Origin of the sequence: Streptomyces sp. NBC_01314 (assembly GCF_041435215.1) — a bacterium.
GTDB lineage: Bacteria > Actinomycetota > Actinomycetes > Streptomycetales > Streptomycetaceae > Streptomyces.
This window is the reverse complement of the sequence record NZ_CP108394.1, coordinates 2,529,004-2,644,346: the sequence shown is the minus strand read 5'-3', so window position 1 is coordinate 2,644,346 and position 115,343 is coordinate 2,529,004. Positions and strand designations below refer to the sequence as shown.

96 protein-coding genes and 5 pseudogenes (2 of these 101 only partly in view) are annotated in these 115,343 nt (G+C 70.2%); 53 read left to right on the top strand and 48 right to left on the bottom strand.

The window, feature by feature from the left end; all coding sequences use genetic code 11:
• The 4 genes and pseudogenes from OG622_RS11675 to OG622_RS11660 all read left to right on the top strand — a co-directional run.
• Positions 1 to 667, top strand: the 3' portion of a protein-coding gene (locus OG622_RS11675; protein ID WP_371575505.1) for a zinc-dependent alcohol dehydrogenase family protein. It extends 350 nt beyond the left edge of the window; only the last 667 of its 1,017 coding nucleotides appear in the window; its start codon lies beyond the left edge, outside the window; the stop codon is at positions 665 to 667.
• A gap of 74 nt (positions 668 to 741) precedes the next feature.
• A pseudogene (locus OG622_RS11670) lies at positions 742 to 1,252 on the top strand (dehydrogenase); the annotation flags it as partial.
• 186 nt (positions 1,253 to 1,438) lie between these two features.
• Entirely contained in the window at positions 1,439 to 1,786 is a 348-nt protein-coding gene (locus OG622_RS11665; protein WP_371584071.1) for a cyclophilin-like fold protein, read from the top strand.
• A gap of 190 nt (positions 1,787 to 1,976) precedes the next feature.
• A complete protein-coding gene (locus tag OG622_RS11660; RefSeq protein ID WP_371575503.1) occupies positions 1,977 to 3,158 on the top strand; it encodes an MFS transporter in 1,182 nt (393 codons plus the stop codon).
• 82 nt (positions 3,159 to 3,240) lie between these two features.
• On the opposite strand, the gene OG622_RS11655 is transcribed toward OG622_RS11660, so the two are convergent.
• The 13 genes and pseudogenes from OG622_RS11655 to OG622_RS11595 all read right to left on the bottom strand — a co-directional run bounded on the left by OG622_RS11655 (position 3,241) and on the right by OG622_RS11595 (position 17,499).
• Positions 3,241 to 3,939 (bottom strand): hypothetical protein, encoded by a 699-nt coding sequence (locus OG622_RS11655; protein WP_371575502.1) that lies wholly within the window; start codon positions 3,937 to 3,939, stop codon positions 3,241 to 3,243.
• Between the two features lie 37 nt (positions 3,940 to 3,976).
• Positions 3,977 to 4,120 (bottom strand): annotated as a pseudogene (locus tag OG622_RS11650) (GTP 3',8-cyclase MoaA); the annotation flags it as partial.
• Positions 4,121 to 4,298: 178 nt separating this feature from the next.
• Positions 4,299 to 5,444, bottom strand: a complete 1,146-nt coding sequence (locus OG622_RS11645) for an XdhC family protein (RefSeq protein ID WP_371575500.1) — start codon at positions 5,442 to 5,444, stop codon at positions 4,299 to 4,301.
• A gap of 178 nt (positions 5,445 to 5,622) precedes the next feature.
• Complete coding sequence (locus tag OG622_RS11640; RefSeq protein WP_371575498.1) at positions 5,623 to 7,818, bottom strand: xanthine dehydrogenase family protein molybdopterin-binding subunit; 2,196 nt, start codon at positions 7,816 to 7,818, stop codon at positions 5,623 to 5,625.
• Positions 7,815 to 8,795, bottom strand: coding sequence for a xanthine dehydrogenase family protein subunit M (locus tag OG622_RS11635; RefSeq protein WP_371575496.1), 981 nt, complete (start codon positions 8,793 to 8,795; stop codon positions 7,815 to 7,817). Before OG622_RS11635 ends, OG622_RS11640 begins: the two co-directional genes overlap by 4 nt.
• Positions 8,796 to 8,808: 13 nt before the next feature.
• Entirely contained in the window at positions 8,809 to 9,459 is a 651-nt protein-coding gene (locus OG622_RS11630) for a (2Fe-2S)-binding protein (RefSeq protein WP_371575494.1), read from the bottom strand.
• Between the two features lie 443 nt (positions 9,460 to 9,902).
• Positions 9,903 to 10,076, bottom strand: a pseudogene (locus tag OG622_RS11625) (transcriptional regulator); the annotation flags it as partial.
• Between the two features lie 102 nt (positions 10,077 to 10,178).
• Complete coding sequence (locus OG622_RS11620) at positions 10,179 to 12,302, bottom strand: zinc ribbon domain-containing protein (protein WP_371575492.1); 2,124 nt, start codon at positions 12,300 to 12,302, stop codon at positions 10,179 to 10,181.
• Positions 12,303 to 12,603: 301 nt separating this feature from the next.
• Positions 12,604 to 13,287: a hemerythrin domain-containing protein gene (locus tag OG622_RS11615; protein WP_371575490.1), complete on the bottom strand. Its 684-nt coding sequence runs from the start codon at positions 13,285 to 13,287 to the stop codon at positions 12,604 to 12,606.
• Positions 13,288 to 13,668: 381 nt separating this feature from the next.
• Positions 13,669 to 14,580, bottom strand: coding sequence for an alpha/beta hydrolase (locus tag OG622_RS11610; protein ID WP_371575489.1), 912 nt, complete (start codon positions 14,578 to 14,580; stop codon positions 13,669 to 13,671).
• Positions 14,581 to 14,844: 264 nt separating this feature from the next.
• Positions 14,845 to 15,675 (bottom strand): enoyl-CoA hydratase/isomerase family protein, encoded by an 831-nt coding sequence (locus tag OG622_RS11605; RefSeq protein ID WP_371575487.1) that lies wholly within the window; start codon positions 15,673 to 15,675, stop codon positions 14,845 to 14,847.
• Between the two features lie 117 nt (positions 15,676 to 15,792).
• Entirely contained in the window at positions 15,793 to 16,599 is an 807-nt protein-coding gene (locus OG622_RS11600) for a strictosidine synthase (protein ID WP_371575485.1), read from the bottom strand.
• Positions 16,600 to 16,632: 33 nt separating this feature from the next.
• A complete protein-coding gene (locus OG622_RS11595; RefSeq protein ID WP_371575484.1) occupies positions 16,633 to 17,499 on the bottom strand; it encodes an alpha/beta fold hydrolase in 867 nt (288 codons plus the stop codon).
• Positions 17,500 to 18,020: 521 nt separating this feature from the next.
• Between OG622_RS11595 and OG622_RS11590 the strand changes: the two genes are divergently transcribed.
• The gene (locus tag OG622_RS11590; RefSeq protein ID WP_371575482.1) at positions 18,021 to 18,149 is read left to right on the top strand and encodes a hypothetical protein; all 129 of its coding nucleotides are present in this window, start codon (positions 18,021 to 18,023) and stop codon (positions 18,147 to 18,149) included.
• Positions 18,150 to 18,613: 464 nt separating this feature from the next.
• Positions 18,614 to 18,949: pseudogene (locus OG622_RS11585) on the top strand (AAA family ATPase); the annotation flags it as partial.
• A 198-nt stretch (positions 18,950 to 19,147) separates the two neighbouring features.
• Here OG622_RS11585 and OG622_RS11580 read toward each other — a convergent pair.
• On the bottom strand, positions 19,148 to 20,368 hold the full coding sequence (locus OG622_RS11580) for a metallophosphoesterase (protein WP_371575481.1): 1,221 nt from the start codon (positions 20,366 to 20,368) through the stop codon (positions 19,148 to 19,150).
• A gap of 112 nt (positions 20,369 to 20,480) precedes the next feature.
• Between OG622_RS11580 and OG622_RS11575 the strand changes: the two genes are divergently transcribed.
• Positions 20,481 to 21,131: an FCD domain-containing protein gene (locus OG622_RS11575; protein WP_371575480.1), complete on the top strand. Its 651-nt coding sequence runs from the start codon at positions 20,481 to 20,483 to the stop codon at positions 21,129 to 21,131.
• 85 nt (positions 21,132 to 21,216) lie between these two features.
• Here OG622_RS11575 and OG622_RS11570 read toward each other — a convergent pair whose 3' ends face one another.
• A complete protein-coding gene (locus OG622_RS11570; protein ID WP_371575479.1) occupies positions 21,217 to 22,683 on the bottom strand; it encodes a non-reducing end alpha-L-arabinofuranosidase family hydrolase in 1,467 nt (488 codons plus the stop codon).
• 934 nt (positions 22,684 to 23,617) lie between these two features.
• Between OG622_RS11570 and OG622_RS11565 the strand changes: the two genes are divergently transcribed.
• Both OG622_RS11565 and OG622_RS11560 read left to right on the top strand, forming a co-directional pair.
• Positions 23,618 to 25,048 carry an endo-1,4-beta-xylanase gene (locus tag OG622_RS11565; RefSeq protein WP_371575478.1) on the top strand — a complete coding sequence of 477 codons (1,431 nt, stop codon included), beginning with the start codon at positions 23,618 to 23,620 and terminating at the stop codon, positions 25,046 to 25,048.
• 31 nt (positions 25,049 to 25,079) lie between these two features.
• The gene (locus tag OG622_RS11560; RefSeq protein ID WP_371575476.1) at positions 25,080 to 26,465 is read left to right on the top strand and encodes an RICIN domain-containing protein; all 1,386 of its coding nucleotides are present in this window, start codon (positions 25,080 to 25,082) and stop codon (positions 26,463 to 26,465) included.
• A 431-nt stretch (positions 26,466 to 26,896) separates the two neighbouring features.
• Here the strand turns inward: OG622_RS11560 and OG622_RS11555 are convergent, their stop codons facing one another.
• A complete protein-coding gene (locus OG622_RS11555) occupies positions 26,897 to 27,463 on the bottom strand; it encodes a TetR/AcrR family transcriptional regulator (protein WP_371575474.1) in 567 nt (188 codons plus the stop codon).
• Between the two features lie 203 nt (positions 27,464 to 27,666).
• Between OG622_RS11555 and OG622_RS11550 the strand changes: the two genes are divergently transcribed.
• The 4 genes from OG622_RS11550 (at position 27,667) to OG622_RS11535 (ending at position 32,368) form a co-directional block, all read left to right on the top strand.
• Positions 27,667 to 28,458 carry an SDR family NAD(P)-dependent oxidoreductase gene (locus OG622_RS11550; protein WP_371575472.1) on the top strand — a complete coding sequence of 264 codons (792 nt, stop codon included), beginning with the start codon at positions 27,667 to 27,669 and terminating at the stop codon, positions 28,456 to 28,458.
• Positions 28,459 to 28,652: 194 nt separating this feature from the next.
• The gene (locus OG622_RS11545; RefSeq protein WP_371575470.1) at positions 28,653 to 29,714 is read left to right on the top strand and encodes an alkene reductase; all 1,062 of its coding nucleotides are present in this window, start codon (positions 28,653 to 28,655) and stop codon (positions 29,712 to 29,714) included.
• Between the two features lie 195 nt (positions 29,715 to 29,909).
• Entirely contained in the window at positions 29,910 to 30,296 is a 387-nt protein-coding gene (locus OG622_RS11540) for an ester cyclase (RefSeq protein ID WP_371575469.1), read from the top strand.
• Between the two features lie 866 nt (positions 30,297 to 31,162).
• Entirely contained in the window at positions 31,163 to 32,368 is a 1,206-nt protein-coding gene (locus OG622_RS11535; RefSeq protein WP_371575467.1) for a winged helix DNA-binding domain-containing protein, read from the top strand.
• Positions 32,369 to 32,493: 125 nt separating this feature from the next.
• Here the strand turns inward: OG622_RS11535 and OG622_RS11530 are convergent, their stop codons facing one another.
• The 3 genes from OG622_RS11530 to OG622_RS11520 form a co-directional block, all read right to left on the bottom strand.
• Positions 32,494 to 33,291, bottom strand: a complete 798-nt coding sequence (locus OG622_RS11530; RefSeq protein ID WP_371575465.1) for a serine protease — start codon at positions 33,289 to 33,291, stop codon at positions 32,494 to 32,496.
• Positions 33,292 to 33,641: 350 nt separating this feature from the next.
• Positions 33,642 to 36,500, bottom strand: a complete 2,859-nt coding sequence (locus OG622_RS11525) for an AAA family ATPase (protein ID WP_371575463.1) — start codon at positions 36,498 to 36,500, stop codon at positions 33,642 to 33,644.
• Between the two features lie 250 nt (positions 36,501 to 36,750).
• Entirely contained in the window at positions 36,751 to 37,569 is an 819-nt protein-coding gene (locus OG622_RS11520; RefSeq protein ID WP_371584070.1) for a LuxR C-terminal-related transcriptional regulator, read from the bottom strand.
• Between the two features lie 157 nt (positions 37,570 to 37,726).
• On the opposite strand from OG622_RS11520, the gene OG622_RS11515 reads away from it, so the two are divergent.
• A complete protein-coding gene (locus OG622_RS11515) occupies positions 37,727 to 39,406 on the top strand; it encodes an AMP-binding protein (protein WP_371575461.1) in 1,680 nt (559 codons plus the stop codon).
• Positions 39,403 to 40,992, top strand: a complete 1,590-nt coding sequence (locus tag OG622_RS11510) for an AMP-binding protein (RefSeq protein WP_371575459.1) — start codon at positions 39,403 to 39,405, stop codon at positions 40,990 to 40,992. The genes OG622_RS11515 and OG622_RS11510 overlap by 4 nt, the downstream gene beginning before the upstream one ends.
• A gap of 102 nt (positions 40,993 to 41,094) precedes the next feature.
• Here the strand turns inward: OG622_RS11510 and OG622_RS11505 are convergent, their stop codons facing one another.
• Positions 41,095 to 41,799 carry a hypothetical protein gene (locus OG622_RS11505; RefSeq protein WP_371575457.1) on the bottom strand — a complete coding sequence of 235 codons (705 nt, stop codon included), beginning with the start codon at positions 41,797 to 41,799 and terminating at the stop codon, positions 41,095 to 41,097.
• Between the two features lie 262 nt (positions 41,800 to 42,061).
• Between OG622_RS11505 and gcl the strand changes: the two genes are divergently transcribed.
• Positions 42,062 to 43,846 carry a glyoxylate carboligase gene (gene gcl / locus OG622_RS11500; protein WP_371575455.1) on the top strand — a complete coding sequence of 595 codons (1,785 nt, stop codon included), beginning with the start codon at positions 42,062 to 42,064 and terminating at the stop codon, positions 43,844 to 43,846.
• Between the two features lie 542 nt (positions 43,847 to 44,388).
• On the opposite strand, the gene OG622_RS11495 is transcribed toward gcl, so the two are convergent.
• The 4 genes from OG622_RS11495 to OG622_RS11480 all read right to left on the bottom strand — a co-directional run bounded on the left by OG622_RS11495 (position 44,389) and on the right by OG622_RS11480 (position 46,941).
• On the bottom strand, positions 44,389 to 44,592 hold the full coding sequence (locus OG622_RS11495) for a hypothetical protein (RefSeq protein ID WP_371575454.1): 204 nt from the start codon (positions 44,590 to 44,592) through the stop codon (positions 44,389 to 44,391).
• A 92-nt stretch (positions 44,593 to 44,684) separates the two neighbouring features.
• Positions 44,685 to 45,125: a catalase gene (locus tag OG622_RS11490; protein ID WP_371575452.1), complete on the bottom strand. Its 441-nt coding sequence runs from the start codon at positions 45,123 to 45,125 to the stop codon at positions 44,685 to 44,687.
• A 37-nt stretch (positions 45,126 to 45,162) separates the two neighbouring features.
• Positions 45,163 to 46,053: a 2-hydroxy-3-oxopropionate reductase gene (locus tag OG622_RS11485; RefSeq protein WP_371575450.1), complete on the bottom strand. Its 891-nt coding sequence runs from the start codon at positions 46,051 to 46,053 to the stop codon at positions 45,163 to 45,165.
• 48 nt (positions 46,054 to 46,101) lie between these two features.
• Positions 46,102 to 46,941 (bottom strand): TIM barrel protein, encoded by an 840-nt coding sequence (locus OG622_RS11480; RefSeq protein WP_371575448.1) that lies wholly within the window; start codon positions 46,939 to 46,941, stop codon positions 46,102 to 46,104.
• A 137-nt stretch (positions 46,942 to 47,078) separates the two neighbouring features.
• Here OG622_RS11480 and OG622_RS11475 point away from each other — a divergent pair, with 137 nt between their 5' ends.
• The 6 genes from OG622_RS11475 to OG622_RS11450 all read left to right on the top strand — a co-directional run bounded on the left by OG622_RS11475 (position 47,079) and on the right by OG622_RS11450 (position 51,215).
• Positions 47,079 to 47,330, top strand: a complete 252-nt coding sequence (locus OG622_RS11475; protein ID WP_371575446.1) for a hypothetical protein — start codon at positions 47,079 to 47,081, stop codon at positions 47,328 to 47,330.
• Positions 47,327 to 47,695, top strand: coding sequence for a helix-turn-helix domain-containing protein (locus OG622_RS11470; protein ID WP_371575444.1), 369 nt, complete (start codon positions 47,327 to 47,329; stop codon positions 47,693 to 47,695). The genes OG622_RS11475 and OG622_RS11470 overlap by 4 nt, the downstream gene beginning before the upstream one ends.
• Before the next feature lie 252 nt (positions 47,696 to 47,947).
• Complete coding sequence (uraD, locus tag OG622_RS11465; protein WP_371575443.1) at positions 47,948 to 48,472, top strand: 2-oxo-4-hydroxy-4-carboxy-5-ureidoimidazoline decarboxylase; 525 nt, start codon at positions 47,948 to 47,950, stop codon at positions 48,470 to 48,472.
• Positions 48,469 to 48,870 carry a hydroxyisourate hydrolase gene (uraH, locus tag OG622_RS11460; RefSeq protein WP_371575442.1) on the top strand — a complete coding sequence of 134 codons (402 nt, stop codon included), beginning with the start codon at positions 48,469 to 48,471 and terminating at the stop codon, positions 48,868 to 48,870. Before uraD ends, uraH begins: the two co-directional genes overlap by 4 nt.
• A 5-nt stretch (positions 48,871 to 48,875) precedes the next feature.
• Entirely contained in the window at positions 48,876 to 49,778 is a 903-nt protein-coding gene (gene pucL / locus OG622_RS11455) for a factor-independent urate hydroxylase (protein WP_371575441.1), read from the top strand.
• Positions 49,779 to 49,835: 57 nt separating this feature from the next.
• Complete coding sequence (locus OG622_RS11450) at positions 49,836 to 51,215, top strand: 8-oxoguanine deaminase (protein ID WP_371575439.1); 1,380 nt, start codon at positions 49,836 to 49,838, stop codon at positions 51,213 to 51,215.
• 226 nt (positions 51,216 to 51,441) lie between these two features.
• Here the strand turns inward: OG622_RS11450 and OG622_RS11445 are convergent, their stop codons facing one another.
• Entirely contained in the window at positions 51,442 to 53,643 is a 2,202-nt protein-coding gene (locus tag OG622_RS11445) for an alpha-N-acetylglucosaminidase (protein WP_371575437.1), read from the bottom strand.
• A gap of 222 nt (positions 53,644 to 53,865) precedes the next feature.
• Between OG622_RS11445 and OG622_RS11440 the strand changes: the two genes are divergently transcribed.
• Together OG622_RS11440 and OG622_RS11435 are read left to right on the top strand one after the other, a co-directional pair.
• The gene (locus OG622_RS11440; protein ID WP_371575435.1) at positions 53,866 to 54,498 is read left to right on the top strand and encodes a hypothetical protein; all 633 of its coding nucleotides are present in this window, start codon (positions 53,866 to 53,868) and stop codon (positions 54,496 to 54,498) included.
• 223 nt (positions 54,499 to 54,721) lie between these two features.
• Positions 54,722 to 56,410 (top strand): heme peroxidase family protein, encoded by a 1,689-nt coding sequence (locus tag OG622_RS11435; RefSeq protein WP_371575433.1) that lies wholly within the window; start codon positions 54,722 to 54,724, stop codon positions 56,408 to 56,410.
• A gap of 86 nt (positions 56,411 to 56,496) precedes the next feature.
• On the opposite strand, the gene OG622_RS11430 is transcribed toward OG622_RS11435, so the two are convergent.
• From OG622_RS11430 to OG622_RS11415, 4 genes are all read right to left on the bottom strand, one after another.
• Positions 56,497 to 56,919 (bottom strand): acyl-CoA thioesterase, encoded by a 423-nt coding sequence (locus OG622_RS11430; protein ID WP_371575431.1) that lies wholly within the window; start codon positions 56,917 to 56,919, stop codon positions 56,497 to 56,499.
• 61 nt (positions 56,920 to 56,980) lie between these two features.
• Entirely contained in the window at positions 56,981 to 57,778 is a 798-nt protein-coding gene (locus OG622_RS11425; protein WP_371575429.1) for a hypothetical protein, read from the bottom strand.
• A 47-nt stretch (positions 57,779 to 57,825) separates the two neighbouring features.
• The gene (locus OG622_RS11420) at positions 57,826 to 58,425 is read right to left on the bottom strand and encodes a histidine phosphatase family protein (protein WP_371575427.1); all 600 of its coding nucleotides are present in this window, start codon (positions 58,423 to 58,425) and stop codon (positions 57,826 to 57,828) included.
• A gap of 42 nt (positions 58,426 to 58,467) precedes the next feature.
• The gene (locus tag OG622_RS11415) at positions 58,468 to 59,001 is read right to left on the bottom strand and encodes an HAD domain-containing protein (RefSeq protein ID WP_371575426.1); all 534 of its coding nucleotides are present in this window, start codon (positions 58,999 to 59,001) and stop codon (positions 58,468 to 58,470) included.
• Between the two features lie 104 nt (positions 59,002 to 59,105).
• Here OG622_RS11415 and OG622_RS11410 point away from each other — a divergent pair, with 104 nt between their 5' ends.
• Positions 59,106 to 59,786 carry a class I SAM-dependent methyltransferase gene (locus OG622_RS11410; protein ID WP_371575424.1) on the top strand — a complete coding sequence of 227 codons (681 nt, stop codon included), beginning with the start codon at positions 59,106 to 59,108 and terminating at the stop codon, positions 59,784 to 59,786.
• A 28-nt stretch (positions 59,787 to 59,814) separates the two neighbouring features.
• Here the strand turns inward: OG622_RS11410 and OG622_RS11405 are convergent, their stop codons facing one another.
• Entirely contained in the window at positions 59,815 to 61,023 is a 1,209-nt protein-coding gene (locus OG622_RS11405; RefSeq protein WP_371575422.1) for a pyridoxal phosphate-dependent aminotransferase, read from the bottom strand.
• 86 nt (positions 61,024 to 61,109) lie between these two features.
• Between OG622_RS11405 and OG622_RS11400 the strand changes: the two genes are divergently transcribed.
• Positions 61,110 to 61,751 carry a winged helix-turn-helix transcriptional regulator gene (locus OG622_RS11400; RefSeq protein ID WP_371575420.1) on the top strand — a complete coding sequence of 214 codons (642 nt, stop codon included), beginning with the start codon at positions 61,110 to 61,112 and terminating at the stop codon, positions 61,749 to 61,751.
• A 364-nt stretch (positions 61,752 to 62,115) separates the two neighbouring features.
• Here OG622_RS11400 and OG622_RS11395 read toward each other — a convergent pair whose 3' ends face one another.
• The 3 genes from OG622_RS11395 to OG622_RS11385 form a co-directional block, all read right to left on the bottom strand.
• Positions 62,116 to 62,910, bottom strand: a complete 795-nt coding sequence (locus tag OG622_RS11395) for a hypothetical protein (protein WP_371575419.1) — start codon at positions 62,908 to 62,910, stop codon at positions 62,116 to 62,118.
• A gap of 71 nt (positions 62,911 to 62,981) precedes the next feature.
• Positions 62,982 to 64,250 carry a VWA domain-containing protein gene (locus tag OG622_RS11390; RefSeq protein WP_371575417.1) on the bottom strand — a complete coding sequence of 423 codons (1,269 nt, stop codon included), beginning with the start codon at positions 64,248 to 64,250 and terminating at the stop codon, positions 62,982 to 62,984.
• Positions 64,251 to 64,370: 120 nt separating this feature from the next.
• The gene (locus OG622_RS11385; RefSeq protein ID WP_371575415.1) at positions 64,371 to 65,873 is read right to left on the bottom strand and encodes an IucA/IucC family protein; all 1,503 of its coding nucleotides are present in this window, start codon (positions 65,871 to 65,873) and stop codon (positions 64,371 to 64,373) included.
• Between the two features lie 347 nt (positions 65,874 to 66,220).
• Between OG622_RS11385 and OG622_RS11380 the strand changes: the two genes are divergently transcribed.
• On the top strand, positions 66,221 to 67,942 hold the full coding sequence (locus OG622_RS11380) for an IucA/IucC family siderophore biosynthesis protein (protein WP_371584069.1): 1,722 nt from the start codon (positions 66,221 to 66,223) through the stop codon (positions 67,940 to 67,942).
• A gap of 103 nt (positions 67,943 to 68,045) precedes the next feature.
• Here OG622_RS11380 and OG622_RS11375 read toward each other — a convergent pair whose 3' ends face one another.
• Together OG622_RS11375 and OG622_RS11370 are read right to left on the bottom strand one after the other, a co-directional pair.
• Positions 68,046 to 68,774, bottom strand: a complete 729-nt coding sequence (locus OG622_RS11375; protein ID WP_371575414.1) for a spermidine synthase — start codon at positions 68,772 to 68,774, stop codon at positions 68,046 to 68,048.
• Positions 68,775 to 68,876: 102 nt separating this feature from the next.
• Positions 68,877 to 70,562, bottom strand: a complete 1,686-nt coding sequence (locus OG622_RS11370) for a ribonuclease J (RefSeq protein WP_371575412.1) — start codon at positions 70,560 to 70,562, stop codon at positions 68,877 to 68,879.
• Positions 70,563 to 70,813: 251 nt separating this feature from the next.
• Between OG622_RS11370 and OG622_RS11365 the strand changes: the two genes are divergently transcribed.
• The 8 genes from OG622_RS11365 (at position 70,814) to sbnB (ending at position 85,620) form a co-directional block, all read left to right on the top strand.
• Complete coding sequence (locus tag OG622_RS11365) at positions 70,814 to 70,960, top strand: hypothetical protein (RefSeq protein ID WP_371584470.1); 147 nt, start codon at positions 70,814 to 70,816, stop codon at positions 70,958 to 70,960.
• A gap of 856 nt (positions 70,961 to 71,816) precedes the next feature.
• The gene (locus OG622_RS11360) at positions 71,817 to 71,999 is read left to right on the top strand and encodes a hypothetical protein (RefSeq protein WP_371575410.1); all 183 of its coding nucleotides are present in this window, start codon (positions 71,817 to 71,819) and stop codon (positions 71,997 to 71,999) included.
• Positions 72,000 to 72,743: 744 nt separating this feature from the next.
• A complete protein-coding gene (gene sbnA / locus OG622_RS11355; protein ID WP_371584068.1) occupies positions 72,744 to 73,808 on the top strand; it encodes a 2,3-diaminopropionate biosynthesis protein SbnA in 1,065 nt (354 codons plus the stop codon).
• Positions 73,808 to 76,936 (top strand): amino acid adenylation domain-containing protein, encoded by a 3,129-nt coding sequence (locus OG622_RS11350; RefSeq protein ID WP_371575408.1) that lies wholly within the window; start codon positions 73,808 to 73,810, stop codon positions 76,934 to 76,936. Before sbnA ends, OG622_RS11350 begins: the two co-directional genes overlap by 1 nt.
• Before the next feature lie 10 nt (positions 76,937 to 76,946).
• Positions 76,947 to 83,432, top strand: coding sequence for an amino acid adenylation domain-containing protein (locus OG622_RS11345; RefSeq protein ID WP_371575406.1), 6,486 nt, complete (start codon positions 76,947 to 76,949; stop codon positions 83,430 to 83,432).
• Between the two features lie 4 nt (positions 83,433 to 83,436).
• On the top strand, positions 83,437 to 83,754 hold the full coding sequence (locus OG622_RS11340; protein ID WP_230216884.1) for an AzlD domain-containing protein: 318 nt from the start codon (positions 83,437 to 83,439) through the stop codon (positions 83,752 to 83,754).
• Positions 83,755 to 83,765: 11 nt separating this feature from the next.
• Entirely contained in the window at positions 83,766 to 84,542 is a 777-nt protein-coding gene (locus OG622_RS11335) for an AzlC family ABC transporter permease (protein WP_230216886.1), read from the top strand.
• A 52-nt stretch (positions 84,543 to 84,594) separates the two neighbouring features.
• Positions 84,595 to 85,620: a 2,3-diaminopropionate biosynthesis protein SbnB gene (gene sbnB, locus OG622_RS11330; protein WP_371575404.1), complete on the top strand. Its 1,026-nt coding sequence runs from the start codon at positions 84,595 to 84,597 to the stop codon at positions 85,618 to 85,620.
• Between the two features lie 768 nt (positions 85,621 to 86,388).
• Here sbnB and OG622_RS11325 read toward each other — a convergent pair.
• From OG622_RS11325 to OG622_RS11305, 5 genes are read right to left on the bottom strand one after another with little or no spacing between them, the layout of a single operon-like run.
• Positions 86,389 to 87,093, bottom strand: a complete 705-nt coding sequence (locus OG622_RS11325; protein WP_371575403.1) for a YitT family protein — start codon at positions 87,091 to 87,093, stop codon at positions 86,389 to 86,391.
• Entirely contained in the window at positions 87,077 to 88,273 is a 1,197-nt protein-coding gene (locus OG622_RS11320; RefSeq protein ID WP_371575401.1) for a homoserine O-acetyltransferase, read from the bottom strand. Before OG622_RS11320 ends, OG622_RS11325 begins: the two co-directional genes overlap by 17 nt.
• Positions 88,270 to 89,022, bottom strand: coding sequence for a gamma-glutamyl-gamma-aminobutyrate hydrolase family protein (locus tag OG622_RS11315; protein ID WP_371575399.1), 753 nt, complete (start codon positions 89,020 to 89,022; stop codon positions 88,270 to 88,272). The genes OG622_RS11320 and OG622_RS11315 overlap by 4 nt, the downstream gene beginning before the upstream one ends.
• Positions 89,019 to 90,353, bottom strand: coding sequence for an O-acetylhomoserine aminocarboxypropyltransferase/cysteine synthase family protein (locus tag OG622_RS11310; protein WP_371575397.1), 1,335 nt, complete (start codon positions 90,351 to 90,353; stop codon positions 89,019 to 89,021). The genes OG622_RS11315 and OG622_RS11310 overlap by 4 nt, the downstream gene beginning before the upstream one ends.
• Positions 90,340 to 91,431 (bottom strand): fatty acid desaturase, encoded by a 1,092-nt coding sequence (locus OG622_RS11305; protein WP_371575395.1) that lies wholly within the window; start codon positions 91,429 to 91,431, stop codon positions 90,340 to 90,342. The genes OG622_RS11310 and OG622_RS11305 overlap by 14 nt, the downstream gene beginning before the upstream one ends.
• Positions 91,432 to 91,641: 210 nt before the next feature.
• Here OG622_RS11305 and OG622_RS11300 point away from each other — a divergent pair, with 210 nt between their 5' ends.
• From OG622_RS11300 to OG622_RS11275, 6 genes are all read left to right on the top strand, one after another.
• Positions 91,642 to 91,854: a hypothetical protein gene (locus OG622_RS11300; protein WP_371575393.1), complete on the top strand. Its 213-nt coding sequence runs from the start codon at positions 91,642 to 91,644 to the stop codon at positions 91,852 to 91,854.
• 110 nt (positions 91,855 to 91,964) lie between these two features.
• Positions 91,965 to 92,483, top strand: a complete 519-nt coding sequence (locus OG622_RS11295; protein WP_371575391.1) for a hypothetical protein — start codon at positions 91,965 to 91,967, stop codon at positions 92,481 to 92,483.
• A 529-nt stretch (positions 92,484 to 93,012) separates the two neighbouring features.
• Positions 93,013 to 93,402, top strand: a complete 390-nt coding sequence (locus OG622_RS11290) for a hypothetical protein (RefSeq protein ID WP_371575389.1) — start codon at positions 93,013 to 93,015, stop codon at positions 93,400 to 93,402.
• 55 nt (positions 93,403 to 93,457) lie between these two features.
• On the top strand, positions 93,458 to 93,856 hold the full coding sequence (locus OG622_RS11285) for a tyrosine-type recombinase/integrase (RefSeq protein ID WP_371575387.1): 399 nt from the start codon (positions 93,458 to 93,460) through the stop codon (positions 93,854 to 93,856).
• A gap of 18 nt (positions 93,857 to 93,874) precedes the next feature.
• A complete protein-coding gene (locus tag OG622_RS11280; protein ID WP_371575385.1) occupies positions 93,875 to 94,789 on the top strand; it encodes a HipA family kinase in 915 nt (304 codons plus the stop codon).
• On the top strand, positions 94,786 to 95,079 hold the full coding sequence (locus OG622_RS11275) for a SelT/SelW/SelH family protein (protein WP_371575383.1): 294 nt from the start codon (positions 94,786 to 94,788) through the stop codon (positions 95,077 to 95,079). Before OG622_RS11280 ends, OG622_RS11275 begins: the two co-directional genes overlap by 4 nt.
• A 6-nt stretch (positions 95,080 to 95,085) precedes the next feature.
• Here OG622_RS11275 and aceB read toward each other — a convergent pair whose 3' ends face one another.
• Positions 95,086 to 96,720, bottom strand: a complete 1,635-nt coding sequence (gene aceB, locus OG622_RS11270) for a malate synthase A (protein WP_371575380.1) — start codon at positions 96,718 to 96,720, stop codon at positions 95,086 to 95,088.
• 187 nt (positions 96,721 to 96,907) lie between these two features.
• Positions 96,908 to 97,567: an NTP transferase domain-containing protein gene (locus tag OG622_RS11265; protein ID WP_371575378.1), complete on the bottom strand. Its 660-nt coding sequence runs from the start codon at positions 97,565 to 97,567 to the stop codon at positions 96,908 to 96,910.
• Positions 97,568 to 97,805: 238 nt separating this feature from the next.
• On the opposite strand from OG622_RS11265, the gene OG622_RS11260 reads away from it, so the two are divergent.
• Complete coding sequence (locus tag OG622_RS11260; protein ID WP_371575376.1) at positions 97,806 to 98,120, top strand: DUF5955 family protein; 315 nt, start codon at positions 97,806 to 97,808, stop codon at positions 98,118 to 98,120.
• A 261-nt stretch (positions 98,121 to 98,381) separates the two neighbouring features.
• On the opposite strand, the gene OG622_RS11255 is transcribed toward OG622_RS11260, so the two are convergent.
• Together OG622_RS11255 and OG622_RS11250 are read right to left on the bottom strand one after the other, a co-directional pair.
• A complete protein-coding gene (locus OG622_RS11255) occupies positions 98,382 to 98,975 on the bottom strand; it encodes a hypothetical protein (protein ID WP_371575374.1) in 594 nt (197 codons plus the stop codon).
• A gap of 260 nt (positions 98,976 to 99,235) precedes the next feature.
• The gene (locus OG622_RS11250) at positions 99,236 to 100,039 is read right to left on the bottom strand and encodes an IclR family transcriptional regulator (protein ID WP_371575372.1); all 804 of its coding nucleotides are present in this window, start codon (positions 100,037 to 100,039) and stop codon (positions 99,236 to 99,238) included.
• Positions 100,040 to 100,313: 274 nt separating this feature from the next.
• On the opposite strand from OG622_RS11250, the gene allB reads away from it, so the two are divergent.
• Both allB and alc read left to right on the top strand, forming a co-directional pair.
• A complete protein-coding gene (allB, locus tag OG622_RS11245) occupies positions 100,314 to 101,654 on the top strand; it encodes an allantoinase AllB (protein WP_371575370.1) in 1,341 nt (446 codons plus the stop codon).
• Between the two features lie 52 nt (positions 101,655 to 101,706).
• Positions 101,707 to 102,837: an allantoicase gene (gene alc / locus OG622_RS11240; RefSeq protein WP_371575369.1), complete on the top strand. Its 1,131-nt coding sequence runs from the start codon at positions 101,707 to 101,709 to the stop codon at positions 102,835 to 102,837.
• A gap of 142 nt (positions 102,838 to 102,979) precedes the next feature.
• Here alc and OG622_RS11235 read toward each other — a convergent pair whose 3' ends face one another.
• Complete coding sequence (locus tag OG622_RS11235) at positions 102,980 to 103,783, bottom strand: SDR family oxidoreductase (protein WP_371575368.1); 804 nt, start codon at positions 103,781 to 103,783, stop codon at positions 102,980 to 102,982.
• A 238-nt stretch (positions 103,784 to 104,021) separates the two neighbouring features.
• Between OG622_RS11235 and OG622_RS11230 the strand changes: the two genes are divergently transcribed.
• Entirely contained in the window at positions 104,022 to 104,648 is a 627-nt protein-coding gene (locus OG622_RS11230) for a dihydrofolate reductase family protein (protein ID WP_371575366.1), read from the top strand.
• Between the two features lie 91 nt (positions 104,649 to 104,739).
• On the opposite strand, the gene OG622_RS11225 is transcribed toward OG622_RS11230, so the two are convergent.
• Positions 104,740 to 104,943 (bottom strand): hypothetical protein, encoded by a 204-nt coding sequence (locus OG622_RS11225; RefSeq protein ID WP_371575364.1) that lies wholly within the window; start codon positions 104,941 to 104,943, stop codon positions 104,740 to 104,742.
• A gap of 178 nt (positions 104,944 to 105,121) precedes the next feature.
• Here OG622_RS11225 and OG622_RS11220 point away from each other — a divergent pair.
• Together OG622_RS11220 and OG622_RS11215 are read left to right on the top strand one after the other, a co-directional pair.
• Positions 105,122 to 106,412, top strand: a pseudogene (locus OG622_RS11220) (sensor histidine kinase).
• A 410-nt stretch (positions 106,413 to 106,822) separates the two neighbouring features.
• Positions 106,823 to 107,659, top strand: coding sequence for a hypothetical protein (locus tag OG622_RS11215; RefSeq protein WP_371575363.1), 837 nt, complete (start codon positions 106,823 to 106,825; stop codon positions 107,657 to 107,659).
• 72 nt (positions 107,660 to 107,731) lie between these two features.
• On the opposite strand, the gene OG622_RS11210 is transcribed toward OG622_RS11215, so the two are convergent.
• The gene (locus OG622_RS11210) at positions 107,732 to 108,760 is read right to left on the bottom strand and encodes an aldo/keto reductase (RefSeq protein ID WP_371575361.1); all 1,029 of its coding nucleotides are present in this window, start codon (positions 108,758 to 108,760) and stop codon (positions 107,732 to 107,734) included.
• Between the two features lie 178 nt (positions 108,761 to 108,938).
• Here OG622_RS11210 and OG622_RS11205 point away from each other — a divergent pair, with 178 nt between their 5' ends.
• A complete protein-coding gene (locus tag OG622_RS11205; protein ID WP_371575359.1) occupies positions 108,939 to 109,610 on the top strand; it encodes a response regulator in 672 nt (223 codons plus the stop codon).
• Between the two features lie 89 nt (positions 109,611 to 109,699).
• Positions 109,700 to 110,890: a cytochrome P450 gene (locus OG622_RS11200; RefSeq protein ID WP_371575357.1), complete on the top strand. Its 1,191-nt coding sequence runs from the start codon at positions 109,700 to 109,702 to the stop codon at positions 110,888 to 110,890.
• 246 nt (positions 110,891 to 111,136) lie between these two features.
• Here OG622_RS11200 and OG622_RS11195 read toward each other — a convergent pair whose 3' ends face one another.
• Positions 111,137 to 112,147: a Gfo/Idh/MocA family oxidoreductase gene (locus tag OG622_RS11195; protein WP_371575356.1), complete on the bottom strand. Its 1,011-nt coding sequence runs from the start codon at positions 112,145 to 112,147 to the stop codon at positions 111,137 to 111,139.
• A 130-nt stretch (positions 112,148 to 112,277) separates the two neighbouring features.
• On the opposite strand from OG622_RS11195, the gene OG622_RS11190 reads away from it, so the two are divergent.
• From OG622_RS11190 to OG622_RS11175, 4 genes are all read left to right on the top strand, one after another.
• A complete protein-coding gene (locus OG622_RS11190) occupies positions 112,278 to 113,015 on the top strand; it encodes a GntR family transcriptional regulator (protein ID WP_371584067.1) in 738 nt (245 codons plus the stop codon).
• A 162-nt stretch (positions 113,016 to 113,177) separates the two neighbouring features.
• Complete coding sequence (locus tag OG622_RS11185; RefSeq protein ID WP_371575354.1) at positions 113,178 to 114,323, top strand: ROK family glucokinase; 1,146 nt, start codon at positions 113,178 to 113,180, stop codon at positions 114,321 to 114,323.
• The gene (locus OG622_RS11180; protein WP_371575352.1) at positions 114,320 to 114,901 is read left to right on the top strand and encodes a sugar kinase; all 582 of its coding nucleotides are present in this window, start codon (positions 114,320 to 114,322) and stop codon (positions 114,899 to 114,901) included. The genes OG622_RS11185 and OG622_RS11180 overlap by 4 nt, the downstream gene beginning before the upstream one ends.
• Before the next feature lie 141 nt (positions 114,902 to 115,042).
• On the top strand, positions 115,043 to 115,343 hold the 5' portion of the coding sequence (locus OG622_RS11175) for a DEAD/DEAH box helicase (RefSeq protein ID WP_371575350.1). Its footprint extends 2,579 nt past the window's final position; the window shows 301 of its 2,880 coding nt (coding positions 1-301); it begins with the start codon at positions 115,043 to 115,045; its stop codon lies beyond the right edge, outside the window.

Here is a 115,343-nt window from a genome sequence, read left to right as displayed (position 1 = left end):
GCGCATCCCCAACGCGCACGGCACCCTCGTCGCCACCGACGAGCACCCGGACGGTGCGTTCGTGCCGGGCCTGCTCGCCGTCTCCGACGTGATGGGCACCGGCTGGTACGCCGCTCTCGCCGCCGAGGTGAAGCCCGGCTCCACCGCCGTCGTCGTCGGCGACGGAGCGGTCGGTCTGTGCGGTGTGATCGCCGCGAAGGAACTCGGCGCCGAGCGGATCATCGCCATGAGCCGCCATGAGACCCGGCAGAAGCTCGCCCTGGGGTTCGGCGCCACCGACATCGTCAGCGAACGCGGCGACGAAGGCATCGCCCGCGTCAAGGACCTCACCGGCGGCCTCGGCGCCGACTCCGTGCTGGAGTGCGTCGGCACCTCCGAGGCGATGCGGCAGGCTCTGAGTTCCGCCCGGCCCGGCGGCAACGTCGGTTTCGTCGGTGTCCCGCACGACGTGGCCATCGACGGCCAGGAGCTGTTCTTCTCCCACGTCGGCCTGCGCGGCGGTCCGGCACCCGTCCGCCGCTTCCTGCCCGACCTGATCGACCGCGTCCTGTCCGGCCGGATCAACCCGGGCAAGGTCTTCGACCTCACCCTGCCCCTGGAACAGGTCGCCGAAGGCTACAAGGCGATGGACGAGCGCCGCGCCATCAAGGCCCTCCTCAAGCCCTGACCACAGACGCGTCCACACCCGGGACCACAGACGCGTCCACACCCGGGGCCGCACGCAGGCGGGGGCCCGGACCGGTGCCCGCCGCTCGCACAAGGACTGACCATGACGACCTTCTCCCCGTCGCCCGCAACGCGGAGAAGCTGGACGGTCTGACGGCCGACCCAGCCCGTGACAACGTCCAGGCCCGCGGCTTCACCGCCGACGTCCTCGACACCACCGCCGACGTCCTCGACGCCCCGCTCGCTTTCTCCGTCAAGGGCCCCGTCACCTGCGTGAACGCCGTCCTGCCCGGCATGCGTGCCCTCGGCCGCGGCACCGCACCGTGCTGTTCGTCAACGGCTCCAGCGCCGTACGACCCAACCCGAAGGTGGCCGACACCTCGATCGCGTTCGCCGCCGAGAGCGCCTACGCCCGCATGCTCCACGACACCCCGCGCCCGAGAACATCCACGCCGCGCAACTGATCACCCCCGGAGCCATCCGCCCTGACGCCGAACACAGCGGCCCCGACGCCCTGGCTCAGCGCCTGTACGACATCCACACCAAGCGCGACGGCTTCCGCCACCACGCCGACCCCCTGCCCGACCAGCCACTGGACGACCTCGTGAACCCGGCACCCCTCCGCACTCTCGCCCACGTGATCCCGGCCGCCGCTCTGCTGCTGGCCGTGACCGCCTGCACCAACGATTCCCCGTCCTCCCCCTCCGAGCCCGCGTTGCCACAGGTTTCGACGGCCCCGGCCGCCACCGCACAGTCCGGCAGGACCACCGCCATGAACATCCGGCTCATCCTCAACGGCCACCACATCGCCGCCACCCTGAACGACAGCGCCACCGCCCGGGACTTCGCCGCCCAGCTCCCTATCACCCTGCCCCTGCGCGACTTCCACCAGGCCGAGAAGATCGCCGACCTGCCCCGAAGCCTGTCCACCTCCGGCGCCCCGGAAGGCGCCGACCCCAAGCTCGGCGACCTGGCGTACTACGCGCCCTGGGGCCAGCTCGCCACCTACTACCGCGACGCCCCCTACGCGGCCGGGCTGGTCCCCCTCGGGCGCATGGCCGACGGCGGCACCGAGCAACTCGCCACCGCCGACGAGATCACCATCGAAGCCGCGCCCTGACCCACCCCACCGCCCGCCCCGCACGGAGACCCCGCCCACGCGGTCCGCTGACCGCCGCGACAGCTTCAGCGGCCCCCTGATCCGCCGACCTCCACGCAAGGAGAGACCACGCGTATGCCTTCCGCATCCGGGACCACCCCCCGGCAAGCTGCCCTTCGTCGTCCGGGTGCTCGCCGCAGGCACGTTCCTGATGGGAACCACCGAGTTCGTCGTCGCCGGCCTGCTGCCGGAACTGGCCGGCGACCTCGGAGTCGGCGTCTCCCACGCCGGCCTGCTGATCACCGCCTTCGCCGTCGGCATGATCGTCGGTGCGCCGACCATGGCGATGGCGACCCTGCGCCTTCCCCAGCGCCAGACGCTGATCCTGGCCCTGTCCGTGTTCTGCCTCGGACATCTGGTCGCCGCCCTCAGCGCCTCCTTCACGATTGTCCTCGCCGCCCGGGTCATCGCGGCCCTGGCCACCGGAGCGTTCTGGTCCGTCGGCTTCGTCGTCGCCACCACAGCCGCAGGACCGCACCATGCCACCCGCGCCACGGGTGCCATGATCGGCGGTTTGACCCTGGCCAACGTCGTCGGTGTGCCGATCGGTTCCTTCGCCGCCCAGTTCACCGGCTGGCGCGGCCCCTTCTGGGCCCTGGCCGTCCTCTCCGCCCTGGCCGCCGTGTTCATCGGCCGCTTCATCCCGGCCCAGGAGCAGCGCGTCGAGGTGTCCATCCGGGCCGAGGTCCGGGCGCTGCGACAGGGGCGCCTGTGGCTGGCGCTCGGCGCCGCGATGCTGATCATGGGCGGTGTGCTGGCGACGTACACCTATGTCACGCCGCTGCTGACCGACCGCGCAGGCGTCCCCGCGGGCGCCGTGCCGCTCGTCCTGATCGCCTTCGGCGTCGGTGCCCTCGGTGGCACCGTTGTTGGAGGCCGTCTGGGTGACCGACGTCCTACGGTCACCACCATCACGGCCGCCGCGGCCACCGCTCTGGTCCTGCTCCTGATGATTCCGCTGTCCACCAAGCCGGTGACGGCCACCCTCCTCGTCTTCCTCATGGGCCTGACCGGCTTCACGGTCAACCCGGTCGTCACCGCCCTCGCCATGCGCTTCGCGGGTGACGCCCCCACCCTCACCTCAGCGTTGACCACCTCCGCCTTCAACGTCGGCGTCGCCGCCGGATCGGCGATCGCCGGTACGGCCCTGGACTCCTCCCTCGGCCTGACCGGCCCGCCCCTGGTCGGCACCGTCATCGCGGCCCTGACGCTGCTGCCCCTGATCGCCCTCGCTGTCCACGGCTCTTCCGGCCACGGCCGGACCGTGGCCCGGAGCAGTGCTCCCACGCACGCGCGGCACGACGAACCCGAGCAGGTGCCGTCGCAGCACTGACGCAGGCCCGGATCCGCGTAGTGCCGATACGGACCCGACGCCCGGTGGTCGCGGTGGGCCGCCGGGTGTTTGGGGCTGTCGGTCAGGCGGCGCTCTCTCTCGGATCGAGGGTGATGGTGATGGTGCAGCCGAGCTGGTTGAGCTGGTTGATGGCCCGGCGGGCGGCGCGTTCGGTGTCGCGTTGGGTGAAGTGGGTGCCGCCGAGGTCCTGGTAGGCGATGTGGCCGGTGGGTATGTGCCAGATCGCGGTGATGATGGAGTGCTCGACGGCGACCAGGGCTGTGAGCGGGCCACGGCGGGCGGTCAGACGCTTGTAACGGGCCTGCGGATAGGTGTCCTTGGTTTCTTGCCATGCCGAACGCCGCGAGGCCGAGGGCGCCTTGAGGTGGGGATTGCCGGGCCGGACCTTGGTGTTCTGTGCGTGGTCGGCGGACATCTTGCCGTCCATCGCGACTGCCCGGCGGATCGCGCTCCGGTCCGGTGGTTCGGGAAGTGGTGGGGCGCGCCGGCCGAGGTAGCGGTCCGATGGCCGGCCCAACCCGCCTTCCTGGGGCCTGGACCGGCGACCAGGCTGCCGGTCGCGGGGTGCGGCACGGGTATCCGATCCGGTCAGCGGATCCGGAGCGAAGCCCAGGACTCGCAGGGCCCGTCCCGGTGCGTCGGTGATCCATTCCCCGATCGCCGTCAGTGTTCCGGCACCGGTCAGGACGCCGGTGGCGACCGCGCTCAGCAGGGCGTCGAACGGGTAGATCCGCCCCTTGCGGCTGCGGGGATCCGGCACTTGGTGCAATTGCGAGGAAGCACCCTGGCCGCCGATGGCCGCCGATGGCCGACATCGGCCTGTCCGGCTGTACGAATGACGGGTCGTCCAGCCCTGCTCCCGCCTTCTTGCCTCACATCGCCAGGCGCCGGATACGGGCTGTCTCCTCGTCGGGGGCGCCGGTGCGGAGCAGTAGGCGCAGCGCAGGTTGCGGCGGTCGGTCAGCGAGACCATCAGGTCGGTGGCCACTCGGCCACAGGTGCCGATGAGCACGTGGACCCCCGCGTCTCCAGATGGTGGTTTGTGAATCCTGTGGCGGCGTCGGCAGCTCCAGCCGGCGGTTGCCGGGCCTTTCACGGCACCCGGCGGCCGGCCGAGGCTCAGTGAACGGCCCCCAGAACGAACTCCCTTTCCCGGTGAATCGGGCCGGACAGGTCGGACAGGGGCAGGCCACTTGCGCCGTTGCTGGAGGCGATGATCTCCGCGGCGATGGAGACCGCCGTCTCCTCGGGCGTACGGGCGCCGAGGTCGAGGCCGATCGGGGAGCGCAGCCGGGCCAACTGCTCCGCGGTCACGCCCGCCTCCCTCAGGAGGCACAGGCGTTCGTCATGGGTGCGTCGGGAGCCCATCGCGCCGATGTATGCGACCGGTAGGTCGAGTGCGAACTGCAGCAGAGGGATGTCGAATCTGGCGTCGTGGGTGAGGACGCAGACGGCGGTACGGGCGTCCACGGTCGTGTGTTCCAGGTAGCGGTGGGGCCAGTCGACCACCACCTCGTCGGCGTGCGGGAAACGAGCGGGTGTGGCGAAGACGGGGCGGGCGTCGCAGACGGTCACCCGGTAGCCGAGGAAGCGGCCGGCCTCGCTGAGGGCGGTGGCGAAGTCGACCGCGCCGAAGATCAGCATCCGGGGCCGGGACGCGTGGACGTGGACCAGCACGGAGAGCCGTTCCGGGCAGGTGCCGGCATTCCCGCCGACCTCCGACCTGGTCGTGCGTCCGGCCCGCAGCAGCGCCCACGCCTGTGCGCCGACCTCCCGTCGCATCGCTCCGGTCAGCGTGCCGGTCAGCGTGCCGGGATGGATGCCTCCCGCCGCGTCGACGTACAGCATTCCGCCCCTCAGCTCCTCCGGACCGTCGACGACCTGGGCCACAGCGGCGGGCCGGCCCTCCGCGATGTCGGTGAGGGCGGCGGTGAGATGCGGTTGTGCCGTGGGGTCGATGCGCTGGACGAGGACGTCGAGTTCGCCGCCGCAGGTGAGGCCCACGGCGAAGGCGTCGTCGTCGGAGTACCCGAACCAGGCGCGCTGCGGGGCGCCCCGGTCGCCGAGTACCTGCCTGCACAGCTCGTAGACCGCTCCCTCGACACAGCCGCCGGAGACGCTGCCGACCGCGTTGCCGTCCTCGTCCACCGCGACCGACGTACCGACCGGCAAAGGCGCGCTGCCCCGGACGTCGACGATGGTGGCCAGGGCGAAGGGGCGGGCTGCGCGGCACCAGCGGTGCAGTGCGTCCGAGATGTTCAGCATGAACGGGTCCTTCGTGCAAAGGGTGTGGGAGCGGGCCGCCGCCGCGTCGCCGGAGAGCGGCGCTCTGCGCGGCGGCGGCCCTGGAGGTTCCGGCAGCGGAAACGGGGGATGACCTGCTGCCGGACACCTCGGTGGGCGCTCCGGCCGGTGAGCCGCCGGCCGACCGGAGCGCGGGTCGTCAGAGCAACGCCTCTGCCGTGATGGGGATTTCGCGGACGCGGCGGCCGGTGGCGTTGAAGACCGCGTTGCCGATGGCGGGCGCCACGCCGACGATCACGAGTTCGGCGAGGCCCTTCACACCGAGGGGGTCGGCGTCGTAGTCCTCCCCGTCGAGGTAGATCGCCCGGAGATCGGGGACGTCGGCGTTGACCGGGACCAGGTAGTCGGCGAGGTTGGCGTTGACGATCCGGCCGTCGCGGTGGTCGGTGGCAGTGTGCTCCAGCAGGGCCGCGCCGATGCCGCCCACCATGCCGCCGAGGGCCTGGCTGTCCGCCAGCTTGGGGCTGATGATGCGGCCCGCGTCGTACACGGCGAGCATCCGCCGCACCCGCACCAGGCCCAGCGTCGAATCCACCGCAACCTCGGCGAACACAGCGCTGTAGGCGCTGATGGAGCGCCTCTCCCCCTGCGGCGGGGAGAAAGACGTGCTTGCTTCGAGGCGGTCGCGGTTGTTGCGGGTCAGCAGCCGCTGGTACGTCTCACCGCGTGCCGGATTGCCCTGCACATGCAGTCGGGCGCCCCGGACCACAACCTCGTCGGCCGGCACCCCGTACAGTGGCGATTCCTCATCCTCGACAGCCAGTCGGATCGCCTGCCGACGCAGCTGGTTGCAGACATCGAGGGTGGCGGAGCCGACGCTGGCCATGGTCATCGAGCCGCCGTGCGGCGGAGTCTGCGGATACAGGGAGTCGCCGAGCCGGTAGGTGACCGCGCGCACGGCGAGCCCCAGCGCGTCGGCGGCGACCTGGGTCTGGGCGGTGTAGGTTCCCGGGCCCATGTCGCTGGTGGCGGACTCGACCACCGCCGTGCCGTCGGCGTTCAGGCGGGCCCGGGACTGGGCCGGGGCAACCGCGGTGTGGTAGACACCCGCGGCCATGCCCATGCCGATCAGCCAGTCGCCATCACGCCTTGAGCGTGGCTTCTGGTTGCGCCGCTGCCAGCCGAACTCGCGGGCACCGACCGTGTAGCACTCGAGCAGCCGGCGCGTGGAGAACGGCGTGTTGTTCGACGGATCCTGGGCCGGCTCGTTGCGCCGGCGCAGTTCGATCGGATCCATGCCGAGCTCATGGGCGAGTTCGTCCATGGCCGACTCCACGGCGTAGACCCCCGTGGCAGCACCGGGACCACGCATCCAGATCGGGCTGTTCACATCCAGCGGCACCGTCCGATACGCCTGGCGGACGCCGGGCGTGCTGTAGAGCATCTGGCCGGGCGACATGACTGCCTCGGTGAACGTCTCGTACGACGAGGTCTCCGCCTCGATGCGGTGGTCCGCGGCGACCAGGCGGCCGTTCCGGTCGCCGCCGAGGCTCAGCCGGTAGTCGTAGGAGGGCCGGAAGCCGGTGCCGAAGTACATCTGCCTGCGGGTCAGAACCAGCTTGACCGGACGGGCGGTCTCCCGGGCGGCCAGCGCGGCGACCACGGTGTGCGGCCAGCAGCGCAGCCCGCTGCCGAATGCGCCCCCGACGAAGGGGTTGATGACGCGCACGGAGTCCAGCGGCACATCGAACACCGTGGAGAGCTCCGTCTGAGTGCCGCCCGCCACCCACTGGCTCTTGTCCCACACGGTGAGCCGGTTGCCGTCCCAGCGGGCGATGGTGGCGTGCGGCTCCATCGGGTTGTGATGATTGCGCGCCAGCTGGTACGTCAGGTCCAGCCGTACGGCCGCGTCCCGCAGCCCGGCTTCCACGTCGCCGCGCGCGTAGTTGTCCGGTGGGCCCGGCTCGGCCTCGTGCAGGTCGGTCGAGGGGTCTTCGGCGTCGTACTCGACCTTGACCAGGCTCGCGCCGTGCTGCGCGGCCTCCAGGGTGGTGGCCACCACGACGGCGACCGGCTGGCCGTGGAAGAGCACCCGGTCGTCCTGGAACACACGCAACTTGCGGCCGGGCAGATTGTTCGACCCCGGATTGTCGCGGTACGGCAGCGTCGGCGCGTTGCGGTGATGGATCACCCGCAGCACCTCCGGGTGGGCGAGCGCGGCATCCGCGTCGACGCCCGTGACACGGCCGCGACCGATGCTCGCGTCCACGATGACGGCGTGCACCACTCCGTCGACCTCGTGCTCGGCGGCGTACGTCGCCTGGCCGGTGACTTTCAGCCGGCCGTCCACCCTCGACAGTGGCGCGCCCACGGCTGCCTGCGGCTGGGGGCTCACTTCGTACCTCCTACGATGCGCAGCTGGCGCTCGACGGTCCGCCTCAGCAGCGCGACCTTGAAGCGGTTGTGCGTGAGCGGGCGTGCCCCTTCCGCCGCCTTCTCCGCGGCTGCCGTCCACAGTGCGTCCGAGGGGCGTCGGCCGATGAGGGCCCGCTCGACCTCGGGCAGCTTCCACGGCACGGTCCCCACACCACCGGCGGCGACCTTCGCCTCCCGTATCACGCCGCCGCGCATGTGCAGCGCGACAGCGGCCGAGGTCAGGGCGAACTCGTAGGACTGCCGGTCGCGCACCTTCAGATAGCCGGACTTCAGCGGTTGTGGAAGGGCGGGGATCTCCACCGACGTGATCAACTCGCCCTTCCGGAGGGCCTGTTCACGATCGGGAGTACGACCGGGCCGCAGCAGGAAGTCGGCGAAAGGTACACCGCGCTTCCCATCCGGGCCCAGCAGACGCACGGTCGCCTCCAGCGCGGCGAACGCCACGGCGACGTCGGACGGATGGGTGGCCACGCAGGCGTCGGAGGTGCCGAGGATCGCGTGCGTACGGTTGACGCCCTCCCGCGCGGCACAACCCGAGCCCGGCTGACGCTTGTTGCAGTCGGCGGTCACGTCACGGAAATAGGTGCAGCGGGTGCGTTGCATGATGTTGCCGCCGATGGTGGCCATGTTGCGGAGCTGGGCCGAAGCGCTCAGCTCCAGGGCCTGCGAGACGACGGGATAAAGGGTGCGCACCTTGGGATGGGCGGCGGCCTCGGACATGGTCACCAGCGCACCGATCCGCAGGCCCCCGCGCTCGGTGACGGTGATCTCGTCCAGCGGCAGAGCGGAGATGTCGACCAGGGTGTCGGGACGCTCGACGGTCTCGCGCATCAGGTCGACGAGTGTGGTGCCACCGGCGATGTAACGCCCGCCTGCGCGAGCGGCGTTGAGAGCTTGCCGGGTGTCGGAGACGCGGGTGTAGGAGAAGGGATGCATGGTGGGCTGCTCCTTACTTCCGGGCGGCGGTCTGCTCGACCGCGCGCACGATCTTGACGTAGCAGCCGCAGCGGCAGATGTTGCCGCTCATCCACTCCCGGATCTCCTCCGGCGAACCGGTGTGGCCCTCCTGGATGCAGCCGACACCGGAGAGGATCTGGCCCGGGGTGCAGTAGCCGCACTGGAAGGCGTCCTCGTCGATGAACGCCTGCTGCAGCGGGTGCAGTTTGTCGCCCTTGGCCAGGCCCTCGATGGTCGTGACCTCGGCGCCCTCCAGCCGGACGGCGAGTGTCAGGCAGGAGTTGACCCGATGGCCGCTGACGAGCACGGTGCACGCACCGCAGGCACCCGCGTTACAGCCCTTCTTGGAGCCGGTGAGGTCGAAGTGCTCGCGCAGCAGGTCCAGCAGCGAGGTGCGGTTGTCGACCGTCACGGTCCGGCGGGTGCCGTTGACCGTCAGAGAGACACGGCTGGACGGCGACGCGTCAGCGGCGCTCGCCTCCTCCGGCCCGGCGAGGAGGGATCCTCCGATCGCGCCGCCGGCAACGACGGCGCCGCCGACCGCGGTACTGGTGGCGATGAAGGCGCGCCGAGTGGGCGTCGAGGGGGACTCTCCGGATCCGGTGGGGGGTGGAACAGCAGATTCAGGGAGGTCAATAGACATTTGTATGCCTTCGCATCACGGACGGACCGGCCATACGGAGCGGCACGACAGGAGATGAGATCGTCGTCGCCGCATACCTGGCGACCGCACGTCTTGCTGCGGCCGTCGATGCGGGAAGTTTTGCATCACGAGTAACGGCTGTGACTGGGAGAGTTTTGTCCCCCCTTGGTTTTCCTGACCGCGAATACGGGCCATAGGAGAAAACTCTTCATCTCCGAGTAGGACTTGCATCGGATTTCCTTGAGGGCGTGTCCGGTCGCCTCCCGCGGCTTTCACCGCGCGCGCGGCGGGGTTGACACCCCGCACCGACCGCGGGGCGGGTCGCACCCGGGCACGGCGGGACAAGGGCCGCGGTCGGCGCGGTCCCAGTCGTCAGCCGTGTTGCACCAGCGGCGACCGCCCAAGCCCGTGGGCGCGCCCGACCTCAGCCGTCTCTGACGGCGTCAGGTGAGCGGCCGGGACGCTGGCAGGTTCTGGTCGGTGGCCCAGGAGGCGAGGATGCTCAGCCGCTCGTGGGTGGGGGAGCCGGGCTCGGCGGTCCACACGGTCAGATGCTGGTCGGGATCGGTGTTGGCGGTGAGGGTGTCCCAGTCCAGGACGAGTTCCCCGACGGCCGGATCACCCGATACCCCTGGGTGTCCTCACCCTACGAACGGGAGGACCAGCCCGGTCCAGAAGGTAGAGCAGCGTCTCTGGAACTCTGTGTGTGCCTGTGGGTTTCAGGCTTTTCGGGCGCGGTGTGGCCGTCTGTCGCCGGGGTGGGGTCCGAACCTCGGGGTGAGGGTGTGGACTTCGGTGGCGTTCAGGTGGTGGAAGCCGGTCCGCTCGGCGGCATGGGTACGCCGCCGACAGGTTCCGCGGGAGAGCCGCTCCCGCCCTGCCGGAGGAGGCTCCGGGTGGGGTGGGGCGGGTACTCCATGACCTGACTCCGGCCCGGGAAGTGCGGCTGGTGTCTGTGTGTCATGCCCCGCCGGACGCTGGACCACCCCGGTGGGGGTGGTGGCGGGAACCGTACGCACTTCGGGCATACGGCGGGAAGTCTTCACCGCCACAGACGCGGCCAAGGCCGGGGCTGTGACGGGTTGTCCGGCGGCGCGTGGGGCGCGCCGCCGGTGGGGGCCGATCGGTCTGCTGGGGGTGGGGCGGCTCTTGCCGGGGGTGGTCTTCGGCCCGCGCGGCCGGGGTGGGGCCGTATGTGCCTGGCGGGCGCGGCGCAGGCGGCGGGTGGTCTTCTTCGGTCGGCGTACCGGGCGGACGGTGCCTTCCACGGTGGTGCGGATGGTGCGGGTGCCGGTGGCGCGCTCGGTGACGGTGTGGGACTGGGCGAGCAGGCCGCGTGCGACGATCCGCCGGGCTGCGGCATGGTCACGGTCCATGGACAGCCCACAGCGGGCGCAGTGGGCCCAGCTCCGGCCCCGCTCCTCGAGCCGGTCGGGGGCGGGGTGGTGGCCGAGTGGGTGCAGGCATCCGGGGCATTGGGCGGAGGTGCCGCGGGCCGGGACGGTGACCACCGCGATCCCCGCCTTGGTGGCCAGGTGCCGGATCGCGTCGGCGACGGTGCCGCGGACCTGCCCGGACAACCGGGCGTTACCGCGCCTGCGCCCGCGGGCTTCCAGGGTAGTGAGGTCTTCCAGGTAGATGACGGTGGCGCCGAGTGCGGTGCTCTGGTCGATGGCCCAGCGGGCCGCCGACCAGGCCAGTGCCTGGTTGAGGTGCCGGATCCGCGCGCACACCCGCTGATGCTCCACCTGAAGCACGGCCGCCCGGTCCAGGAGTTCGGCCCGGGCCAGGTGCGGGGAACCGTATCCGTCGGCGAGGTGCTGGTAGTGGTCGCGTTTGGCGGCGAGGTGTTCGCGGTGGCCGCGCAGCCGGTGCAGTTTCGCACTGACCGCGGTGGCGTCGAAGATCAGGGGGCGGCCGTAGGTGACCACCCGCGCCGTCTCGCCCTGGCCGGACAGGCGGCCCACCGTGCCGGTGAGCAGGGTGTTGACGCCCCAGTCGAACCCCACCGCCACCCGGTGCCCGGAAGCTGAGGCAGTGGGGGCGGGGCGAGAATGGGGAAGGTCCACCGCGATCCGCCCACCACGCGTGGGGCGCAGGGGCGGGGTGTGCAGCACCGCATCAGGTGGCACGGTGCCCGGCAGCCGGATGTCGATCACATGCCAGGCCCAGTCCCGCCCCGAGGCCGGTGCCGCGCACAGCGGGAGTTTCACCCGCAGCCGGGCCGTGACCTCGTCCACCCGGACCAAGGTGACCTGCTGACGGTCCATCGCCGCCAGCACCACCAGCCCCGCCACCTCGGGCGGGTCCTCCAGCTCACACAACCCCACCGGAAGCCGCCCGTGCTCGCGCACATAGCCGCTCACCTGCCGGGTACGGTTACGGATCTCGGCGTTGCCGGCACCTGCGGGCAGCGCGGCCCGCAGCGCCGTCCACTCCGCCGCGGTGCGCCGGCGCGGATCGGCGGGCCAGGCGGCCAGGATCGCCGCGATCAGGGTGCGCCGGTGCAGGGCCAGCCGCAGCATGCGGGCCGCGTACTCCTCCGCCGCCCGCCGCACCCGGTCCGACACATACACGCCTCCAGCCGCCGCGGCGCTCTGCGCCCAGCCCAGACGCCGCAGCGCCATCCACCCCTTGGACGGCAACCGCTCGCCCTGCCCGTCGACCCCGGCGGCCAGCACATCCAGACAGTCCACGTCCCACCGGGCAGCCACCAGCTGCCGGGTGAGATCCCCGCACAGCCCGGTCAGGAACGACACCCGCTGATGCAGCAGACGTGCCCCGACCTGCTCATCACTGCCCTCGACCATGCCACGGAAGGCGGTACATGGAGCTGTCGCCATCAACCGGCCCACACCCACCACCCCCTCCCACACGGCTCCGCACCGGGCACACCCCGTATCCGATCGACCTAACGACCGACCATCACACAAAGACACGCACCCCTGTGCCACCACCCGATTCACACAGGAAACCGCAACAAAACCACCAACAGTCGAAGACCCTGACCCACGCCAACCCGACCGCCGACCCCGAACGATGAGGGGCGGCGGCCGGTGGCCCATCGGGGCAGACGCCGTCTCGGACTCGCGTGGGGCGGCGCCCGCTCCGCTTGCCGCTGTGGTCGATGCGGCCGGGCGATCGTCAGGCGTCGAAAACGCGGGCCTGGTAGCGACGCCAGGCGGGGCGGGCGGTGAGGCGCAGCAGCAGACGGATAGGCGCAGGCGCCTTGACGAGTTGCTGCGCGATGATCTCCGGGTCACCGACCTCCATGAACAGGCCGAAGACCATGGGGGCCTTGGAGGGCGGCAGGCTCTTGAGGTTGCGTTCGGCGACAGCGTCCCACTCGGGCTGGGTGACGGTGCGTGCGGCGACCGGCAGGAGATGCTTCTCCTCGTCGTGCAGATGCTCCTCCAGCAGGACGAGGAGATGATCGACGCGGTCGGCCAGCCGATTGCGGGTCGCGCTGGTGGGGTTGACTCGCCAGGGCGGAATCAGGGCGGTGACCTCGTCGAGCATCCCGTGCACCGCTTCGTGCTGGGACTGCATCAGGCGCACCAGGGGAGCCAGTTCCTCGGGCACACGCTGCAGCAGCATGGGCCACAGCAACGCGTCCTCGCCCTCGTGATGGTGGACCAGCAGGCCGAGCATCAACTCCAGGTGGCCGGCGACCACGCCGGCCCGTTTACGGTCACCCTCGTTGACCGCGCTCACCAGAGACGCACCGGAGCGCAGGGCACGACGGAACGCGTCATGTGCCATGACCATGTCGCGAACGTCGGTCAGGCCGGGGCCGTGCAGGGCACCGGGCGTGGCCTTCTCAGTCATCAGTCGTCTCCTTCGCCGGGTTGTGCTGCTCGGGACGTCCTTCCGAAGCAACGCTGCGGACGTGCCCGATTGGGGGTTTCGTGGACGCCACCGGGATGTGGTCGGCCGTGCCCGATTCGGCTGCCCCGGGCGGTGCTCAAACGCGTGCGAAGCGGACCGAGCCGGTCCACGCCTCCTCGTCCGGGGGCCGCGTCGGCAGGCGGACGCGGCCCCCGGCGATCGGGGAGGGCGTCCGGGCCCGCCTGCCGACGACGATGCGGAAGGACTCGGAACGGACCGTTACGCACGGCTGACCGTGCTCGGGAGTCGGGACTGGTCTGGGCACAGAAGCCGGTGGTCCTCCGTGCGGAGGACCACCGACGACTACGAGGGTTCTTCTGTTCAGGCGCCGAGGTGCTTGCGGAGCCACTGACCCATCTGCTGGATCGCCTGGTCAACCTCGGGTACGCGCCCCGCGCCCAGGACGAACGAGTGCTGTCCCTCGGGCATCGGGTGGACTTCGGAGGTGACCTTGAAGTCCGCGAGGCGGCGGCCGAGCTGGGCGCCGTCGTCGGCGAGGGTCTCGTACTCGCCGTAGTGGACGGTCGTGGGCGGCAGACCGGTCAGGTCGGCGTTCACGAGGCTGATCTGCGGGTCGGTGAAGTCCACTGCGGGGTCCTGCAGCCAGGCTCCCCGGAAGAGCTCCAGTGTGCCCCGGCTGAGCATCTTGTCGTTGTCCTCGTTCGCGTCGACCGACGCGTTCTGGATGGTGAGGTCGGTCCACGGCGAGACGCTGACGATCGCACCCGGGGTCGCCTCGCCCTTGGCGAGCAGACGCAGCGGCAGCATCACGGCGAGCGTGCCGCCGATCGAGTGGCCCGTGCTGCCGATGTTCCGCGGCTCGTAGCCCTGGGAGAGCAGCCACCGGTAGGCCGTCTCGGCGTCGTCGAGCTGGGCGGGGTAGGGATGTTCGGGCGCCAGACGGAAGTCCACCACGAGGGAGCGGGCTCCGGCCGCTTTCGCGATGTGGCCCGCGGCCTTGCGGTCCGAGTGCATCGAGGCGGTGACCGATCCGCCGAAGTGGAAGTGAAGCAGCGCCTTGTCGGGGTCGGCGCCCTCCGGGATGGCCCACAGGGCGGGGACGCCGCCGGCGTCCACCTCGGCGTAGGTGACGCCTTCCGGCTCGGTCGACGCCTTGTGGTTCGAGTCGACGATGTCGCGGATGACGGCCAGGTCGAGGCCGGGTGTGGCCGCCCTCGCGTTCGTGCTCGCGAGGAACTCCGCGAACTGCTGTGCTTCTGCACTGGTTCCCATGGTGGTATTCCTTTCAGGTCACTGCTGCGTCCGCTTGTCGCGCGCGGTCAGGTCGATGTGCTGGTGGCGACGTCAGCCGGTCATCCGGGCATCCGTTTGGTCTTGCGGACCTGCTCATGGGCTCAGGCGGTGCCAGGCGTTGACGAGTTCGGCCCGGTCGGTGCCGGTGAACTCGGTCAGGCCGTGCTCGATGAGCACTTCGTCGAGCCTCATCCGGTGTAGTTCGTCCAGCGACCGCCAAGGCACTTCCGGCGTGCTGGGGTGTCAGAGTTGCTGGTTGGCGATGCCGATGTACTGCCCGAGGCGGTACTCGAAGTCGATGCCGGCCTGCTCGACGATGGCCTGCGTGCCGGCGGCGCGGGCGAGGAACCCGGGGAGGGTGAGGGAGTGGGCGAACTCGCCGTAGGCGGCGATCAGATCCGCGTCCGGGGGCAGGGAGGCCCGGTTGATCTGGGCTTTGGCCGAGGCGAGTGAGGTGCGGTCGAAGGAGGCGAGCCGGCCGACGATCGTGTCGACGAAGGCGTCGAGTTCGCTGTCGGGGAGGGCACGGGTGATCCAGCCCCAGCGTTCGGCGGTGTCGGCGTCGTAGTCGTCGCTGGTGAGGATGGCTTCCAGGGCGCGGTCCCGCCCGATGGCGCGCGGGAGGCGTTCGCTGCCGCCACCGCCGGGGAGCAGTCCGCTGCCGACTTCCGGCTGCCCGAAGATTGCCTTCTCCCGGCTGGCGTACCGCAGATCGAGGGCCAGGGCGAGCTCGTTCCCGCCGCCGCGGGTGCGTCCGCGGATGGACGCGATGGTGATGTAGGGCGCTTTGGAGAGTTCCAGGACCAGGTTCGTCCAGACCGGCACTGCCTTCTCGTCCTCGGGGGCGGGGAAGTCGGCGGCGGCGGCCAGGTCGAAGTGGTTGTAGAAGAAGTCGGGGGTGGCGCTGTCGAACACCACGACCTGGATGTCCGGGTCGGTGGCCAGTTCCTCGACGATCTGGATGAGGCGCAGGACGGTCTCGCCGACGATGATGTTGGCGGGCGGGTTGGCGAAGGTGATCTTCGCGACCTGGGGCGAGGTGCGCTCGTAGTGGATGGTGCTCTGCTCGCTCATGGTCGGCTCCAGATGCGTGAGGGATATCGGATGGGACCGGGCGTCAGTGGGACGGAGACACCTGGGGCGGATGGGTTACCGAGCAGGTCCGGCGGTCTTGCTTCCGGCCGTTGCCGCTCACTCCTGGTAGTGCGGGAGGATCTCGCCGTTCTTGACGTAGGTGAGAGCGGCGGTGACGTCGTAGGCGTGGATCGCGGAGACCAGCGGTGCCAGCTGGTGGGACAGGTCCTGGATGACGTTGCTGCTGAGGAAGGCGTCCCGTGCTGTGGTGTCGGTGAACCCGAGACTGAGTGAGGCGTGGAAGTGCTGGTCGTGGGGGTTGTCGTGGGCGACGTTCGGGGTGTCCCAGAGCTTTTCGATCCAGGGCAGGAACGTCTGTGTGCGCAGCTCCTTCAGCACTGCGGTGCCGGCCAGTGCGGGGACGAGCTGGTTCTTGATGAACTTCCGGAGCTCGCCTGCGCCGGCCCCGTCTCGGCGGCGCAGGTAGACCAGGACGCGGGCACCGGCCTTTTCTTCCGGGCCTGCGACGTCGTACCAGCGCGATGAGTTCGGCGGGCCGGCGTAGAGCAGGGTGCGGCGGAAGACGTTGATCTCGTCCTGGTAGGCCAGCTTCGTCTGCTTGCGCCCCTGTGAGGGCGCGAGGGCCGATCGGAAGGTGACTTCCGCGATGCCGTCGATCTTCCGGTCGGCGGGGATCGAGGTCTCCACTCCGTCGGTGGCCGGCCACAGGCCGGGGTTGTGTTCGGCGAGGTGGATCTGGCGGTACTCCTCCAGGCCCGGGGTGGCGGAGATGATCCCCGAGTGCGGGCCCTTCCAGTAGTCCATGCCGGTCTGGCGGGGCTGGTCGGTGCGCACCCACAACAGGATCGAGGAGGTGAAGTGCTTCTTCACGTCCAGTTGGAGGGCGGCCGGTGGCGTGCTCATGGTGTTGCCTTTCTTTTCCTGGTCAGGTGGTGGTCATCGGGCGAGGAACTCGACCGCGACGGGGGCGAACTCCTTGTAGTACTGGAAGATGCCGCCGTGACCGGAGTCGGGGTAGATGATCAGTTCGCTGTCCTTGATGCGCCGGTGCAGGTCCTCGGAGAGGTTGGTGGGGACCATGCGGTCGTTGTCGCCGTTGGCGATCAGCGTGGGGTGGGTGATCTTCGACAGGTCGTCGGGGGTGGAGAGCCCCCACTTCTTGATCGCCTTCAGCTGCGTCTGGAACGCCTTGACCTTGATCTCCGCGTCGCGGTCGACGGTGCGCTCCTTGAGCCGGTCGACGAATGCGCGCGCGGCGGCCTTGCCGGCGGAGTCGCGGTTGAAGAACAGGAATTCCTTGGGGTCCGACCGGGTCACGGTGGCGCGCAGTGTGTCCCAGTACGTGGTGGCGACCACCTTCTCGATGTCCTTGCCGCCCTTGGGCCCGGTGCCGGTGAGGACGAGTTTGCGGACGAGTTCGGGGTGCTTCACCACCAGGGCCTGGGCGACGAAGCCGCCCAGCGAGAAGGAGAAGATGTCGATCTTGTCGAAGCCGAGCGCCGAGATGAAGGTGTAGGCGTCGTCGGCCATGGCCTCGACGCTGTCCGGCACCTGGCCGGTGGAGGCTCCGACACCGCGGTTGTCGAAGGTGATGACGTGACGGCCTCTGGCGATGGGGTCGATGATGCGGGGGTCCCAGTTGTCCAGGGTCGCGGCGAGGTGGACGAAGAAGACGACGGGGATACCGCCCTTCGGTCCCAGCTCGCGGTAGGCGTAGGTGACGCCGCCGGCGCTGACGGTGCGGGCCGGGGCATGCGCGTAGGAGGTGACGACGGGTTCGTTCGGGGTGACATTGGTGCTCACGATGACTTCTCCTTGCTTGTCTTGCGTCGGTGCGGTCTGCGCCGCCCGTCACGGTCACGGCGGGATCAGTAGCTGCCGGTGATGACTTGCTTTGCCTCGGACGCCACCACGGGGCAGGGGCTGTGCGGCCCCCCTTCCGGGCCCGGGACTCGCCGGTCACGAGCGCCATCACCGGGAGGGCGACTTCATTAACTTACGATCGTAATCCTATCGGGGTGACCGAGAGACCGCAAGCGAGTTCCGAGGTGAGGGGGACCGTGTGGCGGCCTACCGGTCGAGCGCCGGCGCACGCCCTCAGCCGGGGACGTCACGGCGGAGAACGGGGCGCAGTGTGTGCGGCAGGTGAGCGCGCCGCGCCGGCGATGGCGAACGCTTGAGGATCACCCCGAAGACCATCACTGCTCTCGCGGACCGCCTCCCGGCCCAGACGCCGCGCCCGACACCTGCCCGAGTATCCGGACTGCCCCCCCCGCATCCTCGCCGCCTTCAGCGAGGTCACGGGCCCCCTCCGGGCCCGTGGTATGTGCGAAGCCCTCGGCCACGAACTGCTGCCGAAGAACATCGAAGGCACCCGTGCCAAGCTGAAACGCCTCGTCAGGCTCGACGTCCTCACCGAGGCTGACGCCGGCAGCTTCTCCAGGAAGCAGTAGCCGCCCGAAACCCGCGACCAGCGCCCTGCCTCAACGTCACCGACAAAGCGGATATCACCCCACGAACCGCCTGCCGAGTGGGCATGGAAGCTCTCCTCCGGCAGGGAGCTTCCAAGCATTTCAGGCCATGCGTGTTGGCGACGGATGCGGCAAGCGTGCTGAAGCAGCCAGCGCGAATCACCATCAAACGCCCCGCTGAGTGTGCGGAGTTGTCTGTCGAAGTCCCGGACGGGAACGACATGGCGGAGCGTGCTGATGCCGTCGGGTTGTCGGGCCGACGGCGTAGGGCAGTCTCGCGAATGCGCTGATCACGTATCCGACGCTACTGATGAAGGGATGGCAGCGGATCCGTCACCGTGTCCGTCACCGTGTCCGTCAAGATTTGGCCTGGTGTCGTTGAACTCGGTTGGCCGGTAGTGGCTTTGTGTATCGTTGACGGTGCCCGTCAGGGATCCGGAGCGACCATGATGTTGTGGGGTGAACCCGGCATCGGTAAGACCGCCCTCCTCGAATACGTGGCCGAGTCAGCCGCCGTGGACTTCACCGTCTTGCGGTGCGGGGGCACTCGCCTGGAGTCGGGGCTGACGTTCGCCGCGCTGCACGAATTGCTGTGGCCGGTGACGGAGCGGATCAGCGCACTCCCGGAGCCGCAGGCCAAGGCCCTGAACGGGGCGCTCGGGATGAGCGGCGACGTGGCGGACCGGTTTCTGATCGGTGTGGCCGTGCTGACGCTCGTCGGGGAGCTGGCCCGGGAACGGCCGGTGCTCATCGTCGCCGACGACGCTCAGTGGCTCGACGAGCCGTCCGCACGGTGCCTGGCCTTCGTCGCGCGTCGGCTGCGCAGCGAGCCCGTGGTCATGCTCCTCACCGGACACGACGATCCTGTCGAGGGTCACTGGGAGAAGCTGGCGGCCATGGAGGTGCGGGAGCTGGACGACGAGGACGCTCGGCTCCTCGCCCGTGCCGTCGCTCCGCACGAGGTGTCGGCCCGCCCAGTGCTACGGCGAGGTGGGCAGGTGCGGGGAGCGGAGCACGAGCAGGGTGATCTCGCTGGGGGCGAAGATGCGGAATGGCGGGCCCCAGAAGCCGGTGCCGCGGCTGGTGTAGAGGAGGGTGCGGGTGCCGTGGTGGCTGAGGCCGGCGAGGGCGGGCTGGTCGATGCGGACCAGGTGGTGGAAGGGCCAGATCTGGCCGCCGTGGGTGTGGCCGGAGAGCTGGAGGTCGATGCCGTCGGCTGCGGCCCGGTCGATGAACTTGGGCTGGTGTGCCAGGAGCAGGACGGGGAGGTCGGGGTCGGCGCCGTTCAAGGCTCCGGCGAGGTTGGCGCGGTGGCCGGCCAGGCCGGAGGACTCGGCGGTGACGTCGTCCACGCCGGCGACGACGAGGGTGTCGCCTCCGCGTTCGAGCAGCAGATGGCGGTTGCGCAGCGGTTCCCAGCCCAGCTCGTCCATCAGGTCGACCCAGCCCTGGGCCTCGCTGTAGTACTCGTGGTTGCCGGTGACGTAGACCCGGGCACGAGTCGCCTGCACGGTAGCGAGCGGGGCGGCCTGGGCGCGGCGGCGTTCGGCCGTGCCGTCCGCGATGTCGCCGGTGTGGCAGACCAGGTCGGCCTTCAGGGTGTTCACCGTTTCGCACACCTGGGCCGACCAGCGGGCGCGGTCGAGGGGGCCGTAGTGGGTGTCGGTGATGAGGGCGACGCGGATGCCGTCCAACCCTGCACCCAGGCGCGGGAGTTGCACGTCGAGTCGGCGCACGCGTGGCACGCGGCGGGCCTCGGCGTACCCCCAGGCGAGCAGTACGGCGGTTACGCCGAGGACGGCCCAAGTGACGATTCGGGCCCGGTCCTGGCCCTCGCCGACGCCGGCCACGGTCAGGGCGAGCCGTAGCAGGACGCCGAGTAGAACGGACCAGGTGAACAGGACCCAGCTGGCGCCCAGCAGGGTGTCACCGACGATCGCCGCCCGGTCCTGCTGGCGCCGGCCGTGGCCGCGCGTCATCGCGAGCGGCATGCCGACGAGGCCGAGGGCGAACAGGGCGGTGCCGGCGAGCGTGACGGGCAGGGGCCAGTGCTGGCCGGTGTGCAGGAGCACCCAGTACGGCACGGCCCACAGAAGGACAGGGGCGACCAGCGGGATGTAGCGCATCAGGCGGTGCAACCGGCTCTGCCGTGGCGCCTGCGCTTCGCTGTCGGCGGGTCGGGTGTCGCTGGTGTCGGTCACGCTTCCCCTCACAAACCAGGCTGCGGTCTCGCGCACTGTATCCGGTCGCCCTCGGGCCGCCCGGACCGGCGTTCATGGGCGAGGCCCCTTGGGGCGAAGGGTTCTCTGCGGGATGGCACGACTCCGCCGCAGACACCTCCCTCGGCATGAGCCGCGATCAGGGCACTACTGCCCCGGCTTGGTATGGCCGCCAGTGGAGCCTCCTGGCTGGTTTCGCGACGATGCGTTGGGTGAGAACTCGCATCGGTGCGGACCGGGAGGCCACTGTCCCTCTGGACTTGTCCATGCCCACTACCTGGGCACTCAAAGATCAACCAACTTTGCGATCGGCACAGGACAGACCAGACACTCGTCAGGCGCGGATTCCCTTCACCGGACGCGCCGGGCGAGCTGGGTCCCCTTCCATGACGTCATCATGCAGGCGTCGGGACACCGCATCGCCCGTGGGGTGGTCCGCGCGCTGGAGAGCCAGGTCGTCGACACCGCGCGGTACATGGGCCGGCCCGAGCGCGCCATGTGCGTCGCCTCCAACCGCGGCCATCGCCGCGTGTACGAGCGCGTCGCCGCCCGCGACCCGAGCGGTGCGGCCGAGGCGATGTTCACCCACATCACCGAAGCCCGGCTCGTCCGCCGCAGCGCACCAGGCGACCCGGTGCGCCTGGACCGTTGGCAAGCGCCACCGGCGGCGGCACCGCGTTACGGGATGGCCCTCGGGCTGGTGAGCGTTGCCCGACCCCGCGCTCCGTCGCCGTATGAGCGCTGAGATGGTCGCGTGACCCGGGCGGGCTCGGCCTTCCGCCGAGCCCGCCACGCCGGCTCCCTACCGGAGCCGGATCGGTGTCACGCCGTCAACGCTGCAGTGTCAGCAGACCCGGACGGTAGGGCAGGAGGCCGTAGTCGCCGCCGGAGTCGGGGCTGCGCCCCTGGTAGAGCAACTGCAGATGGCAGGGATCGACGGTCATGGTCTGATCGGCGCTGGTGCGGATCAGTTCGCCGTGGCTGATGTCGTTGGTCCAGGTGGCGCCACTGTTGGCCTTGCCGGCGAAGGGATTGCTCTCGGTCGCGGCCTGGGGTGTCCATGAGCCGTTCAGACTGGTGGCCGTGAACGAGCGGAAGTAGCGGCCCTGCGAGCCGATCGCCTCGACGATCATGAGGTAGCGGTTCTGGCCCTGCAGCTTGTAGACCTGCGGGGCTTCGAACAGGTTGTTCGTCGTATCGCTCATGATCACTGTCGAGGTCGTGCCGAAGCTGCCCGGGAAGTTCCCGATCGGCATACTGGCCCGGTAGATCTTGCCGTTGTCACCGGCGAAGAACAGGTACATGTTCGTCCCGTCACCGATGAGCGTCTGGTCGATGGGTCCCGTTCCGGAGCCGGAGATGCTTCCGGAGAAGAGCACCTGCTGGGATGACCAGCCATTCGGGTTGGTGGGGTCGCTCGACGTCCGGTAGGAGAAGGCGGTCCCGCCCCACTGGTAGGCGAGCACCCAGATGTTCTTCGGCGCGAAGTAGAAGAGCGTGGGCGCGACGGTGGAGGACGACATCGTGTTCTGACTGGCCGAGGCCATCTCCGACCAATTGGTGAACAGGCCGAAGTTCATCGAACCCCAACTCGTCCCCGTGTCGTGCGTCGTCGCATAGACGAGTTGCCTGCCGTTGTAGGGGACGACGGTGAAGTCCTTGAGCGAGACCCATCCCTGCTTGGGCTGCGCCAGCGCGCCCGTTGATGTCCAGCGATAGGTCGACGGAAGATCGCACGGGCCGGAGGTGTCGCCGCCGACCTTGACGAGCTGCCACTGCTGGTTTGTGCCGCCCCAGTCGTCGTACTGGACGATGTTCGCGCTGTCGGCGGTGGAGGCGCCTTGCACTTCGAGGGCCTTGTTGCTGTGGCGCGAGATGAGCCTCACGTAGCCGTCCGAGCTGTCGGCCAGCCGCCACTGCTGGTTGGTGGCGTTCAGGTCGGTCCACTGGACGATCGCGCCGCCATTCGCGGTGGACCAGTTGTGGACGTCCAGCACCTTGCCCGACTGGCGGGACTTGATGCGGTAGTAGCCGCCCCCGGAATCGACGAACTGCCACTGCTGTTGGGCCTGGTCGTTCCTGGACCACTGAGTGATGCGGGCGCCGTCGTCGGTCGCCATGTTGTAGACGTCCAGGGCCTTGCCGCTGTTGCGGTTGACCAGCACATACGAGGCGTTGGGGTCTACGGTCGCCGCGGCGGCGGGCTGGGCGCCGAGGAAGGTAGCCACGAGCAGCAAGGGTGCGAGGACGGCGAGTAGGCGTCTGCGACGGACCGGGGAAGGGTGGCGAAACCACATCAGAGGGCCTCCTTGGGGGGCGGGGGTGAGGTGACTCCGATGAACCGCGGAGCGGACGTGCCGGGGGAGGGACCAATCTCGAAACATTCGAAGAATTCCCGGATGCTTCGACGCCACAAGCTAGGAATGTGGGGCCCTCTGGTCAAGGCCTGTCGCCGATCTGTCCACAAATAGCGCCTCCCCTTCGGGCTTGGCGAGCTGTCACGTCGACCGGAAACGCTCCGGAGTCTGCGATACCCGCTCGCCACTCCAAGGCGTCCACGCAGAGGAGAGGAGTTGAGTAAGCGGCGTCCGCACACTCGTCCCGGCCCCGGCCCCGGCCCTACGAGCTCCGCCGGCGGCGGCGCCGGGGTCCACCGTCCGGCTCGCCGGGATTCCGAATGTTTCGGACGAAGAACCGAAACTTCTTCTGCGGTGAGTATTGACGATGCATCGTCAATACTTCAATCTCCCAGTCTGAGAACCGGCCGTAGTTCGAGATATCGAGCTACGTCGGCCCTGGGCAATCTGTGCTGCACGGCAGATCCACGCACAGCCGCACGACAGATCCACGCACAGCCGCACGACAGATCCGCGCACAGAGCACCTGCGCCACCCCGTTTCGTTCCGGTGAGGTTCGCACCAGCGCATCCTGGCTCTTCGCGCAGTTGGAGAGGTACGCGACGCCGCGTGGCGGTCCCCCGGCTGAGCTGCGATGGAGTACGCCCATGCCTGTGTCGAAACACCGGCGCCGCCCGCCGTACGTCACCCGACGGCCGGCGGGTGACGGGTGACGCCCGTGCCGGTTGAGATCGTCACGGTCCCATGACCGTGGTGTCCGGTGATTCCGTGCTGCCCGGGCCCCGGACCGCCCCGTCCGTCTGCCGAGTGGGGGCGGACGACGCATTCCCCTGCGCTTCAGTCCTTCCGTGATTTCTACCTTGGAGGCACAGTCATGGGCTTGTATGCCCTTCCCGGACCCGCCATTCGCCGGAAGATCCGCGGCATGCTGTTGGCGCTGGTCGTCGGCGTCCTCGGTGCGGCCGCCGCACTGGTCGCGCCGCCGACCGCACAGGCCGCCGAGAACACGCTCGGCGCCGCGGCGGCGCAGAGCGGCCGCTACTTCGGCACCGCCATCGCCTCGGGCAGGCTGGGCGACTCGGCGTACACGACGATCGCGGGCCGTGAGTTCAACTCGGTGACGGCCGAGAACGAGATGAAGATCGACGCCACCGAGCCGCAGCGCGGCCAGTTCAACTTCACCGCCGGTGACCGCGTCTACAACTGGGCGGTGCAGAACGGCAAGCAGGTGCGCGGCCACACCCTGGCCTGGCACTCCCAGCAGCCCGGCTGGATGCAGAGCCTCAGCGGCAGCACGCTGCGCCAGGCGATGATCGGCCACATCAACGGCGTGATGGCCCACTACAAGGGCAAGATCGCCCAGTGGGACGTCGTGAACGAGGCCTTCGCCGACGGCAGTTCGGGAGCCCGGCGCGACTCCAACCTCCAGCGCACCGGCAACGACTGGATCGAGGTCGCCTTCCGCACCGCGCGCGCCGCCGACCCGGCCGCCAAGCTCTGCTACAACGACTACAACGTCGAGAACTGGACCTGGGCCAAAACCCAGGCCATGTACGCCATGGTCCGGGACTTCAAGCAGCGCGGCGTGCCGATCGACTGCGTCGGCTTCCAGTCGCACTTCAACAGCGGCAGCCCCTACAACAGCAACTTCCGCACCACACTGCAGAACTTCGCCGCCCTCGGCGTCGACGTGGCCATCACCGAACTCGACATCCAGGGCGCCTCGGCCACGACCTACGCCAGCGTGACCAACGACTGCCTTGCCGTCTCGCGCTGTCTCGGCATCACCGTCTGGGGTGTGCGCGACACCGACTCCTGGCGACCGGGGGACACGCCGCTGCTGTTCAACGGCGACGGCAGTAAGAAGCCCGCCTACACCGCCGTCCTCAACGCACTCAATGGCGGCACCTCCACGCCCCCTTCGGATTCCGGACAGATCAAGGGCGTCGGGTCGGGCCGCTGCCTGGACGTTCCCGGCACCAGTACGACCGACGGCACCCAGCTCAACCTGTGGGACTGCGGCAACGGCAGCAACCAGCAGTGGACGTACACCGCCGCCGGCGAGCTCAGGGTCTACGGCAACAAGTGCCTGGACGCCGGCGGCACCGGCAACGGCACCAAAGTCCAGATCTACGGCTGCTGGGGCGCCGACAACCAGAAATGGCGCCTCAACTCCGACGGATCCATCGTCGGCGTCCAGTCCGGCCTCTGCCTCGACGCCGTCGCAAGCGGCACCGCCAACGGCACCCTGATCCAGCTCTACTCCTGCTCGAACGGCAGCAACCAACGCTGGACCCGCACCTGATGGGACCTGTCACAAACGAAAGGGTGAATCGATGAAGACCTACGGTGCGGCTTCCCCCGCCCCTCCACGACGACATCGCTGGTGGTCCCGGATCGCCGCCGTGGTGGCGGCGACCCTCGCGATCGGCATGCTCGCCGCGGTGAATCCGGCGCCCGCCGAGGCGGCGACGGTGGACACCAATGCCTGGTATGTCCTGGTCAATCGCAACAGCGGCAAGGCGCTGGACGTCTCCGGCTCGTCCACCGCCGACGGCGCGCGGGCCGGCCAGTGGACGCGCGGCGACGGAGCCAACCAGCAGTGGCAGTTCGTGGACTCCGGCGACGGCTTCTACCGCCTCAAGGCCCGGCATTCGGGCAAGGTCCTCGACGTGGCCGGCGCCTCGACCGCAGACGGTGCCGCGATCCAGCAGTGGGCCGACCACAACGGGGCCAACCAGCAGTTCCGCCTGGCCGACTCCGACGCGGGCCACGTCCGGCTGATCAACCGCACCAGCGGCAAGGCGGTGGAGGTGCAGGGCGCCTCCACCGCCGATGGCGGCAACGTCGTCCAGTACTCCGACTGGGGCGGCGCCAACCAGCAATGGCAGATGATCAAGCTGTCGTCCGGTGGCGGTGGCGGTGGCGGTGGCGGCGGATGCGGCAGCACCCCGACTCTGGCGAGCGGTACGCACACGATTCAGAGCGGCGGCAAGAGCCGCAGCTTCATCCTCAGGGTTCCCGCCAACTACGACAACAGCCACCCCTACCGGCTGATCTTCGCGTTCCACTGGCGGGGCGGAACCGCCGGCGACGTCGCTTCGGGCGGCACGAGCGGGAACGCGTGGTCCTACTACGGCCAGCAGGAACAGTCGAACAACGGCGCGATCCTCGTCGCCCCCCAGGGGCTCGGCAACGGCTGGGCCAATGCGGGTGGTGAGGACATCACCTTCGTCGACGACATGATCCGGCGAATCGAGGGCGGCCTCTGTGTCAACCCGGCACAGCGTTTCGCCACGGGATTCAGCTGGGGCGGCGGTATGAGCTACGCACTCGCATGCAGCCGGGCGAACGTCTTCAGGGCCGTCGCGGTCATGTCCGGCGCTCAGATCAGCGGGTGCAGCGGCGGCACCCAGCCCATCGCCTACTTCGGAATCCACGGCATCAGCGACAACGTCCTCGGCATCGCGCAAGGACGGTCCCTGCGCGACAAGTTCGTCGCCAACAACGGCTGCACTGCCCAGAGCCCGCGCGAGCCCGCCCCGGGCAGCCGAACGCACATCACCACCACCTACTCGGGCTGTCGCGCCGGATACCCGGTCCAATGGGCCGCGTTCGACGGAGGCCACATACCCGGTCCGGTCGACGGCTCCTCCGGCGAAAGCGGCGTCGCCACCTGGACGAAAGCAGAGATCTGGAGGTTCTTCGCACAGTTCCAGTGACACGCCCGCACCACTGAGTGGAGCCAGGATGATCCTGGCTCCACTCCGTCGACGTCCATCCGGGATCAGACGGCGCATGACAGCAGGTTCTCTCGGCGGTTCGGAGTGCGTAACCGGTCACCAGGAGACCGTTGCCGCAGTCTTTCGCGCTCGCGTGCGTGGAGTCCCACTCGCCGTCCCTGTCGTGTGACTGCCTCGCGCACCGGTTCGGCAACGTGGCGGACGGGCCGGAGCTCGTGCGGTGTTACGCCTGCGACTTGGCGGAGGCCAAATGGCAGGTCATCCCGCCGTTGCTGCCCATTCCGGCATCGCTGGAGGGGTGGGGAGGGCGGCCGGAGGGCTACCGGCACCGCGTGCCGCTGGGATTCCGGAGGGTGCTTGACCGCGTGGCGTTCGGCCCCAGCCGCACAGTCCGTGCGCGTGATTTCGGGTCAAGGTCCGTGTGGTGCGGTCAGGGCTGTGTGGGTCGACTCCAGGATCTTCTCCGACAGTTCTGTGCCGGCCGTGGCGCGGGCGAGCAGGATCGCGCCGACCAGGGTGGCCACCAGGGGAAGGCCGTCGTTGGTGTCGGTGGACATCCATGCGGCGAAGTCCTGGACTCCGGCCGCGTACGTTTCGCGTACCTCCCCGGCTGCGGGCTCGCGAGCCATGTCCCCTGCGAATCCCGCGGTGGGACAGCCGGTGCCGGGCTGGTCACGGTGGTCGGCCGACAGGTAGTAGTCGACGAGGGCCGCGCGCGCGGTGTCGTGATCGCCGTGGGACGTGTCGAACGAAGCCAGGAGCAGGTCAACGTCTCCGAAAGCGGCTTGGGCGGCCTCGGCGATCAGGGCCTCCTTGGAGGGGAACTGCTTGTAGAAGCCGCCCGTGGTCAGCCCGATGGACTTCATCAGATCGGCGACGCTGATGCCGTTCACGCCGCGCTCCCGGAAGAGCTGGGAGGCCGCGGCGACCGCGCGTCTGCGGTTCTCGATCGCTTGTGCTTGCGAAACCCGACTCATCAGTCACCTGCTCACGTTAGATAGTTAAGTGCATCTATCGTACGCGAAGTGTCGGGCGGTCGGCAGTAGGGACCTCGTTCCGTGCGGCGTCGCGGGCCGTTGACTGGACGGTTTTAGATAGTTACCGTAATCTAAAGCGAGGGGCCGACGCTCTGGCCCCTGCTCATCCGCTCATCCGCCGGACCAGAAATGAGATCCACCCCATGACCACGCAGAACAAGACCGCTGTCGTCACCGGTGCGTCCGCCGGCCTGGGTGCCGCCTATGCGCAGCGGCTTGCCGACCGGGGCTACGACCTGATCCTGGTGGCCCGGAACGCCGCGCGGCTGGAAACGCTGGCGTCGGACATCCGCAGCCGCACGGGCCGTGCGGTGGACATCGTCGCCGCCGACCTCACCGATGCGGCGCAGATCTCCGTGGTCGAGGAGCGTCTGCGGACCGACGAGAGCATCGACATGCTGGTCAACAACGCCGGCGGTGCGCTGCTCACGCCGCTGGCAGGCTCCGACGCGGCGGCCTACGAGGCGCTGATCAACCTCAATGTGACAGCGCTGACCAGGCTGACCATCGCGGTCCTGCCGGGCCTGACGGCCCGCGGGCGCGGCACCGTCGTGAACGTCTCCTCCGCCATGGCTCTCAACATCCTGCCCATCAGCGCCGTCTACAGCGGCACCAAGAGCTACGTGCTGACGTTCACCCAGGCCCTGCAGCAGGAACTCGCCGAGAGCCCCGTCACGGTGCAGGCCGTGCTGCCGGGCGCTGTCCGCACGGATCTCTGGGACGGCTCCGGTGTCGACCTCGAGACGTTTCCCGACGAGATCGTCATGAACGTGGACGACGCCGTCGACGCGGCGCTCGCCGGCCTCGACGCCGGGGAGCCCGTCACCATCTTGTCGCTGCCGGACATCAGCGACTGGGAGTCGTTCGAGAAGGCGCGTCAGGCGCTCGTACCGAACCTGTCCCTGCGGGTCCCGGCCGATCGCTACCGCGGCTGACCGCCGCTCCGACTCCGGTGCGAGGGAGGACCGACACGCTCGGCGTCCTCCCTCCCGTACGAACAGTCCCCTCCCGTACGACCAGTCGGAACCCAGCACCACGATGGCGCCCGCTACCCGCTGCCCGCAGGCCGGGCCGCCACCACGCCACCCCGCAGCTCTCTCACTCACACCCTTCACCTGAGGAAACATCCATGTCGAACACCCTGTGGAACCCGATCGTCGCCGGAGAGATCCCCCTGCCGCACCGGCTGGCCATGGCCCCCCTGACCCGGAACCGCTCCACCCTGAACGGCGCGCCGACCGAGCTGAACGCCGAGTACTACGCCCAGCGCGCCTCGCACGCCTTCATCATCACCGAGGGCACTCAGCCCAGCGCCGACGGCCAGGGCTACCCGCTCACCCCCGGCATCTACACCGAGGAGCACATCGCCGGCTGGCGCAAGGTCACCGACGCCGTGCACAAGGCCGACGGTCGCATCGTCATCCAGCTCATGCACGCCGGACGGATGTCCCACCCCGACAACACCCCGCACCACCGGCAGCCGGTCGCCCCCTCCCCGGTCCAGCCGGCGGGCGAGATGTTCACCGCGTCCGGGCTCCAGGAGATGCCGGTACCGCGCGAACTGTCCACCGAGGAAGTCGCCGCCGTGGTCGACGACTTCCGCCGCGCCGCCGCGGCAGCCATCGCGGCCGGCGCCGACGGCGTCGAGATCCACGGCGCCAACGGCTACCTCGTGCACCAGTTCCTCTCCACCAACACCAACCAGCGCACCGACAGTTACGGCGGATCCATCGAGAACCGCATCCGCTTCGCCGTCGAGGTCGCCACCGCCGTGGCCGACGAGATCGGCGCCGGCCGCACCGGCATCCGTATCTCCCCCGCCACCCCCTTCAATGACATGGCCGAGAGCGACACCCACGAGCTGTACCCCGCCCTCGTACGCGCCCTCGCCCCCCTCGACCTCGCCTACCTGCACATCCTCCACGGCGGCGACGACGAACTCCTGCACACCCTCCGCAAGTTGTGGCCGACCACCCTCGTCCTCAACCGGGCCGGCACCGACATCGCCACCCGCGCCAAGGACGTCGAAGACGGCATCGCCGACGTCATCACCGTCGGCACGCTGGCACTCGCCAACCCCGACCTGGTCGAACGCGTCCGCGCCGATGCGCCGCTGAACACCCCCGACCCGGACACCTTCTACGGCGGCGGCGCGGCCGGCTACACCGACTACCCCACCCACACCGCCTGACACACCCCGGCCGGGCGCTTCGCCTCCGCGAGAAGAAGCAGCCGCTGCCCGGCGCCATCGCCGGACCCTGCTCGTCCAACCCGCCGGTTCGACCCGATTCCGCTGTCCATCACCGGGGCGGAGCCGCTCCGTCCATCCACATTGGAGAAGCACATGTCTTCCTCGAATGTCGAAACCCAAGCGTCCACCGCCGACTTGCACCGAATTGCCGATGAGTACGTCAAGCTCGTCAACCTGCGTGACCTCGACGCCCTGTTCGCCCTGTACGCGCCGGACTTCCGCAACCACGCCGCCGACGGCACCGCCACCGGCCTCGAGGAGACCCGCGCGGTGCTGGCGTCGTTCCTCGACGCGGTCCCCGACTTCGCCGCCACGCCGGTCCGTGTCGTCGCCGAGGACGATTGGTTCGCGATCAACTTCATCCTCACCGGCACGAACACCGGGTCCTTCAACGGCACTCCCGCCACCGGCCGATCGATCAAGGTGCTGGAGCTCCGCATGTTCAAGGTGGCAGACGGGAAGCTCACCGAGCACTGGGGCCTCATCGACCTGGCGACGCTCTTCGCCCAGTTGCAGTCCTGAGAGGGTTACATGAGTTGAGGTCTGTTCCACCCTTTCGGGAGGAGCAGGCCGGCCGGCCGCGGCGTCGCCGGGCGGCTACGGCTGCGGCCGCGGCTGGGCGAACAAGCTCTGCTCGGTCTCGACCGGGATTCCGCGCTCGGTCAGCCGCTTGAGCTACAAGCGGGTGTTGTTGATGTTGTTGGGCGCGATCTTCATGTCCGTCGCCTCGCACACCCGCCGCGCCCGCAGCGGCGCGTCGGCCGAGGCGAACAGCGCCATGATCTGCTGGTAGGCCGATTGGGCCGGCAGTTTCGGGTCCGGCGGCGCGGGCGGCTGCGGATCGGGCAGCTCCAGCAGCGTCGAGCCTGATTCTCCGTCATCGCCGAGTGAAGTGCTCCGACAAGGGCTTCGTTGCCCTCCCGCAGTTGGCGAAGGTCCTCGGCGTCTGCCGCCCGGAGTTCCTACAGTTTCCGGATCTGCCGGCGAAGACGTCCTTCGCCGCCCGGTATTTCGCCGCGGGCGCTGACCCTTTCGTAGACGAACCGCTCCTCGTCCCGGCTGTCCCGGCGGCCTTCTATCCGCCGGGACGGTCCTCAGCCCGCTGACTTGGTCGAATACCCACAGCCGGTCGGCCATCGTGGATGCCTCCCGAGTTGCGCGTATACGTAAGGGGAGGAGAGGAGAGGAGAGGGGAGGGGTGGGAAAGGAGGGAGCCGGGGAATTCGATGTCCGGCCGGACCGGAAGTGGGTCGGGCAGGGGGGCGGGGGAGCGAGGCAATCGCGGACGGGACGCGCCGTCGCGCTCTCCGCTCTCGGCGGCGGACCGCGGACCGCATCAGGACTGTCGCGGACAGAACCTGTCCGCAACCCCCGCTAGCGTGCGCACCATGACGAACAAGGCGGACCAGACCGCTCCCCGGCTCGGCACCCAGGCCCTCAACCGCGCGACCCTGGCCCGCCAGCTCCTGCTGCACCGGGCGCCCGTTTCCGCCGAGGCCGCCCCCGCCAAAGCCCCCTCCGTGAAGGCACTCTCCGCCAAGACCCCCTCCGCCAAGGCCGCCGACTCGGTGCCCCCGCCCATGTCCGCCCACGGCGCCATCACGCACCTCCTCGGGCTCCAGGCGCAGAACGTACGGCCGCCGTACTACGCGCTCGCCGCCCGGCTGGACGGCTTCGCGCCCGAGCAGTTGTCGGCGCTGATGGCCGACCGGGACGTCGTACGCATCGTGACCATGCGGTCCACGATCCACACGCACACCGCCGAGGACTGCCTCGCCCTGCGGCCGTTGGTGCAGCCGGCCCGGGAGCGGGAGCTGAACCTGTTCCGCAAAGGGCTGGCCGGGGTCGATCTGGACCGGCTGGAGGCGATCGCGCGGGAACTCGTCGAGGCCGAGCCGCGCACCCTGAAGCAGTTGCGTGAGGCGTTGATCGTGGAGTGGCCCGACGCCGACCCGTTCGCCCTCGGTGTCGCCGCGCGCTGCCGGCTTCCGCTCGTCCAGGTCACCCCGCGCGGCCTGTGGGGGAGGAGCGGACAGGTCGCCCTGACCACCGCGGAGCACTGGCTCGGCCGCCCCGCCGAAGAGGCACCGGCACCCGAAACCGTCATCCGGCGCTATCTCGCCGCGTTCGGGCCCGCCTCCGTCAAGGACATGCAGACCTGGGCCGGACTGACCCGCCTGCGCGAGGCGTTCGAGCGGCTGCGCCCGGAGCTGCTCGTCTTCCGCGACGACAGCGGCACCGAACTCTTCGACCTCCCGGACGCGCCTCGCCCCGACCCGGAGACCCCGGCCCCGCCCCGGCTGCTCCCCGAGTTCGACAACCTGCTCCTCTCCCACGCCGACCGCTCCCGCGTGGTCCCGCCGGACCTCAAGGGCCGTTCCTGGCAAGGGAATCAGGCCCATCGCACGTTCCTCGTGGACGGCTTCCTGGCCGGCATCTGGAAGCTCGACGCCGACGTCCTCACCCTCGAACCCTTCGGCCGCCTCACCCAGCGGCAGCGGGCCGACCTGGTGACGGAGGCGGAGCGCACCCTCACGACGCTGCACGGGGACGGCGCGTACGACATCCGGTTCGGCACCGTGGCCCCGTCGTAACCTCCGTACGCCTCCCGGACATTGGAGAGGGGGCGCCGCGAACCGCTCGTGGCAGGTTCGCGGCACCCCCTGGCAGTTCCTGAGGGAGTACCTCAGGAGTCTGTCGGCTCGCGCCCGGGCCTCGGCTACGAGGCGATCTGGGCGGCCACCGTGTTGGAGAAGGTGGTCAGCCGGGTGTAGATCCCGGGGTACTGCGCGTCGGCGCAGCCGTAACCCCAGGAAACTATGCCTGCCAGGACGCCCCCGATCATCAGGGGACCGCCGCTGTCGCCCTGGCAGGTGTCGACGCCGCCGGAAGAGAAACCGGCGCAGACCATGGAGCTGGCGACGAACTCGGAGCCGTACGCGCTGGAGCTGCCGCAGACCGAGTCGGCCACGACCGGCACGGTCGCGGTGCGCAGCTGGTTGGAGGAGGAGCCGCCCGAGGAGGTGGTGCCCCAGCCGATGATGCGGGCGGTGGTGCCGGCCGCGTAGACGCCCGTCTGCGAGGCGCTGACGTAGGACGCCGTGGTGTACGGCTGAGCGACCGCGAGGGTCAGCACGGCCACGTCGCTGGTCATGGTGGAGCTGTTGTAGCTCGGGTGGATCCAGATCTTGCTGAGCGTGCTGACGGTGCCGTTCGTGCCGTTGCGGTAGGTACGGCCGCCGACGACACGGGTGTTGGAGGTGGTTCTGCCGACCATGCAGTGAGCGGCGGTGATCACCTTGGTCGGAGACACGAGGGTGCCACCACAGAACTGGCTCTGCGAGGCGTTCGTGATCTGCATGACGTACGGGTACGCGCTCGCGGTGGTGGTCGTACCACCCACGATGGGCTGGGGAGCGGCGACGGCGCCGGGGGCGGTGAGCAGCGCGGCCGCGGCGGCGGCAGCGGTGGCCACGGCGGCGATCATCGACTTCTTGACGCGGTTGAACCCGAACATGGTGCTCCTCATGGGGAGTTGCCGGTGGGGGACGCGCGGGTGGGGGGTTGGTGCACAGAACCTGCCGTGCCGCCCCCGCTCGGGGGAGCCGAGCGGGGGCGACGGGCCGGTCTGTGTGCCCTGGCGTGCGGCACGTCACAAAAAATAGGAGCCGGAGTGATCCTCTCCCAAGGGGGGATCCCCCTAGGCGAGTTGGGGAGGGAAAACCCTCGATGACCCGGGCCGGGGTTTGAGCCTAGGCTGGAGCCGCAAGGTCGCTGCGCGCACCTGGTCCGCCGAAGAGTGACGGACGGGAATGTGACGACAGGGCCCAGGTCCCGGGAGGGGCTCGTCAGCCGGTCCCGGGGAGGTCAGTTCGTACGGTGTCCCGCCGCCAGCCGCACGATGTCCACACGCGACCGGATGCCCAGCTTCCGGTAGACCCGCGTAAGTGTCGCCTCGACCGTCTTCACGCTGATGTACAGCCGACCGGCGATCTCCCGGTTGGTCGCCCCTTCCATGACCAGCTCCGCGACCTGGCGTTCCGTCGCCGCGAGCACGGCGAGGGCGTCCAGCGCCGAGGGGGCGATCGCGGGCTGCTGCGGAGGTGCCGGGGTGACCGAGGCCTCCTCCACCTGACGCAGCCACGGCAGGGCACGGCAGCGGCGGAACAGCCGGGACGCCTCGTCGTACGAGCCCGGTCCGGACGTGGGTGTCCCCCCTGGCCGGGCGAGACCGAGAGCCTGCGGAACGGTGCGCAGCCCCGCCAGGGAGAACGCGGCCCGCGCCTCCTCCAGGCCGTAGCCCAGCTTCGCCAGCCGGTCCTGCGCCGACGTCAACTGCCGTACGGCGACCTCCTGTTCACCTCGCGCCGCACGCACCAGCGCCTCGGCCCGGTCGAGGACGGCGAGCACACTCTCCCGCCCGAGCCGCAGCGCCTGCTGCCGGGTGACGTCGATGACGTCCTGTGCCTCTGCCGACTCACCCACCCGCACCAGGGCTTCGGCGAGATCGCCGTGCCACCGGCCGCGTGCGGGGTCGGTGACCCCGAGGCCCTCCTCCAGCTCCCGTACGCGGCGCAGGGCCTGCACGGCGCCCGGCGCGTCCCCCGCCACCAACTGGGCGTGCCCGAGGGCGCCCAGGGCGCGGGAGAGGTACATCAGGTCGCCGTCCTGCTCGGCGCGCTCGGCGGCCTCGCGGGCGAGCGCCCGGGCCCGCTCCACGTCACCGCCTGCGGCCTCGGCGAGCGAGGTGAGCATGGCGGACGCGCCCTCGCCGATACCGGAGTCACGGGCGAGGACATAGCCCTCGCGGGCGAGGTCGAGGGCCCGGCCGCAGTGCCCGGAGCGCAGCTCGGTCTCGGCGAGGAAGCGCACATAGTGCACCTCGCTCTCGACCATGCCGCGCCGCCGCACCTCACGGAGCAGCGAGGTGATCGTCGCGCGGGCCTCGCCGAGCTGGTCGCTCATCATCAGCCAGCGGAAGCGGGTCGCGCCCGCCCCGTTGTGATGGCAGGCGAGCTGCGGGTCCTGCGGCTCCTTCAGCGCCCGCTTGATCGTCATGGGCGCGTCAGGGTGCCCCATCAGGATCTCGGCCTGCGCCTGGAAGGCGAGCGCGAGCAGCTCGGTACGCCGGTCCTCGGCCCGTGCCGCCAGCTCCGCCGCCCGCGCGGCCTCCTCCCGGCTCTGGGCGAAATCGCCTTCGAGGACCAGGGCGCGCCAGGCCAGCTGGTAACGGACCAGGCCGAGCAGGCGCGGGTCGTCGCCCGCGTCGGCGAGGACCTGCGGGTACACGGCGTCGACCTCGGCCAGCGACTGTCCGGCCGCGTCGATCACCACCATCCAGGCCCGGACCCGCTCGGCGGGTTCGGTGGCCCGGCTCAGCACCTCGCGGGCGATGTCCCGGCCGAGGTCGTTCTCCCCGGCGGTCAGCGCGTCCTCGGCGGCCTGCAGCCGCCGTTCGTCGGGGCCCGGCGTCGCGTCCGCCGGGGTGTGCCGGGCCGAGAGCAGCCCCAGTTCGGCGGCGACCGAGGGCGCGCCCCGGTCCCGGGCCACGGCAGCGGCCTCGCCCAGCCGCGCGGCGACCAGCGGATCGGTGCCGTGGGTGGACAGCGCCAGATGCCGGGCCCGTTCGATGGGGTCGACGGCGGCGGTGGACAGTGCGGCGTGGGCGGCCCGCCGCTCCTGGGCGGTCGCCTCGGCGTACAGCGCGGCCGACACCAGGGGGTGCGCGAACCGTACGTACGGCCCCTCCCGCTCCGGTGCGAGCAGCCCCAGCTCGACGGCGCGCGCGGTCTCCGCCTCGGCGTTCTCCCGGCCGGCGGCGTGCAGCAGTGCCACCGTGGGCCGGGCACCGGCGCTGGCGACCAGCAGGGTGCGGCGGGCCTCGGCCGAGAGCATGTCCAGCCGGTTCAGGACCAGGGTCCGCAGTGAGGTCGGCACGGGCAGTGGCTCGCCCGGACGCGGCGGCGTCGGGCTGTCGGCGAGGGCACGGCCGAGCTCCAGCGCGAACAGCGGGTTGCCGCCGCTGGTGCGGTGGATGTCCCGCACGGTCGACCGGGGCAGACCGGTGTAGCCGCGGTTCTCCAGCAGCTCGGCGACGTGCGTCCTGGACAGCGGGGTGACCCGGAGGGCCAGCGTGCCGGGAGGGGACGCGCGTAGATACCTGTCCTGCTCGTGACCGTGGGGGTCCGTCGAGGTACGTACGGCGCACAGCATGCGGACCGGCAGCTCGCCCAGCCGGCGCGCCGCGAACCCGAGCAGCTCGACACTGGCCGGATCCAGCCACTGGAGGTCGTCCGCGACGATCAGTACCGGGCCCTTGGCGGCCAGGGCGCGCAGGGTCGACAGGACGGCCAGCCGGAGGGCGAGCCCGTCGCGCTGGAGGGTGGACTCGCCACGGCCGGTGAGCGCGGACTCCAGCGCGGTGCGCTGCGGGGCGGGCAGCTGGTCGGACACCTCGTCCATGACCAGCCCGAGCAGATCGGTCAGCGCGAGGAAGGGCAGATGCGACTCGGACTCGGTGGCCGAGCAGCGCAGCACCGTCCGTGCCGATTCCTCGTATTCCGCGGCCAGAGCGCGCAGGACGGTCGATTTTCCGATACCCGCGGAGCCGTGCACGAGCACGCTGCCGCTCCGCGCAAGCTGCTCACGCGCCCCCGCGAACAGCTCCTCCCGGCCTATGACCAGGTCGGGGCGGGGTCTCCCAGGCTCCTTGTACTCCCGTCGCACGGGCCACCGCTCCCCTCGAGTGTCGTGTCCGGGCCAATATTAGGCATCGAGTCTTTGAATTTCGGAACGTAGACCCGGTGTGGGAAATAACAGGAAGGGTACGGCATAAGGAATTTCACATGCCCGTTACATGAAAGATGATGTCCATCACGCCCCCGGAAGGGGCGCGGGACCGTGACATGTGCGGCTCCGCCGCGTGGGCGCGACCGGCCCCCCACGGCCCCGCGGTTCGAGACGTCCACGCGGATCACTACGGCAACAGCCCCGCCCGGCGGGCAGCCACCACCGCCTCCAGACGCGTATGCGCCTCGAGCTTCCGCATGGCCGAGCGCAGATAGGCCTTCACCGTCTCGGGGCGAAGCCCCAGCCGATTTCCGGCGACCGTGTTGGTCGCACCCGTCGCGACGCAGGCCAGCACATCCATCTCGCGCGGTGTGAGGGCGACCCCGGCGCCACCGTCCGGCGCGGTGTTCTCCCCGCCGGCCACGCCGGCCAGGCGCCCGCACACCCGCAGCAGCTCGGCCCGCAGCTCCGGATCGTCGATGCGCGGGGCGAGCGCGCGCAACGCCCCGTGCGCCTCCCGGACCTCCTCCCACGCCCCGGCCGACTCGCCCTCGGGCGCCCGCGCCGAGGCCAGCAGGCTCCACGCCTCGTCCCGCACCACGAGCGTCTGCTCCATGTCCCGCGCCGCCTCCAGCGCGGCTCCCACCGTGCGGTCGCCCAGCGGCTGAGCCGTGCGCAGGGCGCCGTACAGCACCCCGCGCACCTGGCGTCGTACGACGATGGGGACCGCGAGGACGGAGCGGATACCTTCGGCGGCGACCGCGGCGTCGTACTCGTGGCTGATCTGGCGCGAGACGGAGTAGTCGGTCACACAGCACGGACGGGCCAGGGCCACCGTCTTGCCGCCGAGGCCGTTCCCGGAGCGCACGGCCAGGCCGCTGAGCGCGGTGGTCCGGTTGCCGTGGAGTTCGCTGATGCGCAGTTGCCCGGGGCCGGGCTCGACCAGCCCCGCGAAGGCGAGCGGCAGCCCGGTGGCCTGCCGCAGCCGGGCCAGAGCGCCGCGCATGTCCGCCCGTCCGGACGAAGCCGTCCCGACGGAATCCGAGGAATCCAATGCCACGAACTCGCCCCCCTTCCGCGCGGCGCACCCCCGTTCGGGGGTAGTGAGACGTGTACCACGCATTACACGATGTCAGGCAACGGTCCGGCAATGAGGAGGACACATGTCGGCGAGGACGAGCGCCACGGACGAGTTCCGGGAGGCCCGGGACTTCCTGTTGGCCCATCGTGAGGACTACGCCACGGCCTACAAGGGCTTCACCTGGCCGCGCCCGGAGTACTTCAACTGGGCGCTCGACTGGTTCGACATGATCGCACGTGGGAACGACCGCACCGCGCTGCACATCGTCGAGGAGGACGGCACCGAGACATCGATCTCCTTCGCCGAGATGTCCGAGCGCTCGTCCCGGGTCGCCAACTGGCTGTGGGACCGGGGCGTCCGCGCCGACGACCGCATCCTCGTCATGCTCGGCAACCAGACGGAGCTGTGGGAGACCGCCCTCGCCGCGATGAAGCTGCGCGCCGTCATCATCCCCGCGACCCCGCTGCTCGGCCCCGCCGACCTGCGCGACCGGGTCGAGCGCGGCCGGGTCAAGCATGTGATCGTACGGGCCGAGGACGCCCCCAAGTTCGCGGACGTGCCCGGCCGTTACACCCGCACGACGGTCGGCGGGACGGTGGACGGCTGGCGGCCGTACGAGGAGGCTTACGCGGCCGCCGCCCGTTTCGAGCCGAACGGTGCGACCAACGCCACCGACCCGCTGATGCTGTACTTCACCTCGGGCACGACCGCCCGGCCCAAACTGGTCGAACACACCCATGTGTCGTACCCCATCGGCCACCTGGCGACCATGTACTGGATCGGCCTGCGACCCGGCGATGTCCATCTCAACATCTCCTCGCCCGGCTGGGCCAAGCACGCCTGGTCCAACCTCTTCGCCCCGTGGAACGCGGAGGCGACCGTGTTCATCCACAACTACACCCGCTTCGACGCGAGCCGGCTGCTCTCGGAGATGGAGCGCGCGGGCGTCACCACCTTCTGCGCCCCGCCCACCGTGTGGCGCATGCTCATCCAGGCCGATCTCACGCAGCTGAGCACCCCGCCCCGTGAGGTCGTCGCGGCCGGTGAACCCCTCAACCCCGAGGTCATCGAGCAGGTGCGCCGCGCCTGGGGCGTGGACATCCGCGACGGCTTCGGCCAGACCGAGACCGCCGTCCAGGTCTCCAACAGCCCCGGCCAGCAACTGAAGACGGGCTCGATGGGCCGGCCCGGCCCCGGCTTCAAGGTCGTCCTCCTCGACCCCGTCTCGGGCGCCCCCGACGCCGTCGAGGGCGAGATCGCCCTCGACCTCTCCAACCGCCCGGTCGGCCTGATGACGGGCTACCACGGCGACCCCGACCGTACGGCGGAGGCCATGGCCGGCGGCTACTACCGCACCGGCGACATCGGCGCACGGGACGAGGACGGCTACATCACCTACGTGGGCCGCGCGGACGACGTATTCAAGGCGAGCGACTACAAGATCAGCCCGTTCGAGCTGGAGAGCGCCCTGCTGGAGCACGAGGCCGTCGCCGAGGCGGCGGTCGTGCCCGCGCCGGACGAGGTGCGGCTCGCGGTGCCGAAGGCGTACATCGTGCTGGCGGCCGGCTGGGGGCCGGGCCCGGACACCGCGAAGGTGCTCTTCGAGCACTCCCGGACCGTCCTCGCGCCCTACAAGCGTCTGCGCCGCCTGGAGTTCGGCGACCTGCCGAAGACCGTGTCGGGCAAGATCCGCCGCATCGCGCTGCGCGAGGCCACGGCCGCGGGCTCGGACGCGGAGTACCGCGAGGAGGACTTCCGATGAGCGAGCTGTCCTACACGCACGGCACCGGCGGGACCCCGCTGCTCGGCGACACCATCGGCGCCAACCTCGACCGGGCGGTCGCGGCCTGGCCGGACCGCGAGGCCCTCGTCGACGTACCGTCCGGGAGGCGCTGGACCTACACCCGGTTCGCCGCCGACGTCGACGCGTTGGCGTACGCCCTGCTCGCGAGCGGCGTGGCCAAGGGCGACCGGGTCGGTATCTGGGCGGTGAACTGCGCGGAGTGGGTCCTCGTCCAGTACGCCACCGCCCGTATCGGCGCGATCATGGTGAACATCAACCCGGCCTACCGCACCCACGAGGTCGAGTACGTCCTCAACCAGGCCGGTGTCCGCCTGCTCTTCGCCTCGCTCAGTCACCGGACGAGCGACTACCGGGCGATGGTCGAGCAGGTCCGCACCCGCTGCCCGCAGTTGAGGGAGACCGTCTACATCGGCGACCCGAGCTGGGACGCGCTGATCGCGCGCGGGACGCCGGTGCCGTACGAGGACCTGTCCTGCGACGACCCGATCAACATCCAGTACACCTCCGGCACCACGGGCTTCCCCAAGGGGGCGACGCTCTCCCACCACAACATCCTCAACAACGGTTATTTCGTGGGGGAGTTGATCGCCTACACCGAGCAGGACCGGATCTGTGTGCCCGTGCCCTTCTACCACTGCTTCGGCATGGTGATGGGCAACCTCGCGGCGACCTCGCACGGCGCCTGCGTCGTCATCCCGGCTCCGTCCTTCGACCCGAAGGCCACCCTGGAGGCAGTCCAGCGGGAGCGCTGCACCTCCCTGTACGGCGTACCGACCATGTTCATCGCGGAGTTGAACCTCCCCGACTTCGCCGCGTACGACCTCTCCACCCTGCGTACCGGCATCATGGCGGGCTCGCCGTGCCCGGTGGAGGTGATGAAGCGGGTGGTCACCGAGATGCACATGACGGAGGTCTCGATCTGTTACGGCATGACGGAGACCTCGCCCGTCTCCACCCAGACCCGGCGCGACGACGACCTGGAACACCGCACCGGCACCGTCGGCCGTGTCCTCCCACACATCGAGGTGAAGATCGTCGACCCGGTCACCGGAGTGACCCAACCACGCGGTGTGGCGGGCGAGTTGTGCACCCGTGGCTACAGCGTGATGCTCGGCTACTGGGAGGAGCCGGACAGAACCGCCGAGGCCGTCGACGCCGGGCGGTGGATGCACACCGGGGACCTGGCGACGATGCGCGAGGACGGGTACGTGGAGATCGTCGGCCGGATCAAGGACATGATCATCCGGGGTGGCGAGAACATCTACCCGCGCGAGATCGAGGAGTTCCTGTACGGCCACCCGAAGATCGCCGACGTCCAGGTGGTGGGCGTACCGCACGAGCGGTACGGCGAGGAGGTGCTCGCCTGCGTCATCCCGCGCGAGACGGCCGAACCGCTCACACTGGAGGAGCTGCGGGCCTTCTGCGACGGCCGGTTGGCGCACTACAAGATCCCGAGCGCGCTGCGCATCCTGGACTCCTTCCCGATGACGGTGTCGGGGAAGGTGCGCAAGATCGAGCTGCGGGAGCGGTACGCCGCCGGGTAGCCGTTCGCGCGACCGCCGTCGGGGTGCCCTCCGCCTCGGGGTGCCCTCCGCCTCAAGGCCATGGTCACCTCAGGGCGATGGTCACCTCAAGGTGATGGGCACTCAGGCCCCCGCACCCGTGGCGACCAGCTCGGTCGCCGCGCCGTTCACCGGCTGCGGGGTGCCCGTGAGGTCCAGGACGAAAAGGGAGACGCCCAGGCCGTCGGCGCGGTCGCGGGCGTCGTTGGCGTACCCGGCGAGGGAGAAGTAGACGCAGTCGGTGGACTCTGTCATGGCGCTCAGCCACAGGCACTCGACGTCGCGCGGCGAGGCCGGGCGGACCGACGGGTCCACCTGGGCCAGGACGCCTCGCGCGGCCAGGCCGATCCCGGTCGGCTGCCGCTGGTCGGCGCGGCGGATGTCCCGGTAGCCCAGCCAGCGCAGATAGAGGGCGACGGCGGTGACCGCGTCGCGGGCCGTGCGGATGGTGACGGGCCGGAAGGTCGCCCGGGGGTCGGCGGGCGCCACGGGTGTGTGCGGGGCGTCGCCGGGATTCGGCGACCGTAGGCCGCCGGCCACGGGTACGCGCAGCACGGTCCCGCAGGAGCAGCCCAGCTCCGGGTGGGGCCACTGGTCGGCGCGGCCGCAGCTCCCGCAGCGGACGGTGACCCAGTCCTCGTCCCAGGTGTGGTGGGTGAGGGAGGTGGGGGCGGCGCGGCGGTTCAGGGGTGGGGCGACCGGGGTGCCGCACACACAGGGGTAGGCCGGCGCGGCGTACTGATGCTCCCGCCCGCAGTCCGGGCACCGCACCGCCATGCTCTCGCTCATGTTCCCCACCCCACCACCGGGCCCCGTCGAAAACGCCCCCTCATCGTCCTCCAGCCAGGGCTGTTCCGACAGGGAAACACCCTGAGACGCCCAGGTGTTTTCCGCTGCCCACGACCTTGACGCCTCTTGCCGCTCCTCCTAATCTGATTCCAGATAGCAGAAAATAGTTTCCGCGATACGGAAATGTCACTGATGGGATGACGGAAGTGCTCGCCGCGGGGCGCGACGGGAGTGAGTCCGGCAGCTGAAGCAGGAGTACGCAATGGCCCGTATGACCGCTGCCCGAGCGGCAGTCGAGATCCTCAAGCGTGAGGGTGTCCGTGACGCGTTCGGTGTCCCCGGCGCGGCGATCAACCCCTTCTACGCGGCCCTGAAGGCCTCCGGCGGCATCCAGCACACCCTCGCCCGGCATGTCGAGGGCGCGTCGCACATGGCCGAGGGCTACACCCGCACCCACCCCGGCAACATCGGTGTCTGCGTCGGCACCTCCGGCCCCGCCGGGACCGACATGATCACCGGGCTCTACTCGGCCCTCGGTGACTCCATCCCGATCCTCTGCGTCACGGGCCAGGCACCCAGGGCCGTGATCCACAAGGAGGACTTCCAGGCGGTCGACATCGCCTCCATCGCGGGGCCGGTCACCAAGATGGCCGTGACCGTGCTGGAGGCCGCGCAGGTCCCCGGCGTCTTCCAGCAGGCCTTCCACCTGATGCGCTCCGCGCGACCCGGCCCGGTCCTCATCGACCTTCCCATCGACGTCCAGCTCACCGAGATCGAGTTCGACCCGGACACGTACGAACCGCTTCCGGTCTACAAGCCGGCCGCCGGCCGCGCCCAGATCGAGAAGGCGCTCGGGCTGCTCAACGCGTCGGAGCGACCGCTGATCGTCGCGGGCGGCGGGATCATCAACGCCGACGCCGCCGAACTCCTCGTCGAATTCGCCGAGTTGACCGGTGTCCCGGTCGTCCCCACCCTCATGGGCTGGGGCGTCCTGCCCGACGACCACGAACTGAACGCCGGCATGGTCGGCCTGCAGACCTCGCACCGCTACGGCAACGCGACCTTCCTGGAGTCCGACTTCGTCCTCGGCATCGGCAACCGCTGGGCCAACCGGCACACCGGGAAGCTGGACGTCTACACGGCCGGCCGGAAGTTCGTCCACGTCGACATCGAACCCACCCAGATCGGCAGGATCTTCGCCCCCGACTACGGCATCGCGTCCGACGCCAAGGCCGCGCTGGAACTGTTCGTGGCGGTGGCACGGGAGTCGCGGGCGGAGGGCAGGCTGCCGGACCGCTCCGCATGGGCGGCGGACGCGCAGGACCGCAAGGCCCGGCTCCAGCGCCGTACGCACTTCGACGACATCCCGATCAAGCCGCAGCGCGTCTACGAGGAGATGAACAAGGCCTTCGGCCCCGAGACCCGCTATGTCTCCACGATCGGCCTCTCCCAGATCGCCGGCGCCCAGATGCTGCACGTCCACCGCCCGCGCCACTGGATCAACTGCGGCCAGGCGGGCCCGCTCGGCTGGACGATCCCGGCCGCGCTCGGCGTGGCGAAGGCCGACCCGGAGGCGTCCGTCGTCGCTCTCTCCGGCGACTACGACTTCCAGTTCATGATCGAGGAGCTGGCGGTCGGGGCGCAGCACCGCATCCCGTACGTCCATGTCCTGGTGAACAACTCCTACCTGGGCCTCATCCGCCAGGCCCAGCGCGCCTTCGACATCGACTTCCAGGTCAACCTGGAGTTCGAGAACGTCAACTCGCCCGAGCTGGGCGTCTACGGCGTCGACCACGTCAAGGTCGCCGAGGGCCTGGGCTGCAAGGCGATCCGGGTGACCGACCCGGCCGAGCTGGGCGCCGCGTTCGAGCAGGCGAAGAAGCTCGCGGCGGAGTACCGGGTGCCGGTCGTCGTCGAGGCGATCCTGGAGCGCGTCACCAACATCTCGATGTCCACGACGAACGACATCGGCAACGTGGTGGAGTTCGAGGAGATCGCGACGGAGCCGGGCCACGCGCCCACGTCGATCAGGACGCTGCGGGTCTGAGGCGTACGGCGCCGGCGGCGGCCGACTGCCCGGAGCGGGAAGGGGAGGCCCTGCTCCAGCGCGACCTCGCATGACGCGAGCCGCTTGTCGCGCCGCCGCTCATGGCCTCCCCCGTTTTCCCGGTTCTCCCCCGATCCCCGGGCCCCCGTTTCCCCCGTGCCCCCGTGTTTCCCCCGTGGGGGCTTCCCCCGTCGAGGCCCGCCGCCCCCGTGTCGGCGGGCCTCGTGTGTCGAGAATGTGCCCTGACCCAGGGGTAGTTGAAGCCCCTACGCACTGGTTCAGAGGTTGATTTGAGGGTTCCGTAGACGGTCTACGCACACTTGCGTAGGCAGGAAGCCGTGGCGGTGGCCGCTGACCGGGTTGTCAGACCCTGATCGCGAGGTCCCTCCAGGGGCGACGTGATGCGACACGGCGCCGGAGTGGCAGCTCCAACGGAGCCCGCCGCGCGGCGGCGCAGCCGGCGGAGGCACGGGCCACGGCGGCCGGGGCGAGGGGCGAGGGCCGAGGGCCGAGGCGACCGGAGTGCGACGAGTGGTATCGGCTCACGCGGGACGCGAGGACGCGTTCCATACGGAGGCGCCCGAGGACCGGCCCGGGGCCCGGGACATCGTGACCTCCCCGGCGCCCCCCGTCCCGCTCGTCGCCGAAGCCAAGGGGTGGCTCATCGTTTCGGCGCCCGTCTCGGCGGCCTCGGCGAGGCGCACGCGCCCGTCGGCGATGCGCACCCGGCCGTCGACGGCCTGCACCCCCGTCTCGTGGACCCGAGCGTGGGTCGGACCGCGGCGGATGCGGCGGCGCCGGTTCCGCGTCCCTCACGTCGAGACGCGGGCCGGAGCCTTCACCACCGCACTGGCGCGCATGCCGCCGCGGTCCGTGTCCTGCCCGCTCGTGCCGACGGCCACCCCTCATCCGGGTCGGTCGGCGGCAGTCGCGGGCGGTGCGTCCGGTGGCTGATGGGTGTCACCAGGGACCGGACGCGGCTCGGGGTGTGTGTGAAGTCAGGAACCTGATCAGGGAAATTGATCGAGGTCTTGATGAAGGAGACCAGGGCGTCGTCCCCGGCGAGGCCGTAACTGACCTCTTCTGTGCAGAAGTTGATCGCCGGTTCGGGCGGGTCGCGCACAACGTCGGCGTCGGCCAAACCCTCACCCACCGTCGACAGGCGTACGGACATCGTGGTGCGCCCGCCGACGCCCCTCAGGAAGTCGGCGTACCCGCAACGGTGGTTCCGGCCCGCGGCGGCGCCTGGGCGCGACAGGACAGATGTCAGCGCCGCCACGGACCGGAAGTTCGGGAGGCGATCCGCCTCGGACCCCTCAGACCTGGGCGCCGGAGAGGCGTTCCACGGCTCGCAGCAGGGCCGAGTGGTCCAGGCCGCCGTCGCCCTGGGCGCGCAGCGAGGCGACCAGCTGGGCCACCACGGCGCCGACGGGCAGGGCGGCGCCCACGGTGCGGGCGGCGTCGGTGACGATGCCCATGTCCTTGTGGTGCAGGTCGATGCGGAAGCCCGGCTTGAAGTCCCGGTTCAGGAAGTTGTCCTTCTTGCGGGTCAGCACGGTCGAGCCCGCGAGGCCGCCGCCCAGCACGTCGAGCGCCGCCTTCAGGTCCACGCCCGACTTCTCCAGGAAGACCACGGCCTCGGCGCACGCCTGGATGTTCACGGCGACGATCAGCTGGTTCGCGGCCTTCACGGTCTGCCCCGAGCCGTGCGGGCCGCACAGCACGATGGTCCTGCCGAGCGCCTCGAAGACCGGCTCGGCCTCCGCGAAGTCGGCCTGCTCACCGCCGACCATGATGGACAGCACGGCCTCGATCGCGCCCGCCTCACCCCCGGACACCGGGGCGTCGAGCACCCGGATGCCCTTCTCCTTCGCGGCCTTCGCCAGGTCGACGGAGGTCTGCGGGGTGATGGACGACATGTCGATCAGCAGGGCGCCGGGCCTGGCGTTCTCCAGGATGCCGTCGGGGCCGTACGCGATCGCCTCGACCTGCGGGGAGGCGGGCACCATCGTGATGACGACGTCGGCGTCGCGCACGGCCTCGGCGATGGAGGCCGCGGCCGTACCGCCACCGGCGGTCAGCCGGTCGAGCTTGTCCTGCTCCAGGGTGTGACCCGTGACGTCGTAACCCGCCTTGATCAGGTTCTCGGACATGGGGGAGCCCATGATGCCGAGGCCTATCCACGCGACCTTGGGGAGATTGCTCATGGTGAGGGTGCCTCTCTGGCTGCTCGGCTACGTCGGTGGGGTGGAGGCTCAGCGCGTCGCGCGGGCCTCTCGGGGGAGCCACTCGAAGGCCTCGGCGCTCGGCCGGTCACCCGGCTTGTACTCCAGGCCGACCAGACCCTCGTAACCGGCCTTGCCCAGCTGGTCGAGGAGGTCCTCCAATGGGACGGTGCCGGTGCCGGGGGCGCCGCGGCCGGGGTTGTCGGCGATCTGCACATGGCCGGTCCTGCCGGCGTACTCGGCGATCACCCGCGGCAGGTCCTCGCCGTTCATGGACAGGTGGTAGAGGTCCATCAGGAAGTGCGCGTTGCCGAGGCCCGACGCCTCGTTGACCTTGTCGACGACACCGACGGCGGCCGGGGCCGACACGAGCGGGTAGAGCGGCGACTCCACCTTGTTCAGGGCCTCGATCAGCAGGATCGCGCCGATCCGGTCGGCGGCCTGAGCCGCCAGGACCAGGTTCCGCAGCGCGAGCGCGTCCTGCTCGGCCGGGTCCACACCGGCGACGCGGTTGCCGTACAGGGCGTTGAGCGCCCTGCAGCCGACGGACTCGGCGAACTCCGCGACCACGTCGATGTTGGCGCGGAACCTCTCCGACTCCTCACCCGGGATCGACAACGCGCCCCGGTCCGGGCCCGGCAGCACGCCGGAGTAGAAGTTCAGCCCGGTCAGTTGGGTGCCCGCGTCCTTCAACGCGCCACGCAGGGCGTCGAGTTCGGACCGCGCGGGGGTGGGGGAGTCGACCCAGGGCCACCACAGCTCGACCGCGGTGAAGCCCGCCACGGCGGCGGCCGCGGGGCGCTCCAGGAGCGGGAGTTCCGTGAAGAGGATCGACAGGTTGACGTTGTAGCGCTGCTCCGCGAATCCCATGGGGCCTCAGGCGCTCCCTTCCATGTTGATTTCCGTATTATGGAAGTTGATTTCTGCTTAATGGAAGATTGCCGCTGGCCGTCGGGGCTTGTCAAGAGGGCTCGGTGGAAATCGGCACCGCGCGTTAGGTTGTGCCCGTGCGATTGAGAGTGGAGTTCACGACCGAGCCCTTCGACCTGGACGAGGCACCGGCGCACGCGCTCGTGGCCCGTGAGGTCGTCGAGGCGGCCGAGCTGGACGCGGTGGACGTCGGCCCGTTCGGCAACACGGCGGAGGGTGACGCCGCCGCCGTGCTGACCGCCGTGGACGCCCTGCTGCGCCGGACCCTGGAGTCCGGCGCCACCCGGATCTCGCTCCAGGTCAATGTGATCGGGGAGGGCGGCGCGTGACCGGCGCCGGCGACGAGCCCTTCGTCGCGGCCGTGAAGCCACTGGTCGACGCCATGGGCGGGGTCATGCTGCCGCCGGACGAGGCCGGCCCCGACGATGTCGTCCTCTCCTGGGAGGGCGCCGACGTCGTCGCCGTGCGCCTGCCGCAGCTCGCCGAGTCGCTGGACCACATCCTGGCCGCGATGGAACGCCGGAAGGGCAGGCCGCTGGCGGACCTCGACCGCAAGGCCAAGCAGGAGGTCGTACGGATACTGGAGGCGCGCGGCGCCTTCTCCGTGCGCCATGGTGTGGAGACCGTCGCGAGCGCGCTCGGCGTCAGCCGTTTCACCGTCTACAACTACCTCAACCGCGAGAAGGGGGCTTGAGGGGGTGTTTGGGCCTGACGGGGGCGCTCGGTCCCGAGAGGGTGCTCGGTCCTGAGGGGGCACTCGGTCCCGAGGGGGTGCTTGGTCCTGAGGCGGGTGCTCGGTCCTGAGGGGCGCTGGGTTCCGCCGCGGCCGGAGACCTCTTCGGCCACCTCGCCGTAACCGCGATTTTTCAACAAACTGTTGACGTGATGTCGTCGCAGGGCGTTAGCTTGCCGAAGCCAGTCCAGCACCACGGCCACGGAGGCTCCCGTGACTTCGCGTTCTTCGACACCGGGCCTCGCCCGCTTCAACTCCCTGGAGGAGCACGCGGCCGCCGCGGCGCTCCACGAGGCGTGCGCCTCGGCCGAATGGGGGCACAGGCTCATCGCCGGCCGCCCGTACGACACCGTCGAGGAGCTCTTCGCCGCCAGTGACGCCGCCATGGCCGAGCTGACCGAAGGGGACCTGACGGAGGCCATGGCCGGACACCCGCCGATCGGCCGCCCGAAGCCGGGCGACCCGACCTCGGCCCGTGAGCAGCGCGGGATGGCCGGCACCTCCGACCAGCTCAAGGCGGAGATGCTCGAACTGAATCTGGCCTACCAGGAGAAGTTCGGCCATGTCTTCCTGATCTGCGCCACCGGCCGGACCGGCGAGCAGATGCGCGACGCGGTCAGGGAGCGGATCGGCAACGCGCCGGAGCGGGAACGCGAGATCGTCCGCACCGAACTGGGCAAGATCAACCGCATCCGCCTGGCCCGGCTCGTCGAAGTGGAAGAGGAAGCCCGATCATGAGCACCGCCACGACTGCCTCCGTGTCCACACACATCCTGGACACCTCCGTCGGCCGCCCCGCCGAGGGCGTCGCCGTCCACCTCGCCGCCCGCTCGGGTCGCGCCGCGGACTGGCAGGCGCTCGGCGGCTCGGCGACCGACACCGACGGCCGGTGCAAGGACCTCCCGGCGCTGCCGGAGGGCACGACCCACGTACGGCTCGACTTCGAGGTCGAGCCGTACCTCGCACAGACCGTGAACAAGCAAGCCGATGCGCAGCAGGACGCCCCCGCGAATCGGGACAGCGGTGCCGTGTTCTTCCCGGAAGTGGCGATCACCTTCGCCGTGAACCCCGGCGAGCACTACCACGTACCGCTGCTGCTCAACCCGTTCGGCTACTCCGTATACCGAGGGAGCTAGCACCCATGCCCATCCTGGGACCGAACCAGTACGGCAAAGCCGAGAACCGGGTCGTCAAGATCACGCGGGACGGCGCCACCCACCACATCAAGGACCTGAACGTGTCCGTGTCGCTCTCCGGCGACATGGCCGAGGTCCACCTGTCGGGCTCGAACGCGAACGTCCTGCCGACGGACACCACCAAGAACACGGTGTACGCGTTCGCCAAGGAGCACGGCATCGAGTCCGCCGAGCAGTTCGGCATCCACCTGGCCCGGCACTTCGTGACCTCGCAGCCGGCCATCCACCGGGCCCGTATCCGCATCGAGGAGTACTCCTGGGAGCGCATCGAGCACGGCAACGAGGGCGCGCACTCCTTCGTCCGCAAGGGCCAGGAGACCCGGCTGACCCAGGTCACGTACGACGGCTCGTCGTGGGAGGTCGTCTCCGGGCTCAAGGACCTCACGGTCATGAACTCGACCGACTCCGAGTTCTGGGGCTACGTCAAGGACAAGTACACGACCCTCCCGGAGGCGCACGACCGCGTCCTCGCCACCGAGGTCTCCGCCCGCTGGCGCTTCAACTGGACCGACGACGAGCGGGACATGCCCGACTGGGAGGCGTCCTACGGGCAGGTGAAGCAGCACATGCTCCAGGCTTTCGCGGAGACGTACTCGCTCTCGCTCCAGCAGACCCTGTACCAGATGGGCGCGCGCATCATCGACAACCGCGACGAGATCGACGAGGTCCGTTTCTCCCTCCCGAACAAGCACCACTTCCTGGTCGACCTGACTCCGTTCGGCCTCGAGAACGACACCGCCGACGGAGCTGTGTACTTCGCCGCCGACCGGCCCTACGGCCTCATCGAGGCCACCGTCCTGCGGGACGGGTGCGAAGCGAAGATCCCGGCGGACCTCACCAACCTCTGAAGCGACCTCTGAAACGACGTCTGAAGTGACCTCCGAAGTGACCCCGAAGGACGAACCATGGCAGCAACCCAGCGCATCGTCATCGAGAACGCGGCGATCGCGACCGTGGACGCGAAGGACACCGAGTACGCGTCCGGTTATGTGGTCGTGGCGGACAACGTCATCGAGTCGGTGGGCGAGGGCCGGGCCCCCGAGGGCCTGACGGACGTCGTACGCCGGATCGACGCGAGCGGGCACCTCGTGACCCCCGGTCTGGTCAACACGCACCACCACTTCTACCAGTGGATCACCCGGGGCCTGGCCACGGACCACAACCTCTTCGACTGGCTCGTCGCGCTCTACCCGACCTGGGCGCGCATCGACGAGAGCATGACGTACGCGGCGGCCCAGGGTTCGCTCGCCATGATGGCCCGCGGCGGTGTGACGACCGCGATGGACCACCACTACGTCTTCCCGAAGGGCTCCGGCGATCTGTCGGGCTCCATCATCCGGGCGGCGCGCGAGACGGGCGTCCGCTTCACGCTCGCCCGTGGCTCCATGGACCGCAGCGAGAAGGACGGCGGCCTGCCCCCGGACTTCGCCGTCGAGACGCTGGAGGGCGCGCTCGCCGCCACCGAGGCGACGGTCGCGCAGTATCACGACTCCTCCTTCGGCGCGATGACCCAGATCGCCGTCGCCCCCTGCTCGCCCTTCTCGGTCTCCACCGAACTGCTGCGTGAGGGCGCCGAGTTGGCGCGACGCCTCGGCGTACGGCTGCACACCCACGGCTCGGAGACCGTCGAGGAGGAGAAGTTCTGCCACGAACTGTTCGGCATGGGCCCGACCGACTACTTCGAGTCGACGGGCTGGCTCGGCGAGGACGTGTGGATGGCTCACTGCGTCCACATGAACGACTCCGACATCGACGCCTTCGCCCGTACGAGGACGGGGGTCGCCCACTGCCCGTCGTCCAACGCCCGGCTGGCCGCGGGGATCGCCCGCGTCCCGGACATGCTGGCGGCCGGCGTCCCGGTCGGCCTCGGCGTCGACGGCACCGCGTCCAACGAGTCCGGCGAACTCCACACCGAGCTGCGCAACGCTCTCCTCGTCAACCGGCTCGGCGCCCACCGCGAAGCGGCCCTCAACGCCCGCCAGGCACTGCGCCTCGGCACCTACGGTGGCGCCCAGGTCCTGGGCCGGGCGGCCGAGATCGGCTCGCTGGAGCGGGGCAAGCTCGCCGACCTCGTCCTCTGGAAGCTGGACACCCTCGCCCACGCGTCGATCGCCGACCCGGTGACCGCCCTGGTCCTCGGCGCTGCGGCCCCGGTGACGGCTTCGTTCGTGAACGGCCGGCAGATCGTGGAGAACGGCCGCCTGCTGCACGTCGACGAGGACGCGATCGCCCGCTCGACGAGGGCAGAGGCCCAGCGGCTGGCACGGATCGCCGCCGAGGCGTGACCCGCTGAACTCTGGTCGAGGGGGACGGCCCTCGACCAGAGCCGTGGACCCGAGCGGTCCAACGGCGGCCGTCTCCGGGGCGCGCACGACTGTGTGCGCCCCGGAACGGTCCGGCAGTCCGACGGCGGCACGTGTGGACCCAAATGAGCGCGCTGACAAGGTAGTTGAGGGTCACGCGGTCGACTGGGAAGGTCGTGGGGGTGCCGTGGCAGTGGGCTGTGATCCCTCAGGAGAGCGCTGTGAGCCGGTCCCGGACCTGTGTGGCGACCGTGTATGTGTCCCCGGTCGGCTCTGTCGCGAGCGGCCCCGGGTTCCGCGCCCAGCGGTCCTCCAGGGCGAACCAGTCGATCTTCTTCGGCGCCCGGCCCGCCGCCAGCGCGGCCCGCAGCTCCTCGAAGTACGTCGACCAGCGCAGCCGGTACAGCCCGCCGACCAGCCCCGCCCACTCCCGGTTGGCGTAGTCCCGCAGCCCGGCGTCCGCACCCTCCCGCGTCCCCCACACGGTCAGCAGCGACAGGTTGTCGTACGCCAACTCCTCCCGCTCGGCGGCAGTCGCACCCCAGGAACGGGCGTCGGCGACCCAACGCCCCAGCAGATGGCGGGAGTCGGTGGCCACCAGCTCGTCCAACAGGTCCATGAGGGAGAGCCAGTCACGGCTCGACCTGTCGAAGCGGGCCTTGTCGCCGGCGTCGTACGCGGCCTTGATCTGCGGCAGCATGACCCGGCTGCGGTTGGAGAGGGCCTGGCGGGCCACGTCGAGGAGGTCGCGACGGTACGCCGACGAGACCCGCAACTCGGCTCTCACCTTGAGCAGTTCGCCGAGTGAGGGCTCGAAGTCGGCCGCGCTGTAGCGGAGTTGCTTGGGTGACCAGCGGCCGGCCCGTACGACGTTCAGAGCCGGACGGGCGCCGAACAGGCCGTCGGCGCCCTCGCTCCACGAGTCGGCGCGGGTGGTGCCGTACGCGGTGCGGCGCAGGATGTCCCAGGCGGCCTCGGCATGCGGATCACGGGCCCCGTACCGGGCGTGCGCCCACTCGGCGAACCAGGACTTGAGGTTCAACTCGCCCTCTCGCCAGGCGAGTTCGGAGAAGAGGGCGAAGGCGGCAGGGTTGTTGTCCGCCGCCTCCGGCATCAGGGCGATCCCGTGCAGCCTGCTGCCGTCCTTGGTGCGCCACTTCTCGTACAGCGCGGCCCAGTCGGGGGTGTTCGCGCCGAGCGCGGTGTGGCCGCCGAAGTTCCAGATCGACCCGAAGGCGTACGGGGTGTCGCCCCAGTCGGCCTCACGGTCGGTGACCGTGGGGAACCGGTCGGAGAGGCCGTCGACGACGAGCATGTGCTGCTTGTCGACGGCGTCGACGATCGCGCGCGGCGGGTTGTGCTGCCAGCCGAGAATCACCCAGGTGGCCCCCGGGCGGGACCGCTGGAGCGCCCGCTCGACGCCCTTCGCCGCGTCTGCGACGGGCACGTCACCCGGGTCGCCGCCCTCGTGCAGCAGGTCCATCTTGTACAGGGTCGACGGGCCGAACATCTCGTCCTGCACCCGGTAGAAGGCGGCGGCCACCCGTGCGAACTCGTCCGTGCGCGGGTCCAGCCAGTCGGGGCGCGCGAAGCCCATCCACTCGCCCTGCGGGACGGTCCGCGCACCCGGCACGCGCTCCGCGAAACCGGCCGGGACGGTCCCGAAGTAGCCGGGGAGCACCGGTGTCATCCCCAGTTCACGCGCCCGGTCGGCGATCCGACGGCCGAGGACGGCCCGCGCGTCCAGGAGCCGGGCGGAGAGCGGGGAGGGGAAGGCGGACAGGTTCTGCAGCAGCCACCACGGCTGGTGGGCCGGGCCCGGCACCCACTCCCGCAGCTCCTCCTCCCCGTACCCGAACTCCTGGAACACCCGGTGGTACAGCGCGTCCGCGCCCGTGTAGACGAGGACCTCGTTGTAGCCGTGCAGCGCCAGCACGTCCAGCTCGCGCTCCCAGTACGCCCAGTCGAGGTACGCGCCCGTGTAGCCGTCGTTGGTGTCGTTAAGGGCGAAACGGTGGGTGACGTTCGCGCGGCGGCTGACCTCCGCGCTGAGGCCGGGCAGGTCGCGGGGCAGGAGGTTCGTCTGTTCGCCCGCCCAGTTGATCTCGGCGTACGCGATATGCCGCAAGTACCAGTTCAGTCCGGTGAGTTGGGTGGCCGGCGTGTCACCTGCGACGGTGATGCGCCCCGTGCTCCCCGACACCCGGAACGTGTCCCGTTCCAGCCCTTCCGTGAACGTGATCTGCCGCCAGTGGTCCGGCAGCAGCCGCCGGGCCGCCGGCGAAGCCGTACGCGGCGCCCTGTCGGTGCGGGGCGCGTCGTCCGAGGGGATCGCGCGGGCCGAGGTGCAGGCGGCGACCATGGGACCGGCGGCGAGGGCGGCGAGCAGGGCACGTCGGGCGAGCGGCATGGTGTCTCCGGGGTGCGGTGGGGGGGTACGCCATGGGAGGAATACCCGCCGAAACCGCACTTGTGAACTGACACAGGGCCACACGGGGGAGAACCCGGCGTGAACGGCTCCTTGGGCCGCGCCGGCCCACCTCGCCAGAGGCGAGGGCCGGGACCAGAGCGGGACTCCGTGATATCCACGTATGACTGACGGTCGATCATGGAATGAACGGGGTGGGCGACGATGCTTCAGAAGGCGCGCGGCGTGGCCATGGGTCTCGCACTGATACTGGCGCCGGCCGGCTGCTCGGATGACGGTGACTCGGGGGGCGGGGACGGGGGCGGCGCGGGAGGCGGTGCCGCCGACGCGCCGTTCGCCCCGTCCCAGCCGGCCCAGGCCATCCCGAGCAAGCTCGTCGCCCCGAAGGGCTGGAAGGGGATGGAGCCGAGTGTCCGCGACGGTGCCGAGGCCCGGAAGTTCTGCGAGCAGGCGGCCCAGTGGGGCTGCGCCGGGCTCACCGCGTTCGCGACCACCCGGTACCTCATGCTGGAGAGCGGCGGCGAGACCGACGCGGACTTCACACTCCTCGCATACGACTCCGTCGAGAGCGCCAAGGCGGGCATGAAGACGATGGTCGCGGAGAACCACGAGGGCGACCCGGGCACGATCAAGCCCCTCACCATCGACGTGGGCGCCGATGAGACGGACGCCTACGCGAAGGACGGGAAGTTCACCGTAGCGGCACTGCGTGTCGGCACCGTCGTCGCGCTCGTGATCGGTGAGTCCCTGCCCAAGGAGCATGACCTGCGGTCATTCGCGACGACACAGGTCCAGCGCATCACCACCGCCGCCACGGGCAAGAACCCCGACGCCTGAGCGCCGCGCGACGTCTACGTTTGTCCCTCACGGAGTGGGCGGGTACGTCGATTTGAGTAGATTTCCTGGTTCGGGAACCCCTCGCCGCGCGCGGCACGTTGTCGGGAAGCAGGGATTTATCCGAATGATCGCTTTGCGTCCGGTGGGGGCCGTTACCGACGGGGAGAACCGGTAAGTCCGGTTGTGACCGTTCGCGGAGCAGGGGGACAGAACGGGGACATTCATGGTGCATCGACACCATCGCGAGACCTACTACGTCGTCAACGAGGGCCGGATCCTGGAGTTCGAGAAGGGGGACGCGGTCGCGCGCGTACCGAGCGCGATCGAACAGCAGATGGCCTTCCGCTTCTCCCGGTTCGGGGAGAAGGGAGTCCAGCTCGACGAGGCGCTGCGCGGCAAGCTGGCCGAGGCCATGACCACCGGCACGGGCGGCACCGACCCCGACTCGGGAGAGCCGGGGACATCGATCCCGGCGGGCTTCACGTACCTCGGGCAGTTCGTCGACCACGACCTGACCCTGGACCGCACCCAGGTGGGGCTGGGTGAACCCGTCCCGGTCGAGGATCTGGTGCAGGGCCGCAGCCCCGCCCTCGACCTGGACTCGCTCTACGGTCTGGGCCCGCACCACGCCGGCAGCGCCCGCTTCTACGAGTCCGACGGCCGCCTCAAAATGGGCACCACGCTCGGGGTGGGCTTCCCGCCCGAGTCGTCGTCCAACATCGACCACGAGGGCTTCGACCTGCCGAGGGCCGGCGAGGCGGCCGGCGGCACCCGGGCGGACAAGCGCGCCCCGCTCATCCCGGACGCGCGCAACGACGAGAACCTGGCCGTCGGCCAGCTCCACCTGGCGTTCATCCGCTTCCACAACCGCGTCGTCGACCTCCTCGCCGAGCGCGGAGTGCCCGAGCACCGGCTGTTCCAGGCGGCTCGGGACATCGTCGTGAAGCACTACCAGTGGGTGCTGCGCACCGACTTCCTGCCGCGCATCGTCGACCCGGACATCGTCGAGCGCGTCTTCACCCGAGGGCGCAGGCACTTCGAGCGGCCCGGGTACACCCGCCCCGGCGACCTGCCGACGATGCCCATCGAGTTCTCGGTCGCCGCCTACCGGCTCGGCCACAGCATGGTGCGCGGGGCCTACCAGTGGAACAGCGTGTTCCGTGCGGGCGGACCCGGCCCGATCGCCTCGCTCGGCCTGCTGTTCCGGTTCAGCGGCACGGCGGGCAACCTCACGCCGGGCCCGAACGACCTGAGCGACCTCGACGACCCGAACGCGGGGGAGAACCTGCGGCTGCCGAGCAACTGGATCGTCGACTTCCGCCGGCTGTTCGACTTCGGCGAGATCGGCCGGGACGACCTGGTCGTGCCCGAGAGCGAGTTCAACGTGGCCAAGCGCCTCGACACGCTCCTCGTCGACCCGCTGGCCACGCTGCCCACCGGCACCTTCGGCGGTCGTGGCCGCCCGGCCCCGCCGCCGATCCAGCGCAACCTCGCGTTCCGCAACCTCACGCGGGCCGCGATGGTCGAGCTGGCCACCGGGCCGCAACTGGCCGCCCAGATGGGCTTCAAGCCGCTGACGGAGGACCAGATCCTGCGGGGCAACGGCGGCGCCGTCCTGGAAGGCCTCTCCGACACCGAGCGTGCCCAGGTCGTGGAGCACACCCCGCTGTGGTTCTACGTCCTGCGCGAGGCCGAGGTGAACGAAGCCCGCCCCGGCAGCCTCACCGGCGTCGGCGGCACCCTCGTCGCCGAGGTCTTCCACCGCGCGATCGAGGGCAGCCGGAGGTCGATCGTGAAGCATCCGGGCTGGCGTCCGACCCTCCCGTCCCACCGGAAGGGCAGGTTCACGATGACGGACCTGCTGCTCTTCGCCTTCGAGAACGACCCGGAGCTGCTCAACCCGCTGGGCTGAGCGACTGCCGGTCGTGGCTCATCCGGCTCTCCGGACCGTGGGCGCGTGCCCACGGTCCGGACCGCGGGGGCCCGGTGCGGCCGCCCTCACAGTCCGAACAGTGTGGGGTCCGAGGCCAGTGCCCGGAAGTGTTCACGAGGGTCGGCCACCAGCTTGCGGATCTTCAGGTCCATCAGCCCGCCCACGCCGGTGATCTCGGCCGCGACGGTGCCGTCCGTCCTGCGTACGGTCTGCTCGACGCGGAACGTCTTTCCCTCACCCCACACGAAGAGACACGTCACCTCGACCTCGTCGCCGGCCAGCAGCTCCCGCCGGTATCTGATCGTCGACTCCAGCGCCACGGGCCCGATCCCCTTCGCCATCAGGTCGGCCTGACGTATCCCGGCGGCCCGCAACAGCGACCACCGGGCGTGCTCTCCGTACTGGAGATACACGCTCTGGTTCAGGTGCCCCTGCACGTCGGTCTCGTACCCGCGCACGGTCACCGCGACGGAAAACGGCTCGGCCATGGCTTCCCCCTAACTGAGGCGAACGGAACGCACACCAGCTTACTGAGCGCTTGCTCAGCAGCTAGGCCCGCCTCGGTGAGGCCAGCAGATACCGCTCCCGCGTACGGGGATCGGTGTGCTCGCTCACCTGCCAGCCGACCCTCTCCAGAGTCGCCGCACAGGCCCCCAGCGCCTCAGCGTCGGGCTCCCGTACGGAGACGGCCTCCGGCTGGGGAGTGGCCCGCACGCGGTAACCGCGCCCTGCCCGCGCCGCGTTCACGCCCGCGGTGTTCGCGCCGGCCGGGTCCGCACCCGCCGCCTTCACTCTCACCGTGTCCGTACCCGTCGCGTTCGCACCCGTCGCGTTCGCACCCGTCGCCTTCACTCCTGCCGCGTTCGCACCCGTCGTGTCCATGCCCGCCGGCTCCGAACCCGCAGGTCGATGGCGCGCGGCTTCCAGTGCCAGCGCGGCGGCCTGCACCAGATGCGTGCGCTCCCAGCCGCACGGGCGGTCCGTGGCGCCGTCCGGATTGGTCATCCGGCGCAGCTCCAGGAGCCCCTGCCAGGCGCTGTGCACCTCACGGGTGCGCGCCGGCCCGGTGGCGGCTGCCTCCTCACCGCCGACCCGCGCGGCGAAGACACCGCTCCCGGCGGGGGCGTCGTCCTTCGGAGCCGCCTCCGCGACCTCGGCTGGTGCCGTGTCCCGTATGCGATGCCCGGCCGGTGTGAGGAAGTGGCCGTGCGGCGGGCGCGGATGCCGGAAGGCCAGCCCCCGCTTCACCAGCGCCGCGAGCTGCGTCTCCGTACCCGTCAGCCGCCCGGTCACCGGCTCGGCGGCGTCGATGATCCGCCGCTGGGCGGCGGTCGGCGGTCGTGTCACGGCATCCTCCCTCACCCGAGCCGGACGTGGATCACCCCACTCGAAGACTACGAGGCGGGTCTGACATTCCACCCCGCGACGACCGGACGCCCGTGCTCCGTGCCGAGTCGGCAGACCGTGCCCGTGGCCAGCTGGAACAGCGCGCCGCCGGAGGCGGGCAGCCCGAGATAGCGGGCCGTGAGGACGCGCAGGAAGTGCCCGTGCGCCACGAGCACCACACTCCCCTCGGTGTTCCCCAGCGCCGCGTGCGCCTTCGCCAGCATCCGGTCGGCGCGCGCCCCGACCTCCTCCGGGTTCTCCCCGGGGTGCTCCGGCGGTCCGGGCGCGACCCCGTCCGTGAACAGGAACCAGTCCGGCCGGGTGCGATGGATCTCGACGGTCGTGACCCCCTCGTACCCGCCGTAGTCCCACTCGACGAGATCCGCGTCGACGCGCGCCCCGTTGAGCCCGGCCAGCTCCGCGGTCTCCCGGGCCCGCTTCAGGGGGCTCACGAAGACGGCGCCGACGCGGTGCGAGCCGAGCAGCGGGGCGAGGCCGCTCGCCTGCTCACGGCCGTGGTCCGTCAGTGAGATGTCGGTCCAGCTGGTGTGCTGCCCGGACACCGACCACTCGGTCTCACCGTGCCGCACAAGAAGAAGATCACCCATGCCTCAAGGCTACGAGGCCGCCGCACCGACGACGTCCATGCCTCACAGGGCACGAGCCCACCGCTCCAACTCCGTGAACTCCTCCTCCCGCAGCCCCCGGCGCGGATCGATCCGCAGCAGCAGTGCCGGAGTGCCGTGGTGCTCGGCCACGTGCCGTACGTCGAGGTCGGTGATCATGTCGTCGACCCAGACGAACGGTCGTCCCGCCGCCCACTCCACAACCCGCCGGGTCTTCCAGTACAGCCCGTCCGCATCCGTGGCGAAGAGGTTGTCGAACTCGATGACCGGCAGATCGCGCGGCAGCCCGATCACCGGCCCGATCATCTCGTTGGCCTCGTGCATCCAGGTCGTCGCCCACGCCAACTCGTACGGCAGCGCGAGCAGTCGCTTCCCGTGCGCCGGATTGAGCCGGATCCGCAGGCCCCGGCGCAGCCGCCGGGACCCCGGTGTCTGCCGTGAGGACCAGTTCGCGGGGTGCACCCGGCGGGTCACATAGCCGCGCGGACGACACCACCGGGCGCCGAAGGGGTTCAGAGGGCCGTCGACATCGAGGAGGAGCAGCGGTCGGTCAGTCATGGGGGAGGTCTACCCACTCGCCCCGGGGCCGCTTCACCTCCGGGCGGGAGCGAGGATCGTGATTCTCTCCGCTCGCCTCGGAGTCGGGAACTACTGTCGCGAGCATGGTCGAACACGATGCCCTCGGCGCCACCCGCGAGGCCTACGACGCTGCCGCCTCCACCTATGCGCAGCTGTTCCGCGACACGCTGCGTGACAGTCCCCTGGACCGCGCGATCCTGGGCGCCTTCGCCGAGGTCGCCCGTGCGCGTGGGGACGGTCGGGTCGCGGACCTGGGGTGCGGGCCCGGCCATATCACCGCTCATCTCGGTGAGTTGGGGCTGACGGCGTTCGGTGTCGACGCCTCTCCCACCATGGTCGAGTTGGCCCGGCAGGCCTATCCGGGCCTGCGGTTCGACGTGGGCTCGATGGCCGCGTTGGACATCGCCGACGGAGCGCTGGGCGGCGTACTCTCACGTTGGTCGATCATCCACACTCCGCCGCCGGAACTCCCCGTCATCCTGGCGGAGTTCCATCGCGTGCTGGCTCCTGGCGGCCACCTTCTGGTCGGCTTCTCGGCGACCGATGATCCGGCTCACCCGACGCAGGTCTTCGATCACGTCGTCGTGCCGGCCTATCGGTGGTGGCCCGATCACCTCGCCGCGCTGCTGCGCGGGTTCGGGCTGACGGAGGTGGCCCGGCTGGTTCGGGAGCCTCAGCCCACCGACCGGAGGCAGTTCCAGGAGGTTCAGCTGCTCGCCCGCAAGGCCCAGCCAGGGGACGCCCCTGACAGCCCTGCTCCCTGACAGCCCTGCTCCCTGACAGCCCCGCCCCCTACTGCCGGTACCCGCTCAGGAACCGGCCGATCCGGCTGATCGCCGCGTCCAGGTCGTCGGCGTGGGGGAGGGTGAGAATGCGGAAGTGGTCGGGGGTGGGCCAGTTGAATCCGGTGCCCTGGACGACCTGGATCTTCTCCCGCAGGAGCAGGTCCAGGACGAATTTCTCGTCGTCGTGGATCCTGTGGACCTTGGGGTCGAGCCGGGGAAAGGCGTAGAGGGCGCCCTTGGGCTTCACGCAGGAGACGCCGGGGATCTCGTTGAGCTTCTCCCACGCCACGTCGCGCTGTTCGTACAGGCGGCCGCCCGGGGTGGTGAGGTCGGTGATGGACTGGCGGCCGCCGAGCGCGGCCTGGATGGCGTACTGGGCGGGCGCGTTGGCACACAGCCGCATGGAGGCCAGCATCGTCAGCCCCTCCAGGTAGTTGCGGGCGTGCTGCTTGGGGCCGGTGACGACCAGCCAGCCGGAGCGGAAGCCCGCGACGCGGTACGTCTTGGACAGGCCGCAGAAGGTGAGGACGACCAGGTCGGGGGCGAGCGCGGCGGCCGAGTGGTGGACGGCGTCGTCGTACAGGATCTGGTCGTAGATCTCGTCGGCGAAGACCATCAGGCCGTGGCGGCGGGCGAGGTCGAGGATGCCCTCGATGATCTCCTTGGGGTAGACCGCGCCGGTGGGGTTGTTCGGGTTGATGATGAGGACGGCCCTGGTGCGGTCGGTGATCTTCGACGCCATGTCGTCGAGGTCCGGGTACCAGTCGGCCTGCTCGTCGCAGAGGTAGTGGACCGCCTTGCCGCCGGCGAGGGTGGTCACCGCCGTCCACAGGGGGAAGTCGGGGGCGGGGATCAGGATCTCGTCGCCGTCCTCGATGAGTGCCTGTACGGCCATGGAGACCAGCTCGGAGACGCCGTTGCCGAGGAAGACGTCGTCCACGTCGACTTCGAGGCCCCGCTCCTGGTAGCGCTGGGCGACCGCGCGGCGGGCCGAGAGGATGCCGCGCGAGTCCGTGTAGCCGTGGGCCTGCGGGAGCATCCGGATCATGTCCTGGAGGATCTCCTCCGGCGCCTCGAAACCGAAGAGGGCGGGGTTGCCGGTGTTGAGGCGCAGGACGCTGTGACCAGCCTCCTCCAGTGCGTTGGCGTGCTCGATCACAGGGCCGCGGATCTCGTAACAGACCTCGCTGAGCTTGCTCGACTGCCGGAACTCCATGCGCTCTCGCCCTCCGGTTTACTGTGTTGCTTGGTTTTACCAAGTAGACGCTTGGAAAGTCCAATGACTTGTCTAGACTGCGTCCCATGTCACCTCGTCGAAGCTACGACCAGTACTGTTCCGCCGCGCGGGCGCTCGACCTCGTCGGTGACCGCTGGACCCTGCTGATCGTGCGTGAACTGCTGGCCGGGCCGCGTCGCTACACGGACCTGCACGCGGACCTGCCGGGAGTCAGCACGGACGTCCTCGCGTCGCGACTGAAGGACATGGAGCGCGACGGGCTGGCCACGCGGCGCCGGCTGCCGCCGCCTGGGGCGGCCTACGTGTACGAACTCAGCGCGCGGGGGCGACAGTTGCTGCCGGTGCTGCAGGCACTCGGGGTGTGGGGGGAGGGTGCGCTCGGGGAGCGCCGGGCGACGGATGCGGTACGGGCGCACTGGTTCGCCTTGCCGTTGTTGCGGGGGCTGGAGAGTGGGAGCGCGGGGAGTGCCGGGCTTGTCGAAGTCCGGTTGGAGGAAGGGGAGTTCCACGTGCGGGTGGGCGCCGGGGAGGGGCCGGTGTACGGGGACGGGCCCGCGCCCGGGGAGGCGGATGTACGACTGTCGCTCGACGCGGACACCTGCGGTGCGCTCGGCCGGGGGGAGTTGGGGCTGCGGGAGGCGGTGCGGCAAGGTCTGGTTGAGGTGGTGGGGGAGGGCGCTCTCGCGAAGGAGTTGCGGGAGGCCTGAATGGGGGACGTGGGTTCATCGTCGGCTGCGGGTCCGGTGGGGGCTGGTCGCGCAGTTCCCCGCGCCCCTGAAAGACCCGGCCCGCGCCCCTGAAGACCCTCGGGCCTGAAGACCCGGGGGCCTGATGACCCGGCCCTCGGCCCTGAAGGACAGTGGCCCTCGGGCCTGAGGGCAACGGGGTTTTGGCGGGCCTGAAAGGCAGCGGCCCGCCGGGCTGAGAAGCAGGGCGCAGCCCCTGCTTCTCAGGGGCGCGGGGAACTGCGCGACCAGCCCCCACCGGACCCGCGGACGAGATCGAGGCGGGCGCGGCCGACAGCGCAAGGCCCGCCGAACCGGCATGGTTCGGCGGGCCTTTGACGAGTGGTCAGGCACCCGGCGGTGGCACCCGGGTCGGCCGGCCCGCACCCCGGGTCAGGGAGTAGCCGCCGATGCCCGCCAGCGCCGCCAGCGCCGCGCCGAGCGCCGTCCAGACCCAGCGGTCGCTCCACCAGCCGGAGGCCCAGCCGTCGTCGGGTTCGAGGGAGGACAGCACGGCCTCGGTGGACGAGTCCTCGTCGTCCTCCTGGGACGAGGTGACGGCGATGCCGGGTACCAACGGCCGCGCCAGCGAGCCGTCGACGGCCGCGGCACCGCCGATGTCCTTGGACTCGGCCTCGACCTCGGTGTCGACGGGCAGACCCAGGTCGGCCGTGGCCAGCCGGGTCGTGGTGAGGCGGACGTAGTACGTGCCCGGCAGCGGGTCGTCGGCCCACTGCTCCGACCAGGCGCGGACGGTACGCAAGGTGCAGGACAGTTCGACCGAGCCCGCCCCCGCGGCGGCGGTCCGCGTCTGCGCGCCGTACTGGCAGGCCTGGCGGCGCCGCAGTCCGTCGTACACGTCGATCTGCCAGGTGGAGGAGGACTCGGCCCCCTCGGGCAGCTTGACGCTCGCCCGTACGGTGGGCCGTTGGCCGGCGTCGGCAGGGAACGACCAGTACAGGTAGTCGCCGGTCGAGGCGCTCGCCGTGGCGGTCTGGCCCTGCTCGAACTCCGTGGCCGTACGGAAGGACGTGCCGGCCTCCGTGGGCGCGTCACCGTCCTCCGAAGGGCTCGCGGAGGGGGTGGAGTCGGCGACGGCGGGGGAGACGGCGGTGCCGAGCAGCAGGAGCCCGGCCGTCATCACCTGGGCCAGTGCCCTCTTCGTAGCTCTCTTTGTACTGGTCCTTGTACGCAACATGCCTGTGATTCGCATCAGTTGGTCCTCCAGACCGCGAGCCGCCAGCGTGACAGCCAGCCCCACAGCACACCCGCCAGGAATCCGACGAGCACCAGCACACCGAGCAGCCACCAGCCGCGGCCGAGGCCGAACGAGGCCACGTCGCTCGCCCGGTCGGGCCCTTCCACGACGTCGACGGTGATTTCGAGCGGCAGACCGGGCGTGGTCTTCACGCCGCTCGCCGGCGAGTAGGAGTGGGTCACCTGCAGACACACGGACTCGGCGACGTCCTCGTCCTCCTCGTCCTGGGCCTCCGCCTTCGGGTAGCGCAGACCGGTCGAGATGGTGTCGGTACGGCCGTTGCCGGCCGCCTCGCCGCGTACGATCTCGCGGTTCTCGCCGGTCACCGCGCGCAGCAGCACGCCGTAGTCCGGGTTGACGTCACGGTCGGCCGCGACGCTCACCGACGCGCGCAGCTCCTGGCCCGGCTTGACGTCCACGCGGTACCAGCGCTGCCGGCCGAACTCCTCGCGGTCGGTGTACAGACCCGACGTGAGCTTGGGCGCCTGCGCACACGCCCCGGCGCCCTCGACGGCCTTCGGCACGACCACCGGGTCGGCGGCACGGTCGACCAACTGGTTGACACGGTCGGTCAGTTCGTCGCGGTGCTCGATCGAGGTGTACGAGCCGCCGGTCGCCTCGGCGATGCAGCTCAGCTGAAGCCGCATCTTGGCGTTCGGGACCAGGCCGAGCGTGTCGATGGTCAGGCCGATGCCCTTCGCCGCGATCTCGCGGGCCACCTCGCACGGGTCGAGCGGGGCGCAGGTGTCCTCGCCGTCGCTGATCAGCACGATGCGTTTGGTGCCCTCGCCGCCCTCCAGGTCGTCGGCCGCCTTCAGCAGCGCGGGGCCGATCGGGGTCCAGCCGGTCGGAGCGAGCGTCGCCACCGCGGTCTTCGCCTCGGTGCGGTCCAGCGGCCCCACCGGGTAGAGCTGCGCGGTGTCCTTGCAGCCCGTCTTCCGGTCGTCACCGGGGTAGTTGGCGCCCAGGGTGCGGATGCCGAGCTGGACCTCCTCGGGTGTGGCGTCCAGTACCTCGTTGAACGCCTGCTTCGCCGCGGCCATACGGGACTGGCCGTCGATGTCCTTGGCCCGCATCGAACCGCTGACGTCCAGCAGGAGGTTGACCTTGGGCGCGGTGGCCGTGGTCTCGTCGGCGACGGCCGTGGTCGGGACCGCGATCCCGGCCGTCAGGACGGCGAGCAGGGCGAACACCCCTGCTGTCAGCCGTTGTCTTGTGATCATCGGCGGATCCTATTGATCCAAGGGGTCCCGCTTCAAAACGAGACCACCTGTTCACCGGGCGGACAACGAGTCCGACCCCGAACCCGTCGCTCGCCGCCGGACCCCCTCGAACCCCTCCGCTCACCGAAACGGACTCGACACCTCCGCCCAGATGTCGCCGGGCCGCTCCGGCGAAAGTCGCATCAGCGTCAACGCCTTCGTCGGTACGGGCCCCTCCAGCAACGTGCCGAGATCGGGGGTGCGCGGCAGATCCCGTACGGCGGTGGCGAGCGCCTCGCGCAGGACGGGTGTCGAACCGGCCGTGGCGCCGAGCGAGCCCGTGATCAGGGCGCCGAACAGCTTGCGGCGCAGGGTGGTCTCGTCGTCCGTGATGATGCGTCCGGTCATGGCCGGGGCGGGGATGCCGTGCCGGGCGAGACGGGCGGGGCTGACCCGGATGTCCGCGAGGTCGCGGTAGACGAGACGGCGGGGGGCACCCGACGGGGACAGAACCACGAGGAGGTTCTGACCGTGCGCCTCCAGGGCCACGCCCAGATCGAGCAGCCGGAGAGAGACCGTGAGCGCGAGCCGGGTGAAGTCCGCCAGCCAGGACGGCGACCGGGGCAGCTCGGTCGCCGCGAGCGCGGCCACGGGCAGCACCCGCTCGCCGGTCGCCGTGTCCGCGTACGTCTCCGGCGACTCACGCAGCACCGCCGCCAGATCGGGCGAACCGGCGGTGACCGCGCCCAGCGTCCGCGTCACGTGCAGCAGACCGTCGGTGCGGGCGGCGACGTCCGCCATGAAGTCCGACACGATCGCCGACGTCTCGATCGAGTAGACCGAGATGTCCCGCACCGACGAGGTCAGCCGGGCGCTCAGCGCGGTCTTGACGTGCGGCCCGCCGTCCGCGAGGGCGAGGGTGCGCAGGGACATCAGCGGATGGGCCTCGATCACCTCCCCCGGAGGGCACTTGAGGACATGGGCCGCCTGCCACGGATGCACCGGCACCAGCACCCGCCCACCGTCCCGCAACTCCGCCGGCCACTCCCCGACGACCAGCGCGTCGTCGGCGGGCGCCAGCCCCAGCCGTACGACCTGCCGGTGCTCCGGCCCGTAGGCGAGCTGGTCGCTCGCCGAAAAGCCGGGCCGGGAACGGCAGTTGGGGTGGAAGGGATGCCCGTCGACGATCAGCTGCTCCCACTCCCAACTGGTGGCCGGGGGTGTGGCGGACGCCGCCTGACCGGCGCGGGACAGCGCCAACGAGGCCACACTGTGGTCGAGTTCGGCGGCGAAGGCGGCGCTGTGCGGAACGGCCAGGGCGGTCATGAGCCGTGCCGGACGATCGTAGGACCGCTCGTCGAACCACACCTCCTCGACCTGAGCGGCGGTGCCGTACGGGTCCACGGCCGGGCCGTGCAGCCGGCGGCCGTCGGCGAGGTGGAGCGTGACCCCGTCACCCCCGGCCGCGTCCCGGCGCATCACCCAGGGCAGCGGCTCATGGACGAGGCCCCGCCACAGCCGGGACAGCACGGCCGCTCGGGCGCCGGGCAGCGCGGTCGTGTACGGCAGCGTCAGATCGGGGCGTACGACGCCCAGTTCGGCGCCGAGTGCCGCCTCGGCGTCGGACAACGGGTGACGGTCCACGGACGGGCTCCTCGGGTGCGGGACGGGGTGGCGTGGGCGCGGGTATCAGGTTCGGGGCCGGGGGGCCCAGGAGCGAGGGCGAGGCAGGGCGGGGGCGGGTACGGGTACGGGACCCGCATCGGCATCGACATCGGCGTACGACCACTGCCCGCCCGCCTCCGCCGCGACGCACGACGGCAGCGCGACGGGGTGCTCCGTGGCCGCTTCGCGACAGGCGGCGCGAGGCGACCGGTCCCCGAACCCGAACGGACGGAGCATGGCCGATTCCCGCCGGAACGGCGCACGACCGCTTCACGGCGAAGCGTCACGGGCAGAGATACTGATCACGAGTGCACCGTATGGAACGAATGGACCCCGTGGACGCCAACCCGCCCCGCGACGACGCCAACCCGCCCCGCGACGACACCGACCCGCCCGGCGATGACACGGACCCGCCCGGCGTTGTCGATGCGTCACCTGACGTCGATTCGTCACGCGACAGCATCGGTACGGCCGCCGACGCCCACGCCGCCGCACCGCTGCTCAACTGTCTGCTGCGGGAGGCGGGAGAGCCGGTGGAGTCGTCGGGCGCGACCGTGGTGCACCGTCTCAGGGCCGACGGCCGCCTCCTGCGGGTACGCGGCACCCGGCGCCCCACCTGCCCCGAGACGCGCACGGCGGGCAGCTGGCACCCGCTCACCCACACCGAACTCGTCAAACTCACCGCCGAGGAACTGCGCGCCCTCACCGGCCTGTCCAACTCCGAACTGCCCGCCGAGATGCTCGACAGCCGCGAGGCCGTGGCCGCCCTCCTCACCGCGCGCGCCCACACGCCGGCGCCCGAGGGCCCGTACCGGCGCTCCGAGCAGTCCCTGATCACCGGCCACCCGTTCCACCCCGCCCCCAAGGCCCGGGGCGGCGGCCCGGTCGCCGGCTGGCTGCCGTACGCGCCCGAGGCGTACGCCCACTTCCCGCTGACCCTTCTCGGTGTTCGCGAGGACGCGGTGGTCGAGGAGGGTGACACCACCGCCCTCGACACGCTCGGCTCGGCCCCGCCCGGCTACCGGCTCCTTCCTGCCCACCCCTGGCAACTCAACCTGCTGGGCGAGGGGTTGGCGGACGCGTTCGCCGACGGCCGCCTCGTACGCCTGGGCGCGACGGCGGGCGAGGTATGGCCGACGGCGGCGATCCGCACGGTGTACGTACCCGAGGCCGCGTCCGGGACCGAGTCCGGCACCGCATCCGGGACACCGTCCGGCACCGGGCACGGGTACGGGCCCGCAGGCGCCCCGGCCGGCTTCGATTTCTTCCTCAAGTTCAGCCTGGACGTGCGGATCACCAACGACATCCGCCGCCTGTGGCGCCACGACCTGCTCAAGCTGCGCCGTACGGACCGGGCGGTCACGGAGGCCTTCGCCGGGGCGCCGGGCGCCTGGCTGAGCGACCGGGGTTACCGCACCGCCGACTTCGCCTTCGAGGAGCTGGCGGTACTGGTGCGGGACGGTCTGCGCGGCCGTCTTCCCCCCGGCACGACACCCTTCCTCGCCGCCGCCCTCACCGAGGACACCGTGGCCTTCCCGGGCAACCCGCTGGCCCACGCCGCCGACCCCGAGGCCTGGTGGGAGGCGTATCTGCGCGCGGTCGTACCCCCGGCTCTCGCGGCCTTCCACGGCCACGGTGTCGTCCTGGAGGCCCATCTGCAGAACACGCTCGTCGCGTGCGACCCCTCAGGGACGCCCGTGCGGGCCGTCTACCGGGACGCCGAGGGCGTGAAGCTCCTCCCGGACGTGACACGCGAGGCGGGCTGGGAGCGGCTGGTCTACTGCCTCTTCGTCAACAACCTCCTGGAGATCGCTGCGGCCCTGGCCGAACACCACCCGGAGGTCGACCCCTGGCCCGCCGTACGCAGGCAGTTGGCGCGCCACGGCGAAGTACCGGAGATCGCCGGCCTCCTCGACTCGCCGACGCTGCCGGGCAAGACGAATCTGCTGCTGAGGTGGACGGGAGCGGACGGCGCGGACGCGCGGTATCTGCCGCTGCCCAACCCGATCAGGCGGACGCCCGGCCGAAGCGGCCGAACGTCTGCCTGATTCACCGTGGCCGGTGCGCTGCCGCGCGAAGTGACCGCTGTTCGCTACGAGACCCCGCTCCGCCGGTCGGAGCGGGGACGGGACATCGCCCGCCGGGTTTCTCCTACGGCGTGTCCGGTGCCTTGCCGGCCAGGTAGACGGTGTTGGTCGAGGTGCCGCCCTGCAGGGGGTTGTCGAAGGCGACGACATGGGCCGCCGCTCGTGCGAAGACCTCGGTGAGCGCGGAGACGAACCGGTCGTCGGGCGGGTCGTTGGACCACAGGGCGAACACCCCGCCGGGGTGGAGGTGAGCGGCGAGAGCGCGGAGCCCTGCGGGCTCGTAGAGCGCCGCGTGACGCGGGTGGAGCACATGGCGCGGTGAGTGGTCGACGTCCAGCAGGATGGCGTGGAAGCGGCGGCCCGGCTCGTCGAGGTCCAGGCCCCCGGGGTCGGCGGCCAGCGCGAAGAAGTCGCCGTGGACCAGGCGGCAGCGTTCGTCCGACGTGAGCCGGGCTCCGAGGGGCACCAGGTGCCGCCGGTGCCAGTCGATGACCTCGGCGAGCGCGTCGATCACGGTCAGTGAGCGCACCCGGGGATCGTCCAGAGCCGCCTGGGCGGTGTAGCCGAGTCCGAGTCCGCCGACGGCTACGTCCAGTTCGGTGTCCGGCAGTTCCGCCAGGGCGAGTTCGGTGAGCGCGATCTCGCCGGTGGTGAAGAGGCTGGACATCAGGAACTCGTCGCCGAGTTTCACCTCGTACACGTCGTCTCCCGAGACCGGGTGCCGCCGTCGGCGCAGACTGATCTCGCCCATCGGTGTCGGTTGCCAGTCGATCTCCTCCAAGCGCAGGCTCATCCGTTCACCTTTCTGACATTCGTGGACGCACGGGGCGGTTGCCGACGTGGCGAGGCATGTTCCGCCGCCGTGCGGGAGCGGGGAGCCGGGGTGGCGGCCCGGTCAGGCGTCGATGATGACGGGGATGATCAGCGGCCTGCGGCGGTGGGTGCGGAAGGCCCAGTTGGCCACGGCGCGGGCGATGAGCTGTTCGAGCTGGTGGGCGTCGCCGACACCTTCCTGGGCGGCGGTCGCCAGCGTCTTCTCGATGACGGGGATCACCGGCTCGAAGGTGGCGTCGTCGTGGACGAAGCCGCGAGCCAGGAAATCGGGGGCCTCGGCCAGCCCACCGGTGTCGGCGTCGACGATGGCCACGACCGTGATGACGCCCTCCTGGGCGAGGGTGACCCGGTCCTTGAGGGACGCCTCGGTGGCGCCGCCGACTTCCATGCCGTCCACGTAGACGTTGCCCGCGGGCACCTTGCCGGTGATGGAGGCGCGGCCGTCGACGAGGTCGACGACGACCCCGTCCTCGGCGATGACGACCCGGTCGGGGTCGACGCCGGTGCGGATGGCGAGGTCGGCGTTGGCCCGCAGGTGACGGAACTCGCCGTGCACGGGCATGACGTTGCGGGGTTTGACGATGTTGTAGCAGTAGACGAGTTCGCCGGCGCTGGCGTGGCCGGAGACGTGCACCTTCGCGTTGCCCTTGTGGACGACGTTGGCGCCCCACCGGGTCAGGCCGTTGATCACCCGGTAGATGGCGTTCTCGTTGCCGGGGATGAGGGAACTGGCGAGCAGGACGGTGTCGCCCTTGCCGACGCGGATCGGGTGGTCGCGGTTGGCCATCCGGGACAGGGCGGCCATCGGTTCGCCCTGGGATCCGGTGCACACCAGGGTGATCTGGTGGGCGGGGAGCTTCTCCAGCTCCTTGGTGTTGACGAGCAGGTTGGGCGGGACCTTGAGGTAGCCCAGATCGCGGGCGATGCCCATGTTGCGGACCATGGAGCGGCCCACGAAGGCCACCTTGCGGCCGTGCTGGTGGGCGGCGTCCAGGACTTGCTGGATGCGGTGCACGTGGCTGGCGAAGCTGGAGACGATGACCCGCCGCGGTGCGGTGCGCATCACCTGTTCGATCGCGGGGTTCAGTTCGCGTTCGGACGTGGTGAAGCCGGGGACCTCGGCGTTGGTGGAGTCGGTGAGGAACAGGTCCACGCCCTCCTCGCCGAGGCGGGCGAAGGCGCGCAGGTCGGTGATGCGGTCGTCCAGAGGGAACTGGTCCATCTTGAAGTCACCGGTGTGCAGCACCATCCCGGCTCCGGTGCGCAGGGCCACCGCGAGGCTGTCCGGGATGGAGTGGTTGACGGCCACGAACTCGCAGTCGAAGGGGCCGAAGCCGCGCCGGTCGCCCTCACGCACGCGCACCGAGCGGGGCCTGATGCCGTGCTCCTTGAGCTTGGCCTCGATGAAGGCGAGGGTGAGCTTCGAGCCGACGAGGGGGATGTCCGCCCGCTCCCGCAGCAGATAGGGCACGCCGCCGATGTGGTCCTCGTGGCCGTGGGTGAGGACGATGGCGACGATGTCGTCGAGGCGGTCCCGGATGGAGGTGAAGTCGGGCAGGATCACGTCCACGCCGGGCTGGTTCTCTTCCGGGAACAGCACACCGCAGTCCACGATCAGCAGCTTGCCGGCATGCTCGAAGACGGTCATGTTCCGGCCGATTTCGCCCAGGCCGCCCAGGGCGGTGACCCTCAGTCCTCCCTCAGGGAGTGGCGGGGCGGCTTTCAGTTCTGGGTGCGGATGGCTCATACCCTCACGTTATCGAAGAGTGCGCCGTGCTGATCCACTGCCTGCACCATCTACCGCCTGCACGGTGGATGCGAGGCGCTGCGCGCTGCCAGGCGTGGCACCGCGGGCTCGGACATTCCTCGCGGGCGATCACCCTCGGTTACTATGCTCACTTCATGCCGTGGGCCCGGGGGCGAGAGCAGGGGGCGGACGGCATCGAACGGACTGCTGGGGAGGCAGAGGATCCGCGCGACCATGGATTGCAAGATCAATTGGGCAGGTCGCCTGAGGAAATACTGAGGGAAGTCAGCGCGACCCGCTACATCGAACCGCTCCGGGCGGGCGGCTCCGTCCCCGGGATCGTCGAGGCCGACGACCTGGGCACGTACGTCGTGAAGTTGTCCACGAGGTGGCGCTGACCTGTGGTGATGCAGCTATCCCTGCGGCTGACCTGCACAGATGCTTCTTTCGGAAGATTCTCCCCAGGGAAAGCCGACGTCGCCAGCGGCAACGAGGCGAAGAGCCCTCCCTGTCGTAGGCACGTTGAGTGACTGCCGAGGGGCTGGGGCGCTCTGAAGTGGTCGGCTCTGCCGTGCTCGGTTGCCACGGGCTGAGGGCCACTCTTTCGGCTCTATGCAGCGTGCGGGAGCGCGGTGTGGGCTGGGTCTGCGCACAGGCGGTCCGCCCTGAACGAACGGCAGCGCGCTCTTCTCGAACGCGTCGCGGCCGGTGAAGATCCTGGAACCTGGTTGCCGGGGGACTGGCGCTCGGCCTATGCCCTGCGCGACCGTGGGCTTCTGACGGTCGGCAGGGCTGGCGGGCATGGCCATGCGGAGGTCACCGCGGCTGGCCAGTTCTACCTCCGGCACGGCCGTCACCCCGAGGATCCAGCGTTCGAGGGCGGTCGCGCCCAGGAGGTGTCTGCTGGGCCTCCAGCGTCAGCGAAAGTAGGCGGGCGGCGCGAAGAAGCGCGTCGCAAGCGCAGTGCGACACCGGACAGTGAACGGCCCATCGCTCGTGCCCGACGGGCGAAGGCGCAGGAATTGATCCAGCGTCTGGTCGCGGAGGGGGGCGTCCGTCTCGTCGATCCCGATCCCGATGACGACGAGGTCGCGGAGTGGCGGCGCGTCGTCGATTACGCGAAGCGACACGGGCCTGGAACCGCCAGGCAGGCGCATCGAGAAGGTCCGCTTCGGTGCCCGTGGATTGGAGAGGTACCTCACCGAGGGCCCGCATCCCAACTCACGGAGCCAGCGGCCGAAAGGCGGCTCGTCGGTGGTCCCGGCCCCGACGCGACTGACGCTCGTAGAGGTCGCGCGGATGGGTCCGCGGGCCTGCCCGATGCTCGCCCCGGGCTCCGTGGAGGAGATCCTGGAGGCGTTCGGGCGGCAGTGCCGGATCCAGTACAAGCCGCACGCCGGAGCGATCGAGGTCCGTGACATCGGGTGGGCGGGCTGATCAACTCGGCACGCGTGAAGGCGCGGGGGGAGCTCGGTCAGCGGTGGCGGATCTCCCCGGCCCAGTTCCGGAGCTGGTCTTCGAGGCCAGGTTGTCGCCGCGGGCCACGGTCTGGAGCAGTTGGGCGCACATGGTCGCTTCGCCGGCGAGGCCGACCGGGCTGCCCAGGAAACGAGGAAGGCGTCGCGGACGCGTGCGGCGACGTCCTCTTGAAGCAGCGACCGGGCGTGGAGCGTGGCGGCATCGAACCCCTCCGGAGCCCACTCGCCACCCAGCAGTTTCAGCACCTCGCCCGTCCGCCGGGAGCGGATGTTACCCGCGGTTGCACAGTCACTACCCTCAGGAATCGGTCAGAAAAGCGCGCTGTCGGAGCGTCGCGAACGCGCAGGGTTTCAGTAAGTGTGCATCCCGCGGCGCGCGGGTCGGGGTGCTGCCCACCCTCGAATGAATCCCATTCCCAAGGGGGTTCCCAACCTCACGTGCCCCCTTGGTCACACTCAGTCATGAGACATTGGCGGCATGTCGGTTTTATTTCTCTCATCTGAATGCTCCTGATGCGACGCCTATGGGGTAGTCGATCATAGGTTCACTGTGAATGTTTCAAGCCATTCGGGTGCGCACCTCACAGGATCGCCCGGCTACAGTTTTCTGGTCTCTGCCGTACGAGTGCCCTCCGTTCCGTGTGTGGCCGTGACCTCTCGGCAGGGCGGTGTGGCGTCCGTAGTGCGGTTGAATCGGAAAGTGATGACAGGAATAACCCATGGGGTGCCAAGGGATCGAATTCCCCAAACTTCCGCTGGTGTTCATTTAATAGCTTCCCCGTCGGAATACATTCCGGACGGTATTTACCTCGACCTTTCGCGGTCCCTTGGTCGGCGTGTGCATCTGAAATGCGAGGGCCTCAACCTCACAGGTTCCGTGAAGGTCAAGGCTGCGGTTGAGATGGTTGATTCCGCGGAGCGGTCCGCACTCCTGCGGCCGGGTGGCCGCATCGTCGAGTCGTCCTCGGGCAGCCTCGGTGTGGCGCTCGCCATGATCTCTGCCGATCGTGGTTACGACTTCACCTGCGTCACCGACAACCGCTGCAACGAACGCAACCTCCGCCTCATGCGGGTGTACGGGGCCAATGTCGTCGTCATTGACGAGCCAGATCCTGTCGAAGGCCTGCTCGGGGCCCGCCTGCGGTATGTCGCCGACCTCTGCGCACGCGAACCGGACGTACTTTGGCTCAACCAGTACGCCAATGACAGCAATTGGATCGCTCACTACAAGACCACCGGCCCGTCGATCGCGAATGCCTGCCCCGACGCGGAGATGGTGTTCATCGGAGCGGGCACGACCGGCACGCTCACCGGGTGCGCACGTTATCTCAAGCAGGTCGGGCATCCGGCCAAAATCATCGGCGTCGACAGCACCGGTTCCGTGACGTTCGGCGGACCGCCCGGGCCTAGACATATTCCCGGACTCGGAACGGGCCGCCGCCCGGAGATCGTCGATGAAAGCGTCATAGACGAGATCATCATGGTTCCGGAAGAGGACGCCATCCGCATGTGCCGGACCATGGCCGCGCGCGGTTATCTCTTCGGCGGATCCACGGGAACCGTACTCGCGGGAATGATGCATCGAATATCCATGGAACGGGCCGATATGCCGGTCGTCGCAATTTCCCCGGATTTCGGTGAACGATACCTGGATTCCATCTACGACGACGAATGGGTCAAGGACCGGTTCGACCTGGGTGGCGGTACCGCGCAGATCACTCGCCGCCGGGTGGCGGTACCGGTGGCAGACGGCCAGGGGGTCATCTGATGGCTGAGCAGCACAACATCATAGGACTGTTCGAGAAGCAGGCACAGGAGTCGCCGGACAGTACAGCGGTCGTCTTCGGCGACGACCGGCTGACCTACCGGGAACTGCGCGAAGAGGCACGTCGTGTGGCCGGTCGGCTGCGAGGGCTCGGGGTCGGCCCCGAGACCCTTGTCGGCATGGCGTTTCCGCGGTCCGCGGACGCTGTGGTCTGCATGCTCGGGATCGTCCTGGCAGGCGGCGCCTACCTCCCCGTGAATCCTGCCTTCCCCGCCGAGCGGCTCAGTCGTGTGCTCGGCGACGCGCGTACACCCTTGGTGGTGTGTGCCCCCGAGACCGCCGAGACCATGCGCCGGGCACTCCCGGAGGGCACCGTCCTGCGCACGCTCCCGGAGCTGTTCGCCGAGGACGCCGCGTCGGCGGACAGCGAACTGCCGCAGGCCGTCCCCGCGGACGCCCTGGCGTACGTGATGTACACCTCCGGCAGCACCGGGCGCCCCAAGGGCGTCATGGTGGAACACCGGGGGGTGGTGCGCCTGGTCAAGGACACCGACTACTTCGGGTTCTCACCGGGCGAGCGTTTCCTGCTGACCGGAGCCCTGGAGTTCGACGCCTCGACCTTCGAGATCTGGGGCGCGCTCTTGAACGGGGCCGTCCTGCACATCGTCGACCAGGAGACACTGGTCGTCCCGCAGCGTCTGAAGCGGGCCCTGAAGCAGGCGCAGGCGACGGTCCTCTGGCTGACCGCACCGCTGTTCAACCAGCTCGTCGACGAGGACGTCCTGCTGTTCGAGGGCCTCGGCACGCTCCTGGTGGGGGGCGACGCCCTTTCCTGTCCCCACGTGAACCGGGTGCTCGAGGCCTGCCCGGACCTGCGGCTGCTCAACGGCTACGGCCCCACCGAGAACACCACCTTCACGACCGTCTTTCCTGTCGAGCGCTCCTACGAGTCGGCCATTCCGATCGGCCGCCCGATCGCCGGGACCACCACCCGTGTTCTCGACAGCGACCTGCGTCCGGTGCCGACCGGACAGATCGGCGAGCTGTTCACCGGGGGCCTGGGGCTTGCGCGCGGCTACCTGCACAACCCCGAGGCGACGGCGAAGAGTTTCCTCACGCTCGACGGCGAGCGCTACTACCGCACCGGCGACCTGGTCAGCGCGGACTCCACGGGCGTGCTGTCGTTCCACGGCCGCAGCGACGACCAGGTGAAGATCCGCGGCCACCGGGTTGAGGTGAAAGAGGTCAACAGTGCACTCCTGGACGTCCCGGGCGTGCGCGACGCGCACACCGCAGTCCAGGACTCCGCAACGGGAAAGAAGCTGATCAGCTACGCCGTCACGGACCAAGAGGGCGACGAGGACATCGTGCTCAGCGAGCTGCGGCGCCGTCTCCCCTCGTACATGTGCCCGGAGCGGATCGTGCGGATCCCCCGGTTGCCGCTCAATACCAACGGCAAGGTGGACATCACCCGGCTGCCCGCTCCGGCTGCCTCCGTACGCCCCTTTACCGGGCGGCTGAGCCCCGAGGAGGAGAAGCTGGCCGCTCTCTGGGCGGAGGTGCTGCACCGCGAACCCGAGCTGATCGGCCCGGACAGCGACTTCTTCGAGCTGGGCGGGACATCCATCACAGCCGGAGCCCTCATCGGCAGGATCGGGCGCGTGCTGGGTGTGGCGCTGAGCTTCCAGGAGCTGTTCGCCACGCGCACGCTGCGCGGCATGACGCGCAGCGTGGCGGAGGGCGAGCCTCAGGCCTTCGCTGCCATCGCGGAGATACCGGCCGGCGGTGACCTGCCCCTGCATCCTCAGCAGCGTGGCCTGTACGCCCTGTGGCAGCTCGACGAGGAGTCGCTCGCGTACAACATCCCGGCGCGTCTGGACGTGAGCGGGCACCTGGACCCCGAGCGGCTGCGGACCGCCCTGCGGCAGCTGGCGGGGCGTCATGACGCTCTGCGGACGCACTTCGTCACCGAGGTGGACGCTCAGGGCGGGCCCCAGGTGCGGCAGGTCGTCCAGGGCGCGGTGAACGTGCCGCTCGAGGTCCTGTCCCGTTCCGGGGCGCGCACGGACGAGGACGTCGTCGCCCGGTTCGTCCGCCCCTTCGACCTGGGGAACGGCCCGCTGCTACAGGCTCTGCTCGTGCAGGACGAGGACCGTGACGACCGCCTTTATCTGGACGTTCACCACATCGTCTTCGACGGGGTGTCGCTCGCGCTCCTGGTCGACGAACTCCTCGACCTCTACGTCGGCGTCCGGCCCGAGGAACCAGCCGCCACCTACGCCGCGGCCGGCCGGTGGCTGGACGGAGAGCTGGAGGCCGGTCGGTTCGCGCGGGACGGTGCGTACTGGCTGGAGCGGTTCCGGGACGCACCGCCGCCCCTGGACCTGCCGACGGACCACCCGCGTCCCGCCATCCGCAGCACCCGGGGGGCCGTGGTGCGACGCGAGCTGGGGACGGCGTGTCAGGACGCAGTGCGTCGTTGCGCCGCCGCTCACTCGGTCACCGACTTCTCCGTCCTGCTGATCGCCTACGCCACCGTACTGGCCCGGCTCAGCGGGCAACGGGAACTTGTCGTCGGTTGTCCGATGAGTGGGCGGGTGCATCCCGATCTGGACCGTGTGATCGGCATGTTCGTCAACACGGTTGCGCTGCGCCTGCAGGTCGACGACAGCGCGACACTGGGTGACCTGCTGGCCCAGGCCGGCCGTGAGCACCGCAGCGGGCTGACCCACCAGGCCTATCCGTTCGACCGGCTGGTGGAGCAGGTGGCGCCTCAGCGGGATCTGAGCCGCAACGCGCTTTTCGACGCCTTCTTCGCGCTCCAGAACATCGACTTCCACGTCTTCCGCAAGCACGGGCGTCGCGTCACGGTCTCGCTGTTGCATCCCGGCACCAGCCGCTTCGACCTCAACCTGCAAGCATACCAGCGCCCGCAGGGGCTGCGCCTCGAACTCGAGTACTCAACCGCTCTGTTCACGCGGCAGTCGGCGGAGTCCCTGCTGGAGCAGATCGTGGCCGCCCTCGACGAGGTGCTGCACCGTCCCGGTCTTCCCGTATTCCCGCCGGCAACCAGGTCCGCCGAGCCGCCGACGGCCGTGCTCACCGCACCTGCCACCGACTTCGCTTTCTAGGGACCGCTACATGAGTAACGTCATTGCACTTCAGCAGGCGCTGCGCGCCCACCCCGAGCAGGCCGCCTACTGGCGGGCACAGCGGCATGCGTGGACCGAGCCGACCGTTCTGGTCCGGGACCATCTGCGCCGGAATCCCGAGGCCGGCCGGCAGGTGCAGGCAGCGATCCCCCCTTCGGCGGTCGCGGCGGCCGACAAGCTCACCAGCGGCGACCCGATGCTGCAGCGGGTGCTGGCCGGCGCAGTGCTCGCGCTGCTGGCCGCCCGCGCCACCGACCGGCAGGACGTGACCGTCTTCGTTCCGGTCGCCGGCACAGCCGTTCCGCTCTCGGTTCCGGTCGCGGCCGATCAGACCGGCCGCGACCTGCTCACTGCGCTTCGGGCGCGCTACCTGGAGGCGGCCGAGCACCTCGACATCCCCGTGCAGGCGCTCCTGCGGCACGAGCAGCAGCAGCCGAGCGACATGATGCTGACGCTGGACTCCCAGCTCACGCCGGACCATGCCGAACAGGCAGGTTGCCCGGTCCTGTTCGATGTGCGGGCCGACAGGGTCGCCGTCCACTTCGACCCCCGGTTGTTCACCTCCGGCACCGCCCAGCGGCTCGCCGACACCTACGCCCAGCTGTACGCCGTGTTGCTCGCCGACCCCGCAGCCCCTCTCGCGGCACACCTCGCCGCCGACGAGGCCGAAATCGCCGCGATCACCGGCGAGTTCAACGATACCGAGGCACCGTTCCCGCACACCCGGACGCTGCACAGCTTCCTGGAGGAACGGTCCTCCGGCGACCCGTCGGCGATCGCCGTCGCCGACGACGGCACGACCTACGGCGAGCTGAACGCGGCTGCCAACCGCCTCGCCCGTGTGCTGCGCTCTCGCGGCGTACAGACCGGCACCGTCGTGGGCGTGTGCGTGCCGCGCTCCAAGGACATGCTGGTCGCGATCTACGCGATCCTCAAGGCCGGCGGCGCCTATCTGCCGGTCGATCCCACCCTGCCGCGAAACCGCGTCGACTACATCCTCGACCACAGCGGAACCGCCCTGGTGGTGACCACGGACGAGACCCGCGAGGTCGTCGCCGACCGCGGGACGGTCGAGGTGACGGCCGCCTACGACGACACCCTCGACCCGCGCGATCTCGAACCTCTGAGCGGGCCCGATGACTTGGCGTACGTCATCTACACGTCCGGCTCCACGGGCAGGCCGAAGGGCGTGATGGTCGAACACCGCGCCATCGTGAACCGCCTCTGGTGGATGCAGCGGGCCTACCCGTTGGGCGGCGACGACGTCGTCCTGCACAAGACGCCCTTCACCTTCGACGTCTCCGTGTGGGAGATCTTCTGGTGGTCCCTCGCGGGCGCCTCCGTGGTCACCCTGCCGGGCGGCGAGGAGAAGAACCCGGAGCGGATCGTGGAGCGCATCGTCACGGCCGGTGTGACCACGCTGCATTTCGTGCCTCCCATGCTCAACGCTTTCCTCCAGTACGTCTCGGCGACCGGCACCGAGGGCCCGCTGAGCACCGTGCGCCGGGTCTTCGCCAGCGGTGAGGCGCTCGCCGTCGCGCACGCCGAACTGTTCCAGAAGGTCATCGGCGCCCATGCCCGGCTGGTGAACCTGTACGGCCCCACCGAGGCTGCCGTCGACGTCACCCACCAGCCGTGCGACACGGTGGACAGCACCCGGTCGATTCCCATCGGGCGCCCCATCGACAACATCCGCCTCTACGTTCTTACACGCGACGGGGCACACGCCCCGCTGGGTACCCCGGGCGAGCTGTGCATCGCCGGAGTGGGTCTGGCGCGCGGCTACCTCAACGCACCCGAGCTGACCGAGGAGCGTTTCCCACTCCATCCGTTCGAGCCGGCCAGCCGTATCTACCGCACGGGTGACCTGGCACGTCGGCTGTCCGACGGGATGATCGAATACCTCGGCCGCATCGACACGCAGGTCAAGATTCGCGGATACCGCATCGAGCTGGGCGAGATCGAGCATGTCGCGGGCGTCTGCCCGGGAGTCACCACCTGCGCCGTGACCGCGGTGGAGGACACCTCAGGGGAAAAGTCCCTTGCCGCCTACGTGGTCGCCTCAGCCGGCTTCGACACTGACGCGCTGCGCCGGCACCTCGCCGCGGAACTGCCGTCCTACATGGTTCCGCAGCACATCATCGAGGTCGACGCCATCCCGACCAACCACAACGGCAAGCGCGATCTCAAGGCGCTGCCGCGGCCCACGACCACGGCCACCGGCTCGGACGCCGCGGCTCCCGTCGTGGCGCCGCGCACCTCCACCGAGCAGGCACTCGCCGTCATCTGGAGCGAGGTCCTCGGCGTGGAGACGGTCGGCGTCCACGACAACTTCTTCGCCCTCGGCGGCGACTCGATCAAGTTCATCGGTGTCCTGGCCCGGGCTCGTGCCGCCGGTCTGCGGTTCTCCTTCCAGGACCTGTTCGCCCACCCGACCGTGGGTGAACTCGCCGGCGTCGCCGAGGCCGGGGAAGCCGCCGGGGCCGGAAACGAGGCCCCGGTCGCCGTCGAGCCGTTCGCGCTGCTCACCCCGGCGGACCGTGCGGCCCTGCCACCGGGCTCGGTCGACGCCTACCCGATGTCCCAGCTGCAGATCGGCCTGATCTACGAGGCCGCCCGCAGCGATGTCGAAGGCCTCTACCACGACATCCTCAGCTACCCCGTCGGCGAGAGCGTCGACGTCGGCCTGTTCGAGCGGGCCGTCGCGCATGTCGCGGGCCGTCATGCGGTGTTCCGCACCTCGTTCCACCTGCACGGATTCAGCGAGCCGATTCAGGTCGTGCACGCCGAGGTCCCGTCCCCGCTCACCGTGCACGACCTGCGCACGCTGTCCGCCGCCGAACGCCAGGCAGCCCTGGAAGACTTCTCGCGGCAGGAGTTGCGCGCCGGCTTCGGCGACGGCACCTCCGACCTGGTCCGCGTTCACCTGCACCTGCTGGGACCCGAGGAGTTCCAGTACTCACTCAGCTACCACGACGCCGCCCTCGACGGCTGGAGCGTCAACACCATCCACCGCGACCTCTTCACCGCCTACTTCGCCCTGCTCGACGGCCGCGAGCCCGAGGCTCCCACGTACGACGTGTCCTACCGCGACTTCATCTCTCTGGAGCGACAGGCACTGGACTCCGGCGAGCAGCGCGCCTTCTGGCTGGACCTGATGACGGACGCGCAGAGCACCCAGCTGCCGCGCCACCGGGCCCAGACCCCGCCGGGCGAGGACCTGCCCGAGGTCGTCATCCATGACGTCGGCCTCCCCGAGGGGCTGTCCGCGCGGTTGATCGAGCGTGCCCACCAGCTGCGCCTTCCGGTCAAGTCGCTGCTGCTCGCCGCGCACACCGCGGTGCTCGGTTTCGTCGCCGGCACGAACGACGTCCTGACCGGCTACGAGCACTCCGGACGCCCGGAGACGGAGGGCGGCGAGACCGTCCCCGGCCTGTTCCTCAACACCGTGCCGTTTCGGCTGCGTCTGCCCGACGACGGCACCTGGGCCGACCTGGCGCGTTCGGCATACGAGGCGGAGAGCGACATGCTGCCGCACCGCCGCTTCCCCATGGCGGAGATCAAGCGCGCGGTCGGCAGTCGGGACATGCTTTTCGAGACGGTCTTCAACTTCACTCACTTCCACGTGCTGAAGAGCCTGGGGGAGCGGGACGGGTTTGCTCTGGTCCGCTCTGTCGTCAATGCGCAGACGGAGTTCCCCTTCCGTGCCGAGTTCTCCCAGGACGCGGTCTCCGACGAGGTGCTGTTGAGCATCCACTACCACCCGGACGTCCTCGACGCGGCTCAGACAGCACGCATGGGAAGCTACTACGCCCAGGCCCTCACCCTGCTGGCGAGCGAGCCTGACCAGCCGCTCGGCGCGACCTCGCTGATGAGCGCTGAGGAACAGGCCCTGCTGCGGGGGTTCAGTGGTGGGCCCCGGATGGAGTTGCCCGAGGGCACCTTCGTCGACGCGTTCGCCGCGTCGGTCCGGCGCCATCCCGACGCCATCGCCGTGAGGCATGGTGAGCGGGGCCTGACGTACGCCCAACTGGACGAGGAGTCAGACCGATTCTGCGCCTTCCTCGCCAGTCGGGGTGTGCGCGCCGGTGACGTGGTGACGACCATGCTGCCGCGTGGCACGGCCTGGGCAGTGACCGTCCTCGCCCTGCTGAAGAGCGGCGTCGTGTACCTGCCGCAGGAGCGCGCCTACCCCGCCGACCGCATCGCCTCCGTGCTCCGCCGCAGTGGCTGCCGCCATGTCGTCGCAGCCGACGAGGATGCCGCCCGCCTGCGGAGCGTGCTGGACGAAAGGCTCGACGGCATCGAGGTCCTCGCCTATGAGCAGGCCGCCTCGGTCGCTCCGGCCGAGCCCGCCACCCGGCCGGGTCCGGACGATGTCGCGTACATCATCTTCACCTCCGGTTCCACCGGGGAGCCCAAGGGCGCGACGATCCGCCACTCGGGCATGCTGAACCACCTGCTGGCCAAGGAACTCGACCTCAAGCTCGCCAAGTCCGACCGGGTGGCGCAGATCGCCACCCAGTGCTTCGACATCTCGGTGTGGCAGTTGCTCGTCGCCTGGATGTGCGGCGGCAGCACCGTGATCTACGGGCAGGACGAGATCGTCGAGGCGGGTGCGTTCCTCGCGGCTCTGCGCGAGGACGGCATCACCATTCTCGAAGTCGTTCCCTCCTACCTGGACGCGCTGCTCACCGAGGTCGAGCAGCGCCCGGCCGGCCTGCCCGACCTGCGGTTCAACATGGTGACGGGCGAGCCCCTGCCGCCCGGCCTGACACGCCGCTGGTTCGCGCGCTACGACGTCCCGCTCGTCAACGCCTACGGCCCCACGGAGGCATCAGACGACGTCACGCACCACGTCATCGAGCACCCGGTGCAGGACACCCGGACCCCCGTCGGACGGCCGGTCGTCAACACCGGCATCCATATCGTGGGCTCCGATGACACGCCGCGTCCCATCGGCGGTTACGGCGAGATCTGTGTAACCGGCGCGGGTGTGGGACTCGGCTACGTCAACGACGAGGAGCGCACCGCCGCGGTCTTCGTCGCCAACACCCTCGATGACCGGTCGCAGGTCATGTACCGCACTGGCGACGTGGGGCGCTGGCTGCCCGACGGCAACCTGGACTGCGCGGGCCGCGTCGACCACCAGGTCAAGGTGCGCGGCCATCGCATCGAGCTGTCCGAGATCGACAGCGCCCTGGAACGGCTGCCCGGAGTGGACGGTGCCGTCACCCTGGCCCGAGAACTACGCGGCGAGAAGCGGCTCGTGGCGTTCTACTGCGGTACGGCGGAGCCCGACCTGCCCACGTTCCACGCCGGTCTGTCGGCTTCGCTGCCCGCCTACATGCACCCCGAGATCCTGGTGCGCATGACGGAGTTCCCGCTCACCGGGAACGGCAAGGTCGACCGCAAGGCCCTTGCCCGCCACGACCTGGCCGCCGTCAGCCGCACCGACGTCGTGCCCCCGGCGGACGAGGACGAGCGGCTGGTACGGGACCTGTTCGCCGAGGTGCTGGGCCATGACCCGAAGACCGTCGGCGTCACCGACAACTTCTTCGAGATCGGTGGCCACTCACTGGCCGCGATGAAGGTCGCGGCGGCCACCGAAGGCCGTATCTCGCTGCGGGACCTGCTGGCCCGGCCCACGGCACGGCATCTGGCACGAGGGCTCGTGCGGCAGACCGGCACCCAGCGCGACCTCCTGGTCGACCTCACCGCGGCCGCGGGCGGCGCGGGCGACCGGCCGCGGGCGACCGTGGTGTGTGTTCCCTTCGCGGGAGGCAGCGCGGTCAGCTACGTCGCCCTCGCCAGGGAACTCGGCCAGGCGGGGGCGCCGGTCCGCGTGCTCGGCGTGGAACTGCCCGGACGTACCCGACACGACAGTTTCGCTCCCGTCCCAGTGGAACAGCTCGCGGAGCAACTCGCCGAGGAGATACAGCGCTCGGTCGACACCCCCGTCCTGCTGCTGGGCCACTGCGCCGGATCCGCGCTCGGCCTCGCCACCGTGCCCCGGCTGCGCGAGCGCCAAGTGGACGTGCGAGGACTGCTCGTGATCGCCAAGCTACTCAAGTCCGTGGACCCCTCCGCGCACGCCTCGAACGAGGTGGTCGACATGTCGGAGGAGGAGATCCTGACCTGGCTGGTGGACAACACTGGCCTGCAGGACATCGCCGGCCTCGGGGCCAAGGAGCGAACGGACCTGGCCCGGGCCTTCCAGTACGACACGGCCCAGGCCACGCGCGCCTTGCACCAAGCCCTGTCCACGCTGCCCGCGAGCCGCCTCGACTGCCCGCTCACCGTCCTGCTGGCCGAGGACGACCCACTGGCGCAGGGCCACAAGGAGACGGCACGCAACTGGGAGCTGTTCAGTGACGCCGTACGGGTCGAGGTCGGCGCCGACGGCGGCCACTACCTCAACGCGACCCACCCCGAGCGGATCGCCGCCGCCCTCCGCGCAGGTCTGGGGATATGACCTCGTGACCACCGTGACCATCGTGCTCATGGGCGCCGTGACGTTCGCCCTGCGGTTCTGCTTCTTTGGACCGCTCAAGCCGGAGCAGCTGCCGGGCGGCATCGAGCGGGCCCTGCCCTACGTGATGCCCGCCGTCCTGATGGCGATCATCGTGCCGTCCGTCATCCTCGCCCCGTCCCCGGACGACGGCCCCGGCTGGCTCTCGCCCTATCTGGTGGGCGCGCTGGTCGGGTTCGGAGTGGGCGTCTTCAAGAAGGACAACTTCTTCCTCGTCTTCGCCTCCGCCGTCGCCGCGTTCGCCCTGGCCAAGTTCCTGCTGTGACGGAGTCCACGATGAGCACATCCTCCACACCCGCCCGGCCGGTGAGCCGTGGGCGGGAGATCCGCACCGGACTCCGCGACGCGACCCCCCTCGCACTCGGTGCCCTGCCCTTCGGGCTGCTGTTCGGCGCTGTCGGACAGCAGGCGGACCTCAGTCTGCTCGACACCATGCTGTTGAGCGCCCTCGTCAACGGCGGCTCCGCCCAGATGATCGCCACGGGCCTCATGGCGTCCGGCACGGCTTGGTTCCTCGTCGTCGCGACCTGCCTGGTCGTGAACATGCGGCACGTGTTCTACTCGGCGGCCCTGTCGGCGAAGGTCCGGCATCTGCCGACGCTGTGGCGGGCCGTACTGGCCTACGGCATGATCGACGCGATCTACGTGCTGGCCGCCAAGCGGTACGAGAACGCCACCGACGACCGGCGCGGCCAGCAGCACTGGTACGTCCTGGCCGCGTCGGTCCTGATGTACGTCGGCTGGCTCTCCAGCACTCTGGTCGGCTACGTGTTCGGCAAGGACGTCACACGCATCGACGGCCTGGGACTCGACTTCGCGATCTACGCCACGTACATCGGCCTGGTCGTCTCCTGCTTCACCAGCAAGCGCGCCGTGGCTGCCGGCCTGATGGGCGGCGTGCTGGCCCTGGCCCTGCATCGGCTGCCGTACCAGAGCGGCCTGTTCTGCGCCACGCTGGCAGCAACCGTCGCCCTGGCGCTGTGGGAGGGCCGCGTGCGGGCCGAGGACGGCACACCCAAGAGCGCCGAGCAGGAGCCGACCGCCAACGGCTGAGAACCGGCCCCGACCACCCCGTTCGTTTTCCGTTCATTCGAGGAGCTACGCCTTGTCCACTGTCCCTCCTTTCTCCGTCGTCAGCGGAGCCACCGTGCACGACGTCCTCGTCGGCCGTGAGCAGGACGTCGTCGACCTCATCGCCCGGGCCTATACGGCCCACGGCCGGGAGCAGACCGTCAACCCGCCCAGCTACTTCCTTCGCTTCCCGGACCGGCCGGACTCCCGCATCATCGCGCTGCCCGCGTCCCTGGGCGCCGAGTTCGCAGTGGACGGCATCAAGTGGATCTCCAGCTTCCCGGCCAACATCGCCTCGGGGCTGCCCCGGGCCTCGGCTGTCCTGGTCCTCAACGACCACGACACCGGTTACCCGTTCGCGTGCCTGGAGAGTTCCATCATCAGCGCCACGCGCACCGCGGCGTCCGCCGCGCTGGCCGCGGACCGGCTGCACACCGGCCGGGAGCGCCCGCGCCGCGTCACCTTCGTCGGCACCGGCCTGATCGCCCGCTACATCCACCAGTATCTGTCCGGCACCGGCTGGGACTTCGATGCCATCAACATCTACGACCACGCCCCGGAATACGCCCGCAGCTTCGCCGACTACGTCTCGGGCACAGGACACGGCGGCACGGTGAACGTCCTGGACGACGCCGAGACCGCCGTCCGCGCCTCCGAGCTGATCGTCTTCGCCACCACGGCGGCGGAACCCCACATCAAGGACGTGGACTGGTTCGCGCACAATCCGACGGTGCTCCACATCTCCCTGCGGGACCTCTCGCCGGAGATCATCCTGTCCGCCACCAACATCGTGGACGACGTCGAACACTGCCTGAAGGCGCAGACCTCACCCCACCTCGCCGAACAGGCCACGGGAGACCGTTCGTTCATCGACGGCACCCTCTACGACGTGCTGGAGGGCAAGGCCGAGATCCGCGCCGATCGCCCGGTGGTCTTCTCGCCGTTCGGACTCGGCGTGCTCGACCTGGCCGTGGGTGCGCACGTCTACAGCGAGGCGACCCACCGTGGCCTGGTGACCCCTGTCCCCGGTTTCTTCCACGACCTGAACCGTTACGCCTGACACTGAGGAAGTGCACCGTCGGTGACGGACGAGGGCCCGCCGGACGTTGACGCGTCGGCGGGCGAGCACAAGGACGTCGCGTACGCAGCGTGACTGTTGACTCCCCGTGAGGGCGTTGGAGGTCGCCCGAAAATCTTCCGGGTTGGGTGTGCTGTGGCCAACAGTGCTGCTCTGCGAACGGAGTACGGCTGCAGCTCGAAGAGTTGATGTTCTCCTCGGTGGAAGGTGCGTCCGTGGAGTCGGTCGAGGTGGCCGACACGGTGTCCGGCAGGAAGCCCGGTCCACGGCAAACCGGGCGGCCTGTCCGGGACTCGATCGCTGGGTGAGTGGAAAACACGGCTCCTACCTGCGGTTTCGCCGTGATCTACCGACGGCCGGCGAGTTCGTCGTGGTGGCACTACGAGTGCGCCGGTTCGTCTGCATGGAAGACTCCCTGTCCGCGCAAGACCTTTGCCGAGCAGGCACCCGGTCTCACCCGCAGGTTCGGCGCCTTCGGGGCGCCCGTCAGCCGGAACACCCTGGATTCGGCTCGTCGAAGACGGCGGAGACCGCAGTGACGGCATGGCAGGGTTGCACCTCGCGGGTGTTCTCTCGATCTGGCGACGTGGTTCAGCAGAAAGTCCCACCATCCCAGGTCAAAGGGCATCAGCGTCTTCGTGCCCATATGGTCGGGCAAGCATTCACCGGTGGATTCAGCTGAGAATGGTCGACTCCTGGAAGTGGCCGAGGCGCCTGGAGGAGTCCTGCGGACCACCTCTCCCGTTGCGCCTACGTTGCGGCGTCCCCGTCCGGTGTCCGGCTCTTCACATCGAGCATCGGGATGAAGACCTGCGCGAGCGGCCCGATGGCGACGGCGTAGATGAGCGTGCCGATGCCGAGCGTCGCGCCGAGCAGGAACCCGATGGCCAGCACGGACAGTTCGATCACCCAGCGGACAACGCGGATGGAGTGGCCGCGGGCCGCCCACCCGGTCATCAGCCCGTCGCGGGGCCCCGGCCCGAGGCCAGCGCCGATGTACGCACCGGTGGCGACGCCGTTGAGTACGACGCCGGCGATCAGGACGGTCCAGCGCAGCCACATCGCCTCGGGCACGGGCGTCCAGGCCATGAAGAGGTCCATGACCGTGCCGACCAGCAGCACATTGAGCACGGTGCCCAGACCGGGCTTGTTGCGGAGCGGGATCCACAGCAGCAGCACCAGGGCACCGATGATGTTGGTCCACATGCCGATGCCCAGACCGACGGTCCGGGACAGGCCCTGGCTCAGCGCATCCCACGGCTCGACGCCTAGCCCGGACTGGATCACCATCGCGTCGCTGACGCCGTACAGGACGAGCCCGAAGACCAGTTGCGACAGCCGGCGCGTGGGCCGGTCGGGAATCAGCGGTCGCTGGATGATCGCGCCGATTCCGCGTGATGTCCGGCCTGACGTGCCGCCTACCGCGGCGCCGGGGCTGTCACGCATCGACGTCATGGGAGCTCCTGGGCTGCTGGGTGCGGGTGTTGGAGGGAACGCTGAGTGCACCGGGCGCGGGGGCTCTGCGGCGCGAGGGCGCGGCGAGCCATCGTGCCACCTCGTCCAGGTACCCGGGCACGTCCATCAGGAAGGCGTCGTGACCTCCCCGCGAGGTCTCCTCGTGGAAGTGCGCACAGCTGACGCCCGCCTTGTCCAGCTGCTCCATGATGTGGCGGCTGTGCTCGACGCCGTACAGCCGGTCCGACTCGAAGCTGAAGAGGTACACGTCGGGCTCCGCCTCGGCGACCGCCTCGTACGGCGTCGCGAAGGCGTCGAACAGGTCCATGGCACTGGTCAGACAGAGGTAGCTGTTCGCGTCGAAGCGCGCGACGAGCTTGTCCGCCTGACGCTCCAGATAGCGTTCCACGGAGAACGGCCCCCATGCGGCGATCCCCTCCGTGCGGGCTCCGTGCGGCGGCGGAGCGAGGTCGCGGTCGAACTTCGCCTGTAAGGAGTCCCCGGACATGTAAGTGAGATGGCCGATCATGCGGGCGATGCCCAGGCCCGCGTCCGGCCCCTCGCCGGCTCGATAGGTGCCGCCCTGGAACCGTGGGTCGCTGCGGATCGCGGCGCGTCCGATGGCGTTGAATGCGAGGTTGTCGGTGGACAGCAGGGCGGAGGTGGCGATCAGTCCGTACCGCTGAGCGTCCTGCGGATGGCGCAGCAGCCACTCCAGCGCCTGCATGCCGCCCAGGGAGCCGCCGACGACCGCGTGCAGCCGTCCGACGCCGAGCCGGCGCAGCAGCTCGCGGTGGACGGCGACCATGTCGGCGACGGTGATCTGCGGGAACGGCACCCACGTTGCGCGGTCGGCGAGCGGAGCCGGTCCCAGGGTGCCCGAGCAGCCGCCGAGCACATTGGCGCAGATCACCTGGAACCGGTCCGTGTCGATCGGCCGGCCCGGCCCCACCATCGACTCCCACCAGCCCGGAGCGTCGTCCGGCCGGTGGCGGGTCACATGCGCGTCGCCGGTCAGGGCATGACAGACGAAGACCGTGTCCGCGCCTGTGGGGTCGGGCGGGCCGTACCGTTCGAAGGCCACGGGCACATCGGTGAGGGTCCGGCCGGATTCCAGGCGCAGCGGCCGGTCCGCGCCGAAGAGCACCAGGCGCTCCGGGCGCCGAGAAGCATTCGTCATCTGCGCCTCCGGGAACGTTGGGCGGCGGCCGCTCCGAACGCGGTGAACAGTGACTTGGAGACCGGGTCGGAGGAGGCGTACCACTCGGGATGCCACTGCACGGCGAGGGCGAGGGCGGGGGCGTCCGCCACCGAGACCGCCTCGACGACGCCGTCGGCGGTCGCCGCCTCGAGCCTGAGTCCCGGCGCGAGACGGTCGATCGCCTGCTGGTGCAAGGAGTTGACCCGTACGGTGTCCTGCCCGACGATCTCGCGCAGCAGACCGCCGGGGGTCACCGCGATGTCGTGCGCGGGAAGGTACTGCTCGTCTCGGGGCAGGCTCAGATCCTCGCGGTGCCCCGCGCCGATCGGCAGCGAGCCGATGTCCCGCAGAGTCCCGCCGTACGCCACGTTCAGCTCCTGGAGCCCGCGGCAGACGCCGAGGATGGGCAGGCCGGCGCCGATCGCCAGGGGGAGCAGCGCCAGGGCCAGCTCGTCCCGCTCGGGTGCGCGCGGGCCAGGCTCGGGAGGGCTGCCGTACCGCTCTGGCGCCACATTGGACTCGTGGCCGCCCAGAACGATCCCGTCGAAGCGGTCGAGCACCGACGGCAGCCAGGCGGCGGGCCCCTGCAGCAGGGCGACCGCGCAGCCGGAGACGTCCTCCAGCGCCGACACGTACACCTGACGGACCGCCGCGTGCGGGACGCCGTCGATGTCCTCGGTGACGCAGGCGAGCGCGACCAAGGGCGTGCTCGTGTCCGGTGCGCTCATATCGCCTTCAGCGCTTGGTCGAGGTCGGCGAGCAGGTCGTCGATGTGCTCCACGCCGACTGCGAGCCGGATCGACCCCTGTGTGACGCCGGCGGCGATCTGCTCCGCCTCGGGGAGCTGGGCGTGGGTGGTGGAGGCGGGGTGGGTGGCCATGGACCGCACGTCTCCGATGTTGGTGACGTGCGAGATCAGCCGGAGCGCCTCGATGAACCGGCTGCCGGCTTCCCGGCCGCCCTTGACCTCGAACTGCACCAGCGGGCCGGTGTTGCCGCGGAGATAGCGGCGCACACGCTCGCCCTCCTCGCCGCCGACGAGGGCGGGGTGGATGACCTGGTCGACGAGTGGATGGCCGTGCAGGAAGGCGGCCACCTTGGCGGAGTTCTCGCCGTGCACCCGCATCCGCAGCGGAAGCGTCTCCAGCCCCTGGAGCAGCAGGAAGGCGTTGAATGGGCTCAGACAGGGCCCGAGGTCGCGCAGCAGCGTCTCGCGGGCCTTCAGCAGATAGCTGCTGCGGCCGAGCGCGCCGCTGAGCTCCTTGCCGGTGCGCGTCCACACGGCGTCGCCGTGCGCCGGGTCGGGCGTGGTCATCAGCGGATGGCGGTCGGCGTGCCGCTCCCAGTCGAAGGTTCCGCCGTCGACGATCAGCCCGCCGAGGCTGGAGCCGTGTCCTCCGATGTACTTGGTGGCGGAGTACACCAGGATGTGCGCGCCGAGCTCGATGGGGCGCAGGACATACGGCAGCATCGTGTTGTCGAGAACCAGCGGCAGGCCGTGGGACTCGGCGGCCTGGGCGACCTCCTCGATGGGGAAGAGCCGCAGGCGGGGGTTGGGCAGGGTCTCGCCGAAGTAGCAGCGGGTGCGCTCGTCGGTCGCGGCGGCGAAGTTCGCCGGGTCCTCGGGGCTGACGAACCGCGTCTCGATCCCGAAGCGGGCGAAGGTGTTCGCCAGCAGGTTCCAGGTGCCGCCGTAGAGCTCGTTGGAGCTGACGATGTTGTCGCCGGCCTGGCAGATGTTGAGCAGGGCGAGGCTGACGGCGGCCTGCCCGGAGGCGACGGCAAGCGCGGCGGCCGCGCCGTCGACCGCGGCCATGCGCTCTTCGAGCACGTCGCAGGTCGGGTTGTTGAGCCGGGTGTACGCCTGCCCGTCCTGGATCAGGTCGAAGATGCCCGCGGCGACGGCCGTGCTGGGCAGCTCGTACGCGGCGGTCTGGAAGATCGGGGTCACCATGGGCGGGGTGATGCCCAGCCGTGCCTGCGAGCCGCCGTGTACGACGGCCGACTCGGGCCTGGTGAACTCCTTGGCTGCGAGAGCCTTGTGGTCAGGCTGCGACATCGCGCCCCTCTTGGATCCGGTTCTCGGGCGTGGTTTCTTGGTCGGGCGTCATGGAGCGGACGATCGCCGACATGGTGCTGGGCTGCCCCTCGGGCCCGCGGTGGAACAGCCCGCCGAGCGCCTGGTCGACGGCGGCGTAGTTCGGGTCCCGAAGCCGAATCTTGCGCGTCTTGTGCAGGTTCCAGAACGGGGTGCGGGGGTCGAGGTGGTGCTCCAGGTGGTAGTTGTCGTTGTGAATGCCGGTCAGGAACTTCTCCCAGCTGCGGCTCTTGCGGTTGCGCGTCATGTACAGATCGATGTTCGAGTCGCGCACCAGCGGTGTGTGCTCGGAGAGTTCGATGTACCAGCCGAGGATCTGGAAGCTCGTGAGGTACGGAACCACCCAGAACAGCAGAAGCCCCAGCAGCCACCCGCCGTACCAGGCGAGCCCGACGACAAGAGCCCAGAACAGCCAGAACCCAGCCCGGTCCATCGCCCGCTTGCGCCGCTGCACGGGCGAGGAGACCTCGGCTCGCTTCTCGACGCCCTTGAGGACGCGGTAGCGGTTGCGCACGAGATAGCGCAGATAGGCCCAGGTCTGCGTGCCCAGCAGTGGGAAGATGACGACCCGCCGCACGTAGTCGGCCGTGGCAGACTGCCGATACGCGCCCTGCTCGATGAAGAACCGCAGATCGGGGTCGCCGTCCGGGCTACCGAGCTTGGGGTGGTGGGTGAAGACATGGGAGACCTTGTAGGCGTAGTGCTGCTGGAAGATCGGATACGCGGTCAGCAGTGTTCCGGCGAACATCTGGAGCCGCTTGTCGGCGACGCCCACACCGTGCGCGCAGTCGTGCAGCAGGGTGGACAGCCCTCGCTGCCGGGCCCCGATGACGAGGACGGCGAGCGGATACAGCCAGTAGGAGCCGTAGACGCAGGAAAGGACACAGAGCACCATCCAGAACGCGTCCTCGGCCCAGGCGACGAAGACATGCCAGTTGTCAGCCCGGTTGAGTTCGTTGAGTTCTTGCTGGACATCGGAAGGGAATCTGTACATCCGGTAGCGCCGGCCGTCGTACGCCCATGTGTCGCCAGTGCTCAACTACTACTCCTCGCGTGCCCTGGTCCGGCAGGAACTGTGGTGCTGAGCTGCAGCGCTGTCGTGCAACCGTGCGATTCTGGTGACAGGAGCCAGCACAGGGCAATAGAGTTTTGAGACAGTAGTGAAATCGCCGACGCCTCTCACCTCGAGTCGTCGTGAGCGAATCGAGTGCCTTTGAGCGTTCGCGTGGCGGCCTCCACACTGGGGGCCGTGCCAGTCCAGGCACGGGCCGGTGGCGTCGCCTTTTGGCTGCTGACCGTTGCAGGCGTCGCTGACCGCGCCGACCTGTACCTGGTACGGGCCCTGCCCAACAACGCCGAAGAACAGGTTCACGGCCAGGCCCAGTTCCTCGACCGTACCGTCGCGCAGCCGTACCGTCGCGCAGCCGTACCGTCGCGCAGCCGTACCGTCGCGCAGCCGTAGCGGCCAGGGGTGGCCGGCGTTGACGATCACGGCTGTGGCGTTGTTCGGCGGAGCTGTCCTCGCCGGCGTGCGATCGTCAACGTGACCGTCCATATCCGCGCCTGACCTCCATGGTCAGGCGCGGCCAAGCATGCGAAACGCTCCGTCATGATGAGCTGCTCGACCCGGACGAGCTGTATGTGGATGATGCCAACGAGGCCCTGGTCTTCCGGCACGAGAACCAGGGAGCCGCATCCTGGGGCATACTCCTCGACAGCCTCCGGGACGACGATCCCACTGTGTTCATCCGGCTCGACCTCGGGGACGAGAGCGCGGAGCGGTGGGAGGACTGGCTGGTGCGCTTGTCCCTCTGCTTCGTCGAGATTGTCATGTCCGAGTCCCTGCAGGCTGATGAAGATCTCTGTGACTTCCTCACCCCGGACGAAGACACCATCGAGTTGCTGGAGGCGAACTCTGCCCGGCTGCCGTTCCCGGGCTGTCCCACCGGCCAGGAACACGGATCCCGGTGGTTCCTTGGACAGGACGTCCTCTTGCGAGACGACGACGGCGCGGTCCTGGCCCGCGGACGGACGGCGGAAGACGTCGATCGCGTTCGTGAGTTGATCCGAGGCGACTGGCTGAACGGCTGACGCTGACCGTGTCCCGGGCACTCCTGCTGGTCAGCTGTTCGCATCGGAGTCAGGCGCCGTGACCCGACGGGCGACCATGGGAGCTACCCGACCACCGCCAGTGGGGGTCCCTAGCCGGCCGCAGCGTGCTGCGTCAACCCGCTGCTGAGCCGCGAGTACGTCAACCTCCTCTTCCACTACTACGCCTCCCTGCGGCCAACAGCCTTCGGGTTGATTCGCGCCTTGCATGTACCTTTGCGGCCTTCCGGGCGTCGACCCGCATGCCTGTTTTGCCTGCTTCTTGGCATCAGATTCCGCCTGGTTAGCAATGGGCCGAAAGGTTTCCGCCAGCACGGAGCTTCCCGGCATTTCAGGCTGTAGGCATTAGCAATAAATAAATCAAAAGCGGATCAAAATGCATGCCGCAATCCATCCCTAAACGCCCAATGAGGACCGGAGAGGGGAACCGCGGAAGGCACGCCTTCACATCATTCCGTATCTGGGGCAACTCCCGCTCAGGAACATCACGGCGGCGGATCTGCGTGCGTACATGGCGAAGTCGGAGGCCACCGTCTCCTCGGTCGACTATCGGCGCGGCATCCTTTCCGAGCTGTCCTCCATTCTGGAGGCTGCCGTCGATGACAAGCGGCTCGCCAGGAACCCCATGCACGCGAAGTCCGTGCGGTGGCCCAAGGCGCCGCAGGAGCGCCGCGAAGCTTGGCTGTTGGGGACGGCGCGGCGAGTCCGCGACGTCATCAGCCCGCGAAACCGGATAGCCGTCGTACTCGGTCTGGGCTGCGGGCTCCGCCAGGGCGAGGTGTTCGGATTGAGCCCGGAGGACATCGACTACGCGAGAGGCGTGCTTCACGTCCGCCGCCGAGTCCAGGCGATCAGGGGGAGGCTGTACTTCACCCTGCCGAAGGGAAGAAGACCCGCGTGAACAGCGGAAGAGGTTCTCCCTGCTGCTCACCACGCGATTCGGCAACGCCATTGCGGTGAACACGTGGAACACCTACTCCTGGAAGCCCGCCTTGGCCAAGGCGGGCGTCATCCCGCCGCGCGACGATGGAGCGAAGGACTGGCAGTGGGGGGCAGCGCCGAAGGACGGCTTCCATGTGCTGCGGCACACCTGTGCCTCGATCATGCTGGAGGCTGGAGAGTCCGTGGTGACCGTGGCGCGGTGGCTCGGGCACTCCTCGCCGGCGATCACCCTCGGTTACTATGCTCACTTCATGCCGGAGGCTGGAAGCAAGGGGCGGACGGCTATTGACGGACTGCTGGGGAGGGAGATCTGCACGCCGGTCCAAACTCCCCAGATTCTCCCCAGGGCTGATGGCGGGCGGTTCCCGCTGTCTGACGCCTCCGAGGTCGGCCATGGATTGCAAGGTCAATGAGGTAGGTGGTCTAAGAAAGTGCTGAGGGAAGTCGCCGCAACTCGCTACATCGAACCCCTCCGGGCGGGCGGCTCCGTTCCCGGGATCGTCGAGGCCGACGACCTGGGCACGTACGTCGTGAAGTTCACCGGCTCGGCGCAGGGGCGCAAGGCGCTGGTCGCGGAGGTGATCGTCGGTGAGCTGGCGCGGGCGCTCGGCCTGCGCTTTCCCGAGCTGGTCCTCGCGCACTTCGACCCGGCGATCGCCGAGAGCGAGCCCCATCAGGAGGTGCGGGAACTGCACGGCGCGAGCGCCGGCCTCAACCTCGGCATGGACTACCTGCCGGGAGCCAAGGACTTCACCCCGGCGGTCGCGAAGGAGTTCCGGGTGGACCCCCTCGAAGCCGGGCGGATCGTCTGGCTCGACGCCCTCACGGTCAACGTCGACCGCACCGTGCACAGTTCGAACCTCATGATCTGGCCCACGCTCGGCGTCGCGCCCGCGCGCCTCTGGCTGATCGACCACGGCGCGGCCCTCGTCTTCCACCACCGCTGGGATGCCTCAGACCCCACCAGAACGTACGACTTCCGCCACCACGCCCTGGGCCACTACGCCCCCGACGTACGCGCGGCGGATGCCGAGCTCGCGCCGAAGGTGACGGAGGAGCTGCTGCGGCGGATCGTCGCGGAGGTCCCGGACGCCTGGCTGCCCACCGAGGACGGCTTCGCGTCGCCCGACGAGGTCCGCGACGCCTACGTCCGCTACCTCCACGCGCGCGTGGAGGCCTCCGCCGCCTGGCTCCCCACCGACTTCCCCACCCAGGAGGAACGCGTCGCCGAGGAGGCCCTCCGCGCGGCGAAGACACGGCGAGGCCGTCCGGACTGGCTCAAACAGGTCCCCGACCTGCACGGCGAACCGGCGGCGGAACAGGATTGGTCGGTGCACCTCGGATGAGCCCCGTCGTACAGATCGAGTACTGCACCCAGTGCCGCTGGCTGCCGCGTGCGGCCTGGCTGGCGCAGGAGCTGCTCACCACCTTCGAGGCGGAGATCGGCGAACTGTCCCTCAAACCCGGCAAGGGCGGCGTCTTCGTCGTACGCGTCGACGACGAGGTCGTCTGGGACCGACGCGACCAGGGCTTCCCCGAGCCCACCGCGGTCAAGCAGGCCGTACGCGACCGAGTGGCCCCGGGGAAGTCCCTGGGCCACTCGGACAGGGCCGCGCAGGAGCAGGCCGGCTCATGAGCCGGGTCAGCCCTTGAGCTGCTCGTACGCCGGCAGGGTCAGGAAGTCGGCGTAGTTCTCGTCGAGGGCGACCTGGAGGAGCAGGTCGTGGGCCTGCTGCCAGTGGCCGGCCACGAAGGCCTCCTCGCCGATCTCGGCGCGGATGGCGGCGAGTTCCTCGGCGGCGACCTTGCGGGCCAGCTCCGGGGTGGCCTTCACGGATTCTCCGGCGTGCTCGAACTCGACGCCCGCGTTGATCCACTGCCAGATCTGGGAGCGGGAGATCTCGGCGGTGGCCGCGTCCTCCATGAGGTTGAAGATGGCGACGGCGCCGAGTCCGCGCAGCCAGGCCTCGATGTACCGGATGCCGACCTGGACGGCGTTGACGAGACCGGGGTACGTCGGCCTGGCGTCGAGGGAGTCCACGGCGATCAGGTCGGCTGCCTTGACGTCGACGTCCTCGCGGAGGCGGTCCTTCTGGTTCGGCTTCTCGCCGAGGACCGCGTCGAAGGAGGCCATCGCGATCGGGACCAGGTCGGGGTGGGCGACCCAGGAACCGTCGAAGCCGTCGTGCGCCTCACGGTCCTTGTCGGCCTTGACCTTCTCGAACGCGATCTTGTTGACCTCCTCGTCGCGCCGCGACGGGATGAACGCGGCCATGCCGCCGATCGCGTGGGCGCCGCGCTTGTGGCAGGTGCGGACGAGGAGTTCGGTGTACGCCCGCATGAAGGGGGCCGTCATCGTGACCGCGTTGCGGTCCGGGAGGACGAACCTGGCTCCGCCGTCCCGGAAGTTCTTCACGATCGAGAAGAGGTAGTCCCAGCGGCCCGCGTTCAACCCCGAGGCGTGGTCGCGGAGTTCGTAGAGGATCTCCTCCATCTCGTACGCGGCCGTGATCGTCTCGATCAGGACGGTCGCGCGGACGGAGCCCTGCTCCACGCCGACCTGGTCCTGCGCGAAGACGAACACCTCGTTCCAGAGGCGGGCCTCCAGGTGCGACTCCGTCTTGGGAAGGTAGAAGTACGGGCCCTTGCCGAGGTCGAGCAGCCGCTGGGCGTTGTGGAAGAAGTACAGGCCGAAGTCGACGAGCGCGCCGGGGACGGGGGTGCCGTCGGCGTCGACGAGGTGACGCTCGTCGAGGTGCCAGCCGCGCGGGCGCATGACGACCGTCGCCAGTTCCTCGTTCGGGCGCAGGGCGTACGACTTGCCGGTGCGCTCGTCGGTGAAGTCGATGTTCCGGGTGTAGGCGTCGGCCATGTTCACCTGGCCGAGGACCACGTTCTCCCAGGTCGGGGCAGAGGCGTCCTCGAAGTCCGCGAGCCAGATCCTCGCCCCGGAGTTCAGCGCGTTGATCGTCATCTTGCGGTCGGTGGGGCCGGTGATCTCGACGCGGCGGTCTTCCAGGGCGGCGGGGGAGGGTGCCACCTTCCAGGAGTCGTCGGCGCGGATCGCGGCGGTCTCCGGGAGGAAGTCGAGCGTGGAGGTGCGGGCGATCTCGGCACGGCGCTCGGCGCGGCGGGCCAGCAGTTCGTCACGCCGGGGCGTGAACCGGCGGTGCAGTTCGGCCACGAAGGCGAGGGCGGCGGGGGTGAGGACCTCGTCCTGGCGGGGCAGGGGCTCGGCGTCGACGATGGCCAGCGTGGACGGCGCTGGTGCGGACATGAGCTGTCACTTCCTTCAGCGGGCGTGGCACCGGGTGTCAGTCGACCCGGGTCGGGCTGGGAACGCCCTCGGATGGGCCGGGCGCTTCTGAGCAGTGGATACTAGTTTCCTCATGGTGGAAGTTCAATGTTTTGTTGATGTCGAGATTCTTTGGGTCGAGGCATGGTGGCGCCGGGTGTCACCCCGTTCACTCCAGGTGGACGAGGTCGGCCTCGGTGTCGATGTCGTACGGTCTGGCCACGTCCCCGCATTCGACGAGCGTGATCGAGTCGCTGTGGGCCTTCAGATAGGCGCGCGCCCCTCGGTCGCCGGTGGCGGTCGCGGCGATCTCCGCCCAGTGGTCGGCGCCGAAGAGGACGGGGTGACCCCGCACGCCGTCGTACGCGGCTGCCGCGAGCGATCCGCTCGACCCGTACGCGGCGAGGACGCGGGCCACCGCCTCCGGGCCGATGCCCGGCTGGTCGACGAGCGAGACCAGGGTGGCGTCGGCGCCCGTCCCGGTCAGCGACGTCAGCCCGGCCCGCAGTGACGAGCCCATGCCCTCGGCCCACTCCGGGTTGTCGACCAGCACGCAGCCGGGCAGTTCGGCCCGGTCGCGTACGGTCGCGGCCTCGGCGCCGAGGACCACGTGGATCCGGGCGCAGCCGCCCGCCCGCAGGACCCCCACCGCGTGTTCGACCAGGGGGCGGCCGCGGTGGGTCAGCAGGGCCTTGGGCCGCCCGCCGAGGCGCCGCCCGCCGCCGGCCGCCAGCAGCAGCCCCATGACCTCGCCCCCTCCGGCCGCCGCGGCAGGGGCTGTGGGTCGGGCCGCGTTCCGGGGTGGGTTCTGGGCCTCGTGGTGCGTCATGTCCCCCTGCATACCCGACCGGGCGTGGGTGTCCCGTGAAGCCGGACGGACCGGGAGTCGGCTTTGTGATTCCGGGGGACTGAATTTCGGTCCCCGTAGTGGCGCTCGCCACACGGATTGGCGTTAACTGGCCCGCGCCACCCCCGGCGCCCGACCGACGCCACCGGGTGGTCGGCCGTGCTCGGGCGTACGGCCATGACTCGCGCACGAGGGAGTGGGCGAGAGGGGGGAGAGGGCTGTGTTGCGGAGCTTGGGGCAGAGGCCAGTGACCGGCAGTGACGAGGATCCGAGGGTGGCGGGGCTGCGGTCGGCCGTGTCCCGGTTGCGTCGTGAACTGGCCGCGCATCCGGCCGAGTTCCCCGATCGGGGGATCGCGGAGGACGAGTTGGCGGCGCTCGCGGCGATGGTCGTCACCGGTATGCCCGAGGTGCCGCGGCTGCGTCGGTCCCTGTTGCTGATCGCGGGGTCGATCGGGTCCGTCAGCGCGTTGGCGAAGGGACTGGCGGAGGTCCGTACGGCGGTGGAACTGTTCGGGGGACCTCCGAGGCGCTGAGGGTGCCGCTCCCCGCCACGATCTGAACCGCCGGGTCCGGCGGTGTAATTCACCCAGCCATTCATGGGGCCGCAACCATTTCGGGTGCGGCCCCACGATTTTACGCTTATTTTCACCCCGAGTTCCTGGTCCTCAAGTCCGGACCAAAGGCCGCGGCGGACAGGAACGGGAATTCTCGGGTGGAGACGGACGAGAAGGCCGGCTCATTTCCTTCGGCAGTCGGCAGTCGGCAGTCGGCGAGCGGAGAACGGCCGGTGCGGGTCAGCACACCCAGAGACCGTCGGCCTTGTCATTGTTGGCGCTGCCGACGTTGGAGCTGGACGACGGAGCCGTGGACGTCCACAGCAGGGCCCAGGACGAACCCGTCCAGTTGTACACGTGGGTCTGGGTGCCTCGGCTCTGGTTGTTGTGCCAGGACGTGGTCTGGTCGATGAAGCCCCAGTTGGAGAGGTTCTCGAAGTTGCAGTCCGACCAGGTCAGGCGACGGCCGTCGAAGTTGGAGTGCTCGTAGAGACACGTCCACAGGTAACTGCAGTTGGGCGTGCCGAGCGTGCCCCTGGGCTCGTTGACGGCCCGGGCCTTCTTCTCGCCCGGCAGCGGGAAGGTCATCACGGCCTTGCCGTCACGCCATGCGACCTGGTTGACGCCGATCTGCTCACCGCCGGGAGTGACGGCCATCTGTTTGTCGATCTGCCGTTGCAGGTCGGCGACTTCGCTCTTGCTCAGACCTGCTTGTTGGGCCTGTGTAGTGATGGTGCGCTGGAGTTCGGTCGACGCGGAGGACGGTCCCGCCATTCCGAGCACGGCCATGGCGCCGGCGGCGAGGGTGACACCGATCTTGGTTCTCGTGCGCATGGGATCTGGTTCCCTTCGATCACGAAGCTCCGGGAATTCCCGAGCGCTGGAAACGCTAATTGACCCGCTGATCGCGAGGCAGGGTATTTCCGGCTTTTCATTGACCGAAACATGCCATGATCGGTAATTGGGAAATGGACTGGCGTTTTCCTCTTGTGAGGGTGTGCCTATGATCCTTTCCGACCGCGTCTTCCGGTCTTTCCGATCTTTCGCCGTCGTGGCGAAATTTCTTCGACCGGTTTCGTGGGCAGTCGGGTGGGTCAGCCGCCCGCGCCCGAACTCGCCAGTGCCTCCGACAGTTCCACCGCCACCTGCTGCAGCACCGGCACGATGCGTTCCGTCGCCGTCTCGGTGACCCGTCCGGCCGGGCCGGAGATGGAAATGGCCGCGGCGGTGGGGGAGTTGGGGACGGAGACCGCGAGGCAACGGACGCCGATCTCCTGTTCGTTGTCGTCGACCGCGTAGCCGAGGGCGCGTACGTCGTGGAGGGCGGCGAGGAAGCCGTCGGGGGTGGTGATCGTCTTGTCCGTGGCGGCCGGCATGCCCGTCCGGGCCAGCAGGGCGCGGACCTCGTCGGCCGGGAAGCCCGCGAGGAGGGCCTTGCCGACGCCGGTCGAGTGGGGCAGCACCCGTCGGCCCACCTCGGTGAACATCCGCATGGAGTGCTTGGACGGCACCTGGGCGACGTACACGATCTCGTCACCGTCGAGGAGCGCCATGTTCGCCGTCTCGCCGGTCTCCTCCACGAGACGCGCGAGGTAGGGGCGGGCCCAGGTGCCGAGCAGCCGGGACGCGGACTCGCCGAGGCGGATCAGGCGCGGGCCGAGGGCGTACCGCCGGTTGGACTGCTGGCGTACGTAGCCACAGACGACCAGCGTCCGCATCAGCCGGTGGATGGTCGGCAGCGGCAGCCCGCTGCTCGCGGACAGCTCGCTGAGGCCCACCTCGCCGCCGGCGTCCGCCATCCGCTCCAGCAGATCGAAGGCGCGCTCGAGGGACTGGACACCACCGGTGGACGACTTGGTGGAGCCGGTCGTGTGGGCGCTGGCGCTGGACGTCGGCACGGGCGCGGTCCTTTCGGATGGCAGGGGAGGTCGCAGCCTACCGGGCAGTTCGTTGACTACTCGCTCGTGCGTCACTACGTTCTGCTCGGTGGAAGTCTAATTCCGTCTTGCGAAAACCTCCAGAGTGGATGGGGTGGGAGCACAGTGGAAGGGTGCGCCCTTGACCGGAGCGGGGGTGGGAGTGAAAACTCCTTCAACAGAACGTTGAATTCCGTTACGTGGAAGTAAATACCGTTACGCGGAAGTGAACAGCGGTACGGCGAGAGGGGTCCCGGTGTCCGAGACTGAACTGGTGTTGCGCTCGACGCGCGTCATCACCCCCGACGGATCGCGCCCCGCCGCGGTCGCCGTCGCGGACGGCAGGGTCACGGCCGTACTCCCGTACGACGCAGACGTGCCGTCCGGCGCCCGTCTGGAGGACCTCGGCGACCACGTCCTGCTGCCCGGCCTCGTCGACACCCATGTGCATGTGAACGACCCCGGCCGCACCCACTGGGAGGGCTTCTGGACCGCCACGCGCGCCGCGGCGGCCGGCGGCATCACCACCCTCGTCGACATGCCCCTCAACTCCCTTCCGCCCACCACCACGGTCGACCACCTCCGTACGAAGCGCCAGGTCGCCGCCGAGAAGGCCCACATCGACGTCGGCTTCTGGGGCGGCGCCCTGCCCGACAACGTCAAGGACCTGCGGCCGCTGCACGACGCCGGGGTCTTCGGCTTCAAGGCGTTCCTGTCGCCGTCGGGCGTGGACGAGTTCCCGCACCTCGACCACGACGGTCTCGCCCGGTCCCTGGCCGAGATCGCCGGCTTCGGCGGACTGCTCATCGTCCACGCCGAGGATCCGCGTCACCTCGACGCGGCACCGCAGCGGGGCGGCCCCAGATACGCCGACTTCCTCGCCTCCCGCCCGCGCGACGCCGAGGACACCGCCATCGCGGCCCTCATCGCGCAGGCCCGGCGGCTCGACGCACGCGTCCACGTCCTCCACCTCTCCTCCAGCGACGCGCTCCCGCTGATCGCCGAGGCCAAGCGGGACGGCGTACGCATCACCGTCGAGACCTGCCCGCACTACCTCACCCTCACCGCCGAGGAAGTCCCGGACGGGGCGAGCGAGTTCAAGTGCTGCCCGCCCATCCGGGAGTCCGCCAACCAGGACCTCCTCTGGCAGGCCCTCGCGGACGGCACGATCGACTGCGTGGTCACCGACCACTCCCCGTCGACGGCCGACCTGAAGACCGACGACTTCGCCACCGCCTGGGGCGGAATCTCCGGCCTGCAGCTGAGCCTCGCGGCGGTCTGGACGGAGGCCCGCAGGCGCGGTCACGGCCTGGAGGACGTGGTCCGCTGGATGTCGTCGCGCACGGCCGAACTGGTCGGCCTGGACGACCGCAAGGGCGCCATCGAGGCCGGCCGCGACGCCGACTTCGCCGTCCTCGCCCCGGACGAGACCTTCACCGTCGACCCGGCCGCACTCCACCACCGCAACCGCGTCACCGCGTACGCCGGCAAAACCCTGTACGGCGTGGTCAGGTCCACCTGGCTGCGCGGCGAACGCATCGTCGTGGACGGCGAGTTCACCACCCCGAAGGGGCAACTTCTCACCCGGACCCCCTGATTCACCCTCCGCACCCGCAGCGGCCGACAACCGAAAGGCAGACCTGATCATCGTGACGGCGCAGCAGCACTCCCCGCTGGCGAGCTTCACCGGCGACGCGAGCCCGTACGGCGGCGGTGACCCGTACGCGGACTACCGCACCGCCGACTTCCCCTTCACCCGGTACGCCGACCTCGCCGACCGCAGGCTCGGCGCCGGTGTGGTCGCCGCCAACGACGAGTTCTTCGCCCAGCGCGAGAATCTGCTGGTGTCCGAGCGCGCAGAGTTCGACCCCGAGCACTTCGGGCACAAGGGCAAGATCATGGACGGCTGGGAGACACGGCGCCGCCGGGGCGCCTCGGCCGACCACCCCTGGCCGACGGCCGACGACCACGACTGGGCCCTGATCCGCCTGGGCGCGCCCGGCGTTGTCCGCGGGATCGTCGTCGACACGGCCCACTTCCGCGGCAACTACCCGCAGGCGGTCTCCGTCGAGGGCGCGTGCGTGGCCGGTTCCCCGTCGCCCGAGGAACTGCTCGCCGACGACGTGAAGTGGACGACCCTCGTCCCGCGCACCCCGGTCGGCGGCCACGCGGCCAACGGCTTCCAGGTCTCCGTCGAGCAGCGCTTCACCCACCTCCGCCTGAACCAGCACCCCGACGGGGGCATAGCCCGCCTCCGCGTGTACGGCGAGGTCGTACCGGACCCGGCCTGGCTGGCCGCCCTCGGCACCTTCGACGTGGTCGCCCTGGAGAACGGCGGCCGTGCAGAGGACGCCTCCAACCTCTTCTACTCACCCGCCACCAACACCATCCAGCCCGGCCGTGCCCGGGTGATGCACGAGTGCTGGGAGACCCGCCGCCGACGTGACCAGGGCAACGACTGGATCCGCTACCGTCTCGCCGCCCAGTCCGAGATCCGCGCCCTGGAGATCGACACCGCGTACCTCAAGGGCAACGCGGCGGGCTGGGCCACGGTCTCGGTGAAGAACGGCGACGACGGCGACTGGACCGAGATCCTCCCCCGCACCCGCCTCCAGCCCGACACCACCCACCGCTTCGTCCTCGACAGCCCGGCCGTGGCCACCCACGCCCGCGTCGACATCTACCCCGACGGCGGCATCTCCCGCCTACGCCTCTTCGGCACCCTGACGGAAGAGGGCGGGACCCGCCTGTCGGCCCGCCACCAGGAACTGGGCGGCTAGCGGCTCCGCAGGCGATCCGAGGGGCACGGCCCCGTGTCCTTCAGGGGGCGCGGGGATCCGCGCGAGATGCCACGAAGCTCCGGCATGTAGGCATGTAGGCATGCATGTGCGTACGCGCGTAGCCACATACGCCGGCGCCCCCTTACGCCGCATGCCCCCCGTCCACCGAGAACTCCGCCCCGGTCACGTAGTCCGCCCCCGCCAGGTAGGCCACCATCGACGCCACCTCCGCAGCCGTCCCGAACCTTCCCAACGCGGTCATTTCCGCCTGCCCCGCCGCATACGGCCCACTCGCCGGATTCATGTCCGTGTCCGTCGGCCCCGGATGCACGACATTCGCGGTGATCCCCCGCCCACCCAGCTCCCTGGCAAGCGCCTTCGTCAACCCGACCAGCGCCGACTTGCTCATCGCGTAGAGCGTCCCGCCGGGACCGGGCACCCGCTGCGTCATACACGTCCCGACGGTGATGATCCGACCGCCGCGCCCCATCCGGCCCGCTGCGGCCTGGGACGCCAGGAAGACGCCCCGCACGTTCACGGCGAGCACCCGGTCCACCTCGGCGAGCGGCAGGCTCTCCAGCGGCCCCAGCACCCCGACACCCACATTGTTCACGAGCACGTCCAGCCGCCCGCCCAGCGCCTCGGCCGCCAGCCGCACCGCGCCCGCCGCCTCCCCGGGGTCCCCGGAGTCCGCGCGCAGGGCCACCCCCCGCCGTCCGAGCGCCTCCACGGCCCGTACGACCTCCTCGGCGCCCTCCTTGCCACGTACATAAGTGACGGCCACGTCCGCGCCCTCCCGGGCCAGTCGCACCGCCGTAGCGGCACCGATGCCGCGGCTGCCGCCGGTCACGAGCGCGACCTTGCCGTCGAGAGGCCGGTCGCCGTTCGCACGGTCGCCGTCGTTCGAGGGGCCGCCGTCGTTCAGATTTGCCTGCTCATCAGTCATGCCCCCATCCCACTCCCCACCCCGCCCGACCGCTGGCGGCGAACGGACGTCGAGGTCCCGCCGGGAGCGGCCCGCGGCCCGGAACCGCGCCCCACCGATGAGTTGCGGGCCCCACCGGGGTCTGCCCTGATGACAAGAGACCTCACAGGGCAACGGGCCCGCCGGACCGAGAGTCCCCCGGACGACCGGTCCACCGGGCAACGGCTCCCTCCCCGCACACCGAAAGCAGGCACCCGCCATGGGCAAGCTCTCCCTCACCTCCTTCGTCACCCTCGACGGCGTCCACCAGGCCCCCGGCGGCCCCAACGAGGACCGCCGCGACGGCTTCGAACACGGCGGCTGGAGCGTCCCGTACGGGGACGAGGACTTCGGACGGTTCATCGACGGAGTCTTCGGCCGCGTCGGCGCCTTCCTGCTGGGCCGCAGGACGTACGAGATCTTCGCCGCCCACTGGCCGAAGGTCACCGACCCGGCGGACCCGGTCGCGGGGAAGCTGAACTCCCTTCCCAAGTACGTCGTTTCGAACACCGTCACGAACCCGGAATGGAACGGCACGACCGTGGTCTCGGGCGACCTCGCCAAGGAGATCACCGCACTCAAGGAACGCACCGACGGTGAGGTGCAGGTCCACGGCAGCGGAGACCTCGCCCAGTCGCTGTTCGCTCTCGACCTGGTCGACACTCTGCACCTGCTGACGTTCCCGGTCGTCCTCGGCGCGGGCCGCCGTCTCTTCGCCGAGGGCGCTCTCCCGACGGCGTTCCGCCATGCCGGGGGCAGCGTCACGAGCACCGGCGTCTCGATCCAGACGTACGAGCGCGTGGGCCGCCCCGAGTACGGCACGTACGAACTTCCGGAGAACGCCTGACCAGCGCCGGGCGACCTGCCGTCGCAGGCACGCACCGCCTCACCCGTACTCATGGCTCTGCGGCATCACCCGGACCTACGGCTCTCCGACATCACCCGGACTTACGGCTCTCCGCCGCCGCGAACAGGGCGAGCGCCAGGACGATCAGCGCGATGCCGGCATAGATCTCGTAGCCGTCCAGGGCGCTCCACCGCTGCGTCACCCCCCACCCCAGCTTGCCGGTGAGTTCGTACACGAGACCGCCCGTGCCCTGCAGCAGGGCGACGAACCCGAGAAACTCCAACAACTGCTTCATGTCCAGAATCCTCGCCCCACGGTCCCCCACATTCATCGGCCGCGAGGCGAGGCCTGTCCGACGGGAGTACCGGTCCGTGGGGCGGCGGGCCGCCGAAAGTCGACGGGGTCACGACTTTGGTCGCGATCACCGGCGGAGGGTAGGTGGCGGAGGCGGTCTCTGCATAGATTTGTCGACCGTGAGTGGTGACAAGCCGGTGCCGGAGCCCCCGACCTTCCCGGGGCGGAGCTGGCTGTTGCCGTCGGCCCTGCTCGACCCCGATCCCGATCCCGATCCCGATCCCGACCCCGCTCATGACGCCGCCCACGACCCCGGCCACCCCGGTCGGCGGCCCAGGCGGACCGCGCGCGACTGGGTCGTCGACTTCACCTGCTTCCTGCTGGCCGTGTTCATCGGTCTCCTGGGCGTGGACACGGTCAGGAACGAGCCCGACCTGCCGCAGTCCTTCGCCGTCCTCGACCAGGTGCTGGGCGCGCTCGCCTGCGCCGCCGTCTGGCTGCGCCGGCGCCGGCCCGTCGGCCTCGCCGTGGCGATGGTCCCGGTCTGCTTCGTCTCCAACACCGCGGGCGGCGCCGGCCTGGTCGCCCTCTTCACCCTCACCGTGCACCGGCCCTTCCGGTACGTGGCCTGGATCGGCGGCGCGAGCCTCGTCCTGGCGCCGCTGCTCCTCTGGCTGCGCCCCGAGCCGGACTTCGCCTACCCCTGGGCGGTCTTCCTCTCCGTGCTCCTCACCGCCGCCATCGTCGGCTGGGGCATGTTCGTGCGCTCCAAGCGGCAGCTCATGCTGAGCTTCCGGGACCGCGCCCGGCGCGCCGAGACGGAGGCGGCGCTCCGGGCCGAGCAGGCGCAACGGCTCGCCCGCGAGGCCATCGCGCGCGAGATGCACGACGTCCTGGCGCACCGCCTGACCCTGCTGAGCGTGCACGCGGGCGCGCTGGAGTTCCGGCCCGACGCGCCCCGCGCCGAGATCGTCCGCGCGGCGGGCGTCATCCGGGAGAGCGCCCACGAGGCACTCCAGGACCTGCGGGAGATCATCGGCGTGCTGCGCGCGGGGAGAGCCCGACGACGCGGGGCGCCCTCAGCCGACCCTCGCCGCGCTCGACAGCCTCGTCTCCGAGTGCCGCGAGGCCGGCATGAAGGTCGCCCTCGACCAGCACGTCACCGACCGTGCCGCCGTCCCCGCCTCCGTCGGCCGCACCGCCTACCGCATCGCCCAGGAGTGCCTGACCAACGCCCGCAAGCACGCTCCCGGCGCCGAGGTCACCGTGACCGTCGCGGGCGCCCCGGGCGACGGACTCACCGTCGCCGTACGCAACCCGGCACCCCCGGGGGAGGTCCCGCCCGTCCCCGGTTCCGGCCAGGGCCTCATCGGCCTCACCGAACGCGCCACGCTGGCCGGAGGCCGTCTGGACCACGGCCCCGAGCAGGACGGTGGGTTCGCAGTGCGGGCCTGGCTGCCCTGGACCTGACCACGGGCTTCGCCTCGGGGCCGGGCACCGGCCACGCATCCGGGTCGAACACCGGTACAGGCGTGCGCGACGCCATCTCGTCCTCCATGATTGCCAGTTGACTCGTACGCGGCGTACGCGGCGTACGACTCGTACGCGGCCATACGGCTCGTGCGCGGCGTGCGGGGCGAGCGAGTCGTTCGGCACAGAACACCCAGTGGGTCTCGGGGAGGGACAGCAGAGTGAGTTTCGGGGGACACAACCCGTATCAGCCGCCCTGGCAGCCGAACGGAGGACCGCACCCGCCGCCTCCCCCGTCGCCCCCGGGACCGTACGTCCCGCCCCAGCCGGGCCCGCCGCCGTACGGCCCCCACTCCCCTTACCCGTACGGGCCCCACCCCTATGGCCCACCGCCCACTCTCGTGCGGCGGATGCGGGAGGACGAATGGCCGCCGCTCAGGGAGTTCCTGCGCGGGCTGCGGCTGCACGGCTGTCTCTGGGCGATGGCCGTGATGTGCGCCTGGCCGATGGTGTTCGGTCTGCTCGTGGGCTACCCGCTGGCACGTTCGGCCCGCCGCCCGGCCCGGCGGATCTTCCCCTCGCGCGCCCGCCACCGCCTCGTCGACGACGACGTGACGCGGCTGCAGCGCAGGCGGGCCTGGACGGCCACCGTGATGTCCCTGCTGATCCTGGCGGTCTACGGCAAGCCCGAGGACGTGGACCAGGCGCAACAGCAGTTCACGATACGGCTGTTCATCACCCCCTGGCTGCTGCTCCTCAGCGCGCCCGTTGTCGTCGCGGCCCTCTTCCACTGGTCGTCGCCGGACGCGCGACGGGCCATGCGCGCCCCTCTGCGCACCGCCGGGAAATCGGTCCTGTGGTACGTCGGCGCCTTCACGGCCGTGCCGCTCCTCGGCGGGGCGATCTACTACACACGCACGTACCTGGAGAAGAACCTGAACGTCTGGGTGCCGTTCGCCCTCCTCGTGCCTCTGCTCTGGATGCTGCTCTTCATCGCCTTCGCCTCCGGGCCCGCCGTGCGCCGCGCCTTCAACACCGCCGACGTGCACCCGGCGCTCCCGGCGCTGCTCACCGGCGGCCTGGTGTGGGAGTTCTCCGCCATCAACCTGGCCGTCGGCGGGCTGCCGCCGGGCCCGCCCCTGGTGCAGCTCGCCGCCCTCGTCGGCGGCCCGGCCTCGGTGACCGCCGTCGCGTGGTGGGAGGTACGCCGCCTGCGCACCCGGTACGGGGTACGCCTGCGTAACTGAGGGGCGACCGGCCGGCGCCCACCGAGCCGCACTCGGCGGACCGGCCGGCCGCTGGGCCCGTACAGGGGCCGGTCACACCGTGCGCGGCACCACGCGCTGCCCCGCCGACCCGTACACCCACGCCGACGCCTCGTCGATGAAGTCGCCAGGAAAACCGAGGCGGAAAGCGGTGGTCTCCTCCAGCCGGGCCAGCACCTCCTCGGGGAGGACGAGCCGGGCGGCGCCCAGGTTGTCCATGAGCTGCTCGACACGGCGGGCGCCGAGGATGGGGTGCACGGCGGGGGAGTGGGCCATGGTCCAGGCGATGGCGATCTGGGCGGGGGTGGCGCCGAGTTCGTCCGCGGCGGTCTGCACGGCCTCCGCGACCGTGCGCTCACGCTCCCCGATCGCCTCGGCGGACAGCCGGGTCGCGGTGCTCGGCGCCACCCCGCCCGGGCGGGTGTACTTGCCGGACAGGACGCCGTTCTGCAGGGGGCTCCAGGCCGCCACCGACATGCCGAACGCCTCCGCCATGGGCAACAGCTCGCGCTCGATGTCCCGGTTGAGCAGGCTGTACGGCACCTGGAGCGCGGACAGCGCCGACCAACCGCGCCATTCGGCCAGGGTGTTGGCGCGCGAGACGACCCAGGCCGGGGCGTCCGAGATGCCGACGTACAGCACCTTCCCGGACCGTACGGCGTCGTCGAGGGCGCGCATCGTCTCCTCGACCGGGGTGTTCCGGTCCCAGATGTGCACCCAGTAGATGTCGACGTAGTCGGTGCCCAGGCGTCGCAGGCTGGTCTCCAGGGACAGTGCGAGGTTCTTGCGGTGGTTCCCCGCGGCGTTGGGGTCGCTGCCGTCGCGGGAGACGGTGTACTTGGTGGACAGCACGAACCGGTCGCGCCGCCCCTTGAGCAGTTCGCCGACGATCCGCTCGCTCTCCCCGCCCCGGTAGTTGACCGCCGTGTCGATCACATTGCCGCCGGCCTCCGCGTACACGTCGAGGATTCGCGCGCACTCCTCCCGGGGCGCCCCCACCCCGCCCTGTTCCCCGAACGTCATGGCGCCGAGGAACAGCTCGGAGACGCGGAGCCCGGTCCGGCCCAGGAGTCGGTAACGCACCCAAAACCTCCGTCAGTTGAATGCCGTACCGGCCGACACTAACGGGTCGGCCGATGACAACGCGGCGGTCCGGGCCCGGCGTCATTACGGTAGTGCCCCATGACCGACACCCGAAGTGCCCCATGACCGACCTCCGACCTGCTTCATGACCGACCTCCGACATCCGAACGGTGGGCCGATGACCGCGATCCGGCTGCTCCTCGTCGACGACGACCCCCTCGTGCGCGCCGGACTCTCCTTCATGCTGGGCGGCGCCGACGACATCGAGATCGTGGGCGAGGCCGCCGACGGCGACGAGGTGAACGACCTCGTCGACCGAACGCGCCCGGACGTCGTCCTCATGGACATCCGGATGCCGACCGTCGACGGTCTCTCGGCCACCGAGCTGCTCCGCGCCCGCGCGGACGCGCCCCAGGTCGTCGTCCTCACCACCTTCCACGCCGACGACCAGGTCCTGCGCGCCCTGCGCGCGGGCGCAGCCGGGTTCGTCCTCAAGGACACCCCGCCCGCCGACATCGTCGAGGCGGTACGGCGGGTCGCGGCGGGTGACCCCGTGCTCTCGCCCGCCGTCACCCGCCGGCTCATGGCACACGCCGCAGGCAGCGCCCCCGACACCCGCCGCACCACCGCCCGTTCCCGCGTCGCCGCCCTCAACGACCGCGAACGCGAGGTCGCCGTCGCTGTCGGCCGCGGCGCCTCCAACGCCGAGATCGCCGGCGAACTCTTCATGAGCGTCGCCACCGTCAAGGCCCACGTCTCCCGCATCCTCGCCAAACTCGACCTCAACAACCGGGTACAGATCGCCCTGTTGACGTACGACGCGGGGCTGTTGGACGACGACGGGCGCTGAGAGACGACGAGGGCACCGGCGGAACCCGGGGTGCGGGAGCGGGCACTCGTGGGTGGACCCGGGCGTTGTGCGGGTGAGGGGGAAAACTCATGGGAGACGTGCGGGTGATCGATCTGGGGGAGTACGGGCCGGGGTTCACCGAGGACCCGCATCCCGTCTATGCCGAGCTGCGGGAGCGCGGCCCCGTGCACCGGGTCCGGCTGCCGAAGCCCGACGCACATCACGAGGCCTGGCTCGTCGTGGGGTACGAGGAGGCGCGGGCGGCGCTCGCCGATCCCCGGCTGTCGAAGGACGGCTCGAAGATCGGGATGACGTTCCTCGACGAGGAGCTGATCGGCAAGTACCTGCTGGTCGCCGACCCGCCCCAGCACACCCGGCTGCGCGGACTGATAGCGCGGGAGTTCACCGGACGCCGGGTGGAGCGGCTGCGGCCCCGGGTCCAGGAGATCACCGACTCGCTGCTGGACACGATGCTGCCGCTGGGCCGCGCCGACCTGGTGGAGTCGTTCGCGTACCCGCTGCCGCTCACCGTCATCTGCGAGCTGCTGGGCGTGCCCGAGTTCGACCGGGCGGCCTTCCGCAAGCTGTCCACGGAGGCGGTGGCACCGACCAGCGGGGAGAGCGAGTACGAGGCCTTCGTCCAGCTCGCCGCCTACCTGGGCGAGTTGATCGAGGACAAGCGCTGCTCGCCGCCCGCCGACGACCTGCTGAGCGCCCTGATCCGGACGACGAACGAGGACGGCGACCGCCTGGCACCCACCGAGCTGCGCGGCATGGCCTTCATCCTCCTCATCGCCGGCCACGAGACCACGGCCAACCTCATCACCGGCGCCGTCCACGCGCTCCTCACCCACCCCGGGCAACTCGCCGAGGTGCGGGCCGACACGAGCCTTCTCGACGCGGTCGTGGAGGAGACCCTGCGCCACGAGGGCCCGGTGGAGAACGCGACGTTCCGCTACGCCGCCGAGCCGCTGGACATAGGCGGTACGGCCATCGCGGCGGGCGACTCGGTACTGATCGGACTGGCCGCCGCCGACCGCGACGGCACCCGCTACCCCGCCCCCGACCGCTTCGACCTCCACCGCGACACCCGCGGCCACCTCGCCTTCGGTCACGGCATCCACTACTGCCTCGGCGCACCCCTTGCCCGCCTGGAGGCCCGCGTGGCGCTCCGCGCCCTCCTGGAACGCTGCCCCGACCTGGCCCTCGACGGCCCACCGGGCGACTGGCTGCCGGGAATGCTGATACGGGGGGTGCGCAGCCTGCCCCTGCGCTGGTGACACCGGATGGGCTGAGGGGCGCCTCGGCGCGGCCCAGGGGCTCGCGTGGCGCGCGGCGGGCCTCGATCTGGGTCCGCGGCCCGCGCCCCTGCTCCTCAGGGGCGCGGGGAACCGCGAGACAAGCCACGACGCACGCGCACCCGGCACCCGCACCCGCCCCCGTGCCGCGACACCACGCGACCCGTCCGGCCCGCGGCGGACATCCCCGCGGACCGGTTCGGGGGCCGGTTCGGGGGCCGAGTGCTGCTACTCCCGGCCGCCCGCGATCTCCCCGAGGTTGACGGGCCGGTGCTCCAGCCGGGACAGCTCGCACGCCTCGGCCACCCGGAGCGCCTGAAGCGCCTCACGCCCGTCGCACGGATTGGCCCGCTCCCCGCGCACCACCTCGACGAACGCGGCGATCTCGGCCTCGTACGCGGTGGCGAAGCGCTCCAGGAAGCCGGTCCACGGCTTGTCGGCGGGGGGCGGCCCCTTCGGCTCCGTGGACGCGACCGGCGTACGGTCGTCCAGCCCGACGACCACGGTGTCCAGCTCCCCGGCCAGCTCCAGCCGCACGTCGTACCCGGCCCCGTTCACCCGCGCCGCCGTGGCCGTGACGAGCGTGCCGTCCTCCAGCATGAGCACCGCGGCCGCCGTGTCGAGGTCGTGCGCCTCCCGGAACATCGGATGCCCGGCGTCCGACCCGGTGGCGTACACCGTGGCGACCTCGCGCCCCGTCACCCACCGCACGATGTCGAAGTCGTGGATCAGACAGTCCCGGTAGATCCCGCCGGACACCGCCAGGTACTCGGCGGGCGGCGGCGTCTGATCGGCCGTGAGCGCCCGCACGGTGTGCAGCCGCCCGAGCCGGCCCGCGCGTACCGCCTCCCGCGCGGTGACATAGCCGGAGTCGAAGCGCCGCTGGAATCCCATCTGCAGCACCGTCCCGGCCGCGTCGACCTCGGTCAGCGCGCTTAAGGTGTTCGGCAGGTCCACGGCGATGGGTTTCTCGCAGAACACCGGGAGACCCGAGCGTGCTGCCCGACCGATCAGTTCGCCGTGGGCCGAGGTAGCGGCAGTTATGACCACGGCGTCGACCCCCCAGGTGAAGATCTCGTCCACGCCCGGCGCCACCGTCTCGCCGAGACGATCCGCGAGGTCATGGGCCCGAGCCGGGTCTACGTCCGTGATGATCAGAGAGCCGACATCACGGTGGCGGCTGAGCGTGGTCGCGTGGAATGTCCCGATGCGACCCGCGCCGATGAGTCCGATGCGCATGGGAAACAAAGTGGGGTCGCACCTGCCGCTGTGTCAATGCTTTGTCCGGACAACCGAACTACGCAACTTCCCGTCACCAAGCACCGGGGCTACGCTCGGGCCCGTGCCGAAACCAGAAGTGGCTCCGACCGTGTCGCTCCAGCTCAGCGTCGACCGCAGCAGTCCGGTCCCGCTCTACTTCCAGCTGTCCCAGCAGCTGGAGGCCGCGATCGAGCACGGCGAGCTGACCCCGGGCAGTCTGCTGGGCAACGAGATCGAGCTGGCCGCACGCCTCGGCCTTTCCCGCCCGACCGTCCGCCAGGCCATCCAGTCCCTGGTCGACAAGGGACTGCTCGTACGCCGCCGCGGAGTGGGCACCCAGGTCGTGCACAGCCAGGTCAAACGCCCCCTGGAACTCAGCAGCCTCTACGACGACCTGGAGGCCGCCGGCCAGCGCCCGGCCACCCGCGTCCTCCTCAACACCACCGTCACCGCCTCCGCCGAGGTAGCCGCCGCCCTGTCCGTCGCGGAGGGCGGCGAAGTCCACCGTATCGAGCGACTCCGTCTGGCCCATGGCGAACCCATGGCCTACCTCTGCAACTACCTCCCCTCCGACCTCCTCGACCTCGATTCCCCCCAACTCGAAGCCACCGGCCTCTACCGCCTCATGCGCGCCGCGGGCATCACCCTCCACAGCGCCCGCCAGACCATCGGCGCGAGAACGGCCACCCGGGAGGAGGCCGACCGCCTCGGCGAGCCGGAGAACGCACCCCTCCTCACCATGCAGCGCACAACCTTCGACGACACGGGTCGAGCGGTGGAATACGGCACCCATATCTACCGGGCATCCCGCTATTCCTTCGACTTCCAATTGCTGGTGAGGGCGTAAGGAATGTCGGCCCGCAGCGCCCCTGGGAAGGCGGCGCAGCCGCCGCAAAGGGGCGCGGGGAACTGCGCGACCGGCCCCCACTCACCCGCACCCGAAAAACAACCCATGGCACCCCCCGCCCCCACGCCGCACCCAGCGGAGCGTTAAGGCAGAATCGGTCCGATGAGCACTTACCGCGACTTCACCCACCGCGGCTCCGCGCGGGCCACCGTCCTGCGGACCGTGGGAACGCGCGAGCGCCGCTCCCACCTGACGGCCCCCCGCGTCCCCACCGTCGGTATCGACATCGGCGGCACGAAGGTGATGGCGGGCGTCGTGGACGCCGACGGCAACATCCTGGAGAAGCTCCGCACGGAGACCCCGGACAAGTCGAAGAGCCCCCAGGTCGTCGAGGACACCATCACGGAACTGGTCCTGGACCTCTCCGACCGGCACGACGTGCACGCCGTCGGCATCGGCGCCGCCGGCTGGGTGGACGCGGAGCGCAACCGCGTCCTGTTCGCCCCCCACCTGTCCTGGCGCAACGAACCGCTGCGCGACCGCCTCGCCGGCCGACTCGCCGTGCCGGTCCTCGTCGACAACGACGCCAACGCCGCCGCCTGGGCCGAGTGGCGCTTCGGCGCCGGCCGCGACGAGGATCACCTGGTCATGATCACGCTGGGCACCGGCATCGGCGGCGCGATCCTGGAGGACGGCCAGGTCAAGCGCGGAAAGTTCGGCGTCGCGGGCGAGTTCGGCCATATGCAGGTCGTGCCCGGCGGCCATCGTTGCCCGTGCGGCAACCGCGGCTGCTGGGAGCAGTACAGCTCGGGAAACGCCCTGGTCAGGGAGGCCCGTGAACTCGCGGCGGCAGACTCCCCGGTGGCGTACGGGATCATCGAGCACGTCAAGGGCAACATCGCGGACATCACGGGCCCGATGATCACCGAGCTGGCCCGCGACGGCGACGCGATGTGTATCGAGCTGCTCCAGGACATCGGTCAGTGGCTCGGCGTGGGCATCGCCAACCTGGCCGCCGCCCTCGACCCTTCCTGCTTCGTCATCGGCGGCGGTGTCTCGGCCGCCGACGACCTGTTGATCGGCCCCGCCCGGGAGGCCTTCCGCCGCCACCTCACCGGTCGCGGCTACCGCCCCGAGGCCCGGATCGCGCGCGCCCAGCTCGGACCCGAGGCCGGCATGGTGGGCGCCGCCGACCTCGCCAGACTCGTCGCCCGCCGCTTCCGCCGCGCCAACCGGCGCAGGGTGGAGCGCTACGAGCGTTACGCGCGGTATGTGGAGGCCCGCCGCACCACCCAGGACTCCGCGTGACCGCCTCGGTGCCGCGCCCGGGCTCCTCCCCGGAGGGGCCGGAGCGACCCGCAGAGGACCGCCGTCACAGGAACCGCCGCCGGGCGATCACCCTGTCGATCATCGTGCTGCTCATCGGCGTCCCCGCCGGCTATCTGGTGATCTCCGCCAACCAGAGCCGCGACAGCGGCAAGGACAAGGAGGAGAAGTACTCGGCGACCGGCCTCACCGCCCACTGGCCCTCCCGGGTCCAGCAGCGCCTCTACCAGGTGCCGATCCCGCCGTACTCCAAGCACGTCGCGTACTACGAGACGAACAACTGGAAGACCAGCCGTCTCTACGTGCAGTTCTATACGAGCAACGAGGGGCTGGAGAGCTTCCTCAACCAGATCGGCGTCAGCACCGGCGACCTGAACGAGGACGAGGACGCCATCAGCACCCGCGACCGGCGGATCGTCGGCTGGAACTTCACCGGCCCCGGCCCGTGGTACGGGCTCGTCAAGGACCGGAAGAATCCCCAGCCCACCCACGACATCGTGGTGAACCGGTCCAACCCGGACCATCCGATGGTGTACGTGGTGTCCCGAACCGTGCCCTGACCAGGAAGAACCCCGGTCCGGGCGGGCCCACGCACGGTCGCCGGGGCCGATTGTCAGACCCCGCCCGTAGAGTCGGAGACAGCTGATCGGAGCCGGACCGGAGACGGCTCATCCGACTGAGGGCGGGAGGTGACCGGACGTATGCGGGACATGGCTGTTCCCGAGGCCGACACGGCTGTCCCCGCCCGCACGGCCGTCCCCGTCCGGCTGGCCGCCGTCTTCCTCCCGGCTCCACTGCCTCGCCACAGCCGGTTCGCGTTCTGGGACCCGGCGGGCGAGGAGCCGCCGCCGGGAGACACCGAGGACCTCACGATCGTACGACAGCACGGCTCCGGAGCCCGCAGAGGCACCGTCCCCGCCCTGTGCCTGCCGGTCGGCGAAGCTCTCCCCCTGCTCACCCGCGCCCGGCGCGACCCGGCCGCCCACCCCGCCACGGCCTGCT

What these genes read in the sequence shown, in the direction of transcription:
- OG622_RS11255 (WP_371575374.1), bottom strand. Translation starts at nt 98,975, where the DNA reads ATGCGCACGAGAACCAAGATCGGTGTCACCCTCGCCGCCGGCGCCATG.
- OG622_RS11635 (WP_371575496.1), bottom strand. Translation starts at nt 8,795, where the DNA reads ATGCATCCCTTCTCCTACACCCGCGTCTCCGACACCCGGCAAGCTCTC.
- OG622_RS11405 (WP_371575422.1), bottom strand. Translation starts at nt 61,023, where the DNA reads ATGGAGTTCCGGCAGTCGAGCAAGCTCAGCGAGGTCTGTTACGAGATC.
- OG622_RS11665 (WP_371584071.1), top strand. Translation starts at nt 1,439, where the DNA reads ATGAACATCCGGCTCATCCTCAACGGCCACCACATCGCCGCCACCCTG.
- OG622_RS11195 (WP_371575356.1), bottom strand. Translation starts at nt 112,147, where the DNA reads ATGCGCATCGGACTCATCGGCGCGGGTCGCATCGGGACATTCCACGCG.
- OG622_RS11265 (WP_371575378.1), bottom strand. Translation starts at nt 97,567, where the DNA reads ATGACGCACCACGAGGCCCAGAACCCACCCCGGAACGCGGCCCGACCC.
- OG622_RS11375 (WP_371575414.1), bottom strand. Translation starts at nt 68,774, where the DNA reads ATGAGCCTGCGCTTGGAGGAGATCGACTGGCAACCGACACCGATGGGC.
- OG622_RS11410 (WP_371575424.1), top strand. Translation starts at nt 59,106, where the DNA reads ATGGTCGAACACGATGCCCTCGGCGCCACCCGCGAGGCCTACGACGCT.
- OG622_RS11630 (WP_371575494.1), bottom strand. Translation starts at nt 9,459, where the DNA reads ATGTCTATTGACCTCCCTGAATCTGCTGTTCCACCCCCCACCGGATCC.
- OG622_RS11535 (WP_371575467.1), top strand. Translation starts at nt 31,163, where the DNA reads ATGACGAACAAGGCGGACCAGACCGCTCCCCGGCTCGGCACCCAGGCC.
- OG622_RS11445 (WP_371575437.1), bottom strand. Translation starts at nt 53,643, where the DNA reads ATGCCGCTCGCCCGACGTGCCCTGCTCGCCGCCCTCGCCGCCGGTCCC.
- OG622_RS11530 (WP_371575465.1), bottom strand. Translation starts at nt 33,291, where the DNA reads ATGTTCGGGTTCAACCGCGTCAAGAAGTCGATGATCGCCGCCGTGGCC.
- OG622_RS11395 (WP_371575419.1), bottom strand. Translation starts at nt 62,910, where the DNA reads ATGACGGCCGGGCTCCTGCTGCTCGGCACCGCCGTCTCCCCCGCCGTC.
- OG622_RS11295 (WP_371575391.1), top strand. Translation starts at nt 91,965, where the DNA reads ATGGTCAGGCGCGGCCAAGCATGCGAAACGCTCCGTCATGATGAGCTG.
- OG622_RS11290 (WP_371575389.1), top strand. Translation starts at nt 93,013, where the DNA reads ATGGCGAAGTCGGAGGCCACCGTCTCCTCGGTCGACTATCGGCGCGGC.
- OG622_RS11600 (WP_371575485.1), bottom strand. Translation starts at nt 16,599, where the DNA reads ATGAGCACGCCACCGGCCGCCCTCCAACTGGACGTGAAGAAGCACTTC.
- OG622_RS11350 (WP_371575408.1), top strand. Translation starts at nt 73,808, where the DNA reads ATGGCTGAGCAGCACAACATCATAGGACTGTTCGAGAAGCAGGCACAG.
- OG622_RS11345 (WP_371575406.1), top strand. Translation starts at nt 76,947, where the DNA reads ATGAGTAACGTCATTGCACTTCAGCAGGCGCTGCGCGCCCACCCCGAG.
- OG622_RS11185 (WP_371575354.1), top strand. Translation starts at nt 113,178, where the DNA reads ATGAGCACTTACCGCGACTTCACCCACCGCGGCTCCGCGCGGGCCACC.
- OG622_RS11520 (WP_371584070.1), bottom strand. Translation starts at nt 37,569, where the DNA reads ATGCGCGGCGCTCTGGCCCGGCTGCGGCAGGCCACCGGGCTGCCGCTC.
- OG622_RS11430 (WP_371575431.1), bottom strand. Translation starts at nt 56,919, where the DNA reads ATGGCCGAGCCGTTTTCCGTCGCGGTGACCGTGCGCGGGTACGAGACC.
- OG622_RS11225 (WP_371575364.1), bottom strand. Translation starts at nt 104,943, where the DNA reads ATGAAGCAGTTGTTGGAGTTTCTCGGGTTCGTCGCCCTGCTGCAGGGC.
- OG622_RS11435 (WP_371575433.1), top strand. Translation starts at nt 54,722, where the DNA reads ATGGTGCATCGACACCATCGCGAGACCTACTACGTCGTCAACGAGGGC.
- OG622_RS11205 (WP_371575359.1), top strand. Translation starts at nt 108,939, where the DNA reads ATGACCGCGATCCGGCTGCTCCTCGTCGACGACGACCCCCTCGTGCGC.
- OG622_RS11515 (WP_371575461.1), top strand. Translation starts at nt 37,727, where the DNA reads ATGTCGGCGAGGACGAGCGCCACGGACGAGTTCCGGGAGGCCCGGGAC.
- aceB (WP_371575380.1), bottom strand. Translation starts at nt 96,720, where the DNA reads ATGTCCGCACCAGCGCCGTCCACGCTGGCCATCGTCGACGCCGAGCCC.
- gcl (WP_371575455.1), top strand. Translation starts at nt 42,062, where the DNA reads ATGGCCCGTATGACCGCTGCCCGAGCGGCAGTCGAGATCCTCAAGCGT.
- OG622_RS11505 (WP_371575457.1), bottom strand. Translation starts at nt 41,799, where the DNA reads ATGAGCGAGAGCATGGCGGTGCGGTGCCCGGACTGCGGGCGGGAGCAT.
- OG622_RS11390 (WP_371575417.1), bottom strand. Translation starts at nt 64,250, where the DNA reads ATGATCACAAGACAACGGCTGACAGCAGGGGTGTTCGCCCTGCTCGCC.
- OG622_RS11610 (WP_371575489.1), bottom strand. Translation starts at nt 14,580, where the DNA reads ATGGGAACCAGTGCAGAAGCACAGCAGTTCGCGGAGTTCCTCGCGAGC.
- uraH (WP_371575442.1), top strand. Translation starts at nt 48,469, where the DNA reads ATGAGCACCGCCACGACTGCCTCCGTGTCCACACACATCCTGGACACC.
- OG622_RS11235 (WP_371575368.1), bottom strand. Translation starts at nt 103,783, where the DNA reads ATGACTGATGAGCAGGCAAATCTGAACGACGGCGGCCCCTCGAACGAC.
- OG622_RS11645 (WP_371575500.1), bottom strand. Translation starts at nt 5,444, where the DNA reads ATGCTGAACATCTCGGACGCACTGCACCGCTGGTGCCGCGCAGCCCGC.
- OG622_RS11370 (WP_371575412.1), bottom strand. Translation starts at nt 70,562, where the DNA reads ATGAGCCATCCGCACCCAGAACTGAAAGCCGCCCCGCCACTCCCTGAG.
- OG622_RS11380 (WP_371584069.1), top strand. Translation starts at nt 66,221, where the DNA reads ATGGACCCCGTGGACGCCAACCCGCCCCGCGACGACGCCAACCCGCCC.
- OG622_RS11275 (WP_371575383.1), top strand. Translation starts at nt 94,786, where the DNA reads ATGAGCCCCGTCGTACAGATCGAGTACTGCACCCAGTGCCGCTGGCTG.
- OG622_RS11575 (WP_371575480.1), top strand. Translation starts at nt 20,481, where the DNA reads ATGGCACGACTCCGCCGCAGACACCTCCCTCGGCATGAGCCGCGATCA.
- OG622_RS11315 (WP_371575399.1), bottom strand. Translation starts at nt 89,022, where the DNA reads ATGAGCGCACCGGACACGAGCACGCCCTTGGTCGCGCTCGCCTGCGTC.
- OG622_RS11510 (WP_371575459.1), top strand. Translation starts at nt 39,403, where the DNA reads ATGAGCGAGCTGTCCTACACGCACGGCACCGGCGGGACCCCGCTGCTC.
- pucL (WP_371575441.1), top strand. Translation starts at nt 48,876, where the DNA reads ATGCCCATCCTGGGACCGAACCAGTACGGCAAAGCCGAGAACCGGGTC.
- OG622_RS11545 (WP_371575470.1), top strand. Translation starts at nt 28,653, where the DNA reads ATGTCGAACACCCTGTGGAACCCGATCGTCGCCGGAGAGATCCCCCTG.
- OG622_RS11200 (WP_371575357.1), top strand. Translation starts at nt 109,700, where the DNA reads ATGGGAGACGTGCGGGTGATCGATCTGGGGGAGTACGGGCCGGGGTTC.
- OG622_RS11310 (WP_371575397.1), bottom strand. Translation starts at nt 90,353, where the DNA reads ATGTCGCAGCCTGACCACAAGGCTCTCGCAGCCAAGGAGTTCACCAGG.
- OG622_RS11555 (WP_371575474.1), bottom strand. Translation starts at nt 27,463, where the DNA reads ATGAGTCGGGTTTCGCAAGCACAAGCGATCGAGAACCGCAGACGCGCG.
- OG622_RS11560 (WP_371575476.1), top strand. Translation starts at nt 25,080, where the DNA reads ATGAAGACCTACGGTGCGGCTTCCCCCGCCCCTCCACGACGACATCGC.
- OG622_RS11485 (WP_371575450.1), bottom strand. Translation starts at nt 46,053, where the DNA reads ATGAGCAATCTCCCCAAGGTCGCGTGGATAGGCCTCGGCATCATGGGC.
- OG622_RS11550 (WP_371575472.1), top strand. Translation starts at nt 27,667, where the DNA reads ATGACCACGCAGAACAAGACCGCTGTCGTCACCGGTGCGTCCGCCGGC.
- OG622_RS11335 (WP_230216886.1), top strand. Translation starts at nt 83,766, where the DNA reads ATGAGCACATCCTCCACACCCGCCCGGCCGGTGAGCCGTGGGCGGGAG.
- OG622_RS11450 (WP_371575439.1), top strand. Translation starts at nt 49,836, where the DNA reads ATGGCAGCAACCCAGCGCATCGTCATCGAGAACGCGGCGATCGCGACC.
- OG622_RS11660 (WP_371575503.1), top strand. Translation starts at nt 1,977, where the DNA reads ATGGGAACCACCGAGTTCGTCGTCGCCGGCCTGCTGCCGGAACTGGCC.
- OG622_RS11415 (WP_371575426.1), bottom strand. Translation starts at nt 59,001, where the DNA reads ATGACTGACCGACCGCTGCTCCTCCTCGATGTCGACGGCCCTCTGAAC.
- OG622_RS11420 (WP_371575427.1), bottom strand. Translation starts at nt 58,425, where the DNA reads ATGGGTGATCTTCTTCTTGTGCGGCACGGTGAGACCGAGTGGTCGGTG.
- OG622_RS11320 (WP_371575401.1), bottom strand. Translation starts at nt 88,273, where the DNA reads ATGACGAATGCTTCTCGGCGCCCGGAGCGCCTGGTGCTCTTCGGCGCG.
- OG622_RS11570 (WP_371575479.1), bottom strand. Translation starts at nt 22,683, where the DNA reads ATGTGGTTTCGCCACCCTTCCCCGGTCCGTCGCAGACGCCTACTCGCC.
- OG622_RS11590 (WP_371575482.1), top strand. Translation starts at nt 18,021, where the DNA reads ATGTGCGAAGCCCTCGGCCACGAACTGCTGCCGAAGAACATCGAAGGC.
- OG622_RS11480 (WP_371575448.1), bottom strand. Translation starts at nt 46,941, where the DNA reads ATGGGATTCGCGGAGCAGCGCTACAACGTCAACCTGTCGATCCTCTTC.
- OG622_RS11215 (WP_371575363.1), top strand. Translation starts at nt 106,823, where the DNA reads ATGCGGGAGGACGAATGGCCGCCGCTCAGGGAGTTCCTGCGCGGGCTG.
- OG622_RS11565 (WP_371575478.1), top strand. Translation starts at nt 23,618, where the DNA reads ATGGGCTTGTATGCCCTTCCCGGACCCGCCATTCGCCGGAAGATCCGC.
- OG622_RS11400 (WP_371575420.1), top strand. Translation starts at nt 61,110, where the DNA reads ATGTCACCTCGTCGAAGCTACGACCAGTACTGTTCCGCCGCGCGGGCG.
- OG622_RS11440 (WP_371575435.1), top strand. Translation starts at nt 53,866, where the DNA reads ATGCTTCAGAAGGCGCGCGGCGTGGCCATGGGTCTCGCACTGATACTG.
- sbnA (WP_371584068.1), top strand. Translation starts at nt 72,744, where the DNA reads ATGACAGGAATAACCCATGGGGTGCCAAGGGATCGAATTCCCCAAACT.
- OG622_RS11615 (WP_371575490.1), bottom strand. Translation starts at nt 13,287, where the DNA reads ATGACTGAGAAGGCCACGCCCGGTGCCCTGCACGGCCCCGGCCTGACC.
- OG622_RS11230 (WP_371575366.1), top strand. Translation starts at nt 104,022, where the DNA reads ATGGGCAAGCTCTCCCTCACCTCCTTCGTCACCCTCGACGGCGTCCAC.
- OG622_RS11325 (WP_371575403.1), bottom strand. Translation starts at nt 87,093, where the DNA reads ATGACGTCGATGCGTGACAGCCCCGGCGCCGCGGTAGGCGGCACGTCA.
- OG622_RS11620 (WP_371575492.1), bottom strand. Translation starts at nt 12,302, where the DNA reads ATGGCGACAGCTCCATGTACCGCCTTCCGTGGCATGGTCGAGGGCAGT.
- OG622_RS11605 (WP_371575487.1), bottom strand. Translation starts at nt 15,675, where the DNA reads ATGAGCGAGCAGAGCACCATCCACTACGAGCGCACCTCGCCCCAGGTC.